The sequence below is a fragment of the Corynebacterium sp. c25Ua_89 genome (genome assembly GCF_047459735.1).
Lineage (GTDB): Bacteria > Actinomycetota > Actinomycetes > Mycobacteriales > Mycobacteriaceae > Corynebacterium > Corynebacterium simulans.
This window is the reverse complement of record NZ_JASBOD010000002.1, coordinates 341,601-456,943: the sequence shown is the minus strand read 5'-3', so window position 1 is coordinate 456,943 and position 115,343 is coordinate 341,601. Positions and strand designations below refer to the sequence as shown.

Here is a 115,343-nt window from a genome sequence, read left to right as displayed (position 1 = left end):
CCGCCGCATGGAAATCCTGGACAACATCACCAACGAATTCTCTTCGGATGCGTCCTTCGTCCGCGAAATGTATGACGGCTCCTACGTCGTCGAGCTGGATCCGCCGGTACCGGCAGATCGCGTTCCTTCTCTGCGTGGCACGCTTGAGTCCAAGGCTGAGATTTACCGCGCTGACATCGACTTCAAGCAGACACAGATGGGCGCCCCGAATGACCAGTACTACCGTCAGCAGTGGCACCTTTGGGATGAGTACGGTGCAAATGTCGAGAAGGCTTGGGACAAAGACGTCTATGGCAACGACACCGTTATTGCGGTTGTCGACTCTGGCATCACCGATCACCCAGATCTGAATGACAAGGTTCTGCCGGGCTACGACTTCATCGCGGACCCATACGTTTCCCAGGACGGCGACGAGCGTGACGCTGATCCAGCCGATGAGGGCGACTGGACCTACGGCAACGAGTGCGGCGCTAACGTTTCGGCCCATGACTCCGTCTGGCACGGTACTCATGTAGCGGGTATCGCTGCGGCAATCACCGACAACCACACCGGTGTTGCTGGCGTTGCTCCAAACGCCTCCATCCTGCCTGTTCGCGCACTCGGCCGTTGTGGTGGCTACGTCTCCGATATTGCTGACGCAATCGCCTGGTCTTCCGGCGAAAACGTCCGCTACGCTCCGCGTAACGAGCACCCAGCTGACGTTATCAACCTGTCCCTCGGCGGCGGCCGTCGTTGCAACTACGTCTACCAGCGCGCTATCGATGTAGCGAACCGCAACGGTTCCACCATTGCTGTGGCTGCAGGTAACGAGAACCAAGACGCAAACAATGTCCAGCCTGCATCCTGCAACGGTGTTATTACCGTTGGCGCAACCGGCCCTGATGGCTACCGCTCTGCATACTCGAACTACGGCAGCGCAGTCGACATCGCAGCCCCAGGCGGCAACACCTACCCGCAGACTGGTGGCTACGACCAGTCCGCCGGCATCCTTTCCACCGTTAACTCTGGTACCCGTAACCCGGGCTACGCTCGCATCGGCTACATGGACGGCACTTCTATGGCTACCCCGGTAGTCTCCGGTGTTATCGCTTTGATGAAGTCTGTGAACCCGAACCTGCGCAACGATCAGATTGAGCGCATCTTGCGCGATACTTCTTCCGAGATTCAGGACGAGCCACGTGGCTCTTGGAAGCGCATCGGTGCCGGTATCGTCAACGCAGAGGGCGCAGTCTGCGCAACCCTGGAAACCGTTGGTGATAGCTGCCGCCAGCCGAACAACTCCCCGGTTCGTCCGGTTCCGGCACCGGCTCCGGTAACCTCCAACCCACGTGCACCGCGTGAGACCACCACTACTCCGCGCGCACCGCGTGAGACCACTCCGACCACCCGGCGAAAGCCACTCTCGATTTACGAGCGTCTGCTCCCGGGCTACTCTGAGGACTAATCCACCGGCCAAAGTGTCGTGGATGAAAGAACTTCCATGGTGTAGAGCATCGGCGTGATGCGGCACTGCATATTCTTCCTCCCATCCTTTCCTATTCTGGAAAGAATGGGAGGTTCTTTCGTTTTCGACGGGTAAAGTTGCAAAGTATGAGTTCGTTATCGCACCTCGAGGCTTGGCCGGTAGAAACAGTTTCAGCAGCGCTGATTAAAGGCGATTGCGTTGTGGAATTCTTAGGTGATACCTCGCGGCAGTTTCCCGTGGCTTCAGTGACGAAACTGGTCTCGGCTTATGCTGTGCTGCTAGCGGTCGAAGAGGGTGCAGTCGAGCTGGATCAGGCAGCGGGACCTGAGGGGTCGACGCTTCGACACTTGCTCTCCCATGCTTCGGGGGTGGCCTTTGATTCTCGGCTGCTGCAGCGCCCAGTAGGGCAGCGGCGCATCTACTCATCGGCTGGTTATGAGTGGGCTGCGCAAGTGGTAGAGGAAGCCACAGGGATGGCGTTTTCGGACTATCTCAGCGAGGGGGTGTGCAAGCCACTGGGAATGAACGCTACTTTTCTAAACGGCTCTGCGGGCCATGGCTTGATTTCCACGGTCGATGATCTCACGGTCTTTGCACAAGAGGTCCTCAAACCGCGTTTGCTGCATCCGAGCACTGTGGCTGAGATGCGCACAGTCCAGTTCCCAGGGCTGCGGGGCATTGTTCCCGGATACGGCAGCTTCAAGGATTGTGCCTGGGGCCTAGGTTTTGAAATCCACGCGAAGAAGGAACAGTGGATGGGTGCCCTGCCTGCCGACGCCGTCGGCCACTTCGGCATGTCTGGCACCTACCTCTGGGTGGCCGGGGACTCGGCCATGGTCGCATTGACTGACCGTGTTTTTGGCAGCTGGGCTAAGCCCTTGTGGGCAGAGTCCAATTCAGCGATTTGGAAAGAATTAAGCTCCTAGTGCGGAGGCAGCGGTGCCCTTTCTTAGCGGGAGTTGAGGAAGTCCCAAACCTCACGAGTGGCGGTCGGGTTGCTCGGGAACCAAGTGTGCTCGCCGCCTAGAACCGTGTAGAGCACTGTGTCGGCAGAGCATCCTTGCATCTGCTCAGCGTTGAACCTTCCGTGTGACTCGATGGACTTTCTACTGATATCGCAGCCGTTGCGTTCGCCCACGGTGTGGAACGCCCGGAGAACGGAGAGGTAGACGCCGCCGTGCGGGTTGGAGCCGGAAACATAGTACGGAGCGGTCGCGTCCTCAGTTCCGTGCAGGAACAGCGTCGGAACCGAGCCAGAGCAGCCCGTATAGATAGGGGCATGGTTTGCGGTTGCGACTCCAGCTACCGCATCAACGAGGCCCGGCGCTTGGCATGCCAAGTTCATGGCCATTCCGCCGAATCCGAAGGCCAAGTTATAGGAGTTGGCGGGATCAAAGCCCTCCGGTAGCTGCAGGATGTAAGAGCGGTTTCCTTGGCCGGCAACGTTAACGGACTCAGTGGTGCTGGTCCCGCCGACGCCGGAGGAGCCAGTCGAGTCGGTGAGCTGGCCGAGAACGTCGGCCAGCTGAGTGGACAAGCCAAAAGCTTCGTCCAGCGAAGAGCCTGACTTTGTAACATATGAGGCAGAAGTAAGCCGGTGTTTCGCATGTGAATTTTCAACCTTTGGTTGAGGTTTATCAAACGGGGGTTGAAGTGGTTGTTTAGGGTTGATGGGACTCATGTGACGCGGGAGAATCGGCCCCAACGCGCAGACAGTTCGTTGGGGAAGACGAAGCTCGTCTGGCAGCACTTGGAGGCCGCCCCTTTTTTAGGGAGGTCTGCGAAGCGCTGCTTTAAACATGTCGAAGGAGAATCGGCGTGAATACTCGCGTTCACGAAGCCGTCGCCACTGCGACGGCACCCAGCGCCTGGCCGCACCGCAATGCCGGTCAGGTGCACACCGCCGTGCTCACCATTGCGGGGATGCCCCGCAAACTGCGCCCGGCAGTAGAGCGTGCCATGGCACGCTGCATCACCACTGAGTCAGAGTTCATCGTCCCCGGCGACGATCCACTCACTGCCCAGTGGTGCACACGGTGGTACCGGGACATGCCCGGTGACGCCGAACTTGTGCGCGCCGTCGTACCGGCACGCGTGGGTATCGGCTGCCGCCAAGTCATCACCGGCACGCAAAAAGAGCTCGCCGCCCTCGAAAGGGAAGTCGAGCTCTTATCTAGCGAGCACGCATTCAGCGCTCGCGTTGACGTTGCAATCTAGCCTTAGCTTCGACGAACTAGTCCTCGGGGAAGGGGCTAGTGACGCGATCAGCCAAATCTGCCACCGAATCCAGCACCTGGTTCGGGCGGAATGGATAGCGCTGGATTTCGCGATCGTCGCTAATGCCAGTGCGCACCAAGATGGTCTTCAGGCCGGCCTCCAAGCCGGACTTCACATCGGTGTCCATGCGGTCACCAATCATGACCGTGTTCTCGGAATGCGCGCCGATGTTATTGAGCGCCGAGCGCATCATGACCGGGTTTGGTTTGCCCACGTAATAAGGCTCGCGGTTGGTTGCCGCGGTAATCAGTGCCGCGACCGCACCCGTTGCCGGCAACACGCCCTGCGGCGCCGGGCCCGTGACATCAGGGTTGGTGGCAATAAAGCGCGCGCCGCTGCGGATGAGATTAATGGCGGTGGTAATAGCCTCGAAGGAGTAGGTGCGCGTTTCGCCCAAGACCACGAAGTCTGGGTCGTTGTCGGTGAGTACCCAACCTGCTTCATGGAGGGCCGTCGTCAAGCCGGATTCGCCCACCACATAAGCCTTGCCCTCGCCCGTCTGGGTGGTCAAAAATGCTGCGGTGGCGGTGGCGGAAGTCCAGATGCGCTCGGCCGGAATCTTCAGGCCCGTGTTGTGCAGGCGCGCGGACAAATCGCGCGGAGTGGACATCGAGTTATTCGTCAGCACCATGAACTCGATGTCATTGTCATAGAGCGCCTGGATGAACTTATCGGCGCCGGGCACCATCTCGCCCTCTTTGATGAGGACGCCGTCCATATCGGATAGGTAAGAAATCAAAGCTAAACCTCCATGTGCTTATCTAGGTATTCGGTAAGTTGGCCGACGGTGTGGATGTCTTTCATCGTGGCCTCGTCGAAGCGCACCTTGAAGCGTTCCTCGGCGCGCACAGCCAGCTCGATGCGCTCGAGCGAATCCACGCCCAAGTCCTCGAGGGTGGCCTCGCGCTCTACGTCCTCCGCGCTGCCAGTGACTTTCTTGATGAGTTCAGCCACCGCGCCGAAAGTGTCTTGGCGCTTATCCTCCTTTTCAGGGGCTTGGTTGAAGCGAGCTTGCAATTGCGCGGAAAGGTCGTTTGCCATGCGTCCTAGTCTAGTATTCTTCCGCGTATAGGTGGCCGAGTAGTATTGGTGGAATCATGGTTCATAGGGCTCGAGCAAAGACGATTGCGCACAGTTGGGTGCGCCGCTTGCGGCCGACGCGTCGCAACGAACAACACCTCATGTACGAGTCCCTGCACAATCACACGGACGAGCCTGGGCTGACTGGAATTGATTCCTTGGGCACCGTGCGCAACGATGGCCTGGACATCGCGTGGTACGAGGTCGGCCCGCAGGACTCGGACATCACTGTGGTGTTTATCCACGGTTACTGCCTGTCCGCGGAGGCCTACTACAGTCAGGTGGACTACATGCGCCGGCATTTCCCGGAGGTACGCTGCCTGCTTGTCGACATCCGCGGCCACGGCCTTTCCCCCGAAGTCACCCCCGCGCAGTGCACGGTGGACGCCGCGGCTGACGACGTCCTCGCTGTCCTTTCCAAGCGCGCCTCCCATGGCAAGCTCGTAGTCGTGGGGCACTCGTTGGGCGGAATGGTGGCGCTCAATGTGATTCGCCGCGCGCCGGACGAGGTGTACCAGCGTGTTGACTCGGCGCTGTTGATTGCGACGTCGATGCGCCGCTTTGCGGCGAAGGGTGTGGCGCAGATTCTCGAGTCGAAGGCGCTGGGCAGTTTGTATAACGCGTGCATGCGGCTGCCGGGGCGGATGGACCGCATCCGCTTTGAGGTCGCGCAGTGGGTCGCGCCGCTGTTTGCTGCTTTGCTGGCGGGTTTTCCGCAGATGGAGAAGCTGCAGTTCCATGTAGCCATGCTGATGGATACGCCGCTGTCCAGTTACACGGGCTTCTTTGACGACCTTCTCGACCACTCCGAGTATGCTGCCGCCGACCGACTGGCCCGCCTGCGCGGTGAGGTTATTGTGGGTTCAGCCGACATCGTGACCCCGCGCAGCCAGTCGGACGTCATCTTGGATCACTGGCCGGCCGCCCGGCTGACTGAGGTGGACGGCGCAGGCCACATGGTCATCCTCGAGGAGCCCGAGGCCATCTCGGAGGCGCTTGGCCGACTTTTGGTTCCGTTGGTGGACTAGCGTTGCCGCGGCCGCCGGCCCTTTGCCGGCGCTCTACCGACCACCGCGCGCCTCCGCTTGTTTCCCAGAGCCCCTCGTTGGTTTGGTCCCATTCGTTTGGTCCCATTCGTTTGGTCCCTTTGTGGGGTAAAGGGACCACTAGCGACTTCTGCCCGGAACCGGTTACTCGTAAAACTACCCTTAGTAGGGGACCCAACCAATGGGACCAGTTGGCCGGTCGGCCAGCGAGCTCGTTGTACGACAAGCCTGCGCCCTTCTGCGTCCTTCTGTGCCCCGGCCGCACCGCAAACGAGAAGACCGCCCCTCGGCGCCCTGCTAGGAAGGCAACCGAGGAGCGGCCTAAACCGTCCTAGAGCGAGTTATTACTCCTCGTCAGAGGAGGTGGACTCGGTGGCGGTCGGGTCATCAAGCTTCAGCTTCTTCGCTGCTTCCTCGACGACGGAACGCTCCACCTTGCCCTCGCGTGCCAGGCCCTCGAGGACTGCCACGACGATGGACTCAGCATCGATGTTGAAGAAGCGGCGAGCGCCCTCGCGGGTGTCGGAGAAGCCGAAGCCGTCTGCGCCCAGAGCGATGTAGGTGCCCGGAACGTAAGGGCGAATCTGCTCCTGCAGGTCGGTGGTGAAGTCGGAAACACCAACGAACGGACCATCGAATCCCTTGAGCTGCGTGGTAGCAAACGCCTCGGTCGGCTCGACGCCCTTCTGCAGCGCCTCCTTGTTGCGGCGCGCGCCGTCGCGAGCCAGCTCAACCCAGGAGGTGACGGAGAACAGAGATGCCTTGACGTCGTAGTCCTTAGCCAGGATGTCCTGCGCACGCAGTGCCTCGTGCACGCCCACACCGGAAGCCAGGATGTTGGCCGGGATGGAGCCGGACTCAGCGGTGTTGTAGTGGTAGATGCCCTTGTGCAGGCCCTCGATGTCGAGGTCCTCCGGCTCAGCTGGCTGGGAGACCGGCTCGTTGTACACGGTCAGGTAGTACATGACTGCCTCGGAGTCCTCGCCGTACATGCGGTTGATGCCGCGGTGGATCAGGTGAGCCACCTCGTAGCCGAATGCTGGGTCGTAGGAAATAACAGCCGGGTTGGTGGAAGCCAGAACCGGGGAGTGGCCATCCATGTGCTGCAGACCCTCACCGGTCAGGGTGGTGCGGCCTGCGGTAGCGCCGATGATGAAGCCGCGGCTCAGCTGGTCGCCGGCTGCCCAGAAAGAGTCGCCGGTGCGCTGGAAACCGAACATCGAGTAGAAGATGTAGAGCGGGATCATAGCCTCACCATGGGTGGCGTACGAGGTTGCTGCCGCGGTGAAGGACGCAGTAGCGCCTGCCTCGGAAATACCCTCGTGCATGATCTGGCCATCGGTAGCCTCGCGGTAGGAGAGCATGAGCTCGTTGTCCACTGGCACGTAGTTCTGGCCGCGTGGATTCCAGATCTTCATGGTTGGGAACCAGGAGTCCATACCGAAGGTACGAGCCTCGTCCGGGATGATCGGAACGATGCGCTTGCCCAGCTCCTTATCACGCATGAGCTCCTTGAAGGTACGCACAAGCGCCATGGTTGTAGCAACGTTCTGCTTGCCCGAGCCCTTACGCACGGAGCGCAGCTTCTCGATGCCCGGAGTGAACAGCGGGGTGAACTTGTCACGGCGCTCCGGCAGGAAGCCGCCGAGTTCTTTACGACGCTCCAGCATGTACTTGATTTCCGGTGCGTCCTCGCCTGGGTGGTAGTACGGCGGTGCGTAAGGATCCTGCTCGAGAACTTCGTCGGAGATCGGGATTTCCTGCTTGTCGCGGAAGAGCTTCAGATCCTCCAGAGTCAGCTTCTTCATCTGGTGGGTTGCGTTGCGGCCCTCGAAGTTGTGGCCCAGGCCGTAGCCCTTAATGGTGTGGGCCAGGATGACGGTCGGCTTGCCAGTGCCCTTGTTGGACAGTGCCTTCGCGTAAGCAGCGTAGATCTTGCGGTAGTCGTGGCCACCGCGGCGCAGTGCCCAGACCTCGTCATCGGAAAGGTCCTCAACCAGCTTGAGGGTGCGCTCGTCGCGGCCGAAGAAGTGCTCGCGGACATACGCACCGTCGTTTGCCTTGAAGGTCTGGTAGTCACCATCCGAGGTGGTGTTCATGATGTTGACTAGGGCGCCTTCTTTATCGGCGTCGAGAAGCTTGTCCCAACCGCGGCCCCAGATGACCTTGATAACGTTCCAGCCAGCGCCGCGGAAGAAGGACTCCAGCTCCTGGATGATCTGGGTGTTGCCGCGGACCGGGCCGTCGAGACGCTGCAGGTTGCAGTTGATAACGAAGGTGAGGTTATCGAGCTCGTAGAGCGCGGCAGTCTGCAGGAGGCCGCGGGACTCTGGCTCGTCCATCTCACCGTCACCCAGGAAGGCCCAGACGTGCTGATCGGAGGTGTCCTTGATGCCGCGGGTCTCCAGGTACTTATTAAAGCGTGCCTGGTAGATAGCGTTCATCGGGCCGATGCCCATGGAAACGGTTGGGAACTCCCAGAAATCAGGCATCAGACGCGGGTGCGGGTAGGAAGGCAGGCCCTTGCCTTCGCCGCGGGAAACTTCCTGGCGGAATCCGTCGAGGTCTTCTTCGCTGAGGCGGCCTTCCATGAACGCGCGGGCGTACATGCCCGGGGAAGCGTGACCCTGGAAGAAGATCTGGTCACCGCCGGAAGGATCGTCCTTGCCCTTGAAGAAGTGGTTCAGGCCGACCTCGTAAAGCGGGGCAGCGCCCGCGTAGGTGGAAATGTGGCCGCCAACGCCGATGCCTGGGCGCTGCGCGCGGTGCACCATGATTGCTGCGTTCCAACGGATCCAGCGGCGGTAGCGCTTCTCCAGCTCTTCGTCACCTGGGAATTCCGGCTCCATGTTGGTCGGGATGGTATTGACGAAGTCAGTGGAGGTCAGGGCAGGCATTGGAACGCGCTTGGCGGTCGCACGCTCGAGCAGGCGGAGCATGAGGAAGCGGGCGCGTTCTGGATCGGCGTGATCCAGCAGGCCGTCGAGGGATTCCATCCACTCGTGGGTTTCCTCGGGATCGCTGTCGTGCAGGTAAGAAGCAACTCCGTCGCGGACGATCGGGAAGTTGGACTCATCCTTTACGGCGTCCTGGTCGGCCATTTAAACCTCCTAGATTGGTTTTACACAGTTTGCAATACAGGATACGCCCACGCGGATCATCTGTGTGTGTGAAGGGGGGTCAATTGCCGGAAGCGGCCGGTGAAAAGTGCTATTTGCTAACTTTGCAAAAATTCTGTGCGCAGGAAATCTCCTGTGTAATCGCGAAAACTACTGTGCAAGGCGTTATGATCTTGCTCATGCCAGAAAATGGAAGGAATAAAACAGTGGCTGATGCGGCCAGCAAGCTCGGAATCACCGAGGGGCAAATTGCCCTTGAACTCGGGTGGGACGAGGATTGCGATTCCAGCATCTCCGAATCTATTGAGGATGTCCTTGGAGAGGATTTTCTCGATGAAGAAACCGACGAGCTTTGCGACGTCGTACTTCTTTGGTGGCGCGCCGAAGACGGCGACCTCGTCGATGGTCTCGTCGATGCAACCCGCCCGCTAGGGGACTCTGGCCGGATCTGGCTTATGACCCCAGGAGCAGGCAAGCCGGGCAACCTCGCGCCGGGTGACATCTCCGAGTCCGCTCAGCTCGCAGGCTTGGTGCAGACTAAAGCGGAGCGCCTAGGCGAGTGGCAAGGTTCTTGTTTGGTTGCTCGCGGATATACCAAGAAATAGCTTTTACCAGGCGATTTGTTAGCTAACGCTTGTGTGGGCTAATCTTATGCAAGCGTTAACGCAATGCGGCTTTAGCTCAGCTGGAAGAGCAACTGGTTTACACCCAGTAGGTCGGGGGTTCGATCCCCTCAGGCCGCACCATTGTGAAGTCTCGAGACATCGTTCCTTTGGATGGTGTCTCGAGATTTTTGTTTCCTTCAAACGCGCTTCGCACCGCCAGGCGTGGTTTCATGTACCGATGTATGTAAATAGCGGCCAGAAACCTGGTGATTCAGGCACGCTAAATACACACAGAGGTACACACGCCGTGGACTGTCTTCATTTTCCTTAATATGGGCTGCCTACGCGGTATTCTGCTCCAGCCATGCGTTGATGCCGCCGCGCAGGGAGTAGACCTCTCTAAAGCCGCGCTCGCGCAGTGCGGCGACGGCTTGGGCGGAGCGGCTGTCTGGGCGGAAGCCCGCAAATGGTGAGGAGGGATGGGTATATCCAGGCTACTCGCGTCACACTGGTTGCTTTGAGAATCAAGAGTTGCGGGGCGACCTCACCATTTGGATGCAAAGGGCGCTAAGCCGCCGTAAATGGTGAGGTCGGCGGCTTAGAAGCGTTCCTGGCCGCGTTCGCGGATCTTTTCATAAAAATCCGGCTTGGAGTCGCCGTAGCGGGAACGGCTGCGACGCGAAGGCGTCGTGTCTGCACGCGGGGTGGATTCCGCGGCGGCCGCGGGCTCCGTGGTTTCCTTGGTGGAATCCGTGGAAGGGTCTGCAGCGAGGGCAGAGTCTGCAGCAGAGCCAGGGCCTGCAGTGGGGGCAGAAGCGCCATCTGTGCTGGTGGCAGCCTGCAATGCCGCTTCTTCCTCGCGGGCCCGGCGGCGTTCGCGGATTTCGGACCACACGAAGTAGCCCAAGCCCAGCGGCGCCATGATGCCGAAGGCAATCCACTGGTAGCCATAAGACAAGTGGTTACCGCGGTCGAGCTGCGGGACCTCCAAGGCGGTCAGCTCACCCGGCTGCTCAGGCGAGAGCTGGATGTAGTCGTGGCCCAACTTTGTATCGGTAAGCGAGGCCACCTCTTCGGTGTGAATTGAGTAGACCTGCTCGTAGCCTTCTTGATCAATCGGCGCAGAGGCGTGCTTCGGCTCGTCCGCGCGAATCATGCCGACAATTGTGGTCTCACCGGCAGGAGCCTTAGGGATCGAGGGCACAGTGTTTCCTTCACCAGCGGCAATCCAGCCGCGGTTGACCAGCATGGTCAGGCCAGAGTCCGTGCGGAAGGGTACCAATGACTGGTATACCGCACCCGAAGAAACCGGACGCAGGCGCAGTAGCACTTCCTCATCAGCCAAGTAGCGTCCGTGGAGGGTAGCGCGGGACCATTCATCATCTGCGATGGCACCCTCAGAATCAACGACCTCAGAAAGCGGGCGTGGGTCCGCCTCATAAGCCTGGGCGATTAGGTGATTGCGTTCCACAATTCGGTCATCTTTGCCCAGCTGCCAGGGCGCTAGCACCGTGAAAGCAAAGTAGGAAAAGGTCACCACGAAGATGAGCAGCAGAACCCATCCCGGCTTGAGGAACGTCTTTAACATGCCCTTATCCTAGACCTGCTGCTCGCGAATCCAATCCAGCAGGCCAGGCACGGCTGCTTCGATTTCCTTGCGCGTTCGCGCGAAGTCCTCCTCCGTGCCGTAGTAAGGATCCTCCACGTCGAGCTCCTCGGCATTCGGGTCGAAGCTGCGCATCAAGCGAACGCGCTCCGGGTCGATACCTCGCTCGATGAGGGCGTCGCGGTGGCCGGAATCCATCGCGATGAAAAGATCCGCATCCATGTGCTCAGGGCCGAGTTTCGCCGCGCGGTGGGTTGCGCCGTCGTGGCCGCCGCTGCGCAGCTCCGCGATGGCGCGCGGGTCCGCGCCCTGGCCCACATGCCAGCCGCCCAATCCGCAGGAAGAGGTACGGGCGACGAGATCTAGCATGTCGGTCTCCATGGCATCGCGAACGATGATTTCCGCCATGGGGGAGCGGCAAATATTGCCCGTGCAGACGAACACGAGGTGCAATGCGGAGGGGTTGTCCTCAGAAGTCATGGGGGTTTAGACCTCTTATAAGCAAATAGAGCGATTTCTGAACGAAAGCTAGGATAGTGCAGCAGCGCGCAGAGAGCGAAAATATAGCGAATAATGCATTAAGGAGCCTTAAGTCATGGCGCAGACAACCGTTGGCGATATCCGCCGCGTCCTCGAGGAAGCCTACCCGCCGCACCTGGCCGAAAAGTGGGATGCCGTGGGCCTTATCTGCGGTGATCCGGAAGACGAGGTGGGAAAGGTGGCCTTCGCCCTCGACTGCACCCAGCAGGTTGCAGAAAAGGCAGTGGAGATGGGCGCGCAGATGCTAGTTGTGCACCACCCTTTGCTCCTGCGCGGGGTGACTTCCGTGGCAGCGGATACGCCAAAGGGCAAGGTCATCCATACCTTGCTCAAGGGCGGCGTCGCCTTGTTCGCAGCACACACTAATGCGGATAAGGCCCGCCCTGGCGTTAACGATAAGCTCGCTGAGCTGGTGGGCATCGAGCCGGGACGCCCGATTATCCCGCACGCGCTTTCCGACGCCGAGGTCAGCGAGACCAGCCTCGGCCTCGGGCGCATCGGCGAGCTGCCCGAGCCAATGACTCTGCGCGAATTTACGCAGCAGGTCGCGAACGCGCTTCCGGAGACGGCCTGGGGAATTCGCGCGGCGGGTGACCCAGATGGCGTCGTCAAGCGCGTGGCGGTCTCGAGTGGCTCCGGTGATTCCTTCCTGGATGCCGCTCGTGAGCTGGGCGTGGATGTGTATGTGACCTCGGATCTGCGCCACCACCCCGTGGACGAGCACCTGCGTGCAGGCGGACCTGCCGTGGTTGATACTGCCCACTGGGCCAGCGAATTTCCATGGACTACGCAGGCGCGCGATATCGTGGAAAAGGCTTACAAGGTGGATACTGAAATCATCGAGCTGCGCACCGACCCGTGGACATTGTCCGTCCACGGAAAATAATCGCCTCGGGAAGACCTGCCATAAGGAGAACTAAATGAAACTGTCGAAGCAACTGCAGTCTGTCCTGCTGGAACTTGCCAACCTCGAGCGTTCCCAGGGTGTTACGGGAGAAAAGACTATTCCGGAGCAGCAGGAGTACGAAAAGGCGCAGCTTGAGCACAAGCGGCTTGTCGACGCCGCCGGTTCCGCCCAGCTCGCCGTCGACGACATGGAGATGGAAATCCTGCGTATCCAGGCCGATGAGCGCAAGCTGCGTCAGCGTGAGCGCGACGATAAGGCCCAGTTGGGAGCCGAGGTTGACCCGGAGCGTCGTAAGGACTTGGAGCATGATTTGTATGCGGCAAAGTCTCGCATCGCAGACTTGATGAGCGAGCTGCAGGAAGCGCACAACGAGATTCACGCGCTGCGCTCGAACCGCGACGTGCACGGTGCGCGTGTGGATGAGTCCCAGCGCAAGTTGGAAAAGCTCGCGCGTGCTGCGGAGGCGGCGCAGGAGGCAGTGAATAACCGCCCGGATCCGGCAACCCGAATTGTGGAGCTGCGCGAGCAGCTGCCTGCCGACGTCCTGGATAGCTACGATTCCGTGCGCCACGAAAACGGTGTCGGTGCGGCGGCCTTCAAAGGTCGCGCATGCGGTGGCTGCTTCATCGTGCTGCCGCCCGCAGAGCAGAATGCGGTGCGTAACGCCCCCGCCGAGGTCCTGCCGCAGTGCGGCGATTGCGGTTCCTACTTGGTGCGCCCGGCCTAATGAAGCTGGTTATTTATGCCGATGGCGGTTCCCGCGGCAACCCGGGAATCGCGGGTTCCGGCACCGCTGTCTATTCTGCCGACCGCCAGCAGCTGCTGCGCGAAATCGCATATGTAGTAGGTACGAAGTCCACCAATAACGTGGCCGAGTACCACGGCTTGCTGCGTGGGCTCGAGGCCGCGGTGGAGCTAGGCGCCGACGAAGTTGATTTCTTCATGGACTCTAAGCTCGTGGTCGAGCAGATGAACGGGCGCTGGAAGATCAAGCACCCAGACATGCAGGCCCTGGCGTTGGAGGCGCGTAAACTCATCGACCAAATCGGCACGTTCAACCTGAGCTGGGTGCCGCGTGCCAAGAACAAGGTCGCGGATGCGTTGTCGAACGTGGCGATGGATGCCGCCGCCGCGGGCGAGCCGGTGGGTTTCGTCGGCGGTACTGAGCAGGCGGATCAGGCTCCTGCGGTGCAGGAGACCGCCAGCGTGGAACCAGGAGAGCTGGCCGCTGCGAGCCAGCCCAGCGATTGGATGGCCGAGCAAGGCCCGGTCACGCGTTTCATCCTGGTTCGCCACGGACAAACCGCGATGTCGGTGGCCAAGCAGTACTCAGGCTATGCCGATCCAGAGTTGACCGAGTTCGGCCGCAAGCAGGCACTCGCAGCTGCCCAGGCGCTGGTCGATACGCCAGTCGATGCCATCGTCTGCTCACCGCTCAAGCGCTGCCAGCAGACCGCACAGGCGATTGCGCGCAGCGTGCGCCCGTCCGGAGCTGATAAAGATGCTCTTGAGGTGGAAACCGTAGAGGGCTTAATCGAGGTCGACTTTGGGCTGTGGGAAGGCAAGACCTTCGCCGAGGCTCACGCTGCCGATGGCGAGCTGCACGGCCAGTGGTTAGAGGATGCCTCCGTGGCCTGCCCCGGCGGCGAGTCCTTGCAGCAGGTTCACCGCCGCGTGCGCAAGACCCGCCAGGAGTTGCAGGAAAAGTATGCGGGCAAGACCGTCGTGGTGGTCTCGCATGTCAATCCGATCAAGTCCTTTATCAGGCAGAGCTTGGACGCAGGTCCGGTGACTTTTAATCGCCTCTTTTTGGACTTGGCGTCGATAAGCATTGCGGAATTCTGGGACGGCGGCTCGATGCTGCGCGGTTTCAACGATGTGGGCCATTTGCAGTCACTGGGCTAGACTGTAATGCGCGAATGAGCCGACCGGGTGAACGCGTCCTTTCCGAACCAACCTCCACGAGGGGTAAGGCGGGGGACGAGGAAAGTCCGGACTCCACAGAGCACAGTGGTTGCTAACGGCAACCCGGGGCGACCCGCGGGCAAGTGCAACAGAAAGTAGACCGCCGAACGACTTCGCTACGCTTCGTCGTACGAAGATTCGTGAGGTAAGGGTGAAACGGTGAGTTAAGAGCTCACCAGCACCGTCAGTGATGGCGGTGGCTGGGTAAACCCCACTGGGAGCAAGGCATCATGGCCGGCATTTTTGCGGGCTTGATCAGGCGTTCGAAGGCTGCTCGCTTTAGCCTGAAGGTAGCTGCTTGAACCAACTGGCAACGGTTGGTCTAGATGGATGTTCACCGCCGCACGCTTGATGCGTGTGGGAAGACAGAATCCGGCTTATAGGCCGACTCATTCGCCCATTTTTCTGGAACAATGGGGCGGCATGAAGCTCTATGCCGCCCCATTAGATTTCCGCTCCGTCGCCGCTGAATTCGGTGTGCCCACCGATTTTAGTGAGGAACTGTGTGCGGCGGCCGCGGCCGCGCAGGATCGTTTCGTCACCTCGCGCCGCGATGCGCGTGAAATCCCGCTGGTTACCATCGACCCATTGGGCTCCAAAGACTTGGACCAAGCCGTGTGCATTGAGGCGCGCGTGGAGGGCTACCGGGTGTATTACGCTATTGCCGACGTCGCGGCTTTTATCGAGCCCGGCAGCGCCCTGGAGGAGGAGACCTTCCGCCGCGGGCAGACCATCTATCTGCCCGATGAACCAGCGCGTTTGCATCCCGCGGTGTTGTCGGAGGACAAGGCCTCCTTGCTGGAGGGCGTGGACCGCCCGGCCGTGTTGTGGACCATCGACCTCGATGGGGCGGGCGAGGTCCTGGACTTTACCTTGGAGCGGGCATTGGTGCGCTCGAGGGCGCGGCTGGATTATGAGGGCGTGCACGCGGATCTGGCGGCGGGCAGCATGCATTCCTCGATTGCTTTGTTGCCGCAAGTAGGAAAACTGCGGCAGGCTTCCTCGCTGCGCCGGGAGGCGATTAATCTGCGGCTTCCGTCCCAGAGCGTCGAGGAATTCGAAGAAGATTGCCAACACCGCTATGAACTGGTCATTGAGCCGCGGTACGAGGTCATGGACTATAACTCGGAGATTTCCCTGCTGACCGGGATGTGCGCGGGGCAGCTGATGGAAAAGCACGGCGTGGGGTTGCTGCGCACGCTGCCTGCGGCCACGGCGGAAGCTGAGGAGGAGTTCCGCACTGAGGTTGCGGCCTTGGGCTATTCGCTTGACGACGTCTCGATTACCCAGTTCCTGCAAACGCTCGATGCGGATTTGCCGCGGGGCATGGCCGCAATGCGGGAAGCGCAGCGCCTGCTGCGCGGTGCCGGCTACGTGTGGCTGGAGGAATCGCCTGCGGAGGTACACGCGGGCATCGGCGGCTACTACGCGCATGTGACTGCGCCGCTGCGGCGGTTGGCGGATCGATTCGCCACGGAGGTTTGCCTCGCGCTCGCACACGGCGAATCTGTGCCGGAGTGGGTCAGCTCGCGTGCCGGGGACTTAACTCGCACGATGGCCACGACCTCGCAGCTGGCCTCGCAAGTGGATAAAGCCTGTCTGAACCTGACAGAGGCAACCGTTCTCGAGCCATGGGTGGGCACGAACTTTGAAGCGATCGTGGTCCAGGGTGGGCCAACGCGTGAGAAAGCCCGCATCTTTGTGACGCAACCTCCGGTATTTGCGGAGGCTGTCGGGCACCCAGATACGGGCAGTGAGTCTAACTTCTCACTGGTCAAAGCTGACGTGGCAGAGCGCGACGTGCTTTTTGCGTGGCCTGCTGACTAGTTGTGGTTAGTTCGCTGCTGTGGCTAAAAGGTATTAGCTTGCTCGCCGTCGAGCAGTGGAACCACCAGCAGTCCGTCCTCGGCGAGGTCCGCTGCGAAGTTATCGGCCTTGGCCGCCGGCACGAAAGCGATGACGGACTGGGAAGTACCAGCGTGTGCTGAACGCGCAGAGCGTGCGCCGCGCACCGTGGCTAGCTCGGCAATCTTTTCCGCTGAGTGCAGGCCATAAACCGTGGTTAGTGCTTGCTGCGACTGGTTAAGCAGCGGGAAGAGATCGGTGCCGCGGCGCGAACGCAGGGCGCGGGCGAGCTCTTGGGCGCGCTCGGTTTCTTCCGAATAGAACACCAACCACTCGGCGGCTTCGGCCAAGGTGGGCTGGTTGGCCGAGCCATGTACCTTGTGAACTGCCTTCAGCCAATCCAGCACGCGCTGGGATGCGTCGGGCAAAAGCCGCAACGACTCAGCGCCGAAAGCATGGCAGGCATCATCGATGAAACGCTCACGCTGGCGAATCGCGGCGATGCCTGGTGTGGCATCGAAATCGCCGGGGACGGTAACAGCAAACGCAGCAATCTCGCGGGTAACTGGGTGGGGCGCCTGGGTGACGGAGCCATCCGCGTAGTCCACGATTGTTACTGTCTCGCCCACGCCTCGGAGCGCGGCAGTGTGGCGGGCACGCAGGGCGGGGTATTCGCCGAAGGTGCCGACCGACTGGGAGCAGACATCGGCGATGCGTGCGCGCAGGGGAGCGGAGTGAAGCTCTTCGGCATCGCCGAGCAACGCTAACGCTACAGCGACATCTCCCGCGGCAAGCGCACCAAGACCGGCTGCGAAAGGAATATCGCTAACTACCGTAATGTCCATGCCGGCGGTTTCACGAGAAAGCAGCTGGCGGTTAATCATGGTGTGTGCGATGCCGCCCCAACGGGCTGCGAAGCCACCGACCGGAGCCGACGGGATGATGGGCTGGCCCTCAGAATCTATTGACGGCAGCTGCTCTGCGGCACGGGATGCCAGTTCGGTGAAACTGATGGCGTCGTTGATGGTCTCGCCCTCGTGCGGAACAAGGTGAACCGCAATGGTGCCGTCGGTACGTGGGCTAACCGCTGCGGCAACACGCATCTGCGCCAAGCCCATTATGGCGACGCCACCAAAGTGGTCAATGTGCTCGCCAATGAGCGAGAAAGTTGCGGGCGCACTAGCGCAGTGTGCAGGTTCCGTGCCTACTAGTTCGAGGTGGGCAGCATGGATTCGCTCCGCTGCGGGGGAAGAAGGCGTGGACCACATCGGCATGGTGCGAGGAACTCCTTGGTGCTGCTTGGGGACTTTGGACTTTCATAGTCTAGCGTTTACGCGCCAGACGCCTATTGGGATGTGCCTGTAAAGTGGTGGCACCCCTTAAACGCCCTAGTGTGGCCGCCGGCCACCGCTACCCGCAACATGGGGTGCGGACAGTAACAGCAGAAGGGCTAGTTAAGAAAAGGAGCCTTTTATGAGCAACCCAGACGAGCAGTGGTACTACGACACCGCCACCGGCAAGGTAACCCAAGGCGCTGAAAGCGGTTGGGATAACCGCATGGGCCCGTACGCCACCCGCGAGGAAGCAGAGCACGCTATCGAGATTGCGAAGGCTCGCAACGAAGCCGCTGATGCTTACGACGCGGAAGATGACGCTTAAGACTCGATTTTATTTCTTGAGCTTCTTGCTCAGCGGCTTGAACGCGGACTTGATGGCCTTGAAGGATTCGGCATAATCGTCGAGTGCTTCGAGGCCAATATTGCGTTCACGCTGGTAAAGCAGGCCGTAACCAAAAGTGTCTTCACCGCGGCGGCGAGCGGCGTTGGCCAGCTCTAGGAGCTTGTCACGGGAAGTGACGGAGTCCTGGAAATCACCCAAGACCGACTGCATCTGTTTGCAAGCCTTGTACAGGCCCTTGGTCTTTAGGTTCGTCGCAGAACCGGCAGCCTCTGCTGCATAACGCAGCTTCTTAGCGGCCTTGCGCATGTCGTGGAAGTAGTCCTCACGCTCGTGCAGCGATAGTTCTGGGTTATCCCAGTTCTTGATTGCCTTTTCATGACGCTTTACCAGCTTCTTGTACGCCTCGTTGAGATGCATCGCCATGACCTGGTCCATGGACGGAGCTTCCTGCTTCTTGGCGGCAGCGTCCTTCTTTTTCTTCGGCGCGGTGTCCGTAGCCTCCGCTTCTTGGGCGGTCTCTTCCGAAACCGAGGCCTCATCAGCGTCAGCGGCTTCTGCAGCTGGAGTAACGGTGGATACTACTGCGGCGTCTTCGGTCTCCTCGGCATCATCTGCAGGCGCTTCCTCGGAGTCCTGTGCTACTGGTGGGTTGGCTAGTAGCTCATCAAGCGAATCCAGCAGCTCCAAGTAGCGCTCCGAATCGAGTGCGGCAACCACGTGGCGGTGAGCGCGGCGGTATGCGGTGCCCATGTCGCGTGAGATGTGCTCGCGCGTTGCCTCGTCCAACGTGTCGGAATCTTCGGAGGCAAGCAAGCTCTGCCAGCGTTCTTCAACAACCTCAGCGTCGCGTGCTACGCCTAGGATGCCGGCGAGAAGCTTTAGCTCAGATTCGATGCGCTCGATTTCCGGGCCAACGACAATGCCGTGGAAGGTTTGCATGTGACTGCGCAGCTCGCGGGTAGCCACGCGCATCTGGTGGACAGAATCCCATTCGTTGCGACGGACGCGGGGGTCGTAGTCGACAAGCTTGTCACGGTTCGCCTTCAGTGCGCTGACCACCGCGGCGGCAGCGGAATCCGGTTCCACGCTCGAAGTCTGCAGTGCTGGAGGAAGGGGAGCGTTGCGGATGGAATCGCCTAAAGCGGACTTCAGCTTGGACGGGGAGGAGGAAACGCGTGCGCCGGCGCCGATGAGGAGGGATGTGGCTTCGCGGATGAAGCGGCTTCCTTCATTGGTGCCTGGTAGGTCGCCGGCGAGCTCCACTTCCCACTCACGCCAGGTATGCTGCCCGCCTCCTTGCAGGAAGGAGAAAGCGGTGACGTGGTCATCGCAGAATTCAGCAACCGGTTTTCCCTCGGCGTTAGCAAGAACCATCTCAGTACGGTTGTTATCAACCTGGGCGATGGGGGCAAGCGGGTGATTGCGGATAACGGAGCGAACCTCGTGGAGAAGCTCTGCTGGGACCTCGTAACGGCCATCTACTGGCTCGCCGAGCTCGGCATGAATCTCCGTTCGGCCTTGGCTGCCCGGAATCTTAATGTGCCAGCCATCATCATTTCCGCCCGTACGACGACGCAACGTGATCTTTGCATGGGTCAGACGCAGGTCTTCGGTGTCGTAGTAGATGGCAGAAAGTGCATGGTGGTGGGTTTCAGCGATGTGGTCCACGCCAGCGAGCCGGGTGAGCTCAGGCAATTGGATGGATTCAGCGACTGCGAACTTTGCTTCGACTTCGAGGAAAGTCTTCGTAGACATGCACACACCTTTAATCAATACGTATTTAAGGAAAGAAGAGTTACTAAACGAAAGCCTACCTGTCAGCGTAGGTTAATGGGGCAGGCTTTCCAGACGTTAACTGGCGATCTGCCGCTGGCTGCTTGAGTCTATGGAATCGCCTGCAAGATGCGATTTTTCAGCCGCACTCGCACCATCGTGTACTCCGGCCCAACTACTGGCAGAAAGCGTCATTGCGGAAAGGTGAGGGAACAAGCGGTTGCGGGCTTCCTCGGAACCAACTTGGCGCTCATACAGCGCCGGGATTGCCTGCCGGGCAAGGCTGCGGCCATCGGCTTCATTGCCGGTTTCTGCCGTACGGGCATCTGCTGCTTCAGACATTCCGGTGAGGTTAGCTTCATCGAGCAACTCCGATATGCGGGCGGCATAGGACAACCAGAAGCTACGGCGGTAGGCGGCGGTCTCGCCGCGGCTGCGCGCCTGGGCTGCGCCGTCGCCGGAGCGCATGTACCAGTCGCATTGGCGGCTCAAGGAATCGAAGAGCTGGGCCACATGCGCGGAATCTTCCGCCGTGCCAACAACGCAGGCGATGCCCTTTTCGTGCGCGAGGATTGAGGCGCAACCATTGTGATAGGCCACAACGCCCAGCAAACTCGCTTGGTGCTTTACATACGGGGCGTGGATATGCACGCGCCGAGCAAGGAAATCTGGAGCGTGCTCAGCAAGCACATCTTCCACGCGGTAGCGCTGTTGCAAGGACTGCGCATTGGCAATGAGCGCATCCGCTTCATTCTCAAAGGGAGTGGATTCCGCTTTACGTAGGAGGTTGTTTATCTTCTCGCGCATCTTCGCTTGCTTCGGATCGATATCCGCTTGGCGGTCCTTCGCGGCCGCGACCAAAAGCTCAGTATCACGCAGCATAGGCAGTCGTAACAGCTCCAGGCTTAGCTTGCGAAGTGTTTCCTCCGGGAGAATCAGCGAGCCCGAAGGCGGTGGCGCTAATTGCAGCCATTGCTTGCGCAGTACCGGCGAAGAAATGCGCGCCGGGACGCGTGGTGCGGCGCGATAGAGCAGGGGATGGACCTTAGGACCTAGAACGTGGAGGATATCGGCCGGTGTCCAGCCTTTCTCGGCGGCCCAGACAGCGTTGATGAGAGCTTCGTTGTGGAGAGCGCGGTGGGAGTGGTCAGTGTCTTGGTACATGGTCTTCCTTTCGGCTGTGTTCGAATGTGTGTTCAGCAAAGCACGCCGCCCAGACATCCCTTCCACGCATCGCCCCCACCTTTTGCCCCCGAGATACTTTGCTGAAATGGTCAAACGCCGCCCAAAGTAGTGTCTAATAGAGTGCGCAATTTACGCGTGTATCGCAGGTAAGGTTTAGAGCATGAACAGCCAACATGAATTCGTCCTCCGCACAGTCGAAGAACGCGATATTCGCTTCATCCGCCTGTGGTTCACCGACATCTTGGGCGCACTCAAGTCCGTTGTCATGAGCCCCTCCGAGCTGGAATCAGCATTCGAGGAGGGCGTAGGTTTCGACGGTTCATCTATCGAAGGTTTTTCCCGCATCGCCGAGTCGGATACTCTCGCCCTGCCAGATCCTTCGACCTTTCAGATCATGCCTTTCGACCAAGATGAGCCGGAGATTGCTTCGGCGCGCATGTTCTGCGATATTGCCCAACCAGACGGCCAGCCTTCCATGGTGGATCCGCGCCATATCCTGCGCCGCCAGGTCACCGAAAGCGCCAATGAGGGCTTTACCTGCATGGCTGCACCAGAAATCGAGTTCTACCTGCTGGAGCAATCGCCGGATAATACAAATCTCATCGCGACGGACAATGGCGGTTACTTCGACCAAGCCACCCATGACCGCGCGCCGAGCTTCCGCCGTCACTCCATGTCGGCGCTAGAGGCCTTGAGTATTGCCACGGAATTTAGCCACCATGAGACCGCGCCGGGCCAGCAGGAAATCGATCTACGCCATGCCGACGTGATGACCATGGCCGATAACATCATGACCTTCCGCCACGTCATAAAACAGGTGGCTGCTGACCAAAAAGTCCAGGCCACGTTCATGCCGAAGCCTTTTGAACACTTGCCAGGTTCTGGCATGCACACTCACTTGAGCCTGTTTGAAGGAGAGCACAATGCTTTCCACGATCCCGACGATGAGTTTTCCTTGTCCCAAACCGCCAAGCAGTTCATTGCGGGCATTTTGGAGCACTCCGTTGAGTTGACTGCTGTGACCAACCAATGGACCAATTCCTATAAGCGCTTGATGTTCGGCAACGAGGCGCCGGGCTCAGCAACCTGGGGCGTTTCGAATCGTTCCGCGCTCGTCCGCGTGCCTACCTACCGCCTGGGCAAGGCGGAGTCGCGCCGCGTGGAGATCCGTTCGCTGGATTCTGCGATGAACCCATACTTGGGTTATGCCGTCTTGCTGGCAGCAGGCCTGCGCGGTATCAAGGAAGGCTACGAGTTGGGCGATCCAGCAGAGGACGATGTCCATCAGCTCACTCGCCGCGAGCGCCGCGCTATGGGCTACCGCGACCTGCCCGTCAGCTTGGACCAGGCCCTGCGTGAGTTTGAAAAGTCGGAGTTTATGGCGGAAGTCCTAGGCGAGCATGTCTTCGAATATTTCTTGCGCGCCAAGTGGGATGAATGGCACTCCTATCAGCAGCAAATCACCAGCTTTGAGCTCAACCTCAACTACTAGTTAGGCATTTTAGAGGATTTTGATGCGCCCTATTGCAGTTCCCTCGCCGGCCACCCTAGGCCTTACTCGAGCGACGGCAGCTAAAGATCTTGAACAGCTGGGTTGGGATAATCCCGAGTCGCTAGAGCTTTTGTGGACGCTCGCAGCTTCGGGTGATCCGGACCTTGCGCTGAACACGCTAATCCGCATGTATGAGGCTGTTCCCGAGCTCGATGGGCAGCTGCGTAGCAGCGAGGAATTGCGCGTGCGCACCTTAGCTTTGCTCGGGGCGTCGACAGCATTTGGTGATCACTTGGCTGCTAATCCCGAGCTGTGGCGGGAGCTGGCCAAGCCCTTGCCCACGCCAACTGAGATGTTGCAGGAGATTCTTGGCGCAGTGGGCGCTCAACCTGCAGATTTTACCGAGGACGCGCAAGAGGAACGCCCCGATACAGCCACGCCGGATTTGAACACGGCCGGCACCTACCGAGCCGCCGCAGGGGACCACAAGGCGGTGCTTAAGTCCACCTATCGCACGCTCATGATGCGCATCGCCGCTCATGATCTTGCGGGTACGTTTTTCTCCCGCAAGGGGCAGTCTGCGCCGCAGCCACGCTTGGAGTTCCAGGTTGTCACGCGGCTTTTGACTGCGCTTGCCGACGCCGCCCTTACTGCCGCGCTCGCCGTCGCCATCCGCAACGTCTACGGCGACGACCCCGTCGACGCGAAACTGGCAGTCATGGCGATGGGCAAGTGCGGAGCTGGCGAGCTGAATTACATTTCCGACGTCGATGTCATCTTCTTATCCGACGTCGTTACGCCGAAGATTACGCGGGTGGCCTCCGAGTTTAATCGAATCGGCTCGGCCTCCTTCTTCGAAGTCGATGCCAACCTGCGCCCCGAGGGAAAGTCCGGCGCGCTGGTGCGCACCTTGGAATCCCACGTTGCTTATTACAAGCGGTGGGCAGAGACTTGGGAGTTTCAGGCTCAGCTCAAAGCACGTCCACAGACCGGCTACTTGCCGCTCGGCGAGGATTACCTGGCCCAGATCGGTCCTATGGTGTGGACTGCATCCCAGCGTGATTCGTTTGTGGAAGATGTCCAAGCTATGCGCCGCCGCGTGCTGGATAATGTGCCAAAAGAGTTGCGGCAACGCGAGCTGAAACTGGGAGAGGGCGGGCTGCGCGACGTCGAGTTTGCGGTGCAGCTGCTTCAGCTGGTGCACGGTCGCTCTGATGAGACCCTGCGCGTTCTTTCTACGGTGGATGCGCTCACCGCCCTGGTCAGCGCTGGATACGTGGGGCGTGAAGATGGCACGCAGTTAATCGAGGCCTATGAGTTTCTCCGCTTGCTAGAACATCGTCTGCAGCTTGAGCGCTTCCGCCGCACTCACGTGTTGCCTCCCGCCGATGATAAGCAGGCCCTTAAATGGCTCGCCATCATCTCCGGGTTCACCCCGCAGGGCAATAAGTCCGCCGCCGAGCGCTTGGGCCAGTACCTGAAGACCACGCGCTTGCGAATTCAGGATCTACACTCCCGCCTGTTCTACCGGCCGCTGCTTAATTCGGTGGTCTCCATGTCCGCCGACGAGCTCAAGCTTTCTCCGGAGGCGGCAAAGCTGCAGCTGGCAGCACTTGGCTATGTCTATCCCGACCGCGCCTTTGAGCACCTGACCTCCTTGGCTGCGGGCACGTCGCGAAAAGCTAGGATTCAAGCCATCTTGCTGCCTACGCTCATGGGTTGGCTTTCCTCGACCGCAGACCCAGATATGGGCTTGCTTAACTATCGCAAGCTCTCTGAGGCCGCATATGACCGGCAATGGTTCCTACGTATGCTGCGCGACGAAGGCATCGTGGGGCAGCGTCTAATGAGCATCTTGGGCACCTCGCCCTTTGCTTCGGACCTCATCATTAGCGCTCCTGACGTCGTCAAGCAGCTCTCCGACGGCGCTTCGGGCCCGAAGCTGCTGGAAACCAAGCCCGAGCAGGTCTCGAAGGCGTTGGTTAATTCCACCAAGCGTCATGCAGACCCCGATAAGGCCGTGGCGGTGGCCCGTAGCTTGCGCCGCGTGGAATTAGCGCGCATTGCCGCGGCGGACTTGCTCGGATTTATGTCTGTGCAGCAGGTGTGTTACGAACTGTCCACGATTTGGGATGCCGTGCTGGAGGCAGCGTTGCGCGCGGAGATTCGTGCTTGGCTTGGCGACGCCCCGCAAGAGGAACCGCCCGCACGCATCGCCGTCATCGGTATGGGGCGCCTGGGCGGAATGGAGCTGGGCTTTGGCTCTGACGCCGACGTCATCGTGGTGGCCGAACCTAGCGAGGGTACGGACGAGACGGAAGCCGTCAAGTGGGCAATCGGGATCGTCGATAAGCTGCGGCGTCGGCTTTCTAAACCTTCCGGCGATCCGCCGCTCGATGTTGACCTGGGGCTGCGCCCAGAAGGCCGTTCCGGTGCCGTGGTGCGCACGATCGCCTCTTATGAGCGTTATTACCGCGAGTGGGGCGAGCCCTGGGAGATGCAGGCGCTGCTGCGTGCGGCCTTCGTCGCTGGCGATCGCAGCGTGGGGGAGAAGTTCCTAGCTATGGTCGATGGTTTCCGCTATCCCGATGATGGCGTTAGCGAAAAGACCTTGCGCGCGATTCGCCGTATGAAAGCTCGCGTGGATAACGAGCGTCTGCCGCGCGGTGCTGATCGCAACACCCATACCAAGCTGGGTCGCGGCGGGTTGTCCGACATCGAGTGGACCGTACAGCTTTTGACCATGATGCATGCCCATGATTTCCCGGACCTCCACGATCCTTCGACGTTGCGCGTGCTGGACGCGGTGGAAAAACACGAGTTGATTCCGCCGGAGAAGGTTCAGGTGCTGCGGGATGCCTGGCTGCTGGCAACCGACGCCCGCAACGCCCTGGTGCTCGTGCGCGGCAAGCGCGTGGATCAGCTGCCGACGCCGGGACCACAGTTGGCCCAGGTGGCCGGTGCTGCCGGCTGGGCGCCGGAGGACAACCAGGAATTCCTGGACACCTATCTCAAGACCACGCGGCATGCCCGCAAGGTGGTCGACGAGGTCTTCTGGGGTGAGGCGGAGACCTTCGAGCACGAAAATGCCTAGGCTGGGAAGCAGAGAATGAAAACTGTCCCAGCATTGGGCTTAAAGAATTGAGAAAGCCATGTCTTTGAATTTGTCGCTTGATATCACCACCGCCACCTTGGCTGACTTGGAGGCCTTCCTAGTCGCGGCTCGGGCAGCCGGGGCCACAGGCAGCGACGCGCTAGAGCTGGAGGATGCGCAGCTTCGCGTAAGCGTCACGAAGCCGAGGCCGGAAGAAAATATTCACGCCTCGGCGGATGAACCAGCCACCACACAATCAACGCAGCCGCAGGCTCCTCGTCATTCCCAGCAGCCGCGCAGCGCGTGGGAGCGCACCTTGGGCGATAATGCACTTCGCTCTGTCATCGATATTCTTTCTGAGCGTCTCGACCCACCACGTGGCGGCAGCTCCTTTGGTAACTTCGGCCCAAGTATTTAGAACCGCCCTTAGCCAGGATTAGACTTTAAAACCGTGAATCGCAGTAAAATCGTCGCCGTGTGGGCGATTGTGGCCGTGCTGGCCATCCTCGCACTGGGCATTGGCGTGTTTGCCACCACCCGGGATAATCCACCCGCTGGTGCGCAGACCGTGGCAGAGGCCATCGGTGGCGGTGTGCTGCAAAATGACAATTCGGCGGCGCCGTCGAATATCGATGAAGAGCGCATGTACTCGCTGGCTGAAGCGCTTGGCATTCCCCCCGAGTCGATGCCGCGCGACATGCTCGAATCCGCGAATCGTTCCGAGTCCCGCGGAACCATGATTCAGGTTTTGCGCAAAGCAATCGAGCAAGGCGTCCTCGATGATGAGGAGGCTGCCGTTATCCTCAAGGCCTTTGATTTGGGCCTGGTCAACCCGGCCGTCGATACCATCGTCGCGGAAAGCTCCCCAGCGCAGTAATCACAGGAACACACAGGTGCCGTGCAGGCCTACGCGAAGCATCTCGCAGGTGCCAGACTTAATGTAATCCTCGTAAATATAACGAATGCATAACGCATTGCGTGTGGAGGAGGAACATGAGCTGGCGCGAGAAACTTGGCACCGCGATCGGCGTTTCATTGGCCGTAGCAATTCCGGTCACTGGCGGACTCGGCGTTTCCTATGCGGTCAACGCCATGCCTATAGAATCCAGCGTGGAAATTCCCATTAACTCTGATGAAGTTTCGCAAAGCCCGTTGAAGGAGCCCGGCCAGGAACTCGGGGAAGCGTTGCGTAGCTTCTATCCCGGCCTATAGTGGGCGAGTATGTTGCTGCGCTCCGTCTCGCTAAAGAAACAGGAACTGGATAGCTACCTGCTCCAGCTGCCCATGGTGCAATACCTGCAGGACCTGCCTTACTTCGAGTTCACCTCGCCCGTGACCTGCTTGGTGGGTGAAAACGGGGCGGGCAAGTCCACGCTTCTAGAGGCAATCGCGCTGCGCCTGCGCTTTTCGCCCTTTGGCGGGCGCTACGACGATGCCAAGCGCATCCGCGCGCCTTTTCGCGGCCTGTCCGCGGGACTGAGCTGTAAGCTCGACGAGAATCTACAACGAGGCTATTTCTTACGCGCCGAAACGCATGAGTCCGTGCTTGAGGCGGCTAATACCCCAGACGAGCGCGCCGGGCGTAATACCTTGCCGCGCGAGGTGGACTTGGAGCACCGCTCCCACGGCGAGTCTGTCTTCGACGTGCTGGGCGAGCATATCGACGGCCGCGGGCTTTATATCCTTGACGAGCCCGAAGCCGGATTGTCTGTCGTGCGGCAGATGGCGCTCGTGGCCGAAATTCATCAAGCCGCAGAGCGCGGCGCCCAGTTCCTCATTGCCACGCACTCGCCGATTCTGCTTGCCGTGCCGGGCGCGGACATCGTCGAGCTTGGCGACGCCGGTTTCGAGAGGATTTCCTTCGACGCAGCCGAGCCCGTGGCGGCCACCCGGGAATTCCTGGAGGCGCCAGAGGAAACGATAAAGTTCCTGATTACCTAGGAGACGCTGACAACCTTGACCTTCGGGACAGTGCCTCCGCCGCGCTTGCGCAAGAAGTGCGTGACAGCTACTCCGAGCATGCCTGCAAGCCAAATGATGAGGGAAGTTACAGCGGCCGCGTGAAAGTCGCCCAGTTCGTAGTGTGGCGCGTGGCCACGGCTATCGAGCACCATGCCAAAAATTTGCGCTGCCACCATCGAAGAGATGAATCCACCCATGTTGGCCAAGCCTGTTGCCGTGGCCACCACACTGCGTTCCATGTTCTCGCGTACGATGTCGAAGCCATAGTTCGAGCACGGAGAGCACAACGAAATAGCCACCATGAGGATGAAAAGGCTGAAGAAGCTGTTGCCCCAGAGGAAGAAAGCCGTCCACGACATTATGTTGAGTGTCGTGAAAAACAGCGCCATCCAGTCGCGGAAACCCTGTGCACGCGAGGAAATCTTGCCGTGGATTGGCCCTAACGCAAACATGCAGATCGTATAAAAGGTCAGCACCGTTCCGGCCTGCACCTTGGAGATTCCTAGTCCCTCCGTCATGAACGGCATTCCCCACAACATAACAAATACAGTCGCACCCAAAAGGCCACAGAAGTGGATGAAAAATCCCTGCCATGCAACGGGGGAACGCAGCACCATGGCCAGGCCGGCGGCCAAGGAATGCGCCTGCGAATTGGGTTGCTCGGCGGGAGTTTCGATGATGCCTAGAGCTTCAGGCGTGTCCGCTACGGCAACCGCCGCAGCTAATGCGATGAGGATGCCCGCCGCACCCAAAGCTACAAAGGCCGTGGTCCATCCGGTCCACCCCAAAAGCGCAGCGAAAGGAATAGCGGAGACGAACTGGCCGAGCTGACCCAACGACGAGGTCACCTGGGTAAACATTGGCGTGCGGTGCAAAGGGAACCAATAGGGCAGGATGCGCATCACGGATAAGAAGGCCGTGGCGTCGCCCGCGCCAATCAAAAGCCGAGCGGCAATAGCCATCCAATAATTTGCGGTTAAGCCCAGTGCTACCTGCCCCACGCCCATGATGACAGCGCCAATAACGAGCAGTTTGCGAGGACCATACTTATCGATGAGCACACCCGTGGGAATCTGTGCGAACGCATAGATGCCCAACTGCACTGAGGTGAAGACTGCAATGCGAGAGGCATCGACGTCGAAACGCTCCATCGCTTCCAGCCCCGCCACACCAAAAGAGGTACGTCCGGTAATCGCCACGATGTAGACAAGCATCGCGGCAACCCAAATGGATAAGGCCTTGGTGGTCACAACTTCCCGTGGATTTGGCGCAGACATGGCTGATACTTTACGCGTGCCCGACTATGATGCAGGGGGTGAAGTACATTTCTACGCGCGACGCTAACCGTCAGCCCGCTTCTTTTACCGATATTCTCTTAGGCGGACTTGCCCCTGACGGTGGCCTTTACCTGCCGGAATCCTATCCGCAACTAAACGGCGCTGTGCTCAACGAATGGCGTCAGCTGCTTGCTGAGGAAGGCTACGCGGCGCTTGCAGCAGAAGTACTCAAGCTTTTCGTGGATGATATTCCAACTGATGATCTGGAGGCCATCGCGCAGCGCGCGTACACCCATCCCAAGTTTGCGAGCGAGGAAATTGTCCCCGTGACCGCGCTGGGTGATGGCCTTTTCATCGGCCACCTCTCCGAAGGGCCTACCGCTGCCTTCAAGGACATGGCCATGCAGCTGCTCGGCGAGCTCTTCGAGTACGAGCTGGGCCGCCGCGATGAAACCCTCAACATCCTGGGCGCTACCTCGGGCGATACTGGCTCTTCTGCGGAATACGCCATGCGCGGGCGCACCGGAATCCGCGTCTTCATGCTGACCCCGGCAGGCCGCATGACTGCTTTCCAGCAGGCTCAGATGTTCGGCCTTGATGATCCGAATATCTTCAACATCGCGCTCGATGGTGTCTTCGATGATTGCCAGGACGTGGTTAAGGCAACCTCCAACGATGCCGGGTTTAAGAAGGAATTCCACATCGGCGCCGTTAATTCCATCAACTGGGCACGCCTTATGGCGCAGGTCATTTACTACATCAACTGCTACCTGAAGGTCACCTCCGACAACGAGCAGAAGGTCTCTTTCTCCGTGCCCACCGGCAACTTCGGTGATATCTGCGCCGGCCACATCGCCCGTTCGATGGGGCTTCCCATCGACAAACTCATCGTCGCCACCAACGAAAACGACGTGCTCGATGAGTTCTTCCGCACCGGCAACTACCGTCCGCGCCCGGCGGAGGAGACCTATAAGACCTCCTCACCGTCGATGGATATCTCCCGCGCCTCGAACTTTGAGCGCTTCGTCTTCGATTTGCTTGACCGTGATGCCTCCCGCACCGCGGAGCTCTTTGGCCCCAAGCTGAAGGAGGGTGGATTCCAGCTGTCTGCCGCAGAGCTCGGCGCCGCGCGCGATGAGTACGGCTTTAGTTCCGGCGCCTCCACGCATGCTGACCGCCTAGCAACCATTGCATCGGTCAAGGAGCGTTATGGCTACCTGGTGGATCCGCACACCGCGGACGGCATCAAGGTCGCCCGCCAGGTGCAGAAGGAAGAGGACATCAAGACCCCGATCATCTGCCTAGAGACCGCCCTGCCGGTGAAGTTCTCCGAGACCATCGTCGAGGCCATCGGCACCGAGCCAGCAGTCCCGGAGCGATTTGCTGGCATCATGGATGCGCAAAGGCATGTCACGGATCTGCCCAATGACGTCGCTGCAGTCCAAGACTACATCCGCCGCTCCATCGCACAGACCGACGTGAAATAGCACCCCAGAGGAGCATAAAAATGGCACAGGAACAGTTCTCCGGACCGGAATACTTCACCGAGTTCGATCCAGAGAAGTTCATCCGCGATCTCAAGGAGATGGCGGAGATGGAAAAGGAAAACAAGCAAGCTTCCGAAGCAGACAAGAACACCGATGGTGATGGCACGGTCTAGCTCGCGGGTACCACAGATAGCAGCCGCCGTGGCTTTAGCAATTGGCCTCGGCGGCTGCTCTTTGATCCCCACGCAGACGGTGCAGCACGCGCTTGGCGACGCCGCGGCCACCCTCGCTGGCGAATCCGCCGCACCGGAGGCGTCGGAAAGCGATGCTCAGGTAAACAACGAGGGTGACGCGGAAGCCACGCCAGCGCAGCCGGAAATCCCCGCCGCGAGCCCCGGTACCTCGCGGCCTGCGCTCTCGCCCATGCCGGCGGGAACCGCGTTGGATATCTCCTCCCAGGAACCGAAACCGGGAGAGTATTTTGACTTCCAGATGTGCACCGCAGCATGGTCTTTCTCGTTGGAAGATGGCCGCAACTTCGCGGTGACCGCATCGCACTGCGGCAAACCCGGCGACCGTGTGTGGGCCGGAAACGCGCATCGCACCTTTACTTTCCCAGCAGAACCAATCGGGGAAGTGGTCTATTCGGACTTGTATTCCGATACCACCCACGGCCTCGACTTCGCGCTCATCGAGCTGCATGCCGACGTGGGCTACTACACGCCGAAATACATGGAAGCCGGCGTAGCCACAACGGGCGAGCTCCCACAACAGCTGTGCAAGCTAGGGCGGATCACTGGGGAGACCTGTGGCGAGCTAAGCCATGGCCCGGAAAAGGGCGGGCTGAAGTCCGGCGAGATCCGCATGGAAACCACGGCCGCTCGGGCGCGCCTTTGCGGTACCCAAGGCGATTCCGGCGGGCCGATGTACGCCCAACTGCCAGGAGGACCCGCAATCGTCGGCGTAGTCTCTGGCACCACGCAGGAGCTAAAAGGTCAGTGCGCCGAAGCGTCGGACATGGAGCTTTCCTTTACCCCTGCAGCCGATATCGTAGCGCTCATCCCGGAGATTTTGGGCTCTGAAATAGCGCAGGCGGGCTAGCGCGGGCGCGGCCAAAAGCGGATAAAGAAAGCGGCTAGGGTAGTAGGCATGGCAACCCCTGAATACATCCTTAACCTCCGTGAGAAGGTGGGCCACCAGCAGCTATTCCTGCCAGCGTGCACCGCAGTTATTGTCCGCGATGTTCCCATGAACGCGGCGCTATGGGAAGTCCCATCGGTGCTGCTGGTACAGCGCGCCGACAATGAGACCTGGGCGCCCGTCGAGGGCATCTGCGAGCCTGGCGAGGAAATCACCACCACAGCCATCCGTGAGGTCAAGGAAGAAGTCGGTCTCGATGCCACCGCGGAAGCGCTGCTTGGCGTGGGGCAGGTAGGCCCTGTCACCTACGACAATGGCGACGAGTGCATGTTCATGTCCACCGCACTGCGGCTTTCGGTTCCAGAAGGCGCGGAGCCGGTGGTCTCTGACGAGGAAAACCTTGCGGCGCAGTGGTTCTCCGTGGCCCAAATGCCGGCTTCGGTAAGCGCCCGTAACCGTATGCTGATCGGTGATGCCGTGGCACAAATGAAGCATCCGAAGGGCTTTCGCCCCCGCATGGGATTTGTAAAACGCAACTAGCAATCGCGTATGCCCAAAACCACCTCCAACCTGGATTTCTGTCAGCTAATTGTTTCTATTTGATGGCTGGTGATAGTCTGAAGATCCGTAGGTCGCCGCGCGAGGCGTCCCGCGGATTTTTTTGATCTTCAAGGGGTGTCTCGTTGCGCTGAGCTTGCCGCATCAGCAATCAAATTCCTCGAAAGGTGCATTCCATGCCACCTCGTTCCAACCAGAACACCAAATTCATTTTCGTCACCGGAGGAGTTGTCTCCTCCCTGGGCAAAGGCTTAACAGCGGCATCGCTGGGTCAGCTGCTTTCTGCCCGCGGACTCTCGGTGACCATGCAGAAGCTCGACCCATATCTCAACGTCGACCCAGGCACTATGAACCCGTTCGAGCACGGCGAAGTCTTTGTCACCGAAGACGGTGCCGAGACCGACCTCGACCTGGGCCACTACGAGCGCTTCTTGGACCGCAACCTCACGAAGAACGCGAATGTGACCACGGGCAAGGTGTACTCCTCGGTCATCGCGAAGGAGCGCCGTGGCGAGTACTTGGGCAAGACCGTGCAGGTCATCCCGCACATCACCGATGAGATCAAGGATCGCGTGCTCGCGATGGCCGCGCCCGATGCCTCCGGCAGTGTGCCGGACGTGGTCATCTCCGAAATCGGCGGCACCGTGGGCGATATCGAATCGCAGCCCTTCCTGGAGGCCGCACGGCAGGTACGTCATGCCGTCGGCCGCGAGAATATCTTCTTCATCCACTGCTCGTTGGTGCCATACCTCGGCACTTCGGGGGAGCTGAAGACGAAGCCGACCCAGCACTCCGTGGCGGAGCTGCGCTCCATCGGCATCGTGCCGGACGCAGTGGTGCTGCGGTGTGACCGCGACGTTCCGGATGGCTTAAAACACAAGATTGCGCTGATGACCGACGTCGAGGAAGAAGGCGTGGTGTCCTGCCCTGACTCGCCGTCCATCTATGACATCCCGGAGGTGCTCTACCGCGAGCACCTGGACACCTTCGTCATCCGCAAACTAGGCCTGCCTTTCCGCGATGTGGATTGGACCCAATGGGGCGAGCTACTGGATCGCGTCCGCAACCCGCGTCATGAGGTCACCGTGGGCATCGTGGGCAAGTACATCGACCTCCAGGATGCGTACCTTTCCGTGGCAGAGGCAATCCGGCATGCGGCCTTTGCTCACCACGCGAAGGCGAAAATCAAGTGGATCACCTCGGATGACTGCGAAGCAGACTCAGCCACTCCGCTGGGCGATCTCGACGCCATCGTGGTGCCAGGCGGCTTCGGAGTGCGCGGCATCGAGGGCAAGATCGCCGCGGTGAGCTACGCCCGAGAGAACAAGATTCCTTTCCTGGGCCTGTGCCTGGGTCTGCAGTGCACCGTGCTGGAGGCGGCCCGCCAGGCAGGCATTGCCGACGCCTCCTCGACAGAGTTTGACCCCGAGACCTCTGCGCCAGTCATCGCCACGATGGAAGAGCAGCAGGCGGCCGTCTCCGGCGAGGCGGATCTCGGCGGCACCATGCGCCTGGGTGCTTATCCAGCTGTGCTCGCTGAAGACTCCGTCGTGGCGAAGGCCTACGGCACCACTGAGGTCTCTGAGCGCCACCGCCACCGCTACGAGGTCAACAACGCCTACCGCGCGCAGATCGAGCAAGGCTCCGGCCTGGTCTTCTCCGGCACCTCGCCCGACGGCAACCTGGTCGAATTCGTGGAGTACCCCGAGCACCCATTCATGGTGGCCACCCAAGCCCACCCCGAATACAAGTCGCGCCCAACGAAACCGCACCCGCTCTTTGACGGGCTGATTGCAGCGGCGCTGAGCTAAAGGCCGCCGGCCGCTAAGCAAGCGGCCTAAAACGCGTAAAATCCCTGCGGAGAGCTTGTGCTTCCGCAGGGATTTTCTTTGCTCCCTAATTAGCAGTCCTAATTAGCAGTCGTAGTACATCTCAAACTCCTGCGGGGTTGGGCGCAGGCGGGAAGGAGCGATTTCGTTTTCGTTCTTGTACTGCAGGTAGGTCTCGATGAGGTCCTCGGTGAAGACGTCGCCTTCGGTCAGGAACTCATTGTCTTCCTCCAGGGCGCGCAGGGAAGCCTCAAGGCTGGTTGGTGCCTGCGGGATGGAAGCCTGCTCTGCCGGTGGCAGCTCGTAGAGGTCCTTATCTACCGGAGCGTGCGGCTCGATGCGGTTCTTGATGCCATCGAGGCCAGCCATCATCATCGCAGCGAAACCGAAGTACGGGTTGCCTGATGGGTCCGGAGCGCGGAACTCGATGCGCTTTGCCTTCGGGTTGGAGCCGGTGATCGGAATGCGGATTGCCGCGGAGCGGTTGCGCTGGGAGTAGACCAGATTAATCGGGGCCTCGAAGCCCGGAACCAGGCGGTGGTAGGAGTTCAGAGTTGGGTTGGTAAACGCCAGAACTGCCGGTGCGTGGTGGAGGATACCGCCGATGTAGTAGCGCGCGATATCGGAAAGGCCACCGTAGCCTGCCTCATCGTAGAACAGTGGCTTGCCGTCCTTCCACAGGGACATGTGGGCGTGCATGCCGGAGCCGTTGTCACCCGCGAGCGGCTTTGGCATGAAGGTTGCGGACTTGCCGTACTCAGCGGCGGTGTTCTTGATGATGTACTTGAAGGTCTGAATATCATCAGCCGCGTGCAGCAGGGAGTTGAAGCGGTAGTTGATCTCATTTTGACCCGCGCCCACCTCGTGATGGAAGCGCTCGATCTGGAAGCCGGCGTTCTGCAGGTTGCGCACCATGGCATCGCGGACTTCGCCATGCTTGTCGACGGGCGCGGTGGGGAAGTAGCCGCCCTTGACGCGGGTCTTGAAACCGGTGTTCGGGGTGCCGTCGAAGTTGGCCTCGTTGCCGCGGTTCCACCAGCCCTCGTCGGTGTCTACTTCGTAGAAACCATGGTCGATGTCGGTGGAGTAGCGCACGGAATCGAAGAGGTAGAACTCGGCCTCGGCGCCGAAGTTGCACACGTCCGCGATGCCGGTGGAAGCAAGGTATTCCTCGGCCTTCATTGCGACGTTGCGTGGGTCGCGGGAGAAAGGCTCCAGGGTGAACGGATCGTTGACGAAGAACTTGATGTTCAGTGTCTTGGAGGAGCGGAAAGGATCCACCATCGCGGTTGCTGGGTCTGGCAGCAGGGTCATGTCAGACTCATCGATGGAGGTAAAGCCACGGATGGAAGAACCGTCGAATGCGAGGCCTTCTTCAGCGGCGGCCTCGGTGAACTCCGAAGCGGGAATTGAAAAGTGGTGCTCGGTGCCGGGAACGTCAGTAAAACGAATATCGACGAACTTTACGTCTTCATCCTCGATGAACTTTACGATTTCCTGGACGGACTCGAAAGACACTGTTTTGTCTCCTCAGGGGTTTAGAAAAATGTTCTTCATCGAAGTTTACTAGCTTTATTTGGCCTTCGGACGTTAACCCATCGATCTATAGATATATTTCGTTTTCGTGTCTGCATGCAGGGGGCACTAGATTGGTCAGCATGGCTGATAAGCGAACATGGCTCGATGGACCCGCAATCCCGGGCGAAAATGATGACTTCGAAGGCCCCGGCGCATGGCCGGGCGAAAAGCTCGGACTTCCTGAGTCTGGCTCCGGGGCGCTGGCGCCAGTGGCCCGCCGTGCAGGGGCGGTTCTCATCGACTGGATCGTGTGCATGCTGCTGGCCAATCTCATCGCGATGTTCACCGACGCGCTGGGCGGCCCTGCATTCCTGGGCTACATGCTGTGGGTCATCGTCGGAATCCTCTGCGGCTGGCTCTTCGCTCGCACTCCGGGCATGCTTTTGCTGGGCATGGGCGTGGCGCGGCTCGACGCCCCGGGTCAAACGGTGGGCTTCTGGCGCGCGGCAGTGCGCACCATCCTCACCGGCTTCCTCTTCCCAGCCGCAATGGTCGATACCGACGGCCGCGGTATCCACGACCGCGCAACCGGCACCGCAGTGATCATGGTCTAGTTCCTCTATCTTGCGGCGTCGCAGGGCGCTTCCTGCAAAACCTAAAAGCGGCCCTTCCTTGGTGGATTCCAAGGAAGGGCCGCTTTTGCACAAGTATTATTTGCCCCTACGCTGCTGCGCGCGGCGCATGCGGCGGTTCATGCCAGCCATGTTCTGCGCCTGGCGTGGCATCGGGCCCTTCGGCAGACCCGGGGTGGTGCCTGGCAGGTCATCCATGGCCTCAATCTTGCGGATGATTGCGTAGGTCTCGTCCTTCTTGAAGTTACGCGGGAACTTCATCACGTGATTGCGCAGCTTGGACACTGGGACCTCGTCCTCGCCGTTGCCCACCCAGACCTCGTAGACCGGAACGCCGCCGGCGAGCTTATCCACGCGCTTTTTCAGGGTGTTGAGAACCGGAGTCAGGCGCTTGCGGTCACCTTCGCAGACGAAGATGACGCCGGCATTGCCGATGACGCGGTGGATGAGGTCCTGATGGCGGGTAACGCCGACCGCGGTCTTGACCTTCCAGACGATGCCCACGGTGTTGCGCAGCTGCTGCTCCAGCGCCCACCCCGCAACGCCCGGCTGATCCTCGACCTTTTTGTACATGTCGCGCTCAAGGCGGCGGGTAAACAGCCACATCGCCAGCAAAGCGCCGATGCCGAGGCCCAGGATGAGCATGAACCACTCGCCGTGAAAGAGCAGGCCGATAAGGAAGAACAACAGGCCCATGCCGAGGAAAGCGGCGAGCATGATAGGAACCAATGCCTTGTCATGCTTGCGCTGCATATTGAACGCTTGCCACATCTGGGAACGGGTTTGCTTGCGCTGCTCGCGTTTTGCGGCGCGCTCTTGCTTCTTTGCAGCCTTCAGGCTTGCCTTATCGTCTTGTGCCATGGTTCCTACTTTAAAGGTCAGCGCTGCAAATTAACGAATTGCAGCGGCAGCGGAGTCAGCGTTTGCCGGGGTCTTGACCATGCGGGTCGTTACCGGGGTTTCCTGGGAAGGGCCGTACTTCTCGAGCAGCGTCGAAGCCTCCTGGGCGGTAGCGCCCTTCGAGGTCTCAGCCAGGTGCTGCAAATTCTCTGGCAGTTCGAAACCGCGGGCCTCCATCGCCTGCACGTACAGGCGGCCAGCGCGGTAAGAAGAACGCACCAGCGGGCCAGACATGACGCCGCCGAAGCCGAGCTCCTTGGCCAGCTTGGAGTGCTCGACGAACTCCTCCGGGCGTACCCAACGCTCGATCGGGTGGAAGCGCGGGCCTGGGCGCAGGTACTGGGTAATGGTGATGATGTCGCAGCCAGCAGAGCGCAGATCACGCAGCGCCTCTTCGATCTCATCCTTGGTCTCGCCCATGCCCAGGATCAGGTTGGACTTGGTGATAAGAGCAAAGTCGTGGGCCTGGCGGATAACGTCCAGGGAGCGCTCGTAGCGGAATGCCGGGCGGATGCGCTTGAAGATGCGCGGAACCGTCTCCAGGTTGTGCGCGAAGACCTCGGGACGCGCCTCGAAGACCTCCTGCAGAAGGTCCGGCTTGCCGGAGAAGTCAGGGGTCAGGTTTTCCACACCGGTGTGCGGGTTGAGCTCGTGAATTTTGCGCACGACCTCGGCGTAGAGCCACGCGCCTTCATCCGGCAGATCGTCGCGGGTAACACCGGTGATGGTGGTGTAGTTCAGGTCCATCTCTTGGATGTTTTCTGCAACGCGGCGCGGCTCGTCGCGGTCCAACTCCGCCGGCTTACCGGTGGCGATGTCGCAGAAATCGCAGCGGCGGGTGCACTTATCGCCACCGATGAGGAAGGTGGCCTCACGAGATTCCCAGCACTCGTGGATATTCGGGCAACCAGCCTCCTGGCACACGGTGTGCAGGGAAGCGCCAGACACGCGGGACTTCATATCCTCGTAGCCCGGACCGGTGCGGACCTGATTGCGGATCCAGCGCGGCTTCTGTTCGATGGGGGATTCCGCATTCTTCTTCTCAATGCGGAGCATCTTGCGTCCTTCAGGCTTAACAGTCACAAAAACTCACTCTACGGGGTTGGGATTGTCTCTTACTAATACAAGTCCGGTGTGTGGAGGTTTATTCCGCACTCTGGGCACGCTTTTGGCGGGCCTTCTCGTTGGCGACCTTAATCGGGTCCGGTGCTGAACCAAAGGTGTGGTCCGCGACAGTGAGCTCACCAGAAAGCGCGCGCTGCAGGGCGTCGAGAAGCGGTGTCGCAGCTTCCTCCATAGTGACATCGCGGCCAAGCTCGAGGCTCAGCGTGGTCACGTCGGCGTCGTCAATGCCGCAGGCCACGATGTGCTCGTAATACTCCAGCGTGTTGGTGCAATTAAGCGCAAGACCATGCATGGTCACGCCGCGCGTGATGCGGATTCCCAGCGCCGCAATCTTGCGATCGCGCTTGGGGGCCTGCGGGTCCACGGCCTGGGTGGTGGAGGGCACCCACACGCCAGACCGGCCGTCGATGCGGCCGGCGGTACGAACACCAAGCTCGCGCACCGTCTGAATGATTGCCTCTTCGAGCCGGCGGACATAGTCCACGACGTCGACAGGCTCTGCGAGCTTCAAGATGGGGTAGACCACTAGCTGCCCCTCACCATGCCAAGTAATCCGCCCGCCGCGGTCTACCGTGATGACCGGCAGACCATTGTCCGGCATATCCTCCGGCTGCGTGCGTTTGCCAGCGGTGTAGATGTTGGGGTGCTCGACCACGAGGATGATGTCGCCGCGCTCGCCTTTTGCGCGCTGGGCGGCAAGTTCGGCCTGGAGATCCCACGCCTGTTGGTAATCCATGCGGCCGAGGTGGCGGATTTCCAGCGCTTCCTGCGACGCGCGAATGCTGCGATCAGCGGGGAAGAAGGGCTCACGAGGAGCTGTCATGTGTGATGCTTCCTTAATCTAATAAAACGCGAGGTTCGATACTGATAGTGCCACCTAGGCCAATGCCCGCCCAACACCGGGGTGAGGGGGCAGGGGGGGAGGCGTAGGCGGAGGCAAAAGAAAAAGCGGGAGGAAACCCTCCCGCTTTAGCAGTAAGTGGCTTAAACGCCGTTTGCCGCAGCGTACTCCTCTGCGGTCATCAGCTCGCCGGTCTCAGAAACCTCGACCTCGAAGAGCCAACCTTCACCGAATGGGTCGTTGTTGATGACTGCGTAGTCATCGTGAACAGCCTCGTTAACAGCGGTGACGGTGCCGGTAACTGGGGCGTAGAGATCGGACACGGACTTGGTGGATTCGACCTCACCGCAAGTATCGCCAGCGGTAACAGTGTCACCGACTGCCGGCAGCTCAGCGAAGACGACCTCGCCCAGGCGGTCAGCAGCAACGGAGGTGATGCCAACGCGGACGGTTGCGCCCTGTGCGGCGTCAGCAGAAGAGTTGATCCACTCGTGGTCCTCGGAGTAGGAGAAATCTGCAGGAAGGTTAGCCATTGTGATGGGAGTCCTTTCGGAAGATGGTATGTGTTCTTATCTTAACGGTTGTCACGCGTCCGCGAACTACTTTTCGCGCTTGTAGAACGGAAGGGCCGCGACGCTAAATGGGTAGCGCTTGCCGCGGATGTCTACCTCGACGGCGTCGCCAGGCTGCAGGTTTGCAGAGGTATCCAGCAGCGCGATGGCAACCGGGTGGCCCAGGGTCGGGGAAGGCTGACCGGAGGTGACAGAACCGACCTTGGTATCGCCAACGAAGACCTCAGCACCGGCGCGGGCGGCGCGGCGCTGATCGGAGACCAAGCCGGTGATGGCGACCTGTGGGCCTTCCTCTGCGCGAGCGCGGATGACCTCAGCACCAACGAAGTCAGCTTCCTTCTTAGCAAAAGCACGCGCCATGCCGGCCTCAACCGGGGTGATGTCGCGGGAGAGCTCGTTGCCGTAGAGCGGCATGCCAGCTTCCAAGCGCAGGGAGTCACGCGCTGCGAGGCCACACGGCAGGATGTCGTACTCGGCACCGGCCTTGAGCAGCTCCTCCCACAGCTCCGGGGCATCGGAGTTGTAGACGATGAGCTCGAAGCCATCTTCGCCGGTGTAGCCGGTGCGGCAGATGAAGGCGTACTTGCGCGCTACCTTGCCGGTCATCGCTGCGTAGTAAGGCAGTTCCATGACGGCTTCCTGCTTGTTGTCCTCGACCAGCGGGATGAGGATTTCTGCTGCCTTCGGGCCCTGGATGGCAATCATGGCTACGTCGCGGGACTCGTTGTTGAGGTCCACGTCGAAGCCCTCAGCGCGCTCGTTGAGTGCCTCCCAGACCACGTCAGCGTTGCCGGCGTTTGGCACGACCAGGAACTTGGTCTCGCCCAGGCGGTAGGTGATGAGGTCATCGATGATGCCGCCATCTGCGGCGCAGATCATCGAGTACTTTGCCTTGCCCACCTTGAGGGTGGTCATATCGGAGATTAGGCAGTAGGACAGGAACTTTGCGGCATCCTCGCCGTTGACCCAAATTTCACCCATGTGGGACAGGTCGAAAAGGCCGGCGGAGTTACGAACCGCGCGGTGTTCTTCGAGCTCGTTGTTGTACTTCAGGGGCATGTTCCACGGGCCGAAAGCCGTAAAGGATGCGCCAAGCTTTTCATGCTCTGCATGCAGCGGGGAGTTGAGCAGTTCAGACATTTTTTCTCCTTTAGAGTTCTTCTCTGCTAGTTCGATTCCGTTAGTTGGCCTCCGCGTCAGCGGAGACCTCGAATGCTTCTGGCGGCGGGCAAGCGCAAACCAGGTTGCGGTCACCGTAAGCCTCGTCGATGCGGCGGACTGGTGGGAAGTACTTGTTGGCGCGTAGGGAGGCAACCGGGTAGGCGGCTTCCTGGCGGGTGAAGGAGTACTCCCAGTTATCGGAGGTCACTGCCGCTGCGGTGTACGGAGCGTTGTGGATAACGGATGCTTCGTAGGCGACCTTGCCGTCGATGATGGCCTGGATTTCGGCGCGGATTGCGCGCATGGCCTCGATGAAGCGGTCCAGCTCGGCCAAGTCCTCGGACTCGGTCGGCTCGACCATCAGGGTGCCAGCCACTGGGAAGGACAGGGTCGGTGCGTGGAAGCCGTAGTCCACGAGGCGCTTGGCGACGTCCGCCGCAGTAACGCCGGAGGCATCGGTCAGCTCGCGCAGGTCGAAGATGCACTCGTGCGCGACCAGGCCGGCGTTGCCGGTGTAGAGAACCGGGAAGGAATCCTGCAGGGACTTTGCCAGGTAGTTTGCGCCCAGGATGGCGTGGCTGGTGGCCTGTGCAACGCCCTCGGTGCCGACCATGGCCAGGTAGGCCCAGGAGATAGGCAGTACGCCGGCGGAGCCAAACTTGCTGGCGGTAGAAGGAACGCCCTTTTCAATCGAGGTAGCCTGCTGCGGGTCGATGGAGGAATCGTTTGCATCGGTGGGCAGGAATGGCACCAGGTGCTTGGCGACGCCCACCGGGCCAACGCCCGGACCACCGCCGCCGTGCGGGATGGTGAAGGTCTTGTGCAGGTTCAGGTGGCTGACGTCGCCGCCGAACTCGCCCGGGCGTGCCCAGCCGGTTAGGGCGTTCATGTTCGCGCCGTCGATGTAGACCTGACCGCCTGCCGCGTGGACCTTGTCGCACACGTCGCGGACCTCAGGGTCGAAGACGCCGTGGGTGGATGGGTAGGTGATCATGATGCCGGCAATGTGCTCACCGTGTTGCTCGATCTTGGCATCGAGGTCCGCCAGGTCGATGGAGCCATCGTCCGCGGTAGCAACGACGACGACGCGCAGGTTTGCCAGGGTAGCAGAGGCTGCGTTGGTGCCGTGTGCGGAAGATGGGATGAGGATGACGTCGCGGCCAGCGTCGCCGTTGGCAACGTGGTAGCGGCGGATGGCCAGCAGGCCTGCGAGCTCGCCTTGGGAGCCAGCGTTGGGCTGGATGGAGACCTTGGCATATCCGGTCAGCTCGGCCAACCAGCCCTCGAGCTCCTCGATGAGCGCGCGCCAGCCGGCGGTGGTCTCTTCCGGTGCATATGGGTGAATGCCCGCGAACTCTGGCCAAGAGATCGGCTCCATGGCAGCAGTGGGGTTCAGCTTCATGGTGCAAGAACCCAGCGGAATCATGGTGCGGTCCAGCGCCAAGTCCTTGTCTGCCAGAGTGCGCAGGTAGCGCAGCATCTGGGTCTCGGAGTGGATGGAGTTGAAGATTGCGTAATCCAGCGGAGCTTCCTCGCGAACCAGTGCGGAAGGAAGCGCGGACTGTGCTGCGTCATCCTTGGCCACAGCTTCAGCTGCGATCTCGGCACCGAACGCTGCGGCTAGCTTCGCCACGTCTGCAGCGGTTGCGGATTCGCCGAAGGAGACGGATACCTTGTCGGAGCCAATGGCGCGCACCAGGTAGCCCTGCTCCTGCAGGTTGGACTTGATGGCCGTGGCATCGACGTCAGCGATGGTGACGGTGTCGAAGAACTCGTCCGCTACGAGCTTTACGCCGGCCTCACGAACTGCGTCGGCGAAGGAAACAGCCAGCGAATGGATGTGCTGCGCGATTGCCTTCAGGCCTTCTGGGCCGTGGTAGACGGCGTACATGGACGCTACGTTGGCCAGCAGCGCCTGCGCGGTACAGATGTTGGAGGTAGCGCGTTCACGGCGGATGTGCTGCTCGCGGGTCTGCAGAGCTAGACGGTATGCCGGGCGGCCGTCTGCATCCTTGGAAACGCCGACGATGCGGCCCGGCATCTGGCGCTTGAGCTTGTCAGTAACGGCCATGTATGCCGCGTGCGGGCCACCGAAGAACATTGGGACGCCGAAGCGCTGCGCGGAGCCCAGCACGATGTCCGCGCCCAGCTTGCCCGGTGCTTCCAACAAAAGAAGGGAGAGCGGGTCGGCGACGACGGAGACAACCGCACCGCGGGTGTGCAGCTCCTCGATGATGCCGCGTGGGTCAAAGACGTCGCCCTCGGTGCCGGTGTACGCGATGACAGCGCCGATGAGGTCTTCGCCCACGAGGCCCTCGCGGATATCGAGGATTTCCACCTCGAGCTCGATGGCGCGAGCGCGCTCCGCCGCCACAGCGAGCACCTGCGGATGCAGGCGGGAGTCCAGGATGACGCGGCGGCCCTTCTTGACCGCGCGGGACATCAGGCCGACTGCCTCAGCGGTAGCGGAAGCCTCGTCGAGCAGGGAAGCGTTTGCAATCGGCAGACCGGTAAGGGATTCGATCATGGTCTGGAAGTTCAGCAGTGCTTCCAGGCGACCCTGGGAGATCTCCGGCTGGTACGGGGTATAAGCGGTGTACCAACCAGCGTCCTCCAACAGGCCGCGGCGGATGACGGCCGGGGTAAGTGTGTCGGAGTAGCCCTGGCCATAGAAGGACTTCAACACGATGTTCTGGCTGGCGTATTCGCGCAGCTTGTCCTGCGCTTCATTCTCGCTCAAGGCATCTGGCAACTGCGGTGCCGATGCGGCGCGGATGGTTGTGGGAAGTGCGGCGTCGACAAGTGCGTCCACGCTGTTGTATCCCAGTGCGTTGAGCATCGTCGCTTGCTCGGAAGAATTTGGTCCGAGGTGGCGCGAGATGAAATCCATAAGTTCAATCTCCTTTGAAAGAAGCTCCGTGAAGGACGTCATGGTGAATGCCTAAAACATGGCCTAAACCGACCCTAAGTATAAAGCCTATGGCTGTGACCTAAATCGGTTTATAGAAGTCTTTTCGTGCACCACACAACGACGGCGTCGCCCATAGCCGCGCTAAGAGCCTAAAAGTGCCGAATAGACTCCCTACGCGGCCCGTGGGCGAGGAACAGGGTTGAGAAATCGCCGGACAGATTCGGGCAGGCCTAACACCCCCGTTTGCGGGGAGATATGTGAAAACCCCGCAGGCTCCCGAGTATCCACAGCAGTGGAAACAGGGGAGTCTGCGGGGCGGAAAACCCTAAACTACTAAGGGTTTAACTCCTTAGACCTCGAGGTCAGCCTCGAAGTCGGCGGTCTCAAGGCGGTCCTTGATGGTGGTGATGAAGCGACCTGCGTCTGCGCCATCGACAACCTGGTGGTCGTAGGTGAACGGCAGGTAGCACATCTGGCGGATAGCGATTGCGTCCTGGCCATTCTCGTTGACAACAACTGCGCGCTTGGTGATAGCGGCGGTGCCCAGGATGCCGGCCTGTGGCGGAACCAGAATCGGGGTATCGAGGAGTGCGCCCTCGGAGCCGATGTTGGTGACGGTGAAGGTGGCACCGGTGAGGTCGTTCGGCTTCAGCTTGTTGTTGCGGGCCTTGTCAGCCAGCTCAGCAATAGCCTTTGCGATCTCCGGCAGGGACATGTCCTGTGCCTTGTGAATGACCGGCGTCAGCAGGCCACGTGGGGTATCGACGGCGATAGCCACGTTGACGTCTGCGTGGTAGGTCATCTCCTTGGTCTCAGGGTTGTAAGAAGCGTTGACGTTCGGGTGGGAAACCAGAGCCTCAACGGTTGCCTTAACGATGAACGGCAGGAAGGACAGGTTAGCGCCGTGCTTGTCGATGAAGGCCTGCTTGGACTTCTTGCGCATATCCCAGATGGCAGTCATGTCGACTTCCTGGACGTGGGTCAGCTGTGCGGAAATCTGCAGAGCCTCAACCATCTTTGCAGCGGTGATCTCGCGGATGCGGTTGACCTTCTGGGTGGTGCCGATGAGCTCCTGCTTTTCCGGATCCACGGACTTGGTGGACCAGCGTGCGCGTGGGTTGGAGGAGCCGGCTGCCGACGCCGCCGGTGCCTCGCCCTCGCCTGCAGCTGCCAAGACATCCTGCTTGCGGATGCGGCCGCCAACGCCGGTGCCGGAAACGGTGGAAAGGTCAACGCCGTGCTTTTCAGCCAGCTTGCGTACCAGCGGGGTGACGTAAGGAACGTTGTCGCCGTTGTTGATCTTGGAAGAGCCCTCGGAAGCAGCCGGGGTGGAGGAAGCCTCTGCAGACTTCTCGGCCTTTGGCTCTTCCTTGGCTTCTTCCTTTTCGGAGGAAGCTGCAGGGGCAGCGTTGCCGTCGCCGATGCGGGCGATGATGGCTCCGACGTCGACGGTGTCGTCTTCGTCGGCGAGGATCTCGGTCAGGGTGCCGGCGACTGGGGATGGGATTTCGGTGTCGACCTTGTCGGTGGAGACCTCGAGGAGTGGTTCGTCGACCTCGACCGTGTCACCTACGGACTTCAGCCACTGGGTAATGGTGCCCTCGGTGACGGACTCGCCGAGCTCGGGCATAGCTACGTCGGTTGCGGAGCCGGAAGCAGCCGGTGCGGAAGCCTCTTCCTTCTTTTCCTCGGCCTTCGGCTCTGCCTTTTCCTCAGCCTTTGGCTCTTCCTTGGCTTCTTCCTTTTCGGAGGAAGCTGCAGGGGCAGCGTTGCCGTCGCCGATGCGGGCGATGATGGCTCCGACGTCGACGGTGTCGTCTTCGTCGGCGAGGATCTCGGTCAGGGTGCCGGCGACTGGGGATGGGATTTCGGTGTCGACCTTGTCGGTGGAGACCTCGAGGAGTGGTTCGTCGACCTCGACCGTGTCACCTACGGATTTCAGCCACTGGGTAATGGTGCCCTCGGTGACGGACTCGCCGAGCTCTGGCATAGCTACGTCGGTTGCGGAGCCGGAAGCAGCCGGTGCAGAAGCCTCTTCCTTCTTCTCTTCAGCCTTCGGCTCTTCCTTGGTTTCTTTCTTTTCTTCGGCTGGCTTTTCAGCGGAAGAATCGGAAGCAGACTCGCCCTCGTCACCAATGATGGCGATCACGGAGCCGACCTCTACGTCGTCATCTTCGTCAGCCTTGATTTCGAGGATAGTGCCCGCAACGGGGGAAGGGATTTCGGTGTCGACCTTATCGGTGGAGACCTCGAGCAATGGTTCGTCGACCTCGACCGTGTCACCCACGGACTTCAGCCACTGGGTAATCGTGCCTTCGGTTACGGATTCGCCCAGTTCGGGCATCACAACAGAGTGTGCCATAAGTAATAAGACTCCTCGGAAGTCGGAATTGTTTAACGCTGATGCTCAATCCTACCGCGTGAGTGCGACTAGCGTGCACATCTGGGTCCACCAGTCCGTTTTAAGTGCGAAAGTACGCGGGGGAGTAGACTCATGGCCTATGTTCAATCCCTTCCGTCGAAACAGATCTAGGTCCCAGCTGCGGCCCCCACGCGGGCCTGGCGAGACGATCCGGAAGGAAGACGCAGCAGCCCTTTCTGAGTGGGCGCGCGGACGCGCCTATATTGAAGCATTTGTAGAACCTGAAACGGTGGTCAACGAGATGTCCGTGGTCGTCGTGGATGAGACTGGCCAGTTCATCCGCCGCCGGATCGGCGGGCCGAAGGGTATTGATGCTGTGGCGAAATTGCTGCAATGCGATGTCTACGACGTAGAAGAAACCGGCTACCCCCAGCGCATGCGCGAGCGTATGGAGCGCGAACGCATCTTGCGCAAGCGAGAAGAACAAAGACAGCGCCGCGCCCGCTTTGAGCGCGAGCACGGCGCTGATTAGAAGCCCAGGCTAGGGCTGCGGTTTAGGACTCTGCGATTTCGCGCAGCGCTGCAACCACGGTGCGAACCGGAACGCCGGTGGCGCGCTTCGGGGTGTAGCCGTGCGGTGCGCCGTTGTTCCAGGACGGGCCGGCGACGTCGATGTGCGCCCACTCGATGCCCTCGCCGACGAACTTTTGCAGGTAGGTACCGGCAAATTCCATGCCGCCCTCGCGCTTAGCGTTGATATTGCGGATATCGGCGGCCTGGGACTTGACCTCTTCGTCGTGTTCCTCGAGCAGCGGCATTGCCCATGCGTTCTCACCGACCTCGCGGCCAATCTCGGCAATGCGGTCGCGGAAGAGATCGGAGCCCATGACGCCAGCGGTACGGGTACCCAGTGCGACAATCTGCGCGCCGGTAAGCGTAGCGGTCTCGATGAGGTACTCCGGCTTATCCTCGCTGGCGCGAGCAATGGCATCTGCCAAAACGAGGCGGCCTTCGGCGTCAGTGTTGAGTACCTCAGAGGTGATTCCGCCGTAGTGAGTAATCACATCGCCTGGGCGGGTAGCACCCGGTCCTGGCATGTTTTCAGCAAATGGCAGGGTAGCGGTGACATTGACCGGGATCTCCAGCTTGGCGGCCGCAATGATGGCAGCGGCCATGGCTGCGGAACCACCCATGTCGGAGATCATGTCCCACATGCCGGCGCCTGGCTTCAAGGAGATGCCGCCGGTATCGAAGGTGATGCCCTTGCCCACCAGAGCAACGGTGCTGGTGGCATCCTTCGGTGCCCAGGTAAGTCGCACTAGGCGTGGTGGGCGCTTGGAGCCTTTGCCCACGGCGATGATGCCGCCGTAGCCTTCCTTCTTCAGCTGCTTTTCATCTAGTACCTCTACCTCCAGGCCTGCCGCGGCAGCCTCGTTGGAGATGAATTCGGCATAAGACTCAGGGTAGAGCTCGTTAGCCGGGGTATTTACCAGATCGCGGGCGAGGTTCACAGCCTCAGCGGTAACGCGCGCGGCCTCGAACTCTTCGGCTGCCTTCTTGTTTGCGATAACGCTGAAGGAAGCCGGCGACTCGGAGTCGTTGGCCTCGCCGGAACGGATGCCGCGGTAAGCGTAGCCGCCAAGGATGAGGCCCTCGACGGTGGCGGTCAGGCCAAAGTCCGCAAGGGTGGTGACCACGGTGCCGGCGCCGGTGAGCGCACGCGCGGCGGTGCCGGCGTGACGGCGCAGCATTTCGGCGTCGAGAAGCTCAGCGTCACCCAATCCGACAGCGACGATGAGCGGCGCGATGGAATCCTGCGGTGCAGGGATGCGGGTGATTTCGCCTGCGCGGCCAGTTGCGTCTACCGCAGCAAGCGCCTCGTAGGTAGCGCGCAGCGCAGCGGAATCCAGTGCGTCGCTTCCCGGAACCTCAAGGCCATCCTCGCCGCTGAAAGCTGCGATGAGCAATGCGTCGGCCTTCTTTGGGGCCTTCTTTGCCAGTTCAACAGATGGGAAGCTGCCGCGGGCGGGCAGGGTAAACGCGGACTTTGCCACGATTTCCTCCTTGCATTCGGGATTGAAAATGGTTTTACCTCACACACCCTACCCGTCTAGCTCACATCTTTAGGCGAATTTTTCCTGCCCTCCTATAGAAAAAGGGAGTAGCGTGTGGGACATGTTGAATTACACCGTAACGCGTACTGAGCACCCCACTTCCGCTGAAAAGCTGGCCGAGATTCTCCAGGATCCTGGCTTTGGCAAAAAGTTCACCGACCACATGGTGACCATCGATTGGAATGAAGAAAAGGGCTGGCATGACGCGCAGGTGCGTCCATATGCGCCGTTTAGCATGGACCCAGCCTCCAACATCTTCCACTACGGCCAGGCCATCTTTGAAGGTATTAAGGCCTACCGCCAGCCGGATGGCTCCATCGCCACCTTCCGCCCGGAAGAAAACGCGCAGCGTTTCATCGATTCTGCGGCGCGTTTGGCCATGCCGGAGCTGCCGCAGGAAGAGTTCATCGAGTCGCTGCGCCAGCTAGTCGACGTCGATCAGGCATGGGTTCCAGCCGCGGGCGGCGAGGAGGCGCTCTACCTGCGCCCCTTTATGATTTCCACTGAGGTCTCCTTGGGCGTTCACCCGGCGAATTCTTATCGCTACGTGCTGATTGCCTCACCGGCAGGTGCATATTTCTCCGGTGGCATCAAACCGGTATCGGTTTGGCTGTGCACCGACTATGTGCGTGCGGCTCCAGGTGGCACTGGTGCGGCGAAGTTCGCTGGCAATTATGCGGGCTCCCTGCTTGCGCAGGCACAGGCTGCGGAGAAGGGATGCGACCAGGTGGTCTGGCTCGATGCCATCGAACACAAGTACATCGAAGAAATGGGTGGGATGAACCTAGCGTTTATCTACGGCGAGGAAGGAAACCAGACCCTGGTTACCCCAGAGCTATCCGGTTCCTTGCTGCCGGGCATTACCCGTAAGTCCTTGCTGCAGGTAGCACAGGATATGGGGCTTAAAGTTGAGGAGCGCCGCATCACTGCGCAACAATGGCGCGATGATGTTGCATCGGGTGCGATGACGGAAGCCTTTGCTTGCGGCACCGCCGCCGTTATCACTCCAGTGGGCCATGTCATGGGCGACGACGTTGATTTCAAGGTCAACGGCAACGAAGCCGGCAAGACCACGATGGCGCTGCGCGAGCGGCTAACTAGCATCCAGCGTGGTTGCGTAGAGGATAACCACGGCTGGCTGCACACGCTGGTTGAGAAGGCCGGCTAATCCTGCGGCGCCTGTTTGGGCCTATTCTTGAGCCGATTCTAGAGTCGGCTCTTGAGCTTCTGCGAGAACATTGAGTTCGTCCGCGGCAAGCTCGAGGGCGGACTGAATGAGCGGCAATGCGGCCAGCGCGCCCAGGCCTTGGCCGGCGCGCATCTCAAGCTCAAGCAGTGGGCGCAGCTCCAGCAGCTGCAAGGCCTTAATGTGTGCCGGCTCCGTGGTGACATTCGCCGCGAGCAGCCACTGCTTTACGCCTGGGGCGAGGGACTCGGCAAAGACTGCGGCGGTGGCGCACAGCGGGCCGTCGATAAGCAGTGGCGTGCGGCGGGCAGTGGCCTGACAGATAAAGCCCACCAATGCCGCAAAGCTAGGCGAGGATGCGGCTTGAATAACCTCCGCGCCCTCCAAGTTGCGGATGCGGAACATGGCGTCGCGGATCACGGTGACCTTGGTCTTCCACATTGCATCCGTGGTGCCCGAGCCAGGACCCACGATGGCGACCGGCTCAGTGCTGGTGAAATGACCCATGAGCGCTGCGGCAACGGTGGTAGCACCAACGCCCACCTCGGCGGGAATGAGCAGATCGGCGCCGGAATCAATCTCGGCGTCGGCAGTGGCTTGGCCCAAAGAAAACGCCGCCTCGAACTCCTCGTTGCCCATCGCCGGCTGGGCGTCGATAGGGGCGGAGGGCGCACAATCGACGACCGTGATGCTGGCGCCTGCGCGGCGTGCCAAGCTGTGGCTCGGTCCGGTGCCTTCCTTTAATTCAGCAATCTGCTGCGCGTCGGATTCGGGTGCGAAAGCAGAAAGGCCGACACCTTCGAAAGTGCGGGTAGCGATGCCATGCGAACCAGCGAAGACGACAACGCGTGGGCGGCGCAAAGCCGCCGCTGGTACGACACCCTGACAAGCAGCAAGCCAGCTCGCGACGCAGCTCAACCTGCCGAAAGAATCTCCGCGTACAGAGGAAGCCAACGCGTCGGCGACGGCGCGGCCTGCTTGCTGATCAGGCTGCGGAACCGGCGTGAGCTCAGACATCGCTACTCCTTAATAACTACCTAGATTAAGTAAGACTGCCTTAGACGGTAGCGCCGCGCTCGACGCGTGGCTTTGGGGTACGCCACTTGCGCGGCTGGGAAGCGCGCGTATATGCGTAGAAGCCCAAGCCGAAGCCAGCCTCGGTGGTTCCCGGGAACTTCAGGCGCACTGCGTTGTTGCACTGACGAGCCAGCCAGAAACCCTCGATGGCGATTACCGCGATAACCACCATGGCGAAGATATTGACCCAGTTGGCAACGTTGGGGCTGAAGTTGGCCAGCATCATAACCACAAGCAGAAGCAGCATCATAGGCATCATCCACTCGTTGATGAATTTGCGGGAATCTACCCAGTCACGCACGTAGCGGCGGACTTCGCCCTTATCGCGGGGCAGCAGGTAGCGCTCGTCGCCGCTTGCCATGCGCTCCTGGGCAAGGCGGTTAGCCGCACGAGATTCCTCGCGCTCCTTGCGCTTATATGCCTTCCATTCCTCCTTGGACATGGAAGCCTTCATTTCCTTGCGGTGCTGGTAGCGCTGGGCTTCGGACATGCCGTGCGGATCGCGCTTGACGCCGCGGGCGATCTCTTGCTGATCGCGCTTCGGCGTGGGGCGACCCTTCGGCGGGGTGTAACCCTTGCGGTGTTCCTCCGGCTTTTTAGCAGCCGGGGTTTCGCTCGTCTGAGAAGCGGGGAGGGCGGCGCTACCGTCCGCCTTTTCATCTTTTTGCCACGGAAGTTTCACGTTGATCAGACTACAAGGTTGTGGCCATTAAATGGGAATAGGCCCGCCCTGCCCGGTGTTGTGAAAGACGTAAGCGAGGTCAACCTTTCCACCTTCGAAACATTGAGGGTAGGGTAGAGGCCAGAAAAACCCGTACTTAATAGAGGAGAAGACATGACCGCTCCAGCTTCCGCTACCGGCGTCATCCTGACTGAGGCAGCAGCCGCAAAGGCAAAGGCTCTGCTCGAGCAGGAAGGCCGTGATGACCTGTCTCTGCGTATTGCCGTCCAGCCAGGTGGTTGCGCTGGCCTGCGTTACCAGCTGTACTTCGACGACCGCAGCCTCGATGGTGACAAGGTCGACAACGTTGATGGCGTAAACCTCGTCGTTGACAAGATGTCCGTTCCTTACCTCACTGGCGCAAAGATCGACTTCGCTGACACCATTGAGTCTCAGGGCTTTACCATTGACAACCCGAATGCCGGTGGCTCCTGCGCTTGTGGTGACTCCTTTAACTAAATAGCGCGCTTTTAAGCGTTTCAGCTTAAAGCGTCTTGGCTTAAGGCCCTTCGTGGCTGCAAGCACGAAAAGTGCCCGCCGCTTTCCTCTGTTCCTCCTTTTGAAAGATAAGGGAGACAGGTCAAGCGGCGGGCACTTTTTGGATAAACGTCAAAGTGACGAAACCTGTCTTATAGCTTTACCGGATAGTCGCGCTGTTCGATCTGCGGATCGATGCGATTTTCTACGAAGATGCCGTGCCAGATCATGAACGAGAGGACCGTCCACAGGCGGCGCGAGTGATCGCTCACGCCGTCGCGGTGCTCCTTGAGCATCTCCAGAACTTCCTTCTTGTTGAAGATGTCCTCGGTCTGGGACTCGTTGATCTGGTCCTGTGCCCAGCCGTAGAGCTCGTCGCCAGCCAGCCAGTGGCGCATTGGAACTGGGAAGCCGAGCTTCTTGCGGTGCAGAACGTGTGGCGGAACGATCTGCTCCATTGCCTTGCGCAGAGCGTACTTGGTGGTGCCGTGGGAAATCTTCAGATCGTGCGGAATGGTTTCTGCCACCTTGAAGACTTCCTTGTCCAGGAACGGCACGCGCAGCTCCAGGGAGTTAGCCATATTCATCTTGTCGGCCTTGACCAAGATGTCGCCGCGCATCCACGTAAACAGGTCGAGGTGCTGCATGCGGGCAACTGGGTCGAAGTCACGGGACTGCGCATAAATAGGCGCCGTGACCTCACGGTGGTCCCATTCCTCCTTGGCCCACGGAATAAGGCGCTGCATCTGCTCGAAGTTGAAGGAGCGGGCGTTGCCGTAGTAACGCTCTTCCATGGTCATGGAGCCACGGTTGAGCAGGGACTTACCCTTCATGCCTTCTGGGAGAACCTTCGACAGCTGGCCTAAGCCACGGCGCAGCGGGGAAGGGATTTTCTCAAATGGTGCCAGTGAAAGCGGCTCCTTATAAATGGTGTAGCCGCCGAACAGCTCGTCCGCGCCCTCGCCGGAGAGAACGACCTTGACGTGTTTGCGGGCCTCCTGGGCCACGAAGTACAGCGGAACCAGGGACGGATCGGCCACCGGGTTGTCCAGGTACCACATGATTTTCGGAACCGCGGTGGCGTATTCCTCTGGGGAGACGATCTTGACGATATGCTCAACGCCGATTGCTTCAGCAGATTCTGCGGCGACGTCGACTTCGGAGTAGCCTTCGCGCTCGAAGCCGGTGGTGAAAGTCAAAAGATCCGGGTTGTGGCGCTTTGCGAGGGTTGCAATCGCGGTGGAGTCGATTCCTCCGGAAAGGAAGGAGCCAACCGTGACGTCTGCGCGCATGTGCTTTTCGACGGAGTCCTCAAGCGCCTTAGCAATCTTGTCGAAGAGCTGCTGTTCGCTGCCCTCTGCCACCTTCTGGACCGGGAAGCGCGGCTTGAAGTAGCGATCGTTTGTGACCTTCTGGCCCGGGCGCAGCGTGACGGTAGAGCCGGATTCGACGCGGCGAATGTTAGCGTGCAGGGATTCCGGTTCCGGAACGTACTGTAGATCGACGTAATGCTCAATTGCGCGCTTGTCTAGGCTGAGGTCTAGACCCAGCGGCTCGGCCATATCGAGGATGCACTTCATCTCGGAGGCGAAGATGGTGCCTGCCTCGGTGGTGGCGTAATACAGCGGCTTGATGCCGAACTGGTCGCGGGCGGCAAACATCGTCTTGGTTTCGGTGTCCCAGATGACAAAGCCGAACATGCCACGCAGGTGATTGACTACATCCTCGCCCCAGTGGTGGTAGCCCACGACGATGGGCTCGCCGTCGCCTTCGGTGTTGAACTTCAGGCCGGCCGCCTTAAGCTCCTCGCGCAGCTCGATGTAGTTGTAGATCTCGCCGTTGAAGGTCAGGGCATAGCGCTCTGGATTATCTTCTGGGCCCCAGCGCAGTGGCTGGTGGGAGTGCTCAAGGTCAATGATGGACAGGCGGTTGAAGCCAAAGACGACGTCGTCGTCATGCCAGGTGCCCGCTGCATCCGGGCCGCGGTGGTGCATGCACTGCAAGGACTGTTCGAGGGCATCTACGTACTTGGCCGCGTCGTGGTTAGCGGTCAGTAGTCCGCAAAGTCCGCACATAGGGTGGTTGCTCCTTATTAATCAAGGGTATTTTTCTTCCGAATACTTTACGGGGCTTAAATCCTAAATGGAGTTACGCGCGCCGAGTTACAAGCTTCGTGGCAGTCTTTGTTCAGCAATCGGGGAGGGGTTGGCGCAGCTTACCCGTTAGGGTGCGAACTTTCGGATGATGTAGCCGCATGACCTTTGTGAATTGGGTCATAGGCTAAACCCGCCATTCGAGGGGTTGGTTCTGCCCTTGTGCAGGTGGGCCGGTAACATGCAGTGCGTTCGCAGTTTGCAGAGTGTTTCGGAAGGCCTGTGAAGCTATCAAATGCTTAAGAAACGCAGGCTCCATCCACTATCCTGATTGGATAGGAATGCTCTGTGAGCATTCGAGAAGTTTGTGTGGACAGAAAGGCAGAACACACGTGGGACAGCGTAAGCAGCGCAACTTTGCCCGTAAGGCGGGCCTAGCTGGCGCAATCGCTCTTGGCGGCTTCGCATTGGCTGGTTGTGACGTAGAAGCTCCAACCGCCGTTGAGAACCTCTTGGGCTTTGGTTGGCCAAAGGGCATTACCCCTGAGGCGGAGTCTATGTACAACTTCTGGATTTGGGTCTGGGTTGCAGCATGGATTGTTGGTTTCATCATGTGGGGACTCTTCCTCACCGCCATCTTCAAGTGGAACGCGAAGAAGGCTGAAAAGGATGGCAAGGGCGAATTCCCTAAGCAGCTGCAGTACAACGTGCCGCTGGAGATGACTCTTACCATCGTGCCAATTCTCATCATCATGGGCCTGTTCTTCTTTACCGTTCAGGCGCAGCAGAAGGTCACCGCACTGGATAAGAACCCAGAGGTTACCGTCGATGTCACCGCTTACCAGTGGAACTGGAAGTTCGGTTACGCCGAGAACAAGGTAGACGGCGAGAACTACAACGGCGAGGACACCGAGCGTAAGAAGATTGCTGAAGAATCCTCCGTTGACCCGGAGGGTGTGGAGAACCCGAACCCAATTCACGGCAAGTCCATGGGTGACATCTCCTACCTGAACTTCAACAAGATCGAGACCGTCGGCTCCACCGAAGAGGTTCCGGTTCTGGTTCTTCCTTCCGAGACCCCGATTGAGTTCCGTCTCGCTTCCGGTGACGTCTCCCACGCATTCTGGGTTCCGGAATTCCTCTTCAAGCGCGACGTATACGCGCACCCAGAGGCTAACGCTCAGGAGCGTCGCTTCCAGATCGAGAAGATTGATGAGGAAGGCGCATTCGTTGGCCGCTGTGCCGAGATGTGCGGTACCTACCACTCCATGATGAACTTCGAGATCCGTGTTGTTAACCGCGATGACTTCAATAAGTACCTGAAGTTCCGTGAGCAGAACCCGGAGGCAACCAACGCTGAGGCTCTTGAGCACATCGGCCAGGATCCTTACGCAGTGACCACCTCTCCGTTCAACTCTCAGCGCGATACCCGCACCGGTGACAACTTCGTTGACACCCCGAAGGCATAAGTAGAAAAGGACTGAATTTCACAATGCGTGCAACATCTAAGGTCTTCTACTCGATTGCGACCTACCTGTTTGTTTCCCTGATTGTTTACGTCCTCGGCGTGAACTTCGTGAAGGATGACGGCTACCTGTACGGTCCGGAGTGGGCAGGCATCGTCGGCCTTACCCTGGCGTTCCTGCTGTGCATCATGCTCGGCGTGTACATCAACTTCACCGATTCCCGCGTCGACGTCGCTCCTGAGGACTGGGAAGAGGCAGAAACTGAGGACGGCGCTGGCATCCTCGGCTTCTTCTCCCCGGGCTCCATCTGGCCGCTGGCTATGACCGGCTCCATCGCGCTGCTTGGTCTGGGCATCATCTTCCTGTACTTCTGGCTCATCGTTCTCGGCGCTGCCTGCCTGGTGGCTTCCGTTACCGGTCTGTCCCTGCAGTACGGTCTGCCGAAGGAAAAGCACTAATTTTCCTTGCGCGTTAGTGGCGGCCTATCCCGGCAGCCACTAACGCTCGCCTAAAACTTCTCGCGTCCCCCATCACTTTCCGTGGTGGGGGACTTTGGCGATCTTTGCGTCGGATGGCAAGTTCCAAAAGTTCCCGCAAAATCTAAAAGAATTTCTAAAGCGGATGTGGCGGGGGAGGAGACGGTAGTGAAAGCTGCCATCAGCGCGCGCTATATCGCCGAGTAATGGCACGTTAGGGGCTATTTTCCCGGGGGTCAACCGAAAGTTGGAAACCTGCCATTTTCGGCAGTGCCCGTTTTGTGATTTATATCATCGAGCAAATTGCTAAATTCGGTTGCAAAGTGCATCTTAAGTGTTCAAATTTTCCGGCGATTTCGCGGCCCTTTTTGTGGTCAACCGACCAATAAGCTGTTTACCTGCACGGATAGGGCGTCGTAAAGTAGTCGCAAAAGTTCCCGCTAGCAGCCGATTTTCTCCAAAATTAACCTTTGCTGGCAAAGCACTGTGGCATGGCCAAAAGTAGCTTCAAAAAATCGGGGGGAATTGAAGTGACTTCACGTCTCTGACCGACCATACTGTTATGCGTGACGAGCGTAGTTTCAAACCAAGGTATGGCAGCACCACGTGTTGCCGCGCTGAACCGACCCAACATGGTCAGCGTTGGCACCATCGTGTTCCTGTCTCAGGAATTGATGTTCTTTGCCGGACTGTTCGCGATGTGGTTCACCTCGCGTGCAAACGGCCAGGAAGGCGACTGGGCGGAGCATACCGCCCATATCAACGTGCCGATGGGTTTTATCATCACGGCAGTATTGATTTCGTCTTCCGTGACCTCCCAGTTCGGCGTATTCGCAGCAGAAAGGGGTGACGTATACAAGCTCCGACTCTGGTACTCAGTGACCTTGCTGTTGGGTGTTGTCTTCTTGGGCATCATGGCATTTGAGTGGACAGAGTTGATCACGCACGGTGTGACTGTTCAGTCCAGCGTCTTCGGTTCGGTCTTTTACATCCTGACCGGCTTCCACGCTGCACACGTGACTGCAGGCCTTATCTCCTTCGCGATCATTCTGGCGCGTATTGCTAAGTCCAAGTTCACGCCAGCACAGGCAACCGCAGCGATGGCAGTGTCCTACTACTGGCACTTCGTCGACGTTGTCTGGATCGGCGTGTTCGTAGTCATCTACCTAGTTCAGTAGGCCGTAGGAGCCCGGGAGCAGGCTCTCGGCCTACAGCCATCCATTTCCGTGTACGAGTTATCTAAAGGAAAATGATGGATAACATTCAGCAAACCGCCGCAGTGGAAGAGACCACTGCCGCGGCTAAGAAGACCCGCCGTCGCCGCAAGGCGAAGCGCACTCTTGCCGGCGCCTTCGCTCTGAGCATCGGTCTGTCTGGTGCTGGTGTCCTGGCTTCCGCCTTGACCCCAGACGCGCAGATCGCAACCGCTCAGAAGGATGACCAGGCTCTCGTTCAAGAGGGCAAGGACATCTACGACGTTGCTTGTATCACCTGCCACGGTGCCAACCTGCAGGGCATCGAGGGCCGCGGCCCGTCCCTCGTTGGCATCGGTGCTGGCTCCGTGTACTTCCAGGTGCACTCCGGCCGCATGCCGATGATGTCCAACGACGCACAGGCTGAGCGCAAAACCCCGCGTTACACCGAGCAGCAGACCCAGGCGCTTGCAGCTTATGTTGCAGCAAATGGTGGCGGCGCTGACATCGTCTACAACGAAGACGGCACCATTGCTCAGGAATCTCTTCGTGGCGCTAACTACAACGGCCAGATTCAGGCCGAGGACGTCGCTAAGGGCTCCGAGCTGTTCCGCATGAACTGTGCATCCTGCCACAACTTCACCGGCCAGGGCGGCGCGCTGTCCTCCGGTAAGTACGCTCCGCCGCTGGCTCCGGCCAACGAGCAGGAGATCTACCAGGCAATGCTGACCGGTCCGCAGAACATGCCTAAGTTCTCTGACCGTCAGCTTTCCGCAGACGAGAAGAAGGACATCATCGCCTACCTCAAGTCTGCGAAGGAAACCCCGTCTCCAGCAGGCTGGGACCTGGGTGGATTGGGCCCGGTTGCTGAGGGTCTCGCAATGTGGATCATCGGCATCAGCGCTTTGTGCGTTGCCGCTATGTGGATTGGATCGCGCTCATGAGCAATGTAAAGAAGAACTACACCAACGCAGAGCTCGACAAGATGAGCAACGATGAGCTCGCCGCTCTCGGCACCGAGCTCGATGACGTAACCGTTGCGTTCCGCAAGGAGCGTTTCCCGGTTGATGGCGACCCAGCTGAAAAGCGCGCCGCCGGTAACGTCACCTTCTGGCTGGCACTGTCTGTCATCGCTGGTATCGCCTTCCTTGGCGTTTACCTCTTCTGGCCTTGGCAGTACAAGATGCTGGGAGAGGACGGCATCTGGTGGCATACCCTTTACACCCCGTTGCTGGGTGTTACCGCTGGCCTGGCTATTTTGGCCCTGGGCTTTGCCATCGTTCAGTACGTTAAGAAGATTCTGCCTGAAGAGATTTCCGTTCAGCGTCGTCACGACGGCCCTTCCGAGGAAGTTGACCGCCGCACCCTGACCGCTCTTCTGAACGATTCTTGGAAGACCTCCACTCTGGGTCGTCGCAAAACCATCATGGGTCTGCTCGGCGGCGCAGGCGTTCTGTTTGGTCTGTCCGTTATTGCTCCGCTGGGCGGCGCAATCAACAACCCATGGAAGAAGCGCCACGAGCTTAACTACGCTGGCGACGGCACTCTGTGGACTTCCGGTTGGACCATGCACGAAAAGGGCGTGAAGCTCTACCTGGCTCGCGATACCTCTACTATTGCGGAAAAGCACGAGGGCGAGTCTGGTACCCACTACACCACCCGTGGCCTCGCTCGTCTGGTTCGCGTGCGTCCTGAGGACCTCGCTGCCGGCGGTATGGAGACTGTCTTCCCGCTTGCTGCGGAAGACGTCAACGACGGTGACCTGTGGTCTGAGGATAAGGACGTCTACGAAAACCACATGCACTCCATTCACGGCAACCGCAACGCCGTGATGCTCATCCGCCTGCGTCACTCCGACGCACAGAAGGCAATTGAGCGTGCTGGTCAGGAAGACTTCCACTACGGCGACTACTACGCCTACTCCAAGATCTGTACCCACATTGGTTGCCCGACCTCTCTGTACGAGGCTCAGACCAACCGCATTCTGTGCCCGTGCCACCAGTCGCAGTTCGACGCTTTGCACTACGGCAAGCCGGTCTTCGGACCTGCAGCCCGTGCACTGCCGCAGCTGCCGATCGGCGTGGACGAAGAGGGCTACCTCGTTGCCAAGGGCAACTTCATCGAGCCTGTCGGACCTGCATTCTGGGAGCGTAAGTCATAATGAGTAACAAACTTGCCAAGATGGGCAACAACATGGATTCGCGCTACTCCGCAGCCGGAGTACTGCGAACCCAGCTGAACAAGGTCTTTCCGACCCACTGGTCCTTCATGCTCGGTGAGATGGCTCTTTACAGCTTCATCATCCTGCTACTGACCGGTATCTACCTGGCACTGTTCTTCGACCCTTCCATCACGAAGGTCATCTACGACGGTGCATACACCCCGCTGAACGGCGTTGAGATGTCCCGCGCTTACGCAACTGCGCTGGATCTTTCCTTCGAGGTTCGCGGCGGCCTGTTTATCCGCCAGATGCACCACTGGGCAGCACTGATGTTCATGATGTCCATGGTTGCTCACATGCTCCGCATCTTCTTCACCGGTGCGTTCCGTCGCCCACGTGAGGCCAACTGGATCATCGGTTGTGCACTGATTCTCTTGGGCATGGTCGAGGGCTTCCTCGGCTACTCCCTCCCGGACGATCTGCTCTCCGGTGTTGGTCTGCGAATCATGTCTGCTATCATCCTGGGCCTGCCTATTATCGGCACCTGGCTGCACTGGGCTATCTTCGGCGGCGACTTCCCGTCCGACCTCATGCTGGACCGTTTCTACATCCTGCACGTTCTGGTTATCCCGGGCATCATCCTGGGTCTGGTTGCCGCTCACCTCATCATGGTTTGGTTCCAGAAGCACACCCAGTTCCCTGGACCAGGCCGCGCAGAAAACAACGTTGTCGGCGTCCGCATTATGCCGGTCTTTGCTACGAAGGCAATCGGCATGGGAATGATGGTTGCTGGCGTTCTGGCTCTGATGTCTGGTCTGCTGACCATCAACGCCATCTGGCTGCTTGGCCCGTACAACCCGTCTCAGGTCTCCGCTGGTTCCCAGCCGGATATCTACATGCTGTGGACCGACGGTGTTGCTCGTGTCATGCCGGCATGGGAGCTGTACCTGGGCAACTACACCATCCCATCCGCGTTCTGGGTAGCTCTCCTGTGTGGCGCCATGGTTGTGCTGCTGTTTGCTTACCCGTTCCTGGAGAAGAAGTTCACTGGCGACGATGCTCACCACAACCTGCTGCAGCGTCCGCGCGATGTTCCGGTTCGTTCCGCTATCGGCGCAATGGCTATCACCTTCTTCCTGCTGGTGACCCTGTCCGGTGGTAACGACCACGTCGCACACTTCTTCCAGATCTCGCTGAACGCAATGACCTGGGTCGGCCGTATCGGCCTCATCGTCTTGCCTCCAATCGCTTACTTCATTACCTACCGCATCTGCGTTGGTCTGCAGCGATCTGACCGCGAGGTCCTGGAGCACGGCATCGAGACCGGTGTTATCAAGCAGCTGCCGAATGGTGCCTTCATCGAGGTTCACCAACCGCTCGGCCCAGTCGACGAGCACGGCCACGCTGTGCCGCTCGAGTACGCTGGCGCTCAGGTTCCGAAGCAGCTCAACCAGCTCGGCTTCGCTGACTCTGAGACCCAGGGTATTTTCTCCCCGGATGACTCCGCACTCATGCACCGTGTCCACGAGATTCACGAGGAGAACCACGCTGAGGAGGCAGAAATGTTCCGCCGCCTCAACGAGGCAAACCGTCGCGAAGACGAAGAGCACGGCCGCATCTAAGGCTTCTATATAAGAGCCTGAAACTCGCTCACAAGCCCCCGTCTTTCCTACTGCTAGTAGGAAAGACGGGGGCTTTAGCGGATCCCCACATCGGTCCGCTAGGCGCCTGCGTTGCTCGCCGTTTTCTACTCCTTATATATAGGAAGCAATCCATTCAGGTTTTAAGGCGAGAACTCTGGGGATAAGGAGAACGTCTTAAATAGGGGAGTAGTGCATTCTTCTGGCGCGTACACTCGCCCAAACTGAGTACAAATGTGTGTGAAAATTGGTGCTCGTGAGCTTTCAAATCCGGGCCAAAACCAAATTGTGAGGAAGGTCACTGTCGCAATTTTTTACACTAAATTCGCTTCAAGAGTTGATGATAATGAGTGTCCTGCAAGCGGCATTGTTGGCCATTATTTTTGCAGGTTAGGCTTTGTCTCAAAATGATAACGGGGAGCGTTCCCCGGCTAAAGGTCTGAAACATTTCAGAAATGTCAATGGAAGATAACGGGACGATAACGACCGCGGTTTTGGGTCGGTGATTCGACATTGGCCGTAACTGTTTCGTAACCTACTTGAGACATTGAGTTACCGACGAAGTGGTGCTCAATAACGAACTGAAGATTTAAGTGCCGCATCTGGCCCCTCCTAATCCGGGGGCCGAGTGGAGATGCTCCTACAGGAACGGAGCATCAACGAACGCTAGGCCCGCCCCGGGCCAGAGCTTCGAATGGTTCGCAGAAATTGTGAACCCGAGCGTGAATCTTTGCTTCCAGTATTTCTGCGAAGTAATTGCGCGTGCTCATTCGAGGTAGGCGCACAGGAAGATTTGGAGTTTAATTCGTGTCTAAGCACCGTCGTCAGGGCGCAATCACCACCCGCCGTATTGCAACCACCGCAGTTGCTGCAGCGTCCGCAGCAGTTGCAGTCCCAGCAGTTGCACAGGGTGCCGAGGTAGTCATCCCTAACACCGACTACCGTTTCGAGGTTGCGGGCCTGGAGAACGTCCCGAATATCAACCAGGTTCCGAACATTCAGCAGTATGTTCCGTCCCTGCAGCAGGAGCACGTAAACTACGCAGCGTCCGTACAGGCGCCGGTACCGGCTCCAGCCGCTGCTCCGGCACAGTCTGCAGGGCAGAAGGCTCTCGCAGCTGCACGCTCCGTCATTGGTGCACCGTACGTTTACGGTGCAAACGGCCCGAGCGCATTCGACTGCTCCGGTCTGACGTCTTGGGCATACCGCCAGGCCGGCGTTGAGATCCCACGTACTTCCCAGGCTCAGGCTGCTGCTGGCAAGCAGGTCTCCCTGGATGCTCTGCAGCCGGGCGACATCATCGTCTACTACTCCGGTGCATCCCACGTCGGTATCTACACCGGCAACGGCACCATCATCGACGCTTTGAACTCCGGTGTCCCGGTTCAGGAGCGCCCTCTGGATTACATGCCGATCCACTCCGCAGTTCGCTTCTAAGGCTTAAGTAGCTGCATTCGGCATTATTAGCCCTTGCCTCCATTTATTTATGGACGGCAGGGGCTATTTGTGGTTTTATGGCTTTTGTTCGCATACTCGCTTTTAGTGCGAGATATACGCTAGTATTAAGCGGTCTATTATTATTTTTTTAAGTTGGGGAACTTTTACCGTGCTTTCTTCCACTTTGCGGGCCCACCGCACTTTCTACGCGACATTGGCCGCAGCGCTTACCGTATCCACCGCTTGGGGCGTGGGGGTCGTGCCGCAAGCAGCGGCGCAAGAGGTCGAGCAAGTTCAGGAAGCGCCGGCTGCCGCAGCGCCTGCGGAGCAACCTGGCAGTCCTGAGAGCGAGGACCTGCAGAAGTTGGTTGACCGTGTCGCGGACGTCGCCCAGCGCGTGGCTGCCAAGAACGAGGAAGTCAAGGCTTCCGAGGATGCACTGGCCGCTACCGAAAAGGAAGTAGAACAACTCCAGAAGCGTGCCGATGACGCGCGCATAAAAGCGGATGCTGCAGCTGTTGCTGTAACAGACCAACAAGCACGCATTAACGGCATCGCCCAGTCGCGTTACCGCGGTGATTCCACCAGTGCCGTCGCAGCCGCTTTGGATGCCGCAGATCCTGGCACCGCCGTTGAACGTATGGGCTACCTTGGTGCGCTTTCGCGCACCGCGCAACGCAATCTTGATGACAAGGCTGCGGCCGCCGACGTCGCTCGCAGACTACAGGACGAAGCCGCCGCTGCCGTAAAGGCCGCGCAGGATAAGGCTGTGGAGCTTGAACAGCAGCGGGATCGCCTTCTCAAGGAGCAGGAAGAGCTCGAAACACAGAAGAAGGAGATCGAGGAAAAGGTCGATAGCCTAAACGAGGCGCAGCGCGCTGCCTTTGTGGGCCGCTTCGGCGCTAAGGACGTCGACGTTGCCGCCTTGTCCGACGGTTCCGGTTCCAAGGCCGTCGAAGCTGCCCTTACCCGCTTGGGTGCGCCGTATGGCTGGGGTGCTACGGGCCCTGACGTCTTTGACTGCTCAGGTCTTATGCTTTGGAGTTATCAGCAGATGGGCAAGTCCATTCCGCGTACCTCGCAGGCGCAGCTCGCAGGTGGCACCCAAGTCCCACTCGATCAGCTCGAGCCCGGTGACATCATCGGTTACTACCCAGGAGTTACCCACGTCGGTATGTACGTCGGCGATGGCAAGGTAGTACATGCTTCGACCTATGGCGTGCCGGTTCAGGTTGTTCCGGTGGACTCTATGCCGATCCAAGGAGCGGTGCGCTACTAGAGTAGGGCGCATGGCGCGCACACTACTGGTTAGCAATGACTTCCCGCCCACGATTGGCGGGATTCAGTCATATCTACGGGACTTCGTCTCCACCCTGGATCCGTCCGAGGTTGTCGTCTTTGCCTCGACGCAGGATGCTGAGGCCGCCGCGCTTTACGATGCCGCCCAGCCCTATCAGGTCATCCGTTGGCCGCGTCGCATCATGCTGCCTACTCCGGCAACCGTGCGCGAGATGCAGCGGCTTATCAAGGCCTATGACATCGACATCGTTTGGTTCGGTGCGGCAGCCCCTCTTGCATTGATGGGCAAGGCTGCCAAGGAAGCCGGCGCGACCAAGGTTGTGGCCACTACTCACGGCCACGAGGTGGGGTGGTCCATGCTTCCGGTTGCCCGTCAGGCGCTGCGGTGCATCGGAGAGCACGCTGATGTTATTACGTATATCTCCGACTACACGCTGCGTCGTTTGCAAGCGCCTTTTGGCCCTGGGCCGAAGTGGGTGCATCTTCCCTCTGCGGTGAGCCTGGAGGATTTTCAGCCGGCCGATGAGCAGAAAAAGCAGGCTGCGCGTGCGCACTTCGGTTTGTCAGATGGTCCCGTCATCACGTGTATTTCCCGCTTGGTCCCGCGCAAGGGGCAAGACCAGCTGCTGCGAGCCCTGCCGAAGGTGCGCGCGCAATTTCCCAATGCACAACTGCTCATCATTGGTCGCGGCCGCTACCGGAAAGCTTTAGAGCGGTTAGCCGAAATCTATGCCCCCGACGTCATCATCCGCGAGGCCAAAGACACTACGGAGCTGCAGATGGCCCTGCACGCCGCCGATGTCTTTGCCATGCCCGCGCGTACCCGTGGGGGAGGCCTCGATGTCGAGGGCTTGGGCATCGTCTACCTTGAGGCCCAGGCCTGCGGCGTGCCCGTCATCGCCGGTGACTCCGGCGGCGCACCGGAGACCGTCACGGATGGCACCGGCATCGTGGTGAGCGGTTCAAGTGTTGCCGAATTGGAGGAGGCATTGTGCGCCTTGCTAGGCGATGCACCTCGCGCCCGCCGCATGGGGCAGGCTGGCCGCAACCACGTGGAGACGGCATGGACGTGGGAAATCATGGGTGGGCGCCTGCGTGAAATCTTGGGTTAGTGGCAGAGATTAATTTCTTTATCGATTCCGCTCGAACATGCAGAATGTGACCAATACCCCGGCGGGGGTATATCCTGTTGTGCATGCTTGAACACGCTCAACCTGCCGCGGACTCCGGATTCACCATTGGATTCGACATCGGCGGCACCAACCTACGCGCGGCGACCATCAGCGCGGAGGGCAACATTGTTGATTCGGTGAGCGTGCCAACCGCGGATAACGCCCGTCAGCTAGAAGATGACATCGTCCAGGCTGTAGACACCCTCCGTGAGAAGAATGAGATCTCCGCAGTCGGCTTGGCACTCGCCGGCTTTTTGGATCCCCAGTGTGAAACCGTGCGCTTTGCCCCGCACTTGCCGTGGCGCGATGCGCCGGTGCGCGAAATCTTAAGCAAGCGGCTCGGTCTACCCGTACGCCTCGAGCATGACGCTAACTCCGCAGCGTGGGGAGAGTGGCGCTTCGGTGCCGGGCGCGGCGCCAAGGATTGGGTTTTCTTCTCTGTCGGCACCGGCATTGGCGCAACCTTGATGACCGAGGCCAAGATTTACCGCGGCGCGTTTGGCACGGCCCCAGAATTCGGCCACCTTATCGTGGTACCGGGTGGACGCGAGTGCTCCTGCGGCAAGCGCGGCTGCCTGGAACGCTATGCCTCCGGTACCGCATTGCCCGATACCTGTGAGGAGCTGCGCCCAAGCTATTCCACCACGCTGCCAGTAGGTGCCGAGGGAGTAGAAATCACCACCGCCGCACGCGCCGGCGATCCTCTCGGCCTAGCCGTCATGGAGCACTTCGGAACCTGGCTGGGCCAGGGTCTTTCCATCGTGGCAGACGTCTTGGATCCCGAGCTGATCGTGATTGGCGGCGGCGTCGCCAATGATGCGGATCTCTACCTAGGCACCGCGCGAGAGAACATGGCGCGCCAAATAGTAGGGGCGGGGCATCGCCCGCTGGCCCGCGTGGCCACCGCAGATCTGGGCTCAGCGGCGGGTATGATTGGCGTAGCTGACCTAGCCCGCAATGGGCTTGCCGTAGGTTAATTAAACGACAGGGACAACGCGATGCGAAACAAGTGGTACTGGGCATTTAAGAACATCTTTTTCGGTCCTGCCTTGCGGTTGTGGAACCGCCCGTGGACTGAAGGCATGGATAACATTCCCACTGCAGGTCCAGCGATTCTTGTCTCCACGCACCAAGCGGTGATGGACTCTTTCTTCTTCCCACTGATGTGCCCGCGTCAGATCACCTTCTTGGCCAAGAGCGAGTATTTCACTACCCCGGGCTTGGTGGGCCGCGCGCAAGCGTGGTTCTTCAGCTCGGTCGGCCAGGTCCCTGTCGAGCGCGACAGCGACAACGCCAGCGATGCCATGCTGGAATCCGCACAGCTGATTCTGAATAGAGGAGACCTTTTTGGCATCTACCCGGAGGGCACCCGTTCTCCTGATGGCCGCATCTACAAAGGTCGTACTGGTATGGGGCGCATCGCCATGACCACCGGGAAGAAGGTCATTCCGATCGCCATGATCGGTACCCGCAAGGCCAATCCGATCGGCAGCTGGGTGCCGCGTCCTACCAAGGTCGGCATGCGCGTTGCCGAGCCGATCGATCCGCATGAGTGGGCAGCGGAACGCGGTTTGGACCCGAATGAGCATGACACCATTCGTGCTTTCACCGATTACGTTATGCAGGAATTGGCCGAGCTTTCCGGCCAGCCATATGTCGATGTCTATGCCTCTGAGGTCAAAGCCTCCCTGCAAGCAGGCAAGGGCTATCCTGCAGGCGCGGAACCAAAATACGAGGCGCACTAGGCGGTGAGTTCCCCTAAGGCTCGATTAGCGTGGCCTGACATCGCCAAGGGTATTTCCATCCTTGGCGTTGTTCTTTTGCACGTCACGCTCACTGTTCCCGAATCCAGCGAGACCCGACTCGCGGCCCTCAACCTCTGGCTAGACCCGCTGCGTTTGCCCCTCTTCTTCCTCGTCAGCGGCTACTTTTCTACGAAGGTTTTTAACTTCACCTTCCCGCAGCTTTTCGCGCGCCGCCTGTGGTATTTCATCGTGCCCTATGTGGTGTGGATGGCCGTGGAATTGCAGGTAAAACGCCTCGAATTACACTGGGTCTTCGAAAGCGACATCTTTGATCGCAATGAGATGCTGTTCAACATGGTCTTTGGCCACACGATGGCCTGGTTTATCCATTCTCTGATCTTCTTCAACATCTTCTTGTGGTGCGTACGCAAGCTGCCCGGCTGGCTGGCCGTGCTTTTAAGCTTTACGCCGCTGTTGTTCATGGCGTGGCAGGCGCACTTTACCTTCATTGCCAAGGCAATGATGTTCCTGCCGATGTTCGTAGCCGCGGCTTTCTTCCGGGACTGGATTACCCGCTTCGCCTCCGAAATCGAGGCACCTTTCAAGGGACACTTTGGCCTTTCCACCGCCTTTTTCTACGGCGGCACCATTGTGGCTTACCTCTGCGGCTCCTTTTTCCGCCGTGCTTGGGATTCTTATCCCGAGGAGGTCTTCATTCCATGGCCGCTGCCCGGTGCGGAGTACCTGACCTCTAACGAGGTGCACATCTTGGTCCGCTTCGTGGAACAGGCCTTGGAGGTCCCGCTGGGCATTGTGCTTGCGATTTGGGTCTCCTATGTCCCAGTCCTGTCCAAGGGATTGCGCTTTATAGGCTCGCACACGCTGCCCATCTACTTGGCGCATCCCATCGGCCTTACAGTGGGCTATGGCTTCTTCATGGCTTGGTTCCCACATGAGGTCACCCTGCACGGCGAGCACTTGCTGGATAACACCTGGTTCTGGTTGATCGCTTGCTTCGTCTTCGCAGCCATTGCCTCTCTGGCGCTATGGGCGCTGGGGCGCGTGCCGATTGTAGGCTGGCTGCTCAAACCGCCAGACATCTCGCATCTCATCGACGCGCCTGCACAGCAGGATTATCATCCAGAAAACACTCCGCCAGAAATCACTCCGCGGCAAGACCCAAAGGCCCACCGCCGCGAGCGGGTTCATTGTTGCAGCGCACGCCGTCGCGACTAGCAGGTGCATGCGTGGGCGCGGAGGTCGGGCGGCGTCGCCAAGCACCGCCTCTTGCACCCCAGACCCCAAGGCATGCTGAGGGAGGGAAGCCAAGTAAGATTAGGCCCCGTGCGCTACTTCTATGACACCGAGTTTATTGAGAATGGAAAGACCATAGAGCTGGTCTCCATTGGCATCGTCGGCGAAGATGGCAGCGAATTTTATGCGGTATCTACCGACTTCAACCCCGCGCATGCCAACGCGTGGGTGCGCGAGAACGTTCTCGATAAGCTGCCTTCCCCGAGCGATCCCGTCTGGAAGTCGCGCGACCGCATTCGTGAGGAGCTCATAGAGTTTCTCACCAAGCACTCCACTCCGGTCGAGCTCTGGGCTTGGGTGGGCGCCTATGACCACGTGGTTTTGGCCCAGTTGTGGGGCGATATGGCGGGCTTGCCTAAGCGCATCCCGCGCTATACCCGCGAGCTCAAGCAGTACTGGGAATTCGCCGGCTGCCCGAAGTTGCCGCCGGTGCCGCAGGGCAATCACGACGCGCTTGTCGACGCGCGCCATAACCTAGCCAAGTTCCGCGCCTGCATGGAGGCACTACCCCTGACAAGGGCCAACCAAGTAACTATCTAGTCCCAAACTATCCTGCGACAGGGAGCTAATGGTTAAATAGCCATGTGAGTTGGACAGTAGATATCCCTAAAGAAGCACTTCCGGATCTTCCACCTTTGCCTGCCGGCATCGAGGAGCGATTCCAGGATGCCATCGCACGCAATGCCAAGCAGCAGCCGAGCTGGGATCGCGCGCAGGCAGATAACGTGCGCAAGATTCTGGAATCCGTGCCGCCCATTGTCGTGGCACCGGAGATTGAAGAGCTTAAGCGCAAGCTTGCCGACGTCGCGCTCGGCAAGGCATTCCTGCTGCAAGGCGGCGACTGTGCTGAGACCTTTGAATCCAATACCGAGCCGCACATCCGCGGCAACGTGAAAACCTTGCTGCAGATGGCAGTGGTGCTCACCTATGGCGCTTCGACCCCGGTTGTGAAGTTGGGTCGCATCGCCGGTCAGTACGCGAAGCCGCGTTCGTCGGACATGGACTCAAAAGGTCTGCTCAACTACCGCGGCGACATCGTCAACGGAGTTGAACCCACCGAAGAGGCCCGGCGTCACGACCCAGCCCGCATGATTCGCGCCTACGCTAACTCTTCGGCTGCCATGAACCTGGTGCGTTCGTTGACTTCGTCTGGCACCGCCGACCTGTACCGCCTGCACGAGTGGAACCGCGAATTCGTGGCAAACTCCTCGGCTGGTGCGCGCTACCAGGCGCTGGCCGATGAAATTGAAAACGGCCTGGCTTTCATGAACGCCTGCGGAGTTTCTGACGAGACCCTACGTTCTGCTGAGATCTACTGCTCCCACGAGGCCCTGTTGAAGGACTACGAGCGTTCCATGCTGCGCCTTGGCATGGACACCAACGGCGAGACCAAGCTTTACGATCTTTCCGCCCACCAGCTGTGGATTGGTGAGCGTACCCGCGGCCTCGAGGACTTCCACGTCAACTTCGCCGCGCTCATCGGTAACCCCGTGGGCATCAAGCTTGGCCCTGGAGTTACCCCGGAGCAGGCGGTGGAGTACGCAGAAAAGCTCGACCCGAACCGCGAACCAGGACGCCTGACCATGATCACCCGCATGGGCCACGACAAGGTGCGTACCGTCTTGCCAGCAGTGGTCAAGGCAGTAGAAGACTCCGGCCACAAGGTAGTCTGGCAGTGCGATCCAATGCATGGCAACACCTTCACGGCGTCGAATGGTTACAAGACCCGTCACTTCGACAAGATCGTCGACGAGGTCCAAGGCTTCTTCGAGGTCCACCGCGAGCTGGGCACCCACCCAGGCGGCGTGCACCTTGAGTTCACCGGCGAGGACGTCACCGAGTGCTTGGGCGGCGCTGAGGACATCACCGACCTAGACCTGCCGGGTCGTTACGAGTCCGCAGTGGACCCGCGTCTCAACACCCAGCAGTCCCTGGAGTTGTCCTTCCTCATAGCGGAGATGCTGCGCAACTAGCGGGCAAAGACCGCTACTTAGGCTAGGAACTGCGGCAAGAAGCCGTAGTTGCCTGAGCCAAACCACCAGCCGCCGATCGCCACGGCGACGGTAGCTAGTGCCACGAGCGCCAGGAAAAGCAGCAGTGAGAAGATACTGCGGTTAGTTTCCCGGCGCTCTTCTGGTTCCTCCTCCGCGATGCGGGAGAGCTGATTGTGCTGTTGCGGGGCAGGAGCCGGCGCCTGCTGCGGCATCGGAGCCGGTGGAGTTTGCGGAGTCGGGGGCACCTGCCCGGCGTAGGGATCGATGCGTGTCTGCGATGGATAAGCCGCCGGCCGCGGCGCGGCTGGCGTATCGGCGCGCGTTTCGAAGCTAAGAGGCGCGCGCTGTGGCTGCTGCGGAAGGTATTCGGTTGCCGGTTCTTCTTCGGCAGGCCGCGGCTGGGGCGCCGAGCTTTCTAACGCCGTGGTGGCATCGAAGACGTGGGTAGCCCCCGTGCCGGAGAAATCCGTGGGCTGCTCGGCAGTGCGGGCGGCGGCAGCGTTGCGGGGGACAGGGACAGTGAAGTCGGGGAGTGCGAGCTCCCGCGTGACGTCGTCAAGCGCGTCCAAGAACTCGCCTGCGTCGGCGAAGCGCTCGGACTTTTCCCGCGCCGTGGCGGTGGCGACGAGGGCGTCGAAAAGCTTCGGCACTCCCGCAATGCGAGACGAAGGTGCCGGCACATCTGCCTGCAGGCGTGCCTGCGCGTGCTCCAATGGGGTAGCGCCACGGAAAGGAACGCTGCCTGTCAGAAGCTCGAAGAGGACGATGCCGGCGGAATAAACATCGGAGGCCGCCGTAATCGGCTCACCGGTGACCTGCTCTGGCGAAAGATACGACACCGTACCGATGATCTGGCTCGAGCCCCGCTCCGCTGCGGCCGAACGCACCAGACCAAAATCCCCCACCTTCACGCGGTTCTGTGCGGTAATCAGCACGTTGTCTGGCTTGATATCGCGATGGACTAAACCCGCGCGATGGACTTCATCCAAGCCCATGAGCATCGGGTGCATGACCGCCGCCGCGGCGTGTGCCGGCATGGGTCCGCGCTCGGCGAGCAGCTCGCGCAAGGTGCCGCCGGTGATAAGTTCCATGATGAGAAAAATTGGCACGCCATCGGAAGAGAAGTCATGCACTCCCACGAGGTTTGGATGCTGCAGCTGCGCCATCGCGCGGGCCTCGCGCTCGAAACGCTTCACAAAGGCCGGATCGTCTTGATAGTGCTCATGCATCACCTTCGCCGCCACCGCACGGCCTAAGCGCATGTCGACGCAGCGATAAACCGTGGACATGCCGCCCCGCGCGATCGGCCGATCGACGCGATAGCGGTCCTCGAGAATGTCGCCTATTTCCAGCCTTGTCATGTAATCCAGTATGGCTGATAGACGCAGCGATGTGGTATCCGGCTAAGGTTGTGTCTGTGACTAATCCACAGATGAATTCCGAACAGGCCAAGAACGAAGAAATCGCTGCCCTCCTGGAAGGCGAGGAGCTGTTGACGCTGCAAGAGGTGGCGGACAAGCTCGACCTGCAGATTACCCGCGTGTTTGATCTGCTGGGCGCCCGCAAGTTCATCGCGTGGCGCAACGCAGAAGGTACCCGCTTGGTGCCGGCTGCCTTCTTTAATCAGAAGGGCGTTATCTCCAAGTATGTTTCAGGCGTTATCACCGTGCTTAGCGACGGCGGTTTTAGCGACCAAGAGATCTTCATCCATCTTTTCACCGAAGATGAAACTCTCCCGGGCCGCCCGATCGACGCCTTGCACGGCCACCTGGCGCGCGAAGTTATCCGCCGCGCGCAGGCTTCTGCTTTCTAGGCAGTAGCTTTTTCTGCAGACTCTGCTTTTATGGGTTCCTGGGCTGCGTTCCTACGCAGCCCATCACCGATCTTGGGGCTGACGCCAGCGAAGATCCACTGCGTTAAAGCCCACGCGGCAACGACCATGGCGATATCCCACCACCAGTTATAGAGCTGGTGGTTGCCATCGCCGGAGAAAGCGACGCCGATAAACAGCGAAACGCCGGTGGTTATCTTCAGCAGCAACAGCGGTGGGCGGAAGGTGCCCATCAGCGTCAGCACCGAGGCGTAATACCAAGGCAGAGTCACCGAATTGAAGAGGAACGCCACCTGGTAGGCGCCCGCAGTGCCGGCGATGGCACGGCGCACGCTGCCGCGGCCCAGCCACCACATGGCCACCAAGCCGATGAGCATCAAAACCATCGAAATGGTGCGCAGTACGTTCAGCACGCCGTTGTAGGTGGTATCCGGGCTGAAGATCTGAATCAACGGAATCATGACATCGGCGGCAAAGGTAGGGCCAGCTAGGGGATTGACCACCTTAGAGTTGCCGCTGATCTGCGAAAGCCAGCCCCAGGAGCTGCCCGAAGCCCAGGTAATTGCAGCCACCGCAAGGCCTACCTCAGCCAAAGCCACGATGCCGGAGAGCACAAAAGCACCAAGCTGGCGCCCGCGCGAGGCCGAGCCCGGCGCATAGTGCAGCACCATCATCCACACCACGAAGGGGGCTGCGAAGATAGCTGTGGCTTTAAGCGCCACCGCGACGCCGATGAGCAGCAAGCCAATGTGGAAGCGTTTCTTCACCGCAGCCAGCAGGCCGAGTGATACCAAAGCCACCATCACGGACTCGTTGTGCATGCCCGCTACCAAGTGCAACACCACCACTGGGTTGGCCACGCCAAGCCACAGCGCTAGGGCAGGATCGCCGCCAAGGGCACGGGTGAGATGCACAATCGCCCACGCGATGACCGCAAAGCCAAGCAGGGAAATCGCCTTGTAGATGATGATACCGGCGGCCACATTGTCCCCGACTACGCGCGTGACTGCCTCGGCCATCCACAAGTGCAGCGGGCCATATGGGGTAGTGGTGTTGCGCCAGTCATGGGAGACCTCCAGCAGGAACGGGCCTGGATTGACCGCTGCGCCTTCCGTATAAGGATCGAAGCCATCGCGCACCATGGCGCCCTGCATCAGATAGGAATAGACATCGCGGGAGGCTAGGGGAGCGGCGAAGAGCAAAGGCGCAATCCAAGCGCTCAACATGATGCGGATAGAGCGTAGGCCACCGTTGTGCTGAGGGTTTTTCAGCTGCGGATTAATAACTTGGCGGCCTGCCAAAATCCATGCGGCAACCAGACCAAACAAGCCGACCCAGTAGAGCACCATGCCCACGTTGCGGCCGTGGCCATAAGCCAAGAAGCCGACGTTTAGCGCTTCGAGGAAACCGCCGCGATTGCGCGTGGCGCCGCCCGAAAACGAGGCAAAGGCCAAGATGATGCTGGCGATGATTCCCACCGGCAGCGCATTGGGCAGGCGCACGGTATAAGTCTTGTGACCTTTCTCAGGTGCGGTCATAGTGCCTACATTCGACGGGCAGTGGACTTAATAGCCAGTGCCTCGAGGGTCTCAGTGACTGCAGGATCAACATGGGCCTTGCGCAAGTGGCCCAAGCCGGACTCGGTTAGGGCCGAAATCTGCTCCTCCAGCATTTGCGGGGCGCCGGAGTCAGCGATGATTTGAGCCATCTGCGCGATTTCGGCTGGGTCTTCCGTGTTGCCAATGAGCGAGCGCAGCACCTTCGCGGATGCTGGGTCCTTTTCATCAGCGCGCTGCAAAGCCAACGAGAGCAGCACGGTGCGCTTGCCTTCGCGCAGGTCATCACCGGCGGGCTTGCCGGTGATTTCTGGGTCACCAAAGACACCCAGCTGATCATCGCGGAGCTGGAAGGCGATGCCGATGTCGCGGCCGTAGCCACGGAAAGCGCTGATAAGCGCGGCGTCAGCACCTGCCACCGCGGCGCCCAAATGCAGAGGACGCTCGATGGTGTAGGCGGCCGTCTTATAACGGTTCACAGAATTGGCCAAAGTGGGGTCCTCAGAGCCCGCTGCCTCTAGCGAGATATCGAGCAGCTGGCCGCCGATGACTTCGGTGCGCATGCCCGCCCATGGGCCGCGCGCACGCTGCAAAGCCGCGCTGCTTAGACCTGAACCTTGCAGCATGTCTTCGGCCCAAGCTAGTGCGAGGTCACCGACGAGGATGGCAACCGACTGACCAAAGAAGTCTGCGTCACCGTGGAAGTTCTGTGCGCGATGCTGCGCTGCGACGGCGCGATGCACTGTGGGGTTGCCGCGGCGGGTATCAGAGGAATCGATGATGTCATCGTGGATAAGCGCGCAGGCCTGAATGAATTCCAGCGACGATGCGGCGGTGGCCATGGCCTGCGGATCTTCCTCGCCGTCCAAGCCGCGTGCGCCCAAGAAACCCGCCCACGCGTAGGTGGGGCGGATACGCTTGCCGCCGTCGAGGACAAAGTTTTCCAAGTAAGACGTGGCGCCAACGACGGGGCCGCCGATTTCGGCGACCTCGGGGCGGCGCTGGTCTAAAAACTCTAGGAGCTTTTCGCGGGCGGTATCCGGGAACTGCTCTAGGGAAGGAATGCTGTTGTCTTTCACTCCCCACACGTTACCTGTTGAACCGGACATTCCCTGTTACGTGGTGGAAAGCGGCAGGCGTGCCGCGAGAATTGCAAAGGCACGGGAATCAGCGGGGTATTCCAACTCGCGCAGCACATCGAAGAATCCCACCTTACGGTAGAGCCGAAATGCCGCGTTGGCCTCGTCGGGGACCTCCGGCGTCGACAGCAAAAGGTAACTGGCAGGAGCGTTCCACGCCAGCTCCTTTATTAGCGCCAATCCCAGCCCATGGCCTTGCAGGTTCGGCGCGACATGAATCTCAGCGAGCTCAAAGTAGTTGTGGAGAATCTCCAGCTGCTCCTGAGTGGCCCCGCCGGCCTCGGCGAATCCCCTCCGTAGCTGCCGGTCCCACCAGGTGTCGGGCGAACCGATGAAGCCATAAGCGACGCCGCCTATTCCATACTCATCTTCCACGATCACCGCCGTAAACCCTGGCCGCATGATGTCTGCTTTCCATGCCTTGATTCGATTTGCACGCATGGTGGGGTTATATCCCATGGCGGCGATGTAAATATCGACCAAGGGGGGCGCCAGCATGGCGAACTCTTGCGGGCTCAAGCGACGAATACGAAAACTCACGTCTTTAATATCAGCAGATCTTGGCAGAGTTCGACAAGGAATTCCGGCAAAAGTTCCTGCCCTGCTTGGCGATGCCCCGAAGAGGGGAGGGCATGTTCGAAAATATTTGGCTGTAGTGGGAAAACCATTGCCTTATTCGAACATTTGAACTAATCTGGAAGTAGATGTCCAGCGCACGCTCTAGATTTATGGTTAACAACAGCAAAGGAGGAGCATCATGGCACAGGTTATTTCTGCAACAGCACAGTTCAAGGGGTCGCGCGCTGCCGCAGGCGCGTTCAAGCGCGACCGTTTTCTAACGCAAGCCGGAGACCTTCTGTCGCAGGCCCGCGCCATGGCTGCCGCTGAGCGTTGGGACCAAGCCCTCGAATTTGCATACCAGGCGGGTCTGCGCACTGCCGGTGCGCGTATCGCAGATTCCGCAGTGTCAAAGCGGCGCCGTTTGCCCTCGAGTGCGTGGGAGCAGCTGGCCATGGTGGGCGCTTCCGAGAGGGATTGGGCGGAGCGTTTCCGTGGATATTCCCGCCTTCGTTCTCGTGTGGCCTCCGGGCTGGATGGTGCGCCGGATGAAGAAGTCGTTGTAAAGCTAATGGCCTTGGCTGCGGAATTTTTGGCAGAGGTTGAAGAGGGGATTGTCTTCGGTTCTCTTGCTGCCTAGCTGCGTGGTTTCGGGGCCAGTTATTTACTCTGGGTGTGACGTTGCCCAATAGTGGTGGGGGCAGACTGTGCTTGCGGGAACTTACTGATTACTCTGGGCGTTAGATAGTTAGTAGTTCACGAATCATGGTGTAACCCAAAGCTTGCGCGGTGGCGCGTAGGTGCATCGCAGCGTGGATTTTCGGCCCGATGCCCATTGAGATCAATTGGAGGAAAAGTGTCGCTTTCCGAGCACGAGCAGCAGGCACTGCGTGAAATTGAACGATCCTTGATGCAGGATGATCCCAAGTTTGGTTCCTCCGTTACGGGTGACTCCGGCTTCGGTAGCGGCGGCGCCATCACCCTGCGCGGGGTTGCCCTCATCGTTGTCGGCCTTTTGTTGATGGTTGGCGGCGTAGCTTTGGCACAGCAGTCACTGTGGTTTGTGGCCTTGTCTGTACTGGGCTTCCTCGTGATGTTCGGTGCTGGCGTGTGGATGCTGCGTGGCCGTAAAGAGGCTGTTAGCTATAGCGCGCCGCGCCGCCCGGCTGGCAACCGTCAAGGCGTGAGCTCCCGCCTTGAGGAGAACTTCCGCCGCCGTTTCGAATAAGCTGCCAGCTTCTTTGGTGCTAGAGCCCGCATCCTTCTGGATGCGGGCTTTTAGTTTTCTCTGAGCTCTATCTCCCACTTTCACCCCTTCCGCCCACTTCGTCCCACATTCTCCACTTTGCCCCACCGCGGGGAGGGGAGTGTGGCCTTTTGCGCGCGTTGGGCGGTGCGTATCCCAGCGGCGTGCGAGGAGGCTATGGGGTGTTCAAGAGGATTACCAGCCCTGGAAAACCAGACTTCCTGTTCGTGGTTTAGTGCGCTATGGCGTGATTGAAAACCGGCCATGAACTCTGGGTTTCCAGCCCTGGGTATTTGTCGAAACGGATATAGAGATGGGCCGCCAAACGTCGGTACCCGGGCCAGCAGCTGCAATTGGGAGAGCTGTAAACGTGCATCGCGGGCTGAGCGGGGACTGCACTAATCGCAATATGCGGGGTTCAAGGTGGCGGTGGGGCGCAATATGTTGGTGTGATTGGTGGGGCAATTGGGGTGTTTGTGGGGTGTTGTCAAGGGGGTGGCTGGGGAATTCTTCCCACCAACAAAATGGTCTTCTACCTTGGCTGATTTGTCGGAAAACTTTTAAACACGCAGTCGAGGGTGACAGAAGTGGGGGAAAGTGGGGTAGAGTGGGGCACAGTGTGGAACCGAGGGTCTGCGGATGTGTGTTGAACATCTGCCGGTGCGAGGGGCTACACAGAGGAATCCGGAGTTTCGAGTAACAGGAAGGTGGACCCGGGATGTTTCTCGGTACCTACACTCCCAAGCTCGATGACAAAGGGCGGCTAACGCTTCCAGCGAAGTTCCGTGAAGAGCTGGCGGGTGGCCTCATGGTCACCAAAGGTCAGGACCATTCCTTAGCGGTGTACCCGCGTGAGGAATTTGCGGCGCGAGCGCGAAAAGCGGCGGCGGTATCTCGTACGAACCCAGATGCGCGTGCGTTTATCCGTAACTTGGCAGCAAGTGCGGACGAGCAAAGGCCAGACGGGCACGGTCGAATCACGCTTTCAGCAGCCCACCGCGAGTACGCAAGCCTCAAGAAGGAGTGCGTGGTTGTCGGTTCGGTCGACTTCCTCGAAATCTGGGATGCAGCCGCATGGGCTGAGTACCAGGCGCAAACTGAAGATGCTTACTCGGCTGCAGACGCCGATGACGTACTAGCTGGCTTGCTTTAGACATGCAGCTAGCGATGAGTGCGTGTACGGACTCTGCCCGAGGTGGATGCTCTGGTGTACTTCCCCGATATCAGAAACCTGCCTCGGACAGGGCCCTATACGCACTCCTTTTGCACTGTAAGACAATTTTTCAAAAGTGGGGGGTGACTAGCAGCGATGACGGCTCAGGACAACAACTCGGCAGTAAATTATGACGTAGCGGATAATCACGGCCACGTGCCGGTTATGCGTGAGCGCATGGCGCAGCTGCTAGAACCTGCTCTTGCGGGCGATAACGCAGTGCTTATCGACGGCACCTTGGGGGCCGGCGGGCACACCGAGTATTTCTTGAACAAGTTCCCCAATGTCCGCGTAATTGGTGTCGACCGCGATGGCGCCTCCTTGGCGGCAGCCACCGAACGCCTTGCGCCCTTCAGAGATCGCTTCGTCGGCGTCAATGCCCGCTTTGATGATGTGTGTGCAGAAATCGAGCGCGCAGAGGGCGCGATTTTCGACGTCGCGCGTGAACACGGAATCGCCGGAGCGCTCTTCGATTTGGGCGTTTCCTCGATGCAGCTTGACCAGGTCGAGCGTGGTTTTGCTTATAAGACCGACGCGCCTTTGGATATGCGCATGGACCCTTCGCATGGGATTACTGCTGCGGATATCCTCAATACTTATAGCCACGGCGATTTGGCGCGCATCTTGAAGACCTACGGCGATGAGCGCTTCGCAGGCAAGATTGCCTCCGCCGTCCTCAAGGAGCGCGAGAAGGAGCCCTTTAGCAACTCTGAGCGCCTCGTTGAACTGCTTTATGCCACCATCCCGGCTGCCACCCGCCGCACTGGCGGGCACCCTGCAAAGCGCACTTTCCAGGCGCTGCGCGTGGAGGTTAACCGCGAGTTGGAGGCAATCGAGCAGGTTATTCCTGTCATCACTGACGCACTCACCGTGGGCGGGCGTGCGGTGTTCATGAGCTATCAGTCGTTGGAAGATCGCATCGTCAAACAGGCTTTTGCCGAGCTGACGAAGTCGAAAACTCCCGCCGGTTTGCCGATGGACCTGCCGGGTACCGCTCCGAAGTTCAAGACCGTCACCCGCGGTGCGGAAAAGGCGAGCGCCGAAGAGATCGAGGAAAACTCCCGCGCTGCTTCGGTTCGCGTCCGCGCTATCGAGCGTCTTGAGGGTGAGCCTTCGCTGCACCCACCGGGAGGCACGTCATGAGTCTCAACGAACGCATCCCTGAACGTAACTACTCCGCACAGACTTTTCAGAACCCAGCACTAGGAAGGACCCGCACCATGGGGGCGAGCCGCGACTTTACTACCGGAACTGATACCGGAGCCGCCACGACTCTTCTCGAGCCAGGCCGCCGTGCGGTCCCACAGCGTACTCCGCGCCGCGTCCCGCATCGCACACAAGTGCCGACGCGCCGCGGCAACCGCTTGGGTTCGAAGCAAGTCGTGTCTTTCCGTGGCCGCCGGCTTCCGCAGCAAACCACCAAGAAGAACTCGCTGTTTACCCGGCTATCTTTCATCGCAATCGGCTTGCTGATTTTCGGCGTGGTCGTCTCCATGTGGCTGTCCGGTATTTCCACCGCGCAGACCTTCGTGGTCAAGGATCTCACCGTCCAGGAGTCTGAGCTGGATAACCAGCTGGAGACTTTGAACCGCGACCTCGAAAATGTGCGTTCGGCATCCGACGTAGCGCGCCGTGCCAACGAGGCCAAGATGGGCGTTCCGACGAAGCCGGGCATCGTTGAGGTTGACCCAGAAGGTAACCCGCAAGAGAAGCGCCCGGCGGATCCGGCAACCGAAGCGATCGTCGACGTCAACGGCGCACCGGTTCGACCGGGCCAGGCATCCAGTGACCCGGATGCAACCAAGGATGTTTCCGGTAGCTTGAACGAGGTGCCGCAGGGCCGCCAACGCACGGACCGACAGCCAGGTGATGAGAACGCCTCATCGCCGGCACCGGGCGCGCAGGTGGAATTGCCAAACATTCCGGCGCAAGCGCCGTATGCTAACTAGCCGTGAATGTGGTTTCTTCGGATGTGCTCGCGCGTGCCTGCGCGAGCACTTCGCATTTATAGGGCAGAATCTTGATTCAGGACTGTCTGCAGCGTGATGAGCTGTAAAAAGATAATCGGCAAAAGGAAAAGGTGACTTTGTGACTCGACCCAATTCAGGTGACCGCCATGGCGGTTCCCGGAGGGACCAGGGGCGCGCCGACAGGGGCACCCCTGCGGATCGCAATAATCAAAGCCGCCTAGGACGTAACGAAGGCTACCGTCAGGGTCGTCCCACTAACCGAACCCATCGTGGGGCCGCCACCGGCTCTGCTATGCCGCGTGCCAATGCGCTGCGTCCGAGTGAGCGCGTCACTGCCGCCAGCCGTGATAAGCAAACCCGCGGTCCTGCGGCACCCGGCCGCTTCAAATTCTTACCGCAGAAGGAAATCCTTAGTAAACGCGTTAAAACCGTCGTTTCTGCGCTGATGGTCGTCCTCGTTATCCTAGGCGGGCGCCTGGCTTGGGTACAGCTCGTGTGGGGCCCGGATCTTGCCGCAAAGGCGGTGGCACAGCGTTCCCGTGTCTACATCGACTCTGCCCGCCGCGGCGAGATTGTTGACCGCAACGGCCAGCGCCTTGCCTACACCATGAAGTCCCGCTCGCTGACCGTTTCCCCGACCCGCTTGCGCGAAGAGCTGCGGGAGCAGGAAGAGATTGAGGCAACTGGCGAGGATTCTTTCGAAAACATGGACGAGGCCTCCCGCAACAAGTTCCTAGATGACAAGGTCGAGTCCCGCCTGAAGGAGATGGCTGAGGGTATCCCAGACAAGATCAAGGACGCGGGCCTTAGCACTGGAGACGTCAATTCCAAGCACATCCTCGATAAGCTTCACGCTGATACGCAGTACGAGGTCTTGGTCCGCAACGTCGATCCTGACGTCGCCGTAAAGATCGCCGAGGAGTACCACGGCTTGGCTGCCGACGAGCAGCAGATCCGCCAGTACCCCAACGGCGCAATTGCCGAAAACGTCATCGGTAAGGTTTCCATGGACGGCCAAGGCCAGTTCGGTTTCGAGGCTTCCGGCGATTCCACACTGACAGGTATCGACGGCAGCTCCACCGAGGACGTTTCCACCAGTGGCCAAGCCATCCCGGGCACCCTGCGCGATCAGGTTCCAGCTACCGATGGCAAGAACGTCACCTTGACCCTCGACCTAGACCTGCAGACCTATGTCCAGCAAAAGCTCGAAAAGGCCCGCGTGAACTCCAAGGCGAAGAACGCCCAGGCAGTCGTTCTCGACGTCGCTACCGGCGAGGTTCTTGCCATGGCTAACACGGGCACCATCGACCCAAACAAGGACATTGAAAAACAGCTCAAAGAAGACAAGGCCTTCGACAACCGCAGCGTGTCCCACCCTTATGAGCCAGGTTCCGTTGCCAAGGTGATCACCGCCGCTGCCGCATTGCAGGAAGGCGTCACCACTCCGGACGAGGTCCACCAAGTCCCGGGCTCCATCGACATGTCCGGTGTGACCGTCAACGACGCGTGGCAGCACGGCGTCGAGCCGTACACCACCACGGGTATCTTCGGTAAGTCTTCCAACGTCGGCACCCTGATGCTCGCCCAGAAGCTGGGCCAGGAGCGCTACGCCAAGTATCTCGAGGCCTTCGGCCTTGGCGAGACCACCGGCATTGAACTGCCAAATGAATCCGCAGGCCTCGTACCGGCTCAGGAACAGTGGTCCGGCGGCACCTTCGCCAACCTGCCCATCGGCCAGGGCCAGTCCTGGACCACCCTGCAATTGGCCAGCGTCTACCAGGCGCTTGCCAACGGAGGCGAGCGCATCGAACCGCGCATTATTTCCTCCATCACCGGCCCAGACGGCGAAAAGGAAAAACTCGACGAGCCGCGCAAGACCCGCGTGGTCAGTGAGGAGACGGCGAAGACCACCGTCGATATGTTCCGCGCCGTGTTCCAGAAGGATCCAAATGGCGTCCAGAACGGCACCGCGGGTGGCAATAACATCGAGGGCTATCAGCTTTCCGGTAAGACGGGCACCGCCCAGAAGGTCGATGAGAAGACCGGCGCCTACTCCAACTCCGCGTACTGGATCACTTTCGCGGGCATCGCGCCTGCCGACGACCCTCGTTTCGTCGTCGCCATTATGCTCGACGAACCGCAGTCGGGCGTCAACGACAACGGTTCCGGCGGCCAGTCTGCTGCGCCGGTGTTCAAGGATATCGCCAGCTGGCTGCTCAACCGCGACAACATTCCACCGTCCAAGCCCGCGCCGGAGCTAACCCTGCGCGCTCAATAAAACTTCAACGAATACCACACCTTCGCACTACAAAAAGGGAGAAAGCAATGAGCGTAGACCTAGAAAGCCTCGCTACTATCGGCGGCGGGCGCGTTATCGGTGACGAGACCGTCACTGTTTCCTCCTGCAGTCTCGACTCCAAGGCGATTGCTGCGGGCGGCCTCTTTGCAGCGTTGCCCGGAACCCGCGTGCATGGCGCCCAGTTCGCCGGCGGCACCGAAGCAGCTGCGATCCTCACCGACGAAGCCGGCCTGCAGCACTTGCAGGAAGCGGGGGAGCGCCGCCCGATCATCGTGGTCGAAGACATCCGCGCCGTGCTGGGGCTCATCGCCGCAGAAATCTATGAGCACCCGACGAAGTCGCTGACCGTCATTGCGGTCACCGGCACCTCCGGCAAGACGACCACCAGCTACTTGCTTGAGGCGGGCTTGCTCCACGCTGGCTACAAGGTCGGTCTCATCGGCACCACCGGCACTCGTATCAACCGCACGCCGGTTCCCACCAAGTTGACCACCCCGGAGGCGCCGACGCTGCAGGAGCTGTTCGCACGCATGCTCGCGGAGGGGGTTACCCACGTGGTCATGGAGGTTTCCTCCCACGCTCTCGAGCTGGGCCGCGTGCGGGGCACACACTTCAAGGTTGGCGGTTTCAGCAACCTTAGCCAAGATCACCTCGACTTCCACCCGACGATGGAGGATTACTTCGAGGCCAAGGCCGCGCTTTTCGACGGCCCGCAATCGGCCGCCTCCGCCGTTATCTGCGTCGACGATGAGTGGGGCAAGCGGATGCTGGAGCGCGCCGCCGGTAAGCCGCGCACCGTGGTTGCCACCACCGCAGCAGAGCAGGCACAGCAACTGGCCGACGCCGTCGATGCAACTCTGGTCACCGCGACCCAGACCGGCACCGAGGTCACCGGCGAGCAGCATGTGGATATGAACTTCGCTGGTCAGCAGCATTCCTTCGAGCTGCCGATGCCAGGCAAGTTCAACATCGCCAACGCCGCACTTGCCACGGGCATGGCGGCCGCCGTTGGCGTTGACGTCGAGCAGTTCCTAGACGGCCTCGAGCGCGTGGCCGTTCCAGGACGCATGGAGCGCATCGACCGCGGCCAGGAATTCGTCGCGGTGGTTGACTATGCCCATAAGCCGGCCGCAGTCGCCGCCGTTCTCGATACCCTGCGTGGCCAGCTCGAGGGAACCGATGGGCGCCTCGCGGTGGTCGTCGGCGCCGGCGGCGACCGTGACTCCTCCAAGCGCCCACTGATGGGCGCTGCCGCCGCAGAGCGCGCAGACCTTGTTGTGGTCACCGACGATAACCCCCGCAGCGAGGACCCAGCCACCATCCGCGCGGCCGTCATTGAGGGCGCGCGCGAGGCATCCTCGACCACCGATATCCGCGAGGTCGGCTCCCGTGCCGCCGCCATCGACGAGGCAGTTGCTTGGGCCACGCCTGGCGACGCCGTCATCGTCGTAGGCAAGGGCCACGAGGTCGGCCAAATCATCGGCGATGAGACTGTTCACTTCGACGACCGCGAAGAGCTCGCACGCGCTCTCGACGAAAAGCTAGCCGGCAACGCGCCACAGGAAAATGCGCGGTACGGTGACACTGTGGAAAAGGAACAAGCATGATTGCATTGACCCTTCAAGAAATCGCTGACATCACTGGCGGTCGCCTCGATTGCGTGGAAGATCCTTCCGTGCAGGTGACTGGATTCGTCGAATTTGATTCCCGCAAAGTCACCCCGGGCGGGCTCTTTCTCGCACTGCCGGGTGCCCGTGTAGACGGCCACGATTTTGCAGAAAAAGCAGTCGCATCCGGGGCAGTTGCTGTGCTGGCGGCACGTCCTGTTGGCGTGTCGGCTATTGTCGTTGAGCCGAAGGGCAAGGTCGAAGGCGACGGCGCTAACGCTGACATTTATGCCAACGATGAAGACGGCTCAGCCGCCGCAGTCATCGAGGCTTTGTCCGCACTGGCGCGCGCGGTCACACAACGCCTAGCTACCGATTCCGCCCTCAACATCGTGGGCGTGACCGGCTCGGCCGGTAAGACCTCCACCAAGGATCTCATCGCCACTATCTTCCGCGCAGCGGGGGAGACCGTCGCGCCTCCGGGCTCTTTTAACAACGAGGTCGGCCTGCCCTATACTGCTCTGCGTTGCGACGAGCACACCGAATACTTGGTGGCTGAGATGTCCGCTCGCGGTATCGGCCACATTCGCCACCTCACTAACATCACCGCACCCAAGGTCGGTGTGGTCTTGAACGTCGGCTCCGCCCACTTGGGCGAGTTCGGCTCCCGCGAGAACATTGCCCAAGCCAAAGGCGAACTCGTCGAGGCCCTACCGAGCGCGAAAGACGGCGGCGTCGCAGTGCTCAACGCGGACGATCCTTTCGTCGCCGGCATGGCGCCGCGCACGGATGCGAAGGTGGTCTACTACTCGGCCGTGGATAAGCAAGGCTCCAATGCGCAGTACTACGCTACGCAGATCCAGCTTGACGACGTCGCTCGTGCCTCGTTCATGATGCATACCCCAGACGCGCAGCCGCTGCCGGTGAAACTGCAGGTCTTCGGCGCGCATCAGGTCTCCAACGCCTTGGCCGCCGCTGCAGCTGCCATCGAGCTGGGGCTAAGCGCCGAGCTGGTAGCCAACGCTCTGTCTGGCCACCGCATTGCGTCGGAGCACCGCATGGACGTGCGCAACCGTCGCGATGGTGTCACGCTCATCGATGACTCCTACAACGCAAACCCAGACTCCATGCGTGCAGCCATCGCCGCGCTGGCTTATACAGCGGCGGCGCGTCCCGACGCCCGTTCCATCGCCGTGCTCGGCGAGATGGGCGAGCTCGGCGAGGACGCACTCGACTCGCACCGCCAGTTGGGCAGTGAGCTGGCGAAGTACCACGTAGACCATCTGGTGGCCGTGGGCACTAGCGTCAACACGCGGGCGATGGCGGAAGCGGCACAAGCAAAGGGTATAAATACTAGTGTCTGTGCCGATGTTGATGAGGCCGCAAAAATTGTTGACGGCCTTTTGCGTACCGCGCCAGTAGGCGTGGACGATTGGCCAAATAGGGACGCCAAAGATGTCGTCCTCGTCAAAGCTTCGAATGCCCAACGCCTGTGGCTCGTTGCAGAAAAGCTCAACCAGAGCTAGCTCACGAATATTAGAAGGAACCCAAGCAAGTGACACAGATCATCATCGCTGGTGTGGTCAGCTTTCTCGTAGCGATTTTCATCACCCCGCTGCTCATCCGTTATTTCTCGGATGTTGGCAAGGGTCAGGAGATCCGTGAGGACGGCCCGAAGTCGCACCTGCGCAAGCGCGGCACCCCGACCATGGGCGGCCTGGCCATTCTGGCAGGTATCACGGTGGGCTACCTGACGGTGGGAATCTACGGGCAGGTGACCGGCCACGGTGGCTTTACCTTCTCCGGAATCTTGGTGTTGGGCTTGACTCTGGGCCTCGGCGGCTTGGGTTTTGCCGATGACTTCATCAAGCTTTTCAAGCAGCGCAACTTGGGCCTAAACAAGACCGCCAAGTTGGTGGGGCAGCTCGCCCTCGCATTGGCTTTTGGCCTGCTCTGCCTGCAGCGCCCGGATGACACTGGCCTGACACCTGGTACCACGAAGCTGTCCTTCGTTCGAGATATTGAGACTTTCGACTTCGCGGTTGGCCCGACCATCGTGGGAACCATCGTGTTCTTGATCTTCATGTACATCTTGATCGCGGCGTGGTCGAACGCCGTGAACCTTACCGATGGTCTGGATGGTCTCGCAGCCGGCACCACCGCGATTGTCATGGGTGCATATACCATCATGACCTTCTGGCAGTTCCGCAACTCTTGTGCCACCGAGTTCACAGCCGGCTGTTACCAGGTCCGCGACCCGCTGGATCTCGCGGTTCTCACCGCCGCTGGATTGGGCGGCTGCCTGGGCTTTCTGTGGTGGAACGCGGCACCGGCGAAGATCTTCATGGGCGATACCGGCTCCCTCGCGCTCGGCGGCCTCGTCGCAGGCATTTCCGTGACCAGCCGCACCGAGCTGCTGATGATCATCATCGGTGCGCTCTTTGTCATCGAGACCGTCTCCGTTGTTATCCAGATCGTGGTCTTCCGCACCAGCGGTAAGCGTTTTTTCCGTATGGCTCCAATCCACCACCACTTCGAAAACGGTGGCTGGGCAGAAACCGCAGTGGTTGTGCGCTTCTGGTTGATTGCCGCCATGGCGGCTATGGCCGGCGTTGCTATCTTCTACGGCGACTGGCTCGCTGATTCCGGTATCGGGCTGGTGGGCTAGTCATGTCCGCTGCCTTCGATTTTGCTGCCTCCAATTCCGAGGTCTCGCCCGCGGCTCTGCCTGATTCCTTGCGCGGGCGCATCTTGGTCGCCGGCGCGGGCGTGTCCGGCCGCGGCTGCGCGAGCGTACTGCTGCGCCTCGGCGCCGACGTCGTGGTGGCTGATGGCAACGCGGATTCCCGCGCACGCCTGGAGGCCGACCTTTCTGTCACCACAATCGACGCCGCCACCGCCAACCCCGCCGATTACTCCCTCGTTGTTACTTCTCCGGGCTGGGCACCGTCCTCGCCGCTTTTGCTCGCCGCAGCTGCGGCCGGGGTAGAGGTCATCGGGGATGTCGAGCTGGCCTACCGCCTCGATGCCGCTGGCGTCTTCGGCGCACCGCGCACCTGGCTTGCCGTCACGGGCACCAATGGCAAGACCACAACCACCGGCATGCTGGCCGCAATCATGGCCGCCGATGAGCAGCGCTCCGGAAAGCGCTCCCAAGCCGTCGGAAACATCGGCACCTCGCCATTCGACGCCCTAGCCGCCAGCCCACGCGTGGATGTCCTCGTCGCTGAGCTTTCCTCCTTCCAGCTGCATTGGTCCTCCCAGCTGCGCGCGGAGGTCGGAGTACTTCTCAACCTCGCCGACGACCACCTCGATTGGCACGGTTCCTTCCACGCCTATGCCGAGGCCAAGGCGAAGGTGCTATCCGGCGCCCATGCGGTTATCGGCCGCGACGACTCCCAGGTCCGCGAATACGCCGATGCTGCCGCAGAATGCGGCGCGCTTTCTTCAGACACCCACGCTTTTACCCACACCATTCCGAATGATGGGGAAGTAGGCGTCATCGACGGCCAGCTCGTTATTAACAACGTGGCAGGCGTTAGCGCCACCGTCATCAACGATGTCACCGCCCTTCAGCCCTCTGGTATGGCGGGTATTCTCGACGCCGCAGCCGCCGCCTGCGCCGCTGTGCTCGCCGGTGCCGAGCCGGCCTCAATCACCGAAGGCCTCGAAAGCTACACTGTCGCCGGTCACCGCGGCGAACTAGTGCACCGCCATAACGGCATCGCTTTCATCGACAACTCCAAAGCCACCAACCCCCACGCAGCCGAGGCCGCGATGCGCGGGTTGGACAATGTGGTGTGGGTCGCTGGCGGCCAGCTCAAAGGTGCCGACGTCAGCGATCTTCTCGACGCCCACGCGGAAAGGCTAAAAGCAGCGGTTGTAATGGGCGTCGACAAGCAAGTGCTCTACGATGCCCTCCAGCAGCGTGGAGTTGCCACCACCGTCATCGAATCCACCGATCCCCTAAGGGCAATGGAGGAGGCGGTTACCGTCGCAGTGCAACACGCCGAACCCGGCGATACCGTCCTTTTGGCGCCGGCTGGGGCATCGTTGGATATGTACCAAGGCATGGCGCAGCGCGGTGACTTCTTCGCCGCAGCCGCCCAGCGCATCGCACGTTAACCACGCAATTCAGGAGACTCCATGACCGCAACTAGGCCGCAACAACCAGCGTCGAAGACGCTCGGCCAACGCGTGGGCGAAATCCGTCAGCACTACCGCGCGCAACCGGGGCTGGACTACCAGCTGCTGCGGATTATCATCTTTTCGCTGATTGGCATTGGCGTGCTCATGGCATTCTCCGCATCCATGGCTACTTCCTTCACGGAAAACTCCAACGTGTGGACTGATGCCATCCGCCAGTGCCTGCTCGTGACAGGCGGCCTGATTTTGTTCTGGATTGCGCTGCGGGTTTCTCCTTATACGCTGCGTAAGTTCGTGCCGTGGCTGCTGCTTTTGTCCATCATCTTGCTTATCGCAGTGTTGATTCCTGGCGTGGGTACCGGTCGTGAGACGGTGGGCTCGCAGTCCTGGATTCCGCTGGGCCCTGTGGCTTTCCAGCCTTCTGAGTTCGCACGTGTCACCGTAGCGATGTACGGCGCTTCGGCGCTGGCGGGCAAGCCGCACCGTTCGCTGCGTCTTTCTGACCCATTCATGATGTACTCGCTCATCGCGTCTGTGATGTTCGTGCTCATCGTGTTGCAGGGCGATATCGGCATGGCGGCGTCGCTTGCCTTGGTGGTTATTTTCACCTTGCTTTTTGCGGGCGTGAACTGGCGCGTCGCCGCCACCATCATTGGCCTCGGTGCGTTGGGCTTAACCGCAGTTTTTCTGGGCGGCGGTTTCCGTACGCACCGTTTCCATACCTACTTTGATGCTTTCCGCGGCAACATCGAGGACACGCAGGGCACCGGTTTCCAGGCCTACCAAGGCTTCCTTTCGCTTGCCGACGGCGGGTTCTGGGGCGTTGGCCTCGGCCAATCCCGTGCGAAGTGGTTCTACCTGCCGGAGGCGAAGAATGACTTCGTCTTTGCCATCATTGGCGAGGAACTCGGACTGTGGGGCGGCTTGTTGGTTATCGGCTTGTTTGCCGCACTGGGTTATATCGGTCTGCGTACGGCAAAGAATGCGCAGGATTCTTTCCAGGCGCTGCTGGCCGCCACATTGACGGTCGGCGTTGTTATCCAGGCCTTCATTAACATCGGCTATGTGGTGGGGCTTCTTCCTGTGACGGGCATTCAGCTGCCTATGATTTCCGCCGGCGGCTCCGCAGCGCTTATCACCATCGGTTCGATGGGCGTGCTGTGTAACGTCGCGCGCCATGAGCCGCTGCAGATTTCTGCGATGCAGAACTTCGGCCGTCCGCTGTTCGACCGTCTGTTTTTCATCCCCGAGCCGCAGCTTTCCGACGCCGCCCCGAAGCGTAAGGGAGGCCGCCATGCCTCGCAGCCGCAGAAGAATCGGGGCGGGCGTCGGCCAGCGGAGCGCGAGGAACGCTTTGGCCGAACGGTGACGAGCCGTGGGCCTAGTGATTACCGCCTGCCGCGGCGCGGCGAGAAGCGGTAAGCCCGGGTGGCGCTGGTAGCCTGTAGGTCATGAATTCCACCCCCATTTCTGTCGTCCTTGCAGGTGGCGGCACCGCAGGCCATATCGAACCAGCGCTCGCAGTGGGTGAAGCGCTCCGGCAGCGTCACGGCGCGAAGATAACCGCGCTAGGCACCGAGAAGGGACTGGAGCGCGATATCGTTCCCGCCCGCGGGGTGGATCTGCGCATGGTGACTCCCGTTCCGGTTCCGCGCAAGGTGAACGCCGATCTGTTTAAGCTTCCTTTGAACGTTGCAAAGTCGGTAATGCAAACCCGCAAGGTTTTAAAAGACGTTGAGGCTGACGTGGTCTTTGGAACGGGCGGATACGTTTCCGCTTCGGCCTACCTTGCTGCAAAGACTCTAGGCATGCCTTTTTATGTGCTAGAAACCAACGCGCTTTCGGGCATCGCAAATAAGCTTGGCGTGCGTTTGGGCGGAATCGGCTTCAACGCGCACCCGAACTCCGGCATGCCGGGCGAGGTCGTGGGTATCCCAGTGCGCCCAGGAATGGGGCAAGACCCCGACGGTTCTGTGGCTGCGGAGGCCCGCAAGCGTTGGGGGTTGCGCGAGGATATGCCCACCATCGTCATTACCGGTGGCTCGCAGGGCGCAGCCAGCATCAATAAGGCAGTGGCGGGCGCGTTGCCGGAGCTGACCGAGAGGTACCAAGTTCTGCACGCCTATGGAAAGAAGAACGCGGCGCCGGCGTTTGCCTCGAATTACATCCCGCTGCCGTACATCGACGATATGGCCGGTGCCCTTGCCGTAGCTGACTTGATGATTTGCCGCTCCGGCGCGATGACGGTCGCTGAGGTAACCGCCGCTGGCGTTCCTGCCATTTATGTGCCGCTGCCAATCGGAAATGGGGAGCAGGCGCTGAACTCCCGCGAGCTAGTGGAAGCCGGCGCTGCCGTGCAGATCGCCGACGCCGAACTCAACCCCCAGCGCTTGGTCTCCGAGGTCCGCGGCATCATGGAAGACGGCGCACGCCTTAGCACAATGCAGAAGGCCACGGCGACGAGCTCTGCAGGCGACGTTGCCAACACCATCGCCGACCGAATCGCCACCACCATCGAGCAAGCGCGCGCTTAAAACCCTCGCGCAAGATCTTTGAAGCTGAAGGAATTTTAAAGAAGATGACTGACTCTTATGACCTCACTCGCGTCCACATGGTGGGCATCGGCGGTTCTGGCATGTCTGGCCTGGCGCGCATCCTCGCCTCGCGTGGTGGCGTCGTTACCGGCTCCGACGTTAAGGAGTCAACGCCGGTGGAAATCCTGCGCACGATGGGTGTAAAGATTGCGGTAGGCCACGCGGCAGAAAATCTCGAGCTGGCGGGAGAGAAGCCGACTGTCGTGGTCACTTCCTTCGCAGCCATCCCGCAGGATAACCCGGAGTTGGTAGGTGCGCGGGAGGCCGGCATTCCGGTGATTCGCCGCTCCGACCTTCTCGCCGAGCTGATGGAGGGCCACCAGCAGGTGCTCCTCGCTGGTACGCATGGCAAGACTTCCACCACCTCGATGACCGTCTCTGCGATGCAGCAGGCAGGTCTTGATCCTTCCTTTGCCATTGGTGGCCAGCTCAACCGCGCGGGCACCAACGCTCATGGCGGGACTGGCGATGCCTTCGTCGCCGAGGCCGATGAATCCGATGCTTCCTTGCTGCGCTATAGCCCTGAAGTCGCGGTGATTACCAACATCGAGCCGGACCACCTAGATTTCTTCCACAATGCTGAGGCCTATTATCAGGTCTTCGACGACTTCGCCGATCGCATCGTGCCGGGCGGACATCTCGTCGTGTGCTTGGAGGATGAGCATGCAGCGCAGGCCGGTAAACGCGCCCTTGACCGCGGAATCAACGTTCTTGGCTACGGCAGCGCTCAAGCAGCCGCGCAGTATCCGGAGATTCCCTTGGCCGCTGAGGTAGCAGAAGAGCAGGTTTCTGTCATTGGCATGCAAGTCCGTGCACGCGTCACGCTGCCCGGTGGAAAGGCGGAAGAGCTCTCCTATGAGCTGCAGATTCCGGGGCATCACATGGTGCTTAACTCTTTGGCCTCGCTTATCGCGGGCGGCTTGGCCGGCGGCGACCTGGACGATCTCGCGGTGGGCCTTAGTGATTTCACCGGTGTGCGCCGTCGCTTTGAGTACCGAGGCACCGAGCACGAGGTGCGCGTCTTCGACGACTATGCCCACCACCCAACCGAGGTCACCGCAGTCCTCGGTGCAGCCCGCCAAAAGGTAGAGGCAGAAGGCAAGGGGGCGCGCGTTATCGCATGCTTCCAGCCGCACCTGTACTCCCGCACGATGGAATTCGACAAGGAGTTCGCTGCAGCACTCGCGCTTGCCGACGCCGCCGTTGTCCTCGACATCTACGGCGCTCGGGAGCAACCGGTGGAGGGCATTACCTCCCGCATCATCACCGACAAAATGCCGGAAGAGATGAAGGTCATTTTCGAACCGGATTTCTCGGAGGCGGCTCAAGATGTTGTGTCCCTGGTGCGCCCTGGCGATGTCGTACTCACCATCGGCGCGGGTTCAGTCACGATGCTGGCCGCGGAGATCCTCGATGAGCTGAAGGCGCTTAATGACTAAGAAGACAATTGCGGTTTCTGTCACGGGGCTCGTAGCGGTCGTTGTGCTGGCGGCAGTTGCCGTGTGGATGTTCCCTGTGTTCAAGGTTTCTTCCTTCGAGGTACAAGGCATAAGCCATGTCGATGCAGCACAGGTGGAAGAAGCCAGTGGTGTCGCTAAAGGCGAGAACCTAGTGCGGGTAGATGCCCGTGCAGCGGCGTCGGGAGTCGCACGCTTGCCGTGGGTCAAGTCCGCAACCGTATCGCGCTCATTTCCGTCGACTTTGAGCGTGGAGGTTACAGAACACGAGGCGGTGGCTTTCCGTGATAAGAACAAGCTTATCGACGCCGAGGGTGAAGAATTCGCCGAGGACACCCCGCCGGAGGGCGCAGTGGAAATTACCGGCAGCGCCGAGCCCGACTCGGAGGAGATGAGTGATGCCGTGGAGGTAGTCGCCGCTTTGCCACAGCCGTTGCGCGCACAGGTGAAGTCTCTCGAGGTTAAAAGCGCTTATTCGATGACTTTCCGTTTGAAAGATGATCGCAGCGTCTTCTGGGGTGCCTCGGAGGATAACGCCAATAAGGCTTTGGCTTTCGAGACGGTTTTGAAGATGGAAGGCGGGCAGTGGAATATTTCAAACCCCGAATTGGTAACCACGAAATAGCCGTCTGAATTTAACGCCCTGCGCAGAGCCCATCTTGGTCATACAGGTGGGGTGCGTGGGGCGTTTGTGATTTGAAAACCTGCACGTCAGCAACCCTAAACTACAACTTGAGGGTACCGACACGCGGCAAAATGTACGTGAAAAACTACGGCACTTCCATAAAGATGGAAATAACCGCGCGTGAGATAAAGTCGCGTGCAATAAAAATCCTCGTTTACGCACCAACAGTGAAAGGTGAGCACCCCTCACATGATCTCAACTAGCAATAACCTCGCGGAAATCAAGGTCGTCGGTGTCGGCGGCGGCGGCGTTAACGCCGTGAACCGCATGATCGAAGAAGGTCTGAAGGGTGTTCAGTTCGTCGCGATTAACACCGACTCCCAGGCGCTGATTTTCTCGGATGCTGACACCAAGCTCGATATCGGCCGCGAAGCCACCCGCGGTCTCGGCGCGGGCGCTAACCCGGAGGTTGGCAAGACCTCCGCAGAAGACCACAAGACTGAGATTGAGGATGCCCTGGAAGGCTCGGACATGGTCTTCGTCACCGCCGGCGAGGGTGGCGGCACTGGTACCGGCGCCGCTCCGGTCGTTGCTTCCATCGCGAAAAAGATGGGGGCGCTGACCGTCGGCGTTGTTACCCGTCCATTCAAGTTCGAGGGCGCACGCCGTACCCGCCAGGCAATGTCTGGCATCGAGGAGCTGCGCGACGTCTGCGACACGCTCATCGTTATCCCGAACGACCGTCTGATGCAGCTGGGGGGCGAGGAGCTGTCCATCGTCGAGGCATTCCGCGCAGCCGATGAGGTCCTGCACAACGGTGTCCAGGGTATTACGAACCTGATCACCATCCCGGGCATGATTAACGTCGACTTTGCCGACGTCCGCTCCGTCATGGCCGATGCCGGCTCCGCTCTCATGGGCATCGGCTCTGCACGCGGTGATAACCGTGCGCTCAATGCCGCTGAGCAGGCAATCAACTCCCCGCTGCTCGAGTCCACCATGGAAGGCGCAAAGGGCGTTCTGCTCTCCATCGCCGGCGGCTCTGATCTTGGTCTGCATGAGGTTAACGCCGCTGCATCCATGGTCGAGGAGCGTGCTGACGAAGACGCCAACATCATCTTCGGTACCATCATCGATGACAACCTGGGCGACGAAGTCCGCGTCACCATCATCGCCACCGGCTTTGATGCACAGGCCAACATGACCACCGCAGCTCAGCCGGCACCGTCCCAGCCGCAGCAGCAGCGTCCGGGCTCCCTTTTCGATAACCGCCAGGAAGCTTCGGCACAGCAGTCGGTACAACAGGAGCCAATGCACCAACAGCAACCGGTACAGCAGCAACCGCTGCAGCAGGAGCCAGTACAGCAGCAGCCGGTACAGCAGCAGCCGCGCTACGAGGAACCTGCGCAGCCGCGTTACGAGGAGCAGCCGGCTGAGACCTACCGTCCACGCCATTCCTCCAACGGTCTGTTCACCAGCTCCGATCGTTTTGCTCGTGAAGATCGCCGTGACGACTACCGCCTGTCCCGCCCGGCAGATCGTCGTGACGACCGTCGCCACGATGACGGCGATGACGATCTCGACGTGCCGTCCTTCATGCGCTAAAGCAGCAAAATACTGCGCTAACCTGGAGTGCATGCCAGTAAACGAGGAAGCACCTAAACGCCCCGTTCGCATGGTCTTTACGACTCGTGCGGGCGGGGTTTCGTCATCGCCTTACGACTCTTTCAACCTAGGCGACCACGTCGGCGATGACCCGGCAAACGTCGCCCATAACCGCGCCCGTCTCGCCAGGGTTCTCGGGCTCGATGAGATTGTGTGGATGGAACAGCTCCACACCAACACCGTCACTCGCGTCGACCGTAGCCATGTTGGCACCCCAGTGGCGGCGACCGACGCAATCGTCACTACCGAAAAACGCTTAGGACTCGGGGTTCTGGTTGCTGATTGCACCCCCGTATTGCTCAGCGACATCTCCGCCGGCGTTATCGCCGCTGCCCATGCCGGTCGGCTCGGCGCCCGCAACGGGATCATTCGCAACACGGTTACTACGATGTGCGAACTGGGCGCGAGCCCCTCCAACATTCAAGTTCTTCTCGGCCCCGCCGCATCGGGACTGAACTATGAGGTGCCGGAGGCTATGGCAAACGACGTCGAGAAGCACTTGCCCGGGGCGAAGACCCGCACAAAGAAGGGCACCTGGGGCGTCGACGTTCGCAAGGGTCTTGTCCGTCAGCTGATGGGGATGGGAATTACCAACATTGAAGCTGACCCTCGCTGCACCATCGAAGACAGCGACTTCTTTTCTTACCGCCGCGAAGGCACTACCGGACGCCAAGCCGGTGTTATTTGGTTGGAGGCATAAATGACACGCAAGCAGCAATTACAGGAAAACCTCGAGCGCACCCGCGCTGATATCGCAGAAATCGCCAAGAATGCCGGCCGTCCTGCGCCCGAACTGCTGCCGGTGACCAAGTTTCACCCGGCTGCCGACGTCGCGCTACTCGCCGAGCTTGGTATCACCGACGTCGCCGAGAACCGCGAACAAGAAGCCCGTGCCAAGGCGGCGGAGTTGCCGCAGATGCGTTTCCATATGATTGGCCAGATTCAGACGAAGAAGGCCAATCACGTCGCGCGGTGGGCACAAAGTGTGCATTCGTTGGATACGGAAAAGCTTGCGCGTGCGTTGGACCGGGGCGTCGGCAATGCTTTGCAAGCGGGCGAGCGCGAAGGAAAACTGCCGGTGTTCATCCAGCTCTCCCACGACGGAGATAGTGCGCGCGGGGGAGTAGCCTATGCGGATGTCGATGAGCTTGTGGGCGTCGTGGAGGATCTCGACAACCTCGAACTGCGCGGTTTCATGGTCGTTCCGCCCCTAGATGCGGACCCGGTTGAAGTTTTTGCCCGAGTTCGCAAGCTCTGTGACGAGGTGGGCAGCCGCCTTGGACGGAAGCTTTTGATGTCGGCGGGAATGAGCGCGGATATGGCTGTGGCGATTGCCGCGGGAAGCGATATCGTGCGTGTCGGAACCGGCATCATGGGACCCCGCCCATTAGGTTAAGTGGCAACGCAAAAGCGCATTTCACGGGTGCAATTCACTGCTTTCACATGAGTAACATTCGCACCAAAAACATGCTCAACAATTAGGGTCAGAGGGAGACCAGAAATGTCATTGATTGATAGGACGAAAGAGTTCTTCGGACTGGGTCCGGTGGACATCGAAGCGGACGATGCATACTACGCAGACGAGCGCACTTATGAGTCCAACGGCTCTGCTGCTTACGCCCCGCGCTCTTTCGAGCCGGCAGCACAGGAGGAGTTCGTTCCGACCATCGTTGCGCTTTCCCTCGTTTCCTTCAACGATGCGGCCAAGGTTGGCGCACCGTTCCGTGATGGCGACGCCGTTGTCTTTGAGCTGACCGATGCGGACAAGGCGTCGGCAAAGCGTTTCATTGACTTTGCTGCTGGCCTGTGCTTCGGTCTCGAGGGTCGCATGCTCAACCTGACCAAGGGTATGGACACCGACCGTCGCGTTTTCGCCATCGTGCCGAAGGATGCAGGCATCTCCACTCTGGAGCTTGAGCGCGCAGCGCACCTGCGTTAAACAGAAGCTTTTAAAGTAACGCCGTCTTATCTTTCCTCTAAGTGTTGGTGGGGGAAGGGGAGGGCGGCGTTCGCCATTAGCGAGCCGAGTGCCGAACACGGGGGTAGTTCATATAGGCTCGAGCGGGTGAGCATTATCGGATATAGTTTGTTGCTGTTTCTACGTATCTTCTCGTGGATTTTGGCCCTGCGAATCATCATCGAGATGATTCAGTCTTTCTCGCGCCAATTTAACCCACCGCGGTGGTTCATGGTGGTGGCAGAGCCGCTGTTTGTAGTTACTGACCCGCCAGTAAAGGCACTCCGCCGCGTGGTCCCGCCGCTGCGTCTGGGTGGAGTGGCACTGGACATGTCCATCCTTGTTTTGTTCCTGATTTTGATGGTCCTGCAGATGGTTGTTGTTGCAGTGTTCTTGTAGTGCGGGTGTATTAAAACCTCCCGTTAACGTTGAGACTGCGTGCAACGTTAGATAATGTGGGCTTTTGGATATAATCTTCACTGATATTCCGTAAAATTAAACGCACAAGTTCTTTGTTAGCGAATCCTGAGTAGACACCTGAGTTCAGAATTTAGGTACTCTCGGGATACGTTTACATCTCCCAAAAACTCCGGACCCACCGGAGTTGCACCGACTCGAAGGGGAAGAGAAGTCAATGCCACTGTCACCAGCTGATGTTCACAACGTCGCTTTTAGCAAGCCGCCAATTGGCAAGCGTGGCTACAACGAGGATGAGGTCGACCAGTTCCTGGACCTCGTCGAGGACACCCTTGCCCAGCTGCAGGACGAGAATGATGACCTGCAGTCTCAGGTAGAGCAGCTGCAGTCCAAGGGCGGCGCTGGTGCTGCAGCGGGTGCCGTTGCAGGGTCCGCAGCTACTAAGGGTGCAGACGAAGCTACCCTCCGTAAGGAGATCGAGTCCAAGCTGCGCGCTGAGTACGAGACCAAGCTTGCTGATTCCAAGAATGAAGTTGCCAAGGCTAAGGAAGAAGCAAAGCGCGCGCAGGAACAGGCAAAGAATGCTGAGTCCGCTAAGGCTCCGGCTGCTGCTTTCTCGAACAGCGATGCTGAGCTGAAGGCTGCACGCGAGGACGCCGCAAAGGCAAAGCGCGAGCTCGAGGTAGCTCGTGCAGAGGCTACTCAGGCCAAGAAGGACCTCGAGACTTCCAAGAAGGAGAACGAGGACCTGAAGAAGAACGCTGGCTCTGCAAAGACCGCAGCGGCTTCTGGTCTGGCTGGTGCAGGTGTTGGCGCTGCCGCAACCAAGGCTGCCGACGGCCTGGCTACCCCAGAGACCCACATGCAGGCAGCTCGCGTTCTGGGCTTGGCGCAGGAGATGGCAGACCGCCTGACCTCCGAGGCAAAGGCAGAGTCCGAGTCCATGCTCTCCGAGGCACGCACTGCCGCCGAGAAGCAGCTGACCGATGCTGATTCCCGCTCCAAGGCACAGCTCGTAGACGCTCAGCAGAAGTTCGACGCACAGCTCGCAGACGCTGATACTCGCTCCAAGAAGCTGGTTTCCGAGGCTGAGGCTAAGGCAAAGCAGACCGAGTCCGAGGCTAACTCCCGCGCTGAGGCACAGATTCGCCAGGCAGAGGAGAAGGCTGCTGCCCTGCAGGCTGACGCTGAGAAGAAGCACACCGAGGTCATGAACACCGTCAAGCAGCAGCAGACGGCTCTTGAGGCTCGTATCGCTGAGCTGCGCACCTTCGAGCGCGAGTACCGCACCCGTCTGAAGACCCTGCTGGAGTCCCAGCTGGAGGAGCTTGAGACTCGCGGCACCGCTGCTCCTAACGGCGAGGCTGGCAAGTAAAAGCTATTTATAAAGCGCCCTTCCGAGTATCCGGGAGGGCGCTTTTCTGGAGGTTTAAATGCTTGTTGCAGCACTCGTCTTGGCGTTCGTGGCTTTCCTAGCTCTCGTCAACTTCATTCTGACTGCAGCTGATTGGTCGCTGTATCTTCTCTTCGCTTCTGCCGGCCTAGGCATGGTGCTGTTCGTGATAGACGGTCTACGCAAGCGCAAACCTGATTTTGCGCAGGACGAGGAGGCAGGGGAGCACCCTGCCTCCTAGATTGTGGCGCATGGCCCTGACATTGCATTGCACATAGTCGTGGTTGTTGCCTTTTTGCTAGCCGCGCTGCCAGCGCACCTTTCCATCGACCCTGGCTAACCTACCGCGTAACGGCGGGGCGTTAGGGTCGTCTTCGTTCACGCCGTTGTGGTAGTGACATAAAGTCGCAAGATTTGCCATGTTCGTTGGACCTCCCTGCGACCAGGCGTTTAAGTGATGCACCTGACTAGTATCTGCCGGGTGATTACAACCTGGCCAAGCACAGGTGGGATTTTCTGCTCCCGCCATCAGCCTTTGCTTGCTGTTGGCAAAGCGCTTCGTTCGATAGAGATTCACCGGCCCCTCATGTGGATGCACGAGTGTGGCGAAATCAAGGCACGAGTCCAGTGCTCTTCTCACGAACTCCGCGCCGGACATGACGGCGCCGTTTGTCATTTGCAGGCTTATCTCCTCGCCGTCGCCCTGCAAGATCTTTGCCAGCGCGGGCAGTTGTACGATGACGTTGGTATGTACCCGCGGCCTTTCTCCGGTTGCGCTAGACACTCTTGTTGAGTCCTTAGCAGCGCGGAAGAAGAGGTTTTCCAAAGACTCCAGGGGAGAAGCAGGGTCGATAGCCGCATGCATATCCGCGATTAAAGTCGATGGGCCGGTGATCGCCAAAGTCCATGGCTTATCCTTGCGGCGATACAGCTTTACTCCTTGCTCTGGCTCGCGCTCGCTATTGAGCGCTTTTAGTTTTTTCTTCGCTAGCTGCTCCATCGCGAGGGTATCGGCCTTGGTATTGCACAGTTCCTCGCGCATCTGCCACGCCGCACGTTGGGTCTTCGTGCGCATTGCGTAGCGTTCGATAACTTCGATTGTGGGCAGGGAATGGCCAAGCCTTTGCGCTGCAGCCACGGAATCGCGTTGCCGGCGGGTGAAAGCGGTGCGGCCAAAGTAGACGTCGTAAAGCGCGAGCAATTGCTGTGCCGTTTTATCCGGCGCGCCAGCCGATATCAAAGCCTTTTCAGACAGTCCTGCGCACCCAGCCACGATGTCCATGCCTGGGCGTATTGCCGCTAAGAATGCCTGAAGTGAAGTCATAAACCCACCCTAAAAAGCCCTATCGACAAGGCACAAGGGGAATTTTTCAACCTGTGGATAACTTTGTCTCAACCGACTCATTGATATCCATTTGCACCACTCGGGAACCTCAGTCTGTGAAAAGTTGACGCCGTGGGTATAATTTCCTCACGTATGCAATGATCCGGCCATCACCGGGGAGCATCTCGGAAGAACCTAAGCCACAGAGCTTAAAAGTAGAACCGAGCGGGTGGGACCGAAATCTCCTTCACCGAAACGAAGCGGGCGCATTTTCGCGCCAAGCAGGGTGGTACCGCGAGCCGCAAGGCGCGTCCCTGCACCAGCACTCGAGTGAAGGAAGATTAATGAGCGAAAACGTAGGCGGTGTCTACCCCAAGGTAGACATGACCGGTGGTTCCACCCGTTTCCCCGACATGGAGGAAATCGTCCAGAAGTTCTGGAAGGAAGACGATACCTTCAAAGCCAGCTTGGACCAGACCAAGGATTGTCCTGAGTACATCTTCTATGATGGCCCTCCCTTTGCGAACGGCCTGCCACACTACGGTCACCTCCTGACCGGCTACGTTAAGGACATCGTCCCTCGTTACCGCACGATGGCGGGCAATTATGTGCCACGTATCTTCGGTTGGGATACCCACGGCTTGCCGGCTGAGTTGGAGGCGGAAAAGCAGCTGGGCATCACGGACAAGGCTCAGATTCAGGACATGGGTCTAGCCAAGTTCAATGAGTACTGCGAGAAGTCCGTTATGCAGTATGCAGATGAGTGGGAAGACTACGTCAACCGCCAGGCACGCTGGGTTGATTTCGAGAACGGCTACAAGACGCTCGACATCAACTACATGGAATCTGTCATGTGGGCTTTCAAGGAGCTCTACGATAAGGGCCTTATCTACCAGGGCTTCCGCGTGCTGCCTTATTCCTGGGCGGAGCATACTTCGCTGTCTAACCAGGAAACTCGCCTGGATGATTCTTATAAGATGCGCCAAGACCCGACGCTGACGGTGACTTTCCCGGTTACTGGTGCGAAGGCTGATTCGGCGGCTGCGGAGACGCTTTCCGTACATCCTGCGCTTGCCGACGCCTCCTTCCTCGCCTGGACCACGACACCTTGGACTTTGCCGTCGAATGCTGCTTTGGCGGTCCACCCTGAGGTTAACTATGTGCTGTTCAAAGCCACGGATGGCGACTTCGCAGGCCACACGTTCATCATGGCCGAGGCTTTGACGGCGACGTTGGCCAAGGAACTCGGCGAGGTAGAAGTCCTCGAAACTTTCCAGGGCAATCAGTTGGAGGGCTTTACCTACGAGCCGATCTTCGGATTCTTCCCAGAGCTGGAGAACGCCTACCAGGTCATCCTTGCAGATTACGTCACCACTGAAGACGGCACCGGCGTGGTTCACCAGGCTCCAGCCTTTGGTGAGGACGATATGTTGACCTGCCAGAAGTACGGCATCGAACTTGCCATCCCAGTGGATGAGGACGGCGAGTTTACCTCGCAGGTTCCGCCGTATGAGGGCCAGTTGGTCTTCGATGCGAACAAGGACATCATCAAGGATCTTAAAGCTGCTGGCCGCGTGGTTCGCCACGTGACGATTGAGCACTCCTACCCGCACTCTTGGCGTTCGGGCGAGCCTCTTATTTACAAGGCAATGCCGGCGTGGTTTGTGAAGGTGACCGAGTTCCGTGACCGCATGGTGGAGCTAAACCACAACGAAATCGAGTGGTTGCCGGAGCATATCCGCGATGGCCAGTTCGGTAAGTGGCTGGAAGGCGCACGAGACTGGAACATTTCTCGTACTCGCTACTGGGGTGCACCGATTCCGGCGTGGGTTTCCGATAGCCCGGAGTACCCGCGCGTTGATGTCTACGGTTCTTTGGATGAGCTGGAGGCAGACTTCGGCGTGCGTCCTACCTCCTTGCACCGCCCATACATCGATGAGCTGACCCGCCCGAACCCGGATGACCCGACGGGCAAGTCCATGATGGTTCGTGTGCCGGACGTGCTGGATTGCTGGTTCGAGTCTGGTTCGATGCCGTTTGCGCAAAAGCACTACCCGTTTGAGAACAAAGAGTGGTTCGAGACGCATTCGCCGTCTGACTTCATCGTGGAGTACTCGGGCCAGACGCGTGGTTGGTTCTACGTGATGCACGTACTGTCTACGGCGCTGTTTGACCGTCCGGCGTATAAGAAGGTCGTCGCTCACGGCATCGTCTTGGGCAATGATGGTCTGAAGATGTCGAAGTCTAAGGGCAACTACCCGAACGTCAACGAGGTCTTTGACCGCGATGGCTCGGATGCGATGCGCTGGTTCTTGATGTCCAGCCCGATTCTGCGCGGCGGCAATCTGATCGTCACGGAGCAGGGCATCCGCGAGGGCGTGCGCCAGGCCATCTTGCCGATCTGGAATGCGTATACCTTCCTGCAGCTCTACGCGAGCCGCGAGGCGAAGTTTGATGTCACTTCGGGCAATGTTCTTGACCGCTACATCCTGGCTAAGACCCATGACTTGGTGGAGCATACCGATGCGGCGTTGGCGAATACTGACATCGCTGCGGCGACGGAGGAGGTGCGTCACTTCGCGGACGTGCTGACCAACTGGTACGTGCGTCGCTCGCGTGACCGCTTCTGGTCGGGAGAGGAAGAGCACGCAGAGGCCTTTAACACCCTCTACACCGTGCTGGAGACTGTCACCCGCGTGGTGGCTCCGCTGCTGCCACACGTGGCTGAGGTCATCTACCGCGGCCTGACCGGCGAGCGCTCCGTGCACTTGGCTAGCTACCCGAAGGCTGAGGATTACCCGGCTGATGCGGAGCTGGTTTCCGCGATGGATGCAGTGCGCGCGGTAGCTTCCGCAGCCTCGAGCGTGCGTAAGTCCAACAAGCTACGTAACCGCCTGCCGCTGCCGAAGCTGACCGTGGCCATGGCTGATTCCGCGCAGCTCGCTGACTTTGCGGACATCATCCGCGATGAGGTCAACGTGAAGGATGTCATTCTGACCGACGACGTCGATTCCGTGGGCACCTTCGAGGTTGTCTGTAATGCAAAGGTCGCGGGTCCGCGCTTGGGCAAGGACGTCCAGCGCGCAATCAAGAACCTGAAGGCGGGTAATTACGAGCGCCGTGGTGACGAGGTTGTCGTTGACGGCGATATCGTTCTGGGCGCTGATGAGTACACCGAGCGTCTGCAGGCTGCGAACCCGGCATCGACGGCGCGTATCGACGGCGTCGATGGCCTCGTGGTCTTGGACACCGAGGTGACCGAGGAGCTCGAGGCAGAAGGCTGGGCCGCCGACGTCATCCGCGGCCTGCAGGATGCCCGTAAAGCCGAGGACTTTGAAGTCTACGACCGCATCAGCGTTGTCCTGTCCGTTCCGGCCGAGAAGGAAGAATGGGCACAGCGTCACGCGGAGCACATTGCGGCCGAGGTTCTGGCCACCGAGTTCAATGTGGTTACCGAGCCTCTTGAAGGCCACAAGGTGGTCAAGGACGTCACCGCGACCGTCGCGCGCACGAACGTATAGACACCTGGATGTCAGAGCGTAAGTGAATAATGCCCGGAAGGAGATCGTGTCTCCTTCCGGGCACGTTTCTTTTGGCCAGTTAACCGGGTATTTTTCTATGTAGATTTGCAGGTATGCGAATCGAACACATGGCCATGTACGTACAGGGCTAAAGACCTATTTTCTGAGTTTCGAAGACGGTTCCCGTCTAGAAATCATGGCGCGACTAGGCCATGAAAAGCGGCTAGCTTCGGCCGGGTGGAATCATTTGGCATTGTCTGTGGGCAGCCGCAAGGAGGTAGATCGTCTCGCGGCGCAGCTTGCAGCGGATCGATACTATGAATTCGCCTTTCTTGATGCGGAGGTGACTATTTAGGCCACAGTGCGCAAAGTCAGCGCTGTGCGCCGGGCAGGTGCGCGCGCCAGGCAATAGTGACGTTGATTAGACACAAAATGGCCAAAATGCTGCCGATGATGAAAAGCTTCGTAAATCCGATGTAGGCCGATAGTGCGCTAAACGCCATAGGGATGAAGAAGCCGGTATAGGAGATGGAGTAGTACACGGCGGTGAGGCCTGCCAGCTCCTCTTCACCGGCGATCCGCTGGACCTCGGAGAGTCCGGCGACAAGGGCGAGGCCGTAGCCAGCGCCCATCGTGGCGGCAGCGGCGATGCCCAAAGGCAGCGACAACGTCTGCGCTGCGAAGGCCGCGATGAAAGCCCCGAGCGTAATAACCGCCATGGCGATCGCGGATGCTCGGGCGGACTTATGGGTATCGATGAGGCGTCCGAGCATTTGCACGCCAACGCCGCAGCCCAAAGTAATGACGGTCATGAGGCCGGAGAACGCAATGGGCGTTTGCCCCGCAGATGTGGCGAGCAACTGCGGGAGCAAGGCATAGGCGGCACCGGCACATCCGAATACCCACGGGGCAACGGGAACGACCACGCGCAGGAAGCGCTTGTGAGCGGCGGCCGGGATATGCAGCATTTCGAGCATCTCGCGAACCTTCAGCTCCAAGATGGTGGTCTTTACCGTACCGTGGCGTGGCTCACGAGTTTCCGGAGTATGCGTCAGCCAAACCGCAGTCGCGAGAGTCAGCAGAATGTGCAGGATATAAGCTAAGTGCGTGGGCCAAGGGCCCCATTGCGCCAGTACCGAGGCAATTCCGGCGCCCACCAAGAATCCGACGGTAAGGCACAGCGAAGCTTTTCTTGCACCGGCCGCGGGGTCCCCTCCAGCCCGGGAAACAAGCTCGGTAATCCACGTGGAACCCACCGCCATAACAAGGCCCAGCGCCATGCCACACAGCACGCGACCTAGCGCGATGATAAGCGGTTCATGCGGAGCGATGGACAGCAGGAAAGACCCCAGCAGCGATAAAGGCGCGGCCGGCAGGAGAGTGGGCTTGCGGCCGATGAGGTCAGATAGCGGGCCTCCCACAAGCAACGCGGGGATGATTCCCAAGACATAAGCCGCGAGCAAACCGTTGACGGTCACCTGCGAAAAGTGCGAAGTCTCGCGGTACATCACCAACAATGGGGTGAACTCGTTGCCGCCCCACGCGACCGCCACCATTGAACCGGCGACGGGAAACCACGAATGAGGTTTAAACGAAGGCAACACCTCCGGCGCTGGCGATGCGCTAGGCACGGACTCAGTCGCGGGCACATGGGAAAGCGACGATGCGGATGTTGAGGTTTGAGCGGTCACAGTTGATTCCTAGAAGTAGTCAGGTGGTCTTCGAGTTCGGTGCGGTAGGTGGAGTAGTTGCCGTGGCGGAGGGCGTCGGCAAGCAGGCGGTGTTGGGCGACGAAGCCACGCGCTCGCTCCACATTGCGGCCAATTGCCGTGGCTGTGAAGCGCTGCTGACGCTCGCGCAGCGTGTGACCGAGATGGGCAAGCAGGCTATTGCCGCCGTTGTCCATGATGGTCTGGTGGAAACGCGCATCGAGGTGGGTGTATGTGCGCATGTCACCGGCGTTGAGCGCGGCGTCTTGTTCCGCGATGGTCGCATCGAGGCAATCAGCAATGACGGCGCGTTCCGCGGCGGGGAGGGCGCAGATATGGCGGGCGGAGTGGGCGTCGACAAGCAGGCGCGCCTCGTAGACCTCGCGAATCTCGCGCGGGCTGATCGGGACCACCAGCGCGCCGCGTTTGGGATAGAGCTTCAAAAAACCCTCAACTTCCAAGCGGAGGAAGGCCTCGCGCATGGGAGTTCTGCTCATCCCGAGCTCTGAGGCGATGACTGCCTCGGAGAGCATCTCGGATTCGGCAATGTCACCTTCGATGATTGCACGCTTGACCCATTCATAGGCGCGCTCGGCGGCTGGTGTGCTTGCATTCGGCATGCATTCATCTTGCATACAAGCCGCGGGCGTTGTCCAAAAAATCGTGCTATTAGTGAGGCGGTGATCACCTTCGTGCTTTATGAGATCTGCGAGACTTTTCGCGTGTTTTCCATGCTAGAAAGCTGGGCAGTGCATGACATTTAGGACGCATGTTCTAAAATAGGGCGCATGCAACGCTGGGTTTTACACATCGACATGGACGCTTTCTTCGCGTCCGTCGAGCAGCTGACCCGGCCCACTTTGCTTGGGCGCCCGGTGTTGGTCGCGGGCGTCGGCGGGCGCGGCGTCGTGGCGGGCGCATCCTATGAGGCCCGCGCGTTCGGCGCCCACTCAGCTATGCCCACTTTCCGCGCCCAGCAGCTGGTTGGTCTGCGCGGAGTGGTGGTGCAGCCGCGGCACGTGGTGTACTCGGCGGCGTCGAAAAGAGTGTTTAAGATTCTCGCGGAACACGTGGGAGTCATTGAGCAGCTTTCCATCGATGAGGCCTTTATGGAGCCTGAAGCTTTGATCGGCGCGAGCCCGGAAGAAGTAAAAGAATGGGCAGATAACCTGCGGGAGCTGATTCGTGCGGAGACTGGCTTGCCGAGTTCGATTGGGGCGGGTTCGGGTAAGCAATTTGCCAAGATTGGTTCTGGGGAGGCCAAACCGGACGGCACGTTTGTGATTCCAGCAGAAAAACAGTTGGAGATTCTCCACCCCATGCCGGTGGGCAAGCTCTGGGGCGTGGGGCCGGTGACACGGACGAAGCTCGCGGCTATCGGTGTGGAGACCATCGGGCAGCTGGCGGCGATGTCGCAAAAAGAAGTGGAGATTTCTTTAGGCGCGACGATTGGTGTGGATTTGTGGAAGCTCGCTCAAGGCATCGACGACAGGGCGGTGGCCCCGCGCGCAGTGGCCAAGCAGATTTCCACGGAGCATACCTACCCTAAGGATTTGCTCACGGTAGCGGAGGTAGACGCTGCGATTGTGAGGGCGGCGGAAGGCGCGCATCGGCGCTTGCTTCGCGACGGCCGCGGTGCCCGCACCGTCTCCGTCAAACTGCGGATGGCAGATTTCCACATCGAATCGCGCTCGGCCACGCTTCCTTATGCCACGGATGATGCGGAAACCTTAAAAGCAACGGCATTCAAGCTCGCGCGCTATCCCGATGAGCTTGGCCCGATTCGTTTGGTGGGTGTGAGCTATTCGGGCTTGGAGGCCGCGCGCCAAGACGTACTCTTTCCTGAGTTGGACCGCGTGGTGGTGCGCCCGCCAAGTAAAGCGGACGATGACTACGAGGCCGGAGTTTCGGACAACGCACTTGATGAGGGGCGCGTGGAAGTAAGCATTGAGGACGAACCCGATAGCACGTGGCGGGCAACGCAAGACGTTTATCATCCCGATTATGGCCACGGCTGGATTCAGGGCGCCGGTCACGGTGTGGTCAGCGTGCGGTTTGAAACGCGTGCGACAGGCCCCGGACGCACCAAATCCTTTAGTGCTGATGATCCGGATCTAATGCCCGGGGACCCACTTGATTCTTTGGCATGGCCGGAGTGGTTTGCGCAGGACGCTGATCTGGACTCTGAACCAGGCTCTGTGTAAAGCTAGCGCGAGTATTGTTTCGGCGCCGCTTTCGCAGCGAAGACTTCGGAGACGGGGGCGCCGGTGGCGAGGGCAGCGGCGAGAAGGATTCGCGCTTGACCGGGGCGGAAAGCGCCAGCACTAACCGCGCCTTTATCGGCAAGCGTTGCACCGCCACCGGAGCCGCCGTAGGCGAGGGAAGTAGTGCCGTAGGGCACGCGGGTGCTGATGGCAACGGGAAGGCCTGCTTCGAGTGCGCGCGCTACGCCTTCGCCCATATCTTCGCCCATGTTTCCGGAACCGAGTGCCTCGATGACGAGGCCCGAAAAGTGGGGAATGGCGGCGTCGACAAGCGTGGCGTCAGCGCCGGGGTACGCGGCAAGGATGGCAACTGGGTGTGGTGCGAGTGGGGCAAGCGGTAGGGGAAAGAGCTCGGATTCGCCAACGGGCATCGATTCAAAGCCGTTGAGATGAAAGGTGTGGTTCTTGCGTGCCCCGCGCGCCGGGATGGTCATGCCTCCGAACTGGATATAAACGCCGGGGGTTCCTTGCTCGATGAGGTGCAGGCTGTCGTGGAGGTTGCGCGGACCGTCGCCTCCGGGATGATCGAAAGACCGCTGCGCGCCTGTGAGAACAACGGGCTTTGCGCCCGGATCAAAAATGGAAAGCGCCATGGCGGTTTCTTCCATGGAATCCGTGCCATGGGTGATGAGGATGCCTTCGATGTCGGTGCGGGTGAGTTGCGCGTGGACGGTGCCGAGCAGCTCATCGAGATCCGCCAAGGTGATGGAGCTGGAGTCGAGTTGGCGGAATTCGATGACCTCAATGTCTGCCGAAAGGCTACGGGCCAGTTCCTGGCCGGTGACTGTTGGAATGAGCGAGCCGTCCGCGGCCGCGGTGCAGGCGATGGTGCCGCCGGTGGCGATAAGCGCGATAGTCATGGACTCCACCCTAGCGATTAGCGGCGGGGTATTAGTAGCGAAAAAGATGGTGTTGGTGGGCGCGGGGCGCACGGAAATGGAAGTGGCGTGGGTAATGTGGTGTGAAGAAAAGCGACAATTTTTGCGCGCTAAGATGCGAAGTCGCGCCACCCAACGTGAGGAGAAAAAGTGAAGTTCACCAAGCTCGGGGCCGCTCTCATGGCCGTTAGTGCTGCTACCGCTTTGGCTGCCTGCTCTTCTTCCGACGAAGCTGACAAGGCAAAACCATCATCTGCTGAGAAGTCCTCGAGTGCGGAGGAGACCTCGATTGCCTCCACCAAGATTCCCGATGCCGCTGCTCTTAACGCCATCCTGACCAAGGCCACCGACCCGAACGTGCCGGTCGAGGAAAAGACCAAGACCGTGCAGGGCTCCGAGGAAGCGCCAGAGCTTTTTGACGTCATGGCGGCCTCCCAGGCAGAGTCCGGCGCAGTTTTTGAGGTCGTCGACCCAGTGCTGCCGGGCTACAGCCCAGAATCCGCGCTGGCTACCGTTAACTTCTCTACCCCGGACGGCCAGGGCCAGACCGCAGACCAGGTTGAGTTTGTCTTCGAAAACGGCGACTGGAAGCTGTCGAAGAACTGGGCCTGCATCCTGGTTTCCAACATCGTGCCGCCAGAGCAAGTTCCGCCGATGTGCGCGGATACCGCAGGCGGCGCTGCAGGTGCGTCGGCAGAAAGCGCTCCGGCCGAGCAGCCAGCAGAGGGCGCTCCGGCAGAACAACCCGCCGAGCAACCGGCAGAAGGTGCGCCAGCCGAGCAGCCGGCGCAGTAACAAGCGCTAGAAAATAAGCGCTAAAACTCGAAGCCGGGAATTACTTAGCTGGGGCGAATTTCAGGTCTGTGGTGGTGGACTGCACCACGCGCAGGTCGGAGGAGTCGGCGCCATAGGTGATTTTGGTGTCGATGGCCACCTCGCCTTCGGTTGGCAGTGGCTGCGACAGGTCCACGGTCAGCTGGCCAGAGGAATCGGTTGTGGAGTCCATGACCTTGAGCTCTTTATCAGCCAGCTCCGTGCCCGCGGCTTGCCCCTCGAAAGACAGTGCGCCCAGGGATGGGCGCTGCTTTACAGAAACACTGAGCTTGACGACGTCGCCGTCCTGCTCATCCAGCGTATAAGTTGCCGTTTGCAGCAAAGTGGACTCGCCGGCCACGCGGGATTCCACTGACCACTTTGCACCCTTGCCGATTTCCTCGTCTGGGAAGACTACAGGCAGGGAAGTCAGCTTCATGATGGCCTGTTCAGTAATGCCACGGGCCTCGTCGGTGCCGTCTTGCGGCGCGGCCAAGCGCAGCGAAGACATCTGGCCCGAGTCCTCGGCACGCCAGCCAAACTGGAATCCCTCGCCGGAGGAAGCGTCAGCATCCCCGGAGTATTCAGGCGTGCCGCTGGTGGCAAAAACGTTGCGGGTAGCAGGCAGCTGACCTTCGACGTTCTCGGTAGCCTCATCGACGCTGGCCTCAAGCGGCAGCGTCGTGGTGGCCGCCTTAATCTTGGAGGCATTGAAGTCCTTGGCAGCTGTTGACTTCATCAGGTCTTGGCTAAAGCCCTCGGTTACGGAATAGGTGACTTTCTGCTCGGCATCGACGTCGTGGTAGGAAAGCACCCGCTTTTCTCCGCTGCCTGCGGATTCGACGGTGATGCGCGGGGCGTCGATTGGCAGGCCCACCGGCTGCTCAACGGTTGGCGCAGGCTTTTCATAGGAGCAGGCGCTAAGCGGTGAGGCGGCAAGCGCGAGGACAGAAACGGTGGCTAAAGCTTTAACACGGAACACAGCATTCCAAATTACCGGAAGCGGGTGTTTAGAATGACTTGGGTGAGTCAAAAAAGAAGGAGTTTCGTTGGGCTGATGGCCGCGGTAGTGATCGCGGTGGCCGTCATCGACCAAGCAGTAAAGCAAATAATGCTGTCCATCCTCACTGAGGGGGAGCCGATGAATGTTATCGGCGGATGGTTCCGTTTCTACCTTCTGTTTAACCCCGGCGCGGCCTTTTCTATGGGCGGCGAGGGCAGTACTTGGCTGTTTACCACCATTCAGCTGGCATTCGTCGTGGGCGTGGCTATCGCGGCGCCGCGGATGAAGGACAAATGGCAGGCCGTGGGCTTAGCCATGATCGCCGGCGGCGCGCTGGGTAACCTCATCGACCGCCTCTTCCGCGAGCCGGGCTTTTGGTTTGGTCATGTAGTGGATTACATCTCCGTGGGACGGTTCGCAGTATTTAATCTGGCGGATGCCTCGATTACCTGCGGCGTAGCGGTATTCATTGTGGCGATGTTGCTGGAAGATACAAAGAAGCAAGCAGAAAAGGCAGGTGGCGATGCGCGAGAGTCGTAGGCTTCCGATTCCAGAAGGCCTTGAGGGCATGCGTGCCGACGCCGCCTTGGCCAAGCTCATCGGTATCTCCCGGGCAAAGGCTGCGGATTTGTGCATGGCTGGCGACGTCGAGATGGACGGTGCTGCGGTAGCCAAGTCCGACCGCTTGGAGGCAGGCGGCTGGATTGACGTCATGATGCCTGCACCGGAGGAGCCGCTGATTCCGAAGGAAGAGCTCGTCGAGGGCATGGATGTGCTCTATGCCGATGACGATGTCATTTGCGTGCACAAGCCGGTGGGCGTGGCGGCGCATCCGACGCTGGGCTGGGAAGGCCCCACAGTTATCGGCGGTTTGCGCGCGGCGGGCTACCAGCTTGCCGACGCCGGGCCTACCGAACGCAAGGGCATCGTCCACCGCCTTGACGTCGGCACCTCGGGCGTGATGGTGGTGGCCGCAAGTGAGCGCGCCTATTCGCAGCTGAAGGCAGCGTTTAAAGAACGCACCGTGACCAAGACCTATCACGCGGTGGTCCAGGGCCTGCCGGACCCGATTGTGGGAACCATCGATGCGCCGATTGGCCGCCATCCCTCCTCCGGCTGGAAGTTTGCGGTGGTAGGCGATGGCAAGCACGCCGTGACCCACTACAAGCTACTTGAAGCCTTTCGCGAGGCCAGCCTGCTCGAGGTGCACCTAGAAACTGGGCGCACTCACCAGATTCGCGTGCACATGGCGGCAACGGGGCATCCCTGCGTGGGCGATCCCATGTATGGCTGCGATCCGAACCTGGCCAAGCGCCTGCGGCTGGTCAGGCAGTGGCTGCATGCGGTGACGCTGGGCTTTACCCACCCGGGAACGGGAAAGTACTTCGAGGTATCGGCGCCGTATCCGGATGATCTGCGCTTTGCACTGGAGGAACTACGCGGATGAAGCATCCACCGGAGATTTATCGGCGGCGTCGGATAGCAGCGGGCGTTATGGCAGTAATGCTTGTTCTATTCATCCTGCTGTGCTTTGGGCTTTTCGGTACCAAATCGACGGTGGCTCTGCAGGGGGATCAGCTAGGCCCCGATAATGAGTCGCGGGAGGAATACATAGCGCGGGCGGCAGATGCGCTTGCTGCTGCCGATGAACCGACATATGCGTTGGTCAGCTTCGACGATTCTTTGAACTCGCAGCAGGTCGCCGCTCTGGCGGAGCCGGCCCCGCGCATGAGCGCCATCATCTTAGGGATGGCGGCACCATTGGCAGTGCCGGAGCCTACTGCAGGAGCAGACCGCGCTGGCGTTATCGATACGGAAATAAAGCGCCTGCGCGATTCCTATGCGGGAGTAGGCCAAGCGAATGTGCCGTCGAAGGTGGATGCGGTGATCGTCTGGGCTGATGGCGATAGCCTGCGCGAGATTGCCGGCAACGAGTTGGTTGCTGCAGTAGAACCCGCGCCTGCCGATGCCGCCTGGGGCAGCTTTGGCGTCCGGCCCCTAAACTCCTTGCAGCACTAGTGCATGCTCACACACGGGCTCTTGTAAAAGAGCTGGCAACAGAACCGGAAGAAGGAAACAGAGGAGGATAAAGATGCGCATTTTTGCCGATACCAGCGCCTGGATGCCGAACTACCGCTTTGCCTACATTGCCGTGTGGGTGGGGCTGGTGTTCTGTCTTATTGGGCTGGTGTTTCTGTTTTTTACTTCCGGTGAGCCGCTTTCGATTGGCATCTGTGCCTTCGTGGCTGTCTATTGCTTGTTTATGATTTTTCAGATGCCGCGCTGGGCGCTTGATGCGCAGGAAGAAAAAGAAAAGCGCCGCCGAGCAAAGGCAGCGCGGAAAGAGATGCGTTAGCGGGCGAGGCGTCGGGAAGCGCGGCGCGCGCGGACCAGATCCGCGAGGTAGATGATAACCGCCACCCAGATGATGCCAAAGCCAATCCAGCGGGCGGTGGACATGTGCTCGTGATTGACAAATAGTGCCCAAAGCATCTGCATGATAGGGGTCATGTACTGCAGCATGCCCACTGTGGCCAGCGGTAGCTGTTTGGCGCCCTTGGCAAAGCACAGCAGCGGCAAAGCGGTGATCAGGCCGGAGGCAATCAGAAGCACAATGTGGCTGGGGCCTTCGCTGACAAATGTGGATTGGCCTTGGAAGGTTAGCCAGACCAGATAGCCGATTGCCACCGGCAGCATCGCGATGGTCTCCGCCGCCACCGAACCGGTAGAGGAGACGTGGATGCGCTTTTTCATAAGGCCGTAGATGCCAAAGCTAAACGCCAAAGCCAGGGAGATATACGGCGCCTGGCCGGTCATAAACGTCAGCCAGATAACGGCGATGAAGGCCACGCCAACCGATGCCGCCTGCGCCTTGTTGAGCGTTTCCTTCAAGAAGATGATGCCGAGCGCCACCGAAACAAGCGGGTTGATGAAGTAGCCCAGCGCGGCGTCGGCAACATGCCCGGAGTTAATCGCAATGACGTAAGTGCCCCAGTTGACCGTAATGGCGACACCACACGCGAGCATCCATCCCCACCTGCGTGCGCTAAACGCCCGTAACTCGCGCCAACCGCCGGTGAAGAAAAGGAAACCGGTAACCAGCATGGCAGTCCACACGATGCGGTGCGCCAGAATCTCCAGCGGGCTCGCTGGCAGCAAAAGCGGGAAGAAAGCGGGGAAGAAGCCCCACATGAGATAGGCAGCAATGGTGTAAATCATCGGGAAATAATGTACTCGTTGGCAGCCGAAACTGCGAAGAATTCTTGTCAGTATTTTCGGCGCGGCGTCGGGGTTTGACGCGCCCGCTAAACTAACCCGCATGGCGAAAAACTCCTCCTTTGTTCACCTTCACAATCACACCGAGTTCTCGATGTTGGACGGCATGGCCAAGGTGGACATGCTCGCCGATGAGGTGGTGCGCCAGGAGATGCCGGCCGTGGGCATGACCGACCACGGCAATATGTATGGCTCTAACGCTTTCTATAAGAGGATGACCAGCGCGGGTGTGAAGCCCATCATCGGCATTGAGGCCTACATGGCGCCGGAGTCGCGCTTTAACAAAAAGCGCGTGCTGTGGGGCACTCCTGATCAAAAGCGTGACGACGTCTCCGCATCGGGTGCTTACCTGCACCAAACGATGCTGGCGGAAAACGCGACGGGCCTGAAAAACCTGTTCAAGCTTTCCTCGCTGGCTTCTTATGAGGGCCAATTGGGTAAGTGGCCGCGTATGGATGCCGAGCTCATCGCAGAGCATGCAGAAGGCATCATCGCCACTACCGGTTGCCCGTCTGGCGACGTCCAGACTCGCCTGCGCTTAGGCCAGTTTGACGAGGCGCTGGAGGCTGCGGCGATGTGGCAGGACATCTATGGCAAGGACAACTTCTTCTTGGAGCTCATGGACCACGGGCTCGACATCGAGAAGCGCACGCGTGACGGCCTGTTGGAAATCGGTCGCAAACTGGACCTGCCGCCGCTTGTCACCAATGACTGCCACTACGTGCTGGAAAGCCAGGCGCCCTCGCATGAGGCAATGCTGTGCGTGCAGACCGGCAAGACCTTCATGGACCCGGATCGCTTCAAGTTTGACGGCACCGGTTACTACATCAAATCCGCAGCGCAGATGCGTGAGATCTGGGATGACATGATTCCAGACGGCTGCGATAACACCCTGTGGATCGCCGAACGCGTACAGGACTACGGCGAGATTTGGGAGGAGCATACCCACGACCGCATGCCGATTGCGGACGTGCCGGAAGGCCACACGCCAACCTCCTGGCTGACCCACGAGGTGATGGAGGGCCTGCAGGATCGCTTCCCGGGCAAGGAGGTGCCGGAGGAGTACGTGAAGCGCGCTGAGTATGAAATCAGCGTCATCGATATGAAGGGTTATCCTTCCTACTTCCTCATCGTGGCCGAGCTCATCAAGCATGCGCGATCCGTGGGCATTCGCGTGGGGCCGGGGCGTGGTTCCGCGGCAGGCGCGCTGGTGGCTTACGCGCTTACCATCACGAATATCGACCCAATCGAGCACGACCTCCTCTTCGAGCGATTCCTCAACCCGGAGCGTCCATCCGCGCCGGATATTGATATCGACTTCGACGACCGCCGCCGTGGCGAGATGATTCAGTACGCCGCCGATCGTTGGGGCGAAGACAAGGTCGCGCAGGTGATTACCTTCGGTACCGTGAAGACCAAGCAGGCGATCAAGGACTCCGCGAAGGTGCACTTTGGCCAGCCAGGCTTCCAGATGGCTGACCGCATCAACGGCGCGCTGCCGCCTGCCATCATGGCGAAGGACATTCCGCTATCGGGCATCATGGACCCGGAACACGAGCGCTACTCGGAGGCCACCGAGGTCCGGCAGATGATTGAGACGGACCCGGACGTCAAGAAGATTTATGAGACCGCGCGTGGTCTCGAGGGCGTCGTCCGCCAGGCCGGTGTGCACGCCTGTGCAGTTATTATGGCTTCCGTGCGCCTGATGGACCACATTCCGATGTGGCAAAGGCCTGCCGACGGCGCGTATATTACCGGCTGGGATTACCCGGCATGCGAGGCTATTGGCCTGCTGAAGATGGACTTCCTGGGTCTGCGAAACCTCACCGTCATCGGCGATTGCTTAGAAAACATCAAGAAAAACCGCGGTGAGGAAATCCACCTCGAAGAAATCCACGCCGACGACCCCAACGTGTCGAAGGTATACGAGCTGCTTTCCCGCGGCGAGACCCTGGGCGTGTTCCAGCTGGACTCCGGCGGCATGCAGGAGCTGCTTAAGCGCATGAAACCGACGGGTTTTAAAGACATCGTCGCGTCGTTGGCGCTATACCGCCCGGGCCCGATGGGCGTTAACGCACACTGGGACTATGCGGACCGCAAGAACGGCCGCAAGGAAATCACGCCGATTCACCCTGAGCTGGAGGAGCCACTGCGTGAGATTCTCGATGAGACATACGGTCTTATCGTCTACCAGGAGCAGATCATGCGTATCTCCCAGAAGGTGGCCAATTACACCGCTGGTGAGGCAGATGGCTTCCGCAAGGCCATGGGTAAGAAGAAGCCGGAAGTCCTAGCCCAGCAGTACGACAAGTTCTGGGGCGGCATGCAGGCAAACGGCTACTCCAAGGACGCCATGGACGCGCTGTGGGGCACGATTGAGCCTTTCGCTTCCTACGCGTTTAACAAGTCCCACGCCGCAGGCTACGGCCTGGTTTCCTTCTGGACCGCTTATCTCAAGGCCTACTACGCGCCGGAGTACATGGCAGCGCTGCTGACCTCGGTGGGCGATAAGAAAGATAAGTCCGCTATCTATCTATCCGATTGCCGGCACCTTGGCATCAAGGTGCTTTCGCCCGACGTCAACGAGTCCGTGGAGAACTTCCAGGCGGTCGGTGAGGATATTCGCTTCGGCATGGGCGCTATCCGTAACGTCGGCTCGGAAGTGGTGGAGTCCATCGTCAAGACCCGCAAGGAAAAGGGCGCATATACCTCTTTTTCGGATTACCTCGACAAGATTGAGCTGACCGCTTGCACCAAGCGCGTGACGGAATCGCTCATCAAGGCCGGCGCCTTCGATTCCATGGAACACCCACGTAAGGGCTTGATGCTCATCCATGAGGATGCAGTCGATGCCGTGCAGACCACGAAGAAGGCAGCGGACAAGGGGCAGTTCGACCTTTTTGCTGGCTTCGGCGGCGATGAGCAATCTGAAGTGGCTTCTGCCTTCGCCATCGATATCCCGGACGACAACTGGGAGCGCAAGCATGAGCTCGCCTTGGAGCGCGAGATGCTGGGTCTTTACGTCTCCGGCCATCCGCTGGACGGTTTCGAGGAAGCACTTGAATCGCAGACGGATACGCCACTGCCGAAGATTCTCTCCGGCGAGGTCCACAACGGTCAGGAGCTGGTTATCGGCGGCATTATCTCGGGCGTTGACAGGCGCTTTTCCAAGCGTGATGGCTCTCCGTGGGCGATTGTGAACATGGAAGACCACAACGGCGCGCAGGTGGATATTCTGGTCTTTAACCAGGTCTATTCGCTGGTGGCCCCGCAGATTGCGGAAGATAATATCATTTTGGCCAAAGTACAGGTCAAGATTCGTGACGAGCGTATGTCCCTGTTCTGCTCCGATATCCGGGTGCC

Annotated in this window: 101 protein-coding genes, 1 tRNA gene, 1 other RNA gene and 1 pseudogene (2 of these 104 cut by a window edge); 71 read left to right on the top strand and 33 right to left on the bottom strand. The window is 59.8% G+C overall.

Annotation, left to right across the window (positions count from 1 at the left end; translation table 11 throughout):
• Together QKB66_RS04950 and QKB66_RS04945 are read left to right on the top strand one after the other, a co-directional pair.
• Window positions 1–1,444, top strand: partial view of a S8 family peptidase gene (locus tag QKB66_RS04950; protein WP_248093900.1) — the 3' portion only. 236 nt of this gene lie to the left of the window's left edge; the window shows 1,444 of its 1,680 coding nt (coding positions 237–1,680); the start codon falls outside the window, past its left edge; it ends in the stop codon at window positions 1,442–1,444.
• Between the two features lie 146 nt (window positions 1,445–1,590).
• A complete protein-coding gene (locus QKB66_RS04945) occupies window positions 1,591–2,391 on the top strand; it encodes a serine hydrolase domain-containing protein (protein ID WP_414252811.1) in 801 nt (266 codons plus the stop codon).
• Window positions 2,392–2,414: 23 nt separating this feature from the next.
• On the opposite strand, the gene QKB66_RS04940 is transcribed toward QKB66_RS04945, so the two are convergent.
• Entirely contained in the window at window positions 2,415–3,002 is a 588-nt protein-coding gene (locus QKB66_RS04940; RefSeq protein WP_248093902.1) for a hypothetical protein, read from the bottom strand.
• A 281-nt stretch (window positions 3,003–3,283) separates the two neighbouring features.
• On the opposite strand from QKB66_RS04940, the gene QKB66_RS04935 reads away from it, so the two are divergent.
• Window positions 3,284–3,682, top strand: a complete 399-nt coding sequence (locus QKB66_RS04935; protein WP_248093903.1) for a hypothetical protein — start codon at window positions 3,284–3,286, stop codon at window positions 3,680–3,682.
• A gap of 16 nt (window positions 3,683–3,698) precedes the next feature.
• Here QKB66_RS04935 and QKB66_RS04930 read toward each other — a convergent pair whose 3' ends face one another.
• Together QKB66_RS04930 and QKB66_RS04925 are read right to left on the bottom strand one after the other, a co-directional pair.
• On the bottom strand, window positions 3,699–4,481 hold the full coding sequence (locus tag QKB66_RS04930; RefSeq protein WP_239240753.1) for an HAD-IIA family hydrolase: 783 nt from the start codon (window positions 4,479–4,481) through the stop codon (window positions 3,699–3,701).
• A gap of 2 nt (window positions 4,482–4,483) precedes the next feature.
• On the bottom strand, window positions 4,484–4,783 hold the full coding sequence (locus QKB66_RS04925) for an acyl carrier protein (protein ID WP_248093904.1): 300 nt from the start codon (window positions 4,781–4,783) through the stop codon (window positions 4,484–4,486).
• Between the two features lie 56 nt (window positions 4,784–4,839).
• Between QKB66_RS04925 and QKB66_RS04920 the strand changes: the two genes are divergently transcribed.
• Window positions 4,840–5,850 carry an alpha/beta fold hydrolase gene (locus QKB66_RS04920; RefSeq protein ID WP_414252810.1) on the top strand — a complete coding sequence of 337 codons (1,011 nt, stop codon included), beginning with the start codon at window positions 4,840–4,842 and terminating at the stop codon, window positions 5,848–5,850.
• A gap of 362 nt (window positions 5,851–6,212) precedes the next feature.
• Here QKB66_RS04920 and aceE read toward each other — a convergent pair whose 3' ends face one another.
• The gene (gene aceE / locus QKB66_RS04915; protein ID WP_414252809.1) at window positions 6,213–8,969 is read right to left on the bottom strand and encodes a pyruvate dehydrogenase (acetyl-transferring), homodimeric type; all 2,757 of its coding nucleotides are present in this window, start codon (window positions 8,967–8,969) and stop codon (window positions 6,213–6,215) included.
• Between the two features lie 185 nt (window positions 8,970–9,154).
• On the opposite strand from aceE, the gene QKB66_RS04910 reads away from it, so the two are divergent.
• Together QKB66_RS04910 and QKB66_RS04905 are read left to right on the top strand one after the other, a co-directional pair.
• Complete coding sequence (locus tag QKB66_RS04910) at window positions 9,155–9,592, top strand: DUF3052 domain-containing protein (protein ID WP_282440188.1); 438 nt, start codon at window positions 9,155–9,157, stop codon at window positions 9,590–9,592.
• Window positions 9,593–9,657: 65 nt separating this feature from the next.
• Window positions 9,658–9,733 (top strand) — tRNA-Val (locus tag QKB66_RS04905).
• A 200-nt stretch (window positions 9,734–9,933) separates the two neighbouring features.
• Here QKB66_RS04905 and QKB66_RS04900 read toward each other — a convergent pair.
• The 3 genes and pseudogenes from QKB66_RS04900 to QKB66_RS04890 all read right to left on the bottom strand — a co-directional run.
• Window positions 9,934–10,035: pseudogene (locus QKB66_RS04900) on the bottom strand (rhodanese-like domain-containing protein); the annotation flags it as partial.
• Window positions 10,036–10,190: 155 nt separating this feature from the next.
• On the bottom strand, window positions 10,191–11,180 hold the full coding sequence (locus tag QKB66_RS04895; RefSeq protein ID WP_414252808.1) for an SURF1 family protein: 990 nt from the start codon (window positions 11,178–11,180) through the stop codon (window positions 10,191–10,193).
• Window positions 11,181–11,189: 9 nt separating this feature from the next.
• Window positions 11,190–11,678: a low molecular weight protein-tyrosine-phosphatase gene (locus QKB66_RS04890; RefSeq protein ID WP_062043818.1), complete on the bottom strand. Its 489-nt coding sequence runs from the start codon at window positions 11,676–11,678 to the stop codon at window positions 11,190–11,192.
• Between the two features lie 115 nt (window positions 11,679–11,793).
• Between QKB66_RS04890 and QKB66_RS04885 the strand changes: the two genes are divergently transcribed.
• From QKB66_RS04885 to QKB66_RS04865, 5 genes are all read left to right on the top strand, one after another.
• Entirely contained in the window at window positions 11,794–12,624 is an 831-nt protein-coding gene (locus QKB66_RS04885) for a Nif3-like dinuclear metal center hexameric protein (protein WP_062038094.1), read from the top strand.
• A gap of 34 nt (window positions 12,625–12,658) precedes the next feature.
• Window positions 12,659–13,372, top strand: coding sequence for a zinc ribbon domain-containing protein (locus tag QKB66_RS04880; RefSeq protein WP_248093909.1), 714 nt, complete (start codon window positions 12,659–12,661; stop codon window positions 13,370–13,372).
• Window positions 13,372–14,550 (top strand): bifunctional RNase H/acid phosphatase, encoded by a 1,179-nt coding sequence (locus QKB66_RS04875; RefSeq protein ID WP_414252807.1) that lies wholly within the window; start codon window positions 13,372–13,374, stop codon window positions 14,548–14,550. The genes QKB66_RS04880 and QKB66_RS04875 overlap by 1 nt, the downstream gene beginning before the upstream one ends.
• Window positions 14,551–14,565: 15 nt before the next feature.
• An RNA gene (gene rnpB / locus QKB66_RS04870) (RNase P RNA component class A) lies at window positions 14,566–15,006 on the top strand.
• A gap of 27 nt (window positions 15,007–15,033) precedes the next feature.
• Entirely contained in the window at window positions 15,034–16,437 is a 1,404-nt protein-coding gene (locus tag QKB66_RS04865; RefSeq protein WP_414252806.1) for a ribonuclease catalytic domain-containing protein, read from the top strand.
• A 23-nt stretch (window positions 16,438–16,460) separates the two neighbouring features.
• Here the strand turns inward: QKB66_RS04865 and QKB66_RS04860 are convergent, their stop codons facing one another.
• Entirely contained in the window at window positions 16,461–17,729 is a 1,269-nt protein-coding gene (locus QKB66_RS04860; RefSeq protein ID WP_248093912.1) for a galactokinase family protein, read from the bottom strand.
• Window positions 17,730–17,928: 199 nt separating this feature from the next.
• Here QKB66_RS04860 and QKB66_RS04855 point away from each other — a divergent pair, with 199 nt between their 5' ends.
• A complete protein-coding gene (locus QKB66_RS04855; RefSeq protein WP_061923761.1) occupies window positions 17,929–18,114 on the top strand; it encodes a hypothetical protein in 186 nt (61 codons plus the stop codon).
• Between the two features lie 9 nt (window positions 18,115–18,123).
• Here QKB66_RS04855 and QKB66_RS04850 read toward each other — a convergent pair whose 3' ends face one another.
• Window positions 18,124–19,890 carry a CHAD domain-containing protein gene (locus tag QKB66_RS04850; RefSeq protein ID WP_414252805.1) on the bottom strand — a complete coding sequence of 589 codons (1,767 nt, stop codon included), beginning with the start codon at window positions 19,888–19,890 and terminating at the stop codon, window positions 18,124–18,126.
• A 96-nt stretch (window positions 19,891–19,986) separates the two neighbouring features.
• Window positions 19,987–21,072, bottom strand: a complete 1,086-nt coding sequence (locus QKB66_RS04845; RefSeq protein WP_414252804.1) for a DUF2786 domain-containing protein — start codon at window positions 21,070–21,072, stop codon at window positions 19,987–19,989.
• A 181-nt stretch (window positions 21,073–21,253) separates the two neighbouring features.
• Between QKB66_RS04845 and QKB66_RS04840 the strand changes: the two genes are divergently transcribed.
• The 6 genes from QKB66_RS04840 to QKB66_RS04815 all read left to right on the top strand — a co-directional run bounded on the left by QKB66_RS04840 (window position 21,254) and on the right by QKB66_RS04815 (window position 27,620).
• Window positions 21,254–22,585: a glutamine synthetase family protein gene (locus QKB66_RS04840; protein WP_070456096.1), complete on the top strand. Its 1,332-nt coding sequence runs from the start codon at window positions 21,254–21,256 to the stop codon at window positions 22,583–22,585.
• Between the two features lie 22 nt (window positions 22,586–22,607).
• A complete protein-coding gene (locus QKB66_RS04835; RefSeq protein ID WP_311517948.1) occupies window positions 22,608–25,679 on the top strand; it encodes a bifunctional [glutamine synthetase] adenylyltransferase/[glutamine synthetase]-adenylyl-L-tyrosine phosphorylase in 3,072 nt (1,023 codons plus the stop codon).
• A 58-nt stretch (window positions 25,680–25,737) separates the two neighbouring features.
• Entirely contained in the window at window positions 25,738–26,097 is a 360-nt protein-coding gene (locus QKB66_RS04830) for a hypothetical protein (RefSeq protein WP_414252803.1), read from the top strand.
• Between the two features lie 33 nt (window positions 26,098–26,130).
• Window positions 26,131–26,556, top strand: coding sequence for a hypothetical protein (locus tag QKB66_RS04825; RefSeq protein ID WP_248093917.1), 426 nt, complete (start codon window positions 26,131–26,133; stop codon window positions 26,554–26,556).
• Between the two features lie 116 nt (window positions 26,557–26,672).
• On the top strand, window positions 26,673–26,891 hold the full coding sequence (locus QKB66_RS04820; RefSeq protein ID WP_248093918.1) for a hypothetical protein: 219 nt from the start codon (window positions 26,673–26,675) through the stop codon (window positions 26,889–26,891).
• Window positions 26,892–26,900: 9 nt separating this feature from the next.
• On the top strand, window positions 26,901–27,620 hold the full coding sequence (locus QKB66_RS04815; RefSeq protein WP_096337256.1) for an AAA family ATPase: 720 nt from the start codon (window positions 26,901–26,903) through the stop codon (window positions 27,618–27,620).
• Here QKB66_RS04815 and QKB66_RS04810 read toward each other — a convergent pair.
• A complete protein-coding gene (locus QKB66_RS04810) occupies window positions 27,617–28,918 on the bottom strand; it encodes an MFS transporter (protein ID WP_414252802.1) in 1,302 nt (433 codons plus the stop codon). The two genes, QKB66_RS04815 and QKB66_RS04810, sit on opposite strands and share 4 nt — an antisense overlap.
• Before the next feature lie 38 nt (window positions 28,919–28,956).
• Here QKB66_RS04810 and thrC point away from each other — a divergent pair, with 38 nt between their 5' ends.
• From thrC to QKB66_RS04785, 5 genes are all read left to right on the top strand, one after another.
• Window positions 28,957–30,405: a threonine synthase gene (gene thrC, locus QKB66_RS04805; RefSeq protein WP_414252801.1), complete on the top strand. Its 1,449-nt coding sequence runs from the start codon at window positions 28,957–28,959 to the stop codon at window positions 30,403–30,405.
• Between the two features lie 20 nt (window positions 30,406–30,425).
• Window positions 30,426–30,578, top strand: coding sequence for a hypothetical protein (locus QKB66_RS04800; protein ID WP_162839576.1), 153 nt, complete (start codon window positions 30,426–30,428; stop codon window positions 30,576–30,578).
• Between the two features lie 28 nt (window positions 30,579–30,606).
• Entirely contained in the window at window positions 30,607–31,506 is a 900-nt protein-coding gene (locus tag QKB66_RS04795) for a trypsin-like serine protease (RefSeq protein ID WP_248093922.1), read from the top strand.
• A gap of 48 nt (window positions 31,507–31,554) precedes the next feature.
• A complete protein-coding gene (locus QKB66_RS04790) occupies window positions 31,555–32,085 on the top strand; it encodes an NUDIX hydrolase (protein WP_061923922.1) in 531 nt (176 codons plus the stop codon).
• A gap of 194 nt (window positions 32,086–32,279) precedes the next feature.
• Window positions 32,280–33,914, top strand: a complete 1,635-nt coding sequence (locus QKB66_RS04785; RefSeq protein WP_414252800.1) for a CTP synthase — start codon at window positions 32,280–32,282, stop codon at window positions 33,912–33,914.
• A gap of 102 nt (window positions 33,915–34,016) precedes the next feature.
• On the opposite strand, the gene glnA is transcribed toward QKB66_RS04785, so the two are convergent.
• Complete coding sequence (glnA, locus tag QKB66_RS04780; RefSeq protein ID WP_311517945.1) at window positions 34,017–35,450, bottom strand: type I glutamate--ammonia ligase; 1,434 nt, start codon at window positions 35,448–35,450, stop codon at window positions 34,017–34,019.
• Window positions 35,451–35,590: 140 nt separating this feature from the next.
• Between glnA and QKB66_RS04775 the strand changes: the two genes are divergently transcribed.
• Window positions 35,591–36,064, top strand: coding sequence for an RDD family protein (locus QKB66_RS04775; protein WP_248093924.1), 474 nt, complete (start codon window positions 35,591–35,593; stop codon window positions 36,062–36,064).
• Between the two features lie 96 nt (window positions 36,065–36,160).
• Here QKB66_RS04775 and QKB66_RS04770 read toward each other — a convergent pair whose 3' ends face one another.
• The 7 genes from QKB66_RS04770 to sucB form a co-directional block, all read right to left on the bottom strand.
• A complete protein-coding gene (locus QKB66_RS04770) occupies window positions 36,161–36,943 on the bottom strand; it encodes a DUF4191 domain-containing protein (protein ID WP_414252799.1) in 783 nt (260 codons plus the stop codon).
• Window positions 36,944–36,973: 30 nt separating this feature from the next.
• Window positions 36,974–38,038: a lipoyl synthase gene (gene lipA / locus QKB66_RS04765; RefSeq protein WP_414252862.1), complete on the bottom strand. Its 1,065-nt coding sequence runs from the start codon at window positions 38,036–38,038 to the stop codon at window positions 36,974–36,976.
• Between the two features lie 88 nt (window positions 38,039–38,126).
• Window positions 38,127–38,930 carry a lipoyl(octanoyl) transferase LipB gene (gene lipB / locus QKB66_RS04760; protein WP_239240773.1) on the bottom strand — a complete coding sequence of 268 codons (804 nt, stop codon included), beginning with the start codon at window positions 38,928–38,930 and terminating at the stop codon, window positions 38,127–38,129.
• Between the two features lie 161 nt (window positions 38,931–39,091).
• Window positions 39,092–39,481, bottom strand: a complete 390-nt coding sequence (gene gcvH / locus QKB66_RS04755; RefSeq protein WP_062043887.1) for a glycine cleavage system protein GcvH — start codon at window positions 39,479–39,481, stop codon at window positions 39,092–39,094.
• A 66-nt stretch (window positions 39,482–39,547) separates the two neighbouring features.
• Window positions 39,548–40,660: a glycine cleavage system aminomethyltransferase GcvT gene (gene gcvT, locus QKB66_RS04750; protein ID WP_062043890.1), complete on the bottom strand. Its 1,113-nt coding sequence runs from the start codon at window positions 40,658–40,660 to the stop codon at window positions 39,548–39,550.
• 40 nt (window positions 40,661–40,700) lie between these two features.
• A complete protein-coding gene (gcvP, locus tag QKB66_RS04745; RefSeq protein ID WP_414252798.1) occupies window positions 40,701–43,571 on the bottom strand; it encodes an aminomethyl-transferring glycine dehydrogenase in 2,871 nt (956 codons plus the stop codon).
• 370 nt (window positions 43,572–43,941) lie between these two features.
• Window positions 43,942–45,954 (bottom strand): 2-oxoglutarate dehydrogenase, E2 component, dihydrolipoamide succinyltransferase, encoded by a 2,013-nt coding sequence (gene sucB / locus QKB66_RS04740; RefSeq protein WP_414252797.1) that lies wholly within the window; start codon window positions 45,952–45,954, stop codon window positions 43,942–43,944.
• 139 nt (window positions 45,955–46,093) lie between these two features.
• Between sucB and QKB66_RS04735 the strand changes: the two genes are divergently transcribed.
• Window positions 46,094–46,486: an oxidoreductase gene (locus tag QKB66_RS04735; RefSeq protein WP_414252796.1), complete on the top strand. Its 393-nt coding sequence runs from the start codon at window positions 46,094–46,096 to the stop codon at window positions 46,484–46,486.
• A gap of 22 nt (window positions 46,487–46,508) precedes the next feature.
• On the opposite strand, the gene QKB66_RS04730 is transcribed toward QKB66_RS04735, so the two are convergent.
• Window positions 46,509–48,008 carry a leucyl aminopeptidase gene (locus QKB66_RS04730; protein WP_414252795.1) on the bottom strand — a complete coding sequence of 500 codons (1,500 nt, stop codon included), beginning with the start codon at window positions 48,006–48,008 and terminating at the stop codon, window positions 46,509–46,511.
• Between the two features lie 121 nt (window positions 48,009–48,129).
• Here QKB66_RS04730 and QKB66_RS04725 point away from each other — a divergent pair, with 121 nt between their 5' ends.
• Window positions 48,130–49,236, top strand: a complete 1,107-nt coding sequence (locus QKB66_RS04725; protein WP_414252794.1) for a branched-chain amino acid aminotransferase — start codon at window positions 48,130–48,132, stop codon at window positions 49,234–49,236.
• A gap of 21 nt (window positions 49,237–49,257) precedes the next feature.
• On the opposite strand, the gene QKB66_RS04720 is transcribed toward QKB66_RS04725, so the two are convergent.
• Together QKB66_RS04720 and QKB66_RS04715 are read right to left on the bottom strand one after the other, a co-directional pair.
• On the bottom strand, window positions 49,258–50,271 hold the full coding sequence (locus QKB66_RS04720; RefSeq protein WP_414252793.1) for a nicotinate-nucleotide--dimethylbenzimidazole phosphoribosyltransferase: 1,014 nt from the start codon (window positions 50,269–50,271) through the stop codon (window positions 49,258–49,260).
• A 40-nt stretch (window positions 50,272–50,311) separates the two neighbouring features.
• Window positions 50,312–51,013 carry a DUF3043 domain-containing protein gene (locus tag QKB66_RS04715; RefSeq protein WP_414252792.1) on the bottom strand — a complete coding sequence of 234 codons (702 nt, stop codon included), beginning with the start codon at window positions 51,011–51,013 and terminating at the stop codon, window positions 50,312–50,314.
• Window positions 51,014–51,166: 153 nt separating this feature from the next.
• Here QKB66_RS04715 and QKB66_RS04710 point away from each other — a divergent pair, with 153 nt between their 5' ends.
• Window positions 51,167–51,511: a HesB/IscA family protein gene (locus QKB66_RS04710; RefSeq protein ID WP_061923570.1), complete on the top strand. Its 345-nt coding sequence runs from the start codon at window positions 51,167–51,169 to the stop codon at window positions 51,509–51,511.
• A 170-nt stretch (window positions 51,512–51,681) separates the two neighbouring features.
• Here QKB66_RS04710 and asnB read toward each other — a convergent pair whose 3' ends face one another.
• Window positions 51,682–53,604 carry an asparagine synthase (glutamine-hydrolyzing) gene (asnB, locus tag QKB66_RS04705; protein ID WP_414252791.1) on the bottom strand — a complete coding sequence of 641 codons (1,923 nt, stop codon included), beginning with the start codon at window positions 53,602–53,604 and terminating at the stop codon, window positions 51,682–51,684.
• 410 nt (window positions 53,605–54,014) lie between these two features.
• Between asnB and QKB66_RS04700 the strand changes: the two genes are divergently transcribed.
• The 14 genes from QKB66_RS04700 (at window position 54,015) to QKB66_RS04635 (ending at window position 69,498) form a co-directional block, all read left to right on the top strand.
• Window positions 54,015–55,091 (top strand): cytochrome c oxidase subunit II, encoded by a 1,077-nt coding sequence (locus tag QKB66_RS04700; protein ID WP_061923561.1) that lies wholly within the window; start codon window positions 54,015–54,017, stop codon window positions 55,089–55,091.
• 23 nt (window positions 55,092–55,114) lie between these two features.
• Window positions 55,115–55,546 (top strand): cytochrome c oxidase subunit 4, encoded by a 432-nt coding sequence (locus QKB66_RS04695; RefSeq protein ID WP_070733434.1) that lies wholly within the window; start codon window positions 55,115–55,117, stop codon window positions 55,544–55,546.
• 611 nt (window positions 55,547–56,157) lie between these two features.
• Window positions 56,158–56,742, top strand: a complete 585-nt coding sequence (locus QKB66_RS04690) for a heme-copper oxidase subunit III (protein WP_179294365.1) — start codon at window positions 56,158–56,160, stop codon at window positions 56,740–56,742.
• 71 nt (window positions 56,743–56,813) lie between these two features.
• Entirely contained in the window at window positions 56,814–57,701 is an 888-nt protein-coding gene (locus QKB66_RS04685; RefSeq protein WP_248091338.1) for a c-type cytochrome, read from the top strand.
• Window positions 57,698–58,918: a ubiquinol-cytochrome c reductase iron-sulfur subunit gene (locus tag QKB66_RS04680; RefSeq protein ID WP_062038177.1), complete on the top strand. Its 1,221-nt coding sequence runs from the start codon at window positions 57,698–57,700 to the stop codon at window positions 58,916–58,918. The genes QKB66_RS04685 and QKB66_RS04680 overlap by 4 nt, the downstream gene beginning before the upstream one ends.
• Entirely contained in the window at window positions 58,918–60,540 is a 1,623-nt protein-coding gene (locus tag QKB66_RS04675; RefSeq protein WP_248091340.1) for a cytochrome b, read from the top strand. Before QKB66_RS04680 ends, QKB66_RS04675 begins: the two co-directional genes overlap by 1 nt.
• 825 nt (window positions 60,541–61,365) lie before the next feature.
• Window positions 61,366–61,995 carry a C40 family peptidase gene (locus QKB66_RS04670; protein WP_248091342.1) on the top strand — a complete coding sequence of 210 codons (630 nt, stop codon included), beginning with the start codon at window positions 61,366–61,368 and terminating at the stop codon, window positions 61,993–61,995.
• Window positions 61,996–62,164: 169 nt separating this feature from the next.
• Window positions 62,165–63,274, top strand: coding sequence for an NlpC/P60 family protein (locus QKB66_RS04665; RefSeq protein ID WP_248091344.1), 1,110 nt, complete (start codon window positions 62,165–62,167; stop codon window positions 63,272–63,274).
• 10 nt (window positions 63,275–63,284) lie between these two features.
• On the top strand, window positions 63,285–64,406 hold the full coding sequence (locus QKB66_RS04660) for a glycosyltransferase family 4 protein (RefSeq protein WP_248091346.1): 1,122 nt from the start codon (window positions 63,285–63,287) through the stop codon (window positions 64,404–64,406).
• A gap of 83 nt (window positions 64,407–64,489) precedes the next feature.
• Window positions 64,490–65,443 carry an ROK family protein gene (locus QKB66_RS04655; RefSeq protein ID WP_414252790.1) on the top strand — a complete coding sequence of 318 codons (954 nt, stop codon included), beginning with the start codon at window positions 64,490–64,492 and terminating at the stop codon, window positions 65,441–65,443.
• A gap of 21 nt (window positions 65,444–65,464) precedes the next feature.
• The gene (locus tag QKB66_RS04650; RefSeq protein ID WP_061923535.1) at window positions 65,465–66,211 is read left to right on the top strand and encodes a lysophospholipid acyltransferase family protein; all 747 of its coding nucleotides are present in this window, start codon (window positions 65,465–65,467) and stop codon (window positions 66,209–66,211) included.
• Window positions 66,212–66,214: 3 nt separating this feature from the next.
• Complete coding sequence (locus tag QKB66_RS04645; RefSeq protein WP_141740976.1) at window positions 66,215–67,447, top strand: acyltransferase family protein; 1,233 nt, start codon at window positions 66,215–66,217, stop codon at window positions 67,445–67,447.
• Window positions 67,448–67,555: 108 nt separating this feature from the next.
• Window positions 67,556–68,065: a polyadenylate-specific 3'-exoribonuclease AS gene (locus QKB66_RS04640; RefSeq protein ID WP_061923531.1), complete on the top strand. Its 510-nt coding sequence runs from the start codon at window positions 67,556–67,558 to the stop codon at window positions 68,063–68,065.
• A gap of 44 nt (window positions 68,066–68,109) precedes the next feature.
• The gene (locus QKB66_RS04635; RefSeq protein WP_070497076.1) at window positions 68,110–69,498 is read left to right on the top strand and encodes a class II 3-deoxy-7-phosphoheptulonate synthase; all 1,389 of its coding nucleotides are present in this window, start codon (window positions 68,110–68,112) and stop codon (window positions 69,496–69,498) included.
• Between the two features lie 17 nt (window positions 69,499–69,515).
• On the opposite strand, the gene QKB66_RS04630 is transcribed toward QKB66_RS04635, so the two are convergent.
• On the bottom strand, window positions 69,516–70,880 hold the full coding sequence (locus tag QKB66_RS04630; RefSeq protein ID WP_248091354.1) for a protein kinase domain-containing protein: 1,365 nt from the start codon (window positions 70,878–70,880) through the stop codon (window positions 69,516–69,518).
• Window positions 70,881–70,951: 71 nt separating this feature from the next.
• Between QKB66_RS04630 and QKB66_RS04625 the strand changes: the two genes are divergently transcribed.
• The gene (locus QKB66_RS04625; RefSeq protein WP_235591065.1) at window positions 70,952–71,332 is read left to right on the top strand and encodes an Rv2175c family DNA-binding protein; all 381 of its coding nucleotides are present in this window, start codon (window positions 70,952–70,954) and stop codon (window positions 71,330–71,332) included.
• Here QKB66_RS04625 and QKB66_RS04620 read toward each other — a convergent pair.
• Genes QKB66_RS04620 through QKB66_RS04610 form a run of 3 tightly spaced genes read right to left on the bottom strand, consistent with a single transcriptional unit; the run spans window position 71,329 to window position 74,585 of the window.
• Window positions 71,329–72,888 (bottom strand): alpha-(1->6)-mannopyranosyltransferase A, encoded by a 1,560-nt coding sequence (locus tag QKB66_RS04620; protein WP_414252789.1) that lies wholly within the window; start codon window positions 72,886–72,888, stop codon window positions 71,329–71,331. The genes QKB66_RS04625 and QKB66_RS04620 overlap by 4 nt on opposite strands.
• A 5-nt stretch (window positions 72,889–72,893) precedes the next feature.
• A complete protein-coding gene (locus QKB66_RS04615) occupies window positions 72,894–74,015 on the bottom strand; it encodes a polyprenyl synthetase family protein (protein ID WP_062043930.1) in 1,122 nt (373 codons plus the stop codon).
• Window positions 74,016–74,021: 6 nt separating this feature from the next.
• Window positions 74,022–74,585: a GNAT family N-acetyltransferase gene (locus QKB66_RS04610; protein ID WP_070733431.1), complete on the bottom strand. Its 564-nt coding sequence runs from the start codon at window positions 74,583–74,585 to the stop codon at window positions 74,022–74,024.
• Between the two features lie 217 nt (window positions 74,586–74,802).
• On the opposite strand from QKB66_RS04610, the gene QKB66_RS04605 reads away from it, so the two are divergent.
• From QKB66_RS04605 to QKB66_RS04505, 21 genes are all read left to right on the top strand, one after another.
• A complete protein-coding gene (locus QKB66_RS04605) occupies window positions 74,803–75,243 on the top strand; it encodes an SAV_6107 family HEPN domain-containing protein (RefSeq protein WP_070733430.1) in 441 nt (146 codons plus the stop codon).
• 216 nt (window positions 75,244–75,459) lie between these two features.
• Window positions 75,460–75,831 carry a DUF3040 domain-containing protein gene (locus QKB66_RS04600; RefSeq protein ID WP_062043940.1) on the top strand — a complete coding sequence of 124 codons (372 nt, stop codon included), beginning with the start codon at window positions 75,460–75,462 and terminating at the stop codon, window positions 75,829–75,831.
• Window positions 75,832–76,567: 736 nt separating this feature from the next.
• Window positions 76,568–77,002, top strand: coding sequence for a division/cell wall cluster transcriptional repressor MraZ (gene mraZ, locus QKB66_RS04595; RefSeq protein ID WP_061923504.1), 435 nt, complete (start codon window positions 76,568–76,570; stop codon window positions 77,000–77,002).
• Between the two features lie 156 nt (window positions 77,003–77,158).
• The gene (gene rsmH / locus QKB66_RS04590; RefSeq protein WP_248091360.1) at window positions 77,159–78,205 is read left to right on the top strand and encodes a 16S rRNA (cytosine(1402)-N(4))-methyltransferase RsmH; all 1,047 of its coding nucleotides are present in this window, start codon (window positions 77,159–77,161) and stop codon (window positions 78,203–78,205) included.
• A complete protein-coding gene (locus QKB66_RS04585) occupies window positions 78,202–79,011 on the top strand; it encodes a hypothetical protein (RefSeq protein ID WP_248091362.1) in 810 nt (269 codons plus the stop codon). Before rsmH ends, QKB66_RS04585 begins: the two co-directional genes overlap by 4 nt.
• 466 nt (window positions 79,012–79,477) lie before the next feature.
• On the top strand, window positions 79,478–81,310 hold the full coding sequence (locus QKB66_RS04580; RefSeq protein WP_414252861.1) for a peptidoglycan D,D-transpeptidase FtsI family protein: 1,833 nt from the start codon (window positions 79,478–79,480) through the stop codon (window positions 81,308–81,310).
• 47 nt (window positions 81,311–81,357) lie between these two features.
• Window positions 81,358–82,938: a UDP-N-acetylmuramoyl-L-alanyl-D-glutamate--2,6-diaminopimelate ligase gene (locus QKB66_RS04575; protein WP_414252788.1), complete on the top strand. Its 1,581-nt coding sequence runs from the start codon at window positions 81,358–81,360 to the stop codon at window positions 82,936–82,938.
• Window positions 82,935–84,464, top strand: a complete 1,530-nt coding sequence (locus QKB66_RS04570) for a UDP-N-acetylmuramoyl-tripeptide--D-alanyl-D-alanine ligase (RefSeq protein WP_311517933.1) — start codon at window positions 82,935–82,937, stop codon at window positions 84,462–84,464. The genes QKB66_RS04575 and QKB66_RS04570 overlap by 4 nt, the downstream gene beginning before the upstream one ends.
• 29 nt (window positions 84,465–84,493) lie before the next feature.
• On the top strand, window positions 84,494–85,606 hold the full coding sequence (mraY, locus tag QKB66_RS04565; protein WP_061923494.1) for a phospho-N-acetylmuramoyl-pentapeptide-transferase: 1,113 nt from the start codon (window positions 84,494–84,496) through the stop codon (window positions 85,604–85,606).
• A gap of 2 nt (window positions 85,607–85,608) precedes the next feature.
• Window positions 85,609–87,063 (top strand): UDP-N-acetylmuramoyl-L-alanine--D-glutamate ligase, encoded by a 1,455-nt coding sequence (gene murD, locus QKB66_RS04560; protein ID WP_414252787.1) that lies wholly within the window; start codon window positions 85,609–85,611, stop codon window positions 87,061–87,063.
• 21 nt (window positions 87,064–87,084) lie between these two features.
• On the top strand, window positions 87,085–88,506 hold the full coding sequence (locus tag QKB66_RS04555; RefSeq protein WP_248091376.1) for an FtsW/RodA/SpoVE family cell cycle protein: 1,422 nt from the start codon (window positions 87,085–87,087) through the stop codon (window positions 88,504–88,506).
• 29 nt (window positions 88,507–88,535) lie between these two features.
• A complete protein-coding gene (gene murG / locus QKB66_RS04550) occupies window positions 88,536–89,618 on the top strand; it encodes an undecaprenyldiphospho-muramoylpentapeptide beta-N-acetylglucosaminyltransferase (protein WP_414252786.1) in 1,083 nt (360 codons plus the stop codon).
• 44 nt (window positions 89,619–89,662) lie between these two features.
• Complete coding sequence (gene murC / locus QKB66_RS04545) at window positions 89,663–91,117, top strand: UDP-N-acetylmuramate--L-alanine ligase (RefSeq protein ID WP_311517929.1); 1,455 nt, start codon at window positions 89,663–89,665, stop codon at window positions 91,115–91,117.
• Entirely contained in the window at window positions 91,110–91,760 is a 651-nt protein-coding gene (locus QKB66_RS04540; RefSeq protein ID WP_248091385.1) for a cell division protein FtsQ/DivIB, read from the top strand. Before murC ends, QKB66_RS04540 begins: the two co-directional genes overlap by 8 nt.
• A 249-nt stretch (window positions 91,761–92,009) precedes the next feature.
• Window positions 92,010–93,365 carry a cell division protein FtsZ gene (gene ftsZ, locus QKB66_RS04535; protein ID WP_248091388.1) on the top strand — a complete coding sequence of 452 codons (1,356 nt, stop codon included), beginning with the start codon at window positions 92,010–92,012 and terminating at the stop codon, window positions 93,363–93,365.
• A gap of 31 nt (window positions 93,366–93,396) precedes the next feature.
• Entirely contained in the window at window positions 93,397–94,125 is a 729-nt protein-coding gene (pgeF, locus tag QKB66_RS04530; RefSeq protein ID WP_061923470.1) for a peptidoglycan editing factor PgeF, read from the top strand.
• Complete coding sequence (locus tag QKB66_RS04525; protein ID WP_248091392.1) at window positions 94,126–94,821, top strand: YggS family pyridoxal phosphate-dependent enzyme; 696 nt, start codon at window positions 94,126–94,128, stop codon at window positions 94,819–94,821.
• A gap of 105 nt (window positions 94,822–94,926) precedes the next feature.
• Window positions 94,927–95,364 carry a cell division protein SepF gene (locus tag QKB66_RS04520; protein WP_248091395.1) on the top strand — a complete coding sequence of 146 codons (438 nt, stop codon included), beginning with the start codon at window positions 94,927–94,929 and terminating at the stop codon, window positions 95,362–95,364.
• A gap of 126 nt (window positions 95,365–95,490) precedes the next feature.
• The gene (locus tag QKB66_RS04515) at window positions 95,491–95,781 is read left to right on the top strand and encodes a YggT family protein (protein ID WP_414252785.1); all 291 of its coding nucleotides are present in this window, start codon (window positions 95,491–95,493) and stop codon (window positions 95,779–95,781) included.
• Between the two features lie 235 nt (window positions 95,782–96,016).
• Window positions 96,017–97,174, top strand: coding sequence for a DivIVA domain-containing protein (locus QKB66_RS04510; protein WP_414252784.1), 1,158 nt, complete (start codon window positions 96,017–96,019; stop codon window positions 97,172–97,174).
• 58 nt (window positions 97,175–97,232) lie between these two features.
• Window positions 97,233–97,433: a zinc-binding dehydrogenase gene (locus tag QKB66_RS04505; RefSeq protein ID WP_248091402.1), complete on the top strand. Its 201-nt coding sequence runs from the start codon at window positions 97,233–97,235 to the stop codon at window positions 97,431–97,433.
• A 57-nt stretch (window positions 97,434–97,490) separates the two neighbouring features.
• On the opposite strand, the gene QKB66_RS04500 is transcribed toward QKB66_RS04505, so the two are convergent.
• A complete protein-coding gene (locus tag QKB66_RS04500) occupies window positions 97,491–98,516 on the bottom strand; it encodes an HNH endonuclease signature motif containing protein (protein ID WP_414252783.1) in 1,026 nt (341 codons plus the stop codon).
• A gap of 344 nt (window positions 98,517–98,860) precedes the next feature.
• On the opposite strand from QKB66_RS04500, the gene ileS reads away from it, so the two are divergent.
• Window positions 98,861–102,037, top strand: a complete 3,177-nt coding sequence (gene ileS, locus QKB66_RS04495) for an isoleucine--tRNA ligase (protein WP_414252782.1) — start codon at window positions 98,861–98,863, stop codon at window positions 102,035–102,037.
• Window positions 102,038–102,408: 371 nt separating this feature from the next.
• Here ileS and QKB66_RS04490 read toward each other — a convergent pair whose 3' ends face one another.
• Both QKB66_RS04490 and QKB66_RS04485 read right to left on the bottom strand, forming a co-directional pair.
• Window positions 102,409–103,593 carry an MFS transporter gene (locus QKB66_RS04490; protein WP_414252860.1) on the bottom strand — a complete coding sequence of 395 codons (1,185 nt, stop codon included), beginning with the start codon at window positions 103,591–103,593 and terminating at the stop codon, window positions 102,409–102,411.
• Window positions 103,594–103,724: 131 nt separating this feature from the next.
• Entirely contained in the window at window positions 103,725–104,366 is a 642-nt protein-coding gene (locus QKB66_RS04485) for a GntR family transcriptional regulator (protein ID WP_248091408.1), read from the bottom strand.
• A 168-nt stretch (window positions 104,367–104,534) separates the two neighbouring features.
• Here QKB66_RS04485 and QKB66_RS04480 point away from each other — a divergent pair, with 168 nt between their 5' ends.
• Complete coding sequence (locus tag QKB66_RS04480; protein ID WP_414252781.1) at window positions 104,535–105,950, top strand: DNA polymerase IV; 1,416 nt, start codon at window positions 104,535–104,537, stop codon at window positions 105,948–105,950.
• 2 nt (window positions 105,951–105,952) lie between these two features.
• Here the strand turns inward: QKB66_RS04480 and QKB66_RS04475 are convergent, their stop codons facing one another.
• The gene (locus QKB66_RS04475; protein ID WP_414252780.1) at window positions 105,953–106,870 is read right to left on the bottom strand and encodes an asparaginase; all 918 of its coding nucleotides are present in this window, start codon (window positions 106,868–106,870) and stop codon (window positions 105,953–105,955) included.
• 168 nt (window positions 106,871–107,038) lie between these two features.
• On the opposite strand from QKB66_RS04475, the gene QKB66_RS04470 reads away from it, so the two are divergent.
• Window positions 107,039–107,683, top strand: a complete 645-nt coding sequence (locus QKB66_RS04470) for a hypothetical protein (protein ID WP_248091415.1) — start codon at window positions 107,039–107,041, stop codon at window positions 107,681–107,683.
• A 40-nt stretch (window positions 107,684–107,723) separates the two neighbouring features.
• Here QKB66_RS04470 and QKB66_RS04465 read toward each other — a convergent pair whose 3' ends face one another.
• Complete coding sequence (locus QKB66_RS04465; protein ID WP_311517921.1) at window positions 107,724–108,683, bottom strand: hypothetical protein; 960 nt, start codon at window positions 108,681–108,683, stop codon at window positions 107,724–107,726.
• A 33-nt stretch (window positions 108,684–108,716) separates the two neighbouring features.
• Here QKB66_RS04465 and lspA point away from each other — a divergent pair, with 33 nt between their 5' ends.
• The 4 genes from lspA to QKB66_RS04445 all read left to right on the top strand — a co-directional run bounded on the left by lspA (window position 108,717) and on the right by QKB66_RS04445 (window position 111,060).
• Entirely contained in the window at window positions 108,717–109,244 is a 528-nt protein-coding gene (lspA, locus tag QKB66_RS04460; RefSeq protein WP_248091422.1) for a signal peptidase II, read from the top strand.
• The gene (locus tag QKB66_RS04455; RefSeq protein WP_248091425.1) at window positions 109,228–110,151 is read left to right on the top strand and encodes an RluA family pseudouridine synthase; all 924 of its coding nucleotides are present in this window, start codon (window positions 109,228–109,230) and stop codon (window positions 110,149–110,151) included. Before lspA ends, QKB66_RS04455 begins: the two co-directional genes overlap by 17 nt.
• Window positions 110,152–110,198: 47 nt before the next feature.
• Window positions 110,199–110,723, top strand: a complete 525-nt coding sequence (locus tag QKB66_RS04450) for a hypothetical protein (protein ID WP_414252779.1) — start codon at window positions 110,199–110,201, stop codon at window positions 110,721–110,723.
• Window positions 110,724–110,796: 73 nt separating this feature from the next.
• Window positions 110,797–111,060: a permease gene (locus tag QKB66_RS04445; RefSeq protein ID WP_248091431.1), complete on the top strand. Its 264-nt coding sequence runs from the start codon at window positions 110,797–110,799 to the stop codon at window positions 111,058–111,060.
• Here QKB66_RS04445 and rarD read toward each other — a convergent pair.
• Complete coding sequence (rarD, locus tag QKB66_RS04440; RefSeq protein ID WP_414252778.1) at window positions 111,057–111,923, bottom strand: EamA family transporter RarD; 867 nt, start codon at window positions 111,921–111,923, stop codon at window positions 111,057–111,059. The two genes, QKB66_RS04445 and rarD, sit on opposite strands and share 4 nt — an antisense overlap.
• A gap of 100 nt (window positions 111,924–112,023) precedes the next feature.
• Between rarD and dnaE the strand changes: the two genes are divergently transcribed.
• On the top strand, window positions 112,024–115,343 hold the 5' portion of the coding sequence (gene dnaE / locus QKB66_RS04435) for a DNA polymerase III subunit alpha (protein WP_311517918.1). It continues 253 nt past the right edge of the window; 3,320 of the gene's 3,573 nt are visible here — the first part of the coding sequence; its start codon is at window positions 112,024–112,026; its stop codon lies beyond the right edge, outside the window.

Bases quoted from the DNA above. Each gene is read 5' to 3' on its own strand.
- QKB66_RS04830 (WP_414252803.1), top strand. From the start codon at position 25,738: ATGTCTTTGAATTTGTCGCTTGATATCACCACCGCCACCTTGGCTGAC.
- QKB66_RS04775 (WP_248093924.1), top strand. From the start codon at position 35,591: ATGGCTGATAAGCGAACATGGCTCGATGGACCCGCAATCCCGGGCGAA.
- gcvP (WP_414252798.1), bottom strand. From the start codon at position 43,571: ATGGATTTCATCTCGCGCCACCTCGGACCAAATTCTTCCGAGCAAGCG.
- ileS (WP_414252782.1), top strand. From the start codon at position 98,861: ATGAGCGAAAACGTAGGCGGTGTCTACCCCAAGGTAGACATGACCGGT.
- QKB66_RS04810 (WP_414252802.1), bottom strand. From the start codon at position 28,918: ATGTCTGCGCCAAATCCACGGGAAGTTGTGACCACCAAGGCCTTATCC.
- lspA (WP_248091422.1), top strand. From the start codon at position 108,717: ATGACTTGGGTGAGTCAAAAAAGAAGGAGTTTCGTTGGGCTGATGGCC.
- QKB66_RS04520 (WP_248091395.1), top strand. From the start codon at position 94,927: ATGTCATTGATTGATAGGACGAAAGAGTTCTTCGGACTGGGTCCGGTG.
- sucB (WP_414252797.1), bottom strand. From the start codon at position 45,954: ATGGCACACTCTGTTGTGATGCCCGAACTGGGCGAATCCGTAACCGAA.
- QKB66_RS04695 (WP_070733434.1), top strand. From the start codon at position 55,115: ATGCGTGCAACATCTAAGGTCTTCTACTCGATTGCGACCTACCTGTTT.
- QKB66_RS04455 (WP_248091425.1), top strand. From the start codon at position 109,228: ATGCGCGAGAGTCGTAGGCTTCCGATTCCAGAAGGCCTTGAGGGCATG.
- QKB66_RS04735 (WP_414252796.1), top strand. From the start codon at position 46,094: ATGTTCAATCCCTTCCGTCGAAACAGATCTAGGTCCCAGCTGCGGCCC.
- QKB66_RS04510 (WP_414252784.1), top strand. From the start codon at position 96,017: ATGCCACTGTCACCAGCTGATGTTCACAACGTCGCTTTTAGCAAGCCG.
- QKB66_RS04620 (WP_414252789.1), bottom strand. From the start codon at position 72,888: ATGACCGCACCTGAGAAAGGTCACAAGACTTATACCGTGCGCCTGCCC.
- rsmH (WP_248091360.1), top strand. From the start codon at position 77,159: ATGACGGCTCAGGACAACAACTCGGCAGTAAATTATGACGTAGCGGAT.
- QKB66_RS04480 (WP_414252781.1), top strand. From the start codon at position 104,535: ATGCAACGCTGGGTTTTACACATCGACATGGACGCTTTCTTCGCGTCC.
- ftsZ (WP_248091388.1), top strand. From the start codon at position 92,010: ATGATCTCAACTAGCAATAACCTCGCGGAAATCAAGGTCGTCGGTGTC.
- QKB66_RS04650 (WP_061923535.1), top strand. From the start codon at position 65,465: ATGCGAAACAAGTGGTACTGGGCATTTAAGAACATCTTTTTCGGTCCT.
- QKB66_RS04660 (WP_248091346.1), top strand. From the start codon at position 63,285: ATGGCGCGCACACTACTGGTTAGCAATGACTTCCCGCCCACGATTGGC.
- QKB66_RS04895 (WP_414252808.1), bottom strand. From the start codon at position 11,180: ATGTTAAAGACGTTCCTCAAGCCGGGATGGGTTCTGCTGCTCATCTTC.
- QKB66_RS04630 (WP_248091354.1), bottom strand. From the start codon at position 70,880: ATGACAAGGCTGGAAATAGGCGACATTCTCGAGGACCGCTATCGCGTC.
- QKB66_RS04615 (WP_062043930.1), bottom strand. From the start codon at position 74,015: ATGTCCGGTTCAACAGGTAACGTGTGGGGAGTGAAAGACAACAGCATT.
- QKB66_RS04625 (WP_235591065.1), top strand. From the start codon at position 70,952: ATGAATTCCGAACAGGCCAAGAACGAAGAAATCGCTGCCCTCCTGGAA.
- QKB66_RS04710 (WP_061923570.1), top strand. From the start codon at position 51,167: ATGACCGCTCCAGCTTCCGCTACCGGCGTCATCCTGACTGAGGCAGCA.
- QKB66_RS04855 (WP_061923761.1), top strand. From the start codon at position 17,929: ATGAGCAACCCAGACGAGCAGTGGTACTACGACACCGCCACCGGCAAG.
- QKB66_RS04890 (WP_062043818.1), bottom strand. From the start codon at position 11,678: ATGACTTCTGAGGACAACCCCTCCGCATTGCACCTCGTGTTCGTCTGC.
- QKB66_RS04500 (WP_414252783.1), bottom strand. From the start codon at position 98,516: ATGACTTCACTTCAGGCATTCTTAGCGGCAATACGCCCAGGCATGGAC.
- lipA (WP_414252862.1), bottom strand. From the start codon at position 38,038: ATGCTCCGCATTGAGAAGAAGAATGCGGAATCCCCCATCGAACAGAAG.
- QKB66_RS04875 (WP_414252807.1), top strand. From the start codon at position 13,372: ATGAAGCTGGTTATTTATGCCGATGGCGGTTCCCGCGGCAACCCGGGA.
- QKB66_RS04555 (WP_248091376.1), top strand. From the start codon at position 87,085: ATGACCGCAACTAGGCCGCAACAACCAGCGTCGAAGACGCTCGGCCAA.
- QKB66_RS04800 (WP_162839576.1), top strand. From the start codon at position 30,426: ATGGCACAGGAACAGTTCTCCGGACCGGAATACTTCACCGAGTTCGAT.
- QKB66_RS04570 (WP_311517933.1), top strand. From the start codon at position 82,935: ATGATTGCATTGACCCTTCAAGAAATCGCTGACATCACTGGCGGTCGC.
- QKB66_RS04865 (WP_414252806.1), top strand. From the start codon at position 15,034: ATGAAGCTCTATGCCGCCCCATTAGATTTCCGCTCCGTCGCCGCTGAA.
- QKB66_RS04785 (WP_414252800.1), top strand. From the start codon at position 32,280: ATGCCACCTCGTTCCAACCAGAACACCAAATTCATTTTCGTCACCGGA.
- QKB66_RS04920 (WP_414252810.1), top strand. From the start codon at position 4,840: ATGGTTCATAGGGCTCGAGCAAAGACGATTGCGCACAGTTGGGTGCGC.
- QKB66_RS04525 (WP_248091392.1), top strand. From the start codon at position 94,126: ATGACACGCAAGCAGCAATTACAGGAAAACCTCGAGCGCACCCGCGCT.
- QKB66_RS04845 (WP_414252804.1), bottom strand. From the start codon at position 21,072: ATGTACCAAGACACTGACCACTCCCACCGCGCTCTCCACAACGAAGCT.
- QKB66_RS04840 (WP_070456096.1), top strand. From the start codon at position 21,254: ATGAACAGCCAACATGAATTCGTCCTCCGCACAGTCGAAGAACGCGAT.
- QKB66_RS04725 (WP_414252794.1), top strand. From the start codon at position 48,130: ATGTTGAATTACACCGTAACGCGTACTGAGCACCCCACTTCCGCTGAA.
- QKB66_RS04540 (WP_248091385.1), top strand. From the start codon at position 91,110: ATGACTAAGAAGACAATTGCGGTTTCTGTCACGGGGCTCGTAGCGGTC.
- QKB66_RS04445 (WP_248091431.1), top strand. From the start codon at position 110,797: ATGCGCATTTTTGCCGATACCAGCGCCTGGATGCCGAACTACCGCTTT.
- QKB66_RS04485 (WP_248091408.1), bottom strand. From the start codon at position 104,366: ATGCCGAATGCAAGCACACCAGCCGCCGAGCGCGCCTATGAATGGGTC.
- QKB66_RS04675 (WP_248091340.1), top strand. From the start codon at position 58,918: ATGAGTAACAAACTTGCCAAGATGGGCAACAACATGGATTCGCGCTAC.
- QKB66_RS04850 (WP_414252805.1), bottom strand. From the start codon at position 19,890: ATGTCTACGAAGACTTTCCTCGAAGTCGAAGCAAAGTTCGCAGTCGCT.
- murD (WP_414252787.1), top strand. From the start codon at position 85,609: ATGTCCGCTGCCTTCGATTTTGCTGCCTCCAATTCCGAGGTCTCGCCC.
- QKB66_RS04475 (WP_414252780.1), bottom strand. From the start codon at position 106,870: ATGACTATCGCGCTTATCGCCACCGGCGGCACCATCGCCTGCACCGCG.
- mraZ (WP_061923504.1), top strand. From the start codon at position 76,568: ATGTTTCTCGGTACCTACACTCCCAAGCTCGATGACAAAGGGCGGCTA.
- QKB66_RS04815 (WP_096337256.1), top strand. From the start codon at position 26,901: ATGTTGCTGCGCTCCGTCTCGCTAAAGAAACAGGAACTGGATAGCTAC.
- asnB (WP_414252791.1), bottom strand. From the start codon at position 53,604: ATGTGCGGACTTTGCGGACTACTGACCGCTAACCACGACGCGGCCAAG.
- QKB66_RS04605 (WP_070733430.1), top strand. From the start codon at position 74,803: ATGGCACAGGTTATTTCTGCAACAGCACAGTTCAAGGGGTCGCGCGCT.
- gcvT (WP_062043890.1), bottom strand. From the start codon at position 40,660: ATGTCTGAACTGCTCAACTCCCCGCTGCATGCAGAGCATGAAAAGCTT.
- QKB66_RS04820 (WP_248093918.1), top strand. From the start codon at position 26,673: ATGAGCTGGCGCGAGAAACTTGGCACCGCGATCGGCGTTTCATTGGCC.
- QKB66_RS04880 (WP_248093909.1), top strand. From the start codon at position 12,659: ATGAAACTGTCGAAGCAACTGCAGTCTGTCCTGCTGGAACTTGCCAAC.
- QKB66_RS04450 (WP_414252779.1), top strand. From the start codon at position 110,199: ATGGCAGTAATGCTTGTTCTATTCATCCTGCTGTGCTTTGGGCTTTTC.
- QKB66_RS04685 (WP_248091338.1), top strand. From the start codon at position 56,814: ATGATGGATAACATTCAGCAAACCGCCGCAGTGGAAGAGACCACTGCC.
- QKB66_RS04680 (WP_062038177.1), top strand. From the start codon at position 57,698: ATGAGCAATGTAAAGAAGAACTACACCAACGCAGAGCTCGACAAGATG.
- gcvH (WP_062043887.1), bottom strand. From the start codon at position 39,481: ATGGCTAACCTTCCTGCAGATTTCTCCTACTCCGAGGACCACGAGTGG.
- aceE (WP_414252809.1), bottom strand. From the start codon at position 8,969: ATGGCCGACCAGGACGCCGTAAAGGATGAGTCCAACTTCCCGATCGTC.
- QKB66_RS04860 (WP_248093912.1), bottom strand. From the start codon at position 17,729: ATGCCGATGTGGTCCACGCCTTCTTCCCCCGCAGCGGAGCGAATCCAT.
- pgeF (WP_061923470.1), top strand. From the start codon at position 93,397: ATGCCAGTAAACGAGGAAGCACCTAAACGCCCCGTTCGCATGGTCTTT.
- QKB66_RS04790 (WP_061923922.1), top strand. From the start codon at position 31,555: ATGGCAACCCCTGAATACATCCTTAACCTCCGTGAGAAGGTGGGCCAC.
- QKB66_RS04655 (WP_414252790.1), top strand. From the start codon at position 64,490: ATGCTTGAACACGCTCAACCTGCCGCGGACTCCGGATTCACCATTGGA.
- rarD (WP_414252778.1), bottom strand. From the start codon at position 111,923: ATGATTTACACCATTGCTGCCTATCTCATGTGGGGCTTCTTCCCCGCT.
- QKB66_RS04505 (WP_248091402.1), top strand. From the start codon at position 97,233: ATGCTTGTTGCAGCACTCGTCTTGGCGTTCGTGGCTTTCCTAGCTCTC.
- QKB66_RS04885 (WP_062038094.1), top strand. From the start codon at position 11,794: ATGGCGCAGACAACCGTTGGCGATATCCGCCGCGTCCTCGAGGAAGCC.
- QKB66_RS04770 (WP_414252799.1), bottom strand. From the start codon at position 36,943: ATGGCACAAGACGATAAGGCAAGCCTGAAGGCTGCAAAGAAGCAAGAG.
- QKB66_RS04490 (WP_414252860.1), bottom strand. From the start codon at position 103,593: ATGGTGGCGGTCGCGTGGGGCGGCAACGAGTTCACCCCATTGTTGGTG.
- QKB66_RS04945 (WP_414252811.1), top strand. From the start codon at position 1,591: ATGAGTTCGTTATCGCACCTCGAGGCTTGGCCGGTAGAAACAGTTTCA.
- QKB66_RS04575 (WP_414252788.1), top strand. From the start codon at position 81,358: ATGAGCGTAGACCTAGAAAGCCTCGCTACTATCGGCGGCGGGCGCGTT.
- QKB66_RS04720 (WP_414252793.1), bottom strand. From the start codon at position 50,271: ATGTCTGAGCTCACGCCGGTTCCGCAGCCTGATCAGCAAGCAGGCCGC.
- QKB66_RS04835 (WP_311517948.1), top strand. From the start codon at position 22,608: ATGCGCCCTATTGCAGTTCCCTCGCCGGCCACCCTAGGCCTTACTCGA.
- QKB66_RS04910 (WP_282440188.1), top strand. From the start codon at position 9,155: ATGATCTTGCTCATGCCAGAAAATGGAAGGAATAAAACAGTGGCTGAT.
- QKB66_RS04690 (WP_179294365.1), top strand. From the start codon at position 56,158: ATGGCAGCACCACGTGTTGCCGCGCTGAACCGACCCAACATGGTCAGC.
- QKB66_RS04585 (WP_248091362.1), top strand. From the start codon at position 78,202: ATGAGTCTCAACGAACGCATCCCTGAACGTAACTACTCCGCACAGACT.
- murG (WP_414252786.1), top strand. From the start codon at position 88,536: ATGAATTCCACCCCCATTTCTGTCGTCCTTGCAGGTGGCGGCACCGCA.
- lipB (WP_239240773.1), bottom strand. From the start codon at position 38,930: ATGACAGCTCCTCGTGAGCCCTTCTTCCCCGCTGATCGCAGCATTCGC.
- murC (WP_311517929.1), top strand. From the start codon at position 89,663: ATGACTGACTCTTATGACCTCACTCGCGTCCACATGGTGGGCATCGGC.
- QKB66_RS04580 (WP_414252861.1), top strand. From the start codon at position 79,478: ATGGTCGTCCTCGTTATCCTAGGCGGGCGCCTGGCTTGGGTACAGCTC.
- QKB66_RS04925 (WP_248093904.1), bottom strand. From the start codon at position 4,783: ATGGCAAACGACCTTTCCGCGCAATTGCAAGCTCGCTTCAACCAAGCC.